At 63.2% G+C, this 115,343-nt stretch carries 91 protein-coding genes and 1 riboswitch (1 of these 92 cut by a window edge); of the genes, 34 read left to right on the top strand and 57 right to left on the bottom strand.

Annotated features, from left to right (window positions below; genetic code table 11):
* The 5 genes from ACYU7Q_RS12125 to ACYU7Q_RS12105 form a co-directional block, all read right to left on the bottom strand.
* Positions 1-284 carry the 5' portion of a DUF4268 domain-containing protein gene (locus ACYU7Q_RS12125; protein WP_460609686.1) on the bottom strand. It extends 178 nt beyond the left edge of the window, so 284 of the gene's 462 nt are visible here — the first part of the coding sequence; it begins with the start codon at positions 282-284; the stop codon falls past the left edge of the window.
* Between the two features lie 91 nt (positions 285-375).
* Positions 376-765 (bottom strand): hypothetical protein, encoded by a 390-nt coding sequence (locus ACYU7Q_RS12120; RefSeq protein WP_460609685.1) that lies wholly within the window; start codon positions 763-765, stop codon positions 376-378.
* A gap of 214 nt (positions 766-979) precedes the next feature.
* Positions 980-1,606 (bottom strand): uridine kinase family protein, encoded by a 627-nt coding sequence (locus tag ACYU7Q_RS12115; RefSeq protein WP_460609684.1) that lies wholly within the window; start codon positions 1,604-1,606, stop codon positions 980-982.
* 47 nt (positions 1,607-1,653) lie between these two features.
* Positions 1,654-2,247: an RdgB/HAM1 family non-canonical purine NTP pyrophosphatase gene (rdgB, locus tag ACYU7Q_RS12110; protein ID WP_460609682.1), complete on the bottom strand. Its 594-nt coding sequence runs from the start codon at positions 2,245-2,247 to the stop codon at positions 1,654-1,656.
* Between the two features lie 137 nt (positions 2,248-2,384).
* Complete coding sequence (locus ACYU7Q_RS12105; protein ID WP_460609681.1) at positions 2,385-2,843, bottom strand: hypothetical protein; 459 nt, start codon at positions 2,841-2,843, stop codon at positions 2,385-2,387.
* 203 nt (positions 2,844-3,046) lie between these two features.
* Between ACYU7Q_RS12105 and ACYU7Q_RS12100 the strand changes: the two genes are divergently transcribed.
* From ACYU7Q_RS12100 to ACYU7Q_RS12075, 6 genes are all read left to right on the top strand, one after another.
* A complete protein-coding gene (locus ACYU7Q_RS12100; RefSeq protein WP_241938146.1) occupies positions 3,047-3,316 on the top strand; it encodes a type B 50S ribosomal protein L31 in 270 nt (89 codons plus the stop codon).
* A gap of 171 nt (positions 3,317-3,487) precedes the next feature.
* Complete coding sequence (locus tag ACYU7Q_RS12095; protein WP_460609679.1) at positions 3,488-4,699, top strand: GlmU family protein; 1,212 nt, start codon at positions 3,488-3,490, stop codon at positions 4,697-4,699.
* Positions 4,696-5,838: a DNA polymerase III subunit gene (locus ACYU7Q_RS12090; RefSeq protein ID WP_460609678.1), complete on the top strand. Its 1,143-nt coding sequence runs from the start codon at positions 4,696-4,698 to the stop codon at positions 5,836-5,838. The genes ACYU7Q_RS12095 and ACYU7Q_RS12090 overlap by 4 nt, the downstream gene beginning before the upstream one ends.
* 48 nt (positions 5,839-5,886) lie before the next feature.
* Positions 5,887-6,813: a hydroxymethylbilane synthase gene (gene hemC / locus ACYU7Q_RS12085; RefSeq protein WP_460609677.1), complete on the top strand. Its 927-nt coding sequence runs from the start codon at positions 5,887-5,889 to the stop codon at positions 6,811-6,813.
* Between the two features lie 81 nt (positions 6,814-6,894).
* Complete coding sequence (locus ACYU7Q_RS12080) at positions 6,895-7,548, top strand: peptidylprolyl isomerase (RefSeq protein WP_460609676.1); 654 nt, start codon at positions 6,895-6,897, stop codon at positions 7,546-7,548.
* 4 nt (positions 7,549-7,552) lie between these two features.
* Positions 7,553-8,461: an SDR family oxidoreductase gene (locus tag ACYU7Q_RS12075; RefSeq protein WP_460609675.1), complete on the top strand. Its 909-nt coding sequence runs from the start codon at positions 7,553-7,555 to the stop codon at positions 8,459-8,461.
* 782 nt (positions 8,462-9,243) lie between these two features.
* On the opposite strand, the gene ACYU7Q_RS12070 is transcribed toward ACYU7Q_RS12075, so the two are convergent.
* The 8 genes from ACYU7Q_RS12070 to ACYU7Q_RS12035 all read right to left on the bottom strand — a co-directional run bounded on the left by ACYU7Q_RS12070 (position 9,244) and on the right by ACYU7Q_RS12035 (position 21,033).
* Positions 9,244-10,221, bottom strand: a complete 978-nt coding sequence (locus tag ACYU7Q_RS12070; RefSeq protein ID WP_460609673.1) for an ABC transporter permease — start codon at positions 10,219-10,221, stop codon at positions 9,244-9,246.
* The gene (locus tag ACYU7Q_RS12065; RefSeq protein WP_460609672.1) at positions 10,209-11,279 is read right to left on the bottom strand and encodes an ABC transporter permease; all 1,071 of its coding nucleotides are present in this window, start codon (positions 11,277-11,279) and stop codon (positions 10,209-10,211) included. The genes ACYU7Q_RS12070 and ACYU7Q_RS12065 overlap by 13 nt, the downstream gene beginning before the upstream one ends.
* A 20-nt stretch (positions 11,280-11,299) precedes the next feature.
* The gene (locus ACYU7Q_RS12060; protein ID WP_460609671.1) at positions 11,300-11,926 is read right to left on the bottom strand and encodes a PKD domain-containing protein; all 627 of its coding nucleotides are present in this window, start codon (positions 11,924-11,926) and stop codon (positions 11,300-11,302) included.
* A 33-nt stretch (positions 11,927-11,959) separates the two neighbouring features.
* Positions 11,960-12,685, bottom strand: coding sequence for a LytR/AlgR family response regulator transcription factor (locus ACYU7Q_RS12055; RefSeq protein ID WP_460609670.1), 726 nt, complete (start codon positions 12,683-12,685; stop codon positions 11,960-11,962).
* A gap of 56 nt (positions 12,686-12,741) precedes the next feature.
* On the bottom strand, positions 12,742-16,452 hold the full coding sequence (locus ACYU7Q_RS12050) for a hybrid sensor histidine kinase/response regulator (protein WP_460609669.1): 3,711 nt from the start codon (positions 16,450-16,452) through the stop codon (positions 12,742-12,744).
* Positions 16,453-16,627: 175 nt separating this feature from the next.
* Complete coding sequence (locus ACYU7Q_RS12045) at positions 16,628-18,682, bottom strand: OmpA family protein (protein ID WP_460609668.1); 2,055 nt, start codon at positions 18,680-18,682, stop codon at positions 16,628-16,630.
* A 145-nt stretch (positions 18,683-18,827) separates the two neighbouring features.
* Positions 18,828-19,901 carry a tetratricopeptide repeat protein gene (locus ACYU7Q_RS12040; RefSeq protein ID WP_460609667.1) on the bottom strand — a complete coding sequence of 358 codons (1,074 nt, stop codon included), beginning with the start codon at positions 19,899-19,901 and terminating at the stop codon, positions 18,828-18,830.
* 82 nt (positions 19,902-19,983) lie between these two features.
* A complete protein-coding gene (locus ACYU7Q_RS12035; protein ID WP_460609666.1) occupies positions 19,984-21,033 on the bottom strand; it encodes an acetamidase/formamidase family protein in 1,050 nt (349 codons plus the stop codon).
* A gap of 424 nt (positions 21,034-21,457) precedes the next feature.
* Here ACYU7Q_RS12035 and moeB point away from each other — a divergent pair, with 424 nt between their 5' ends.
* Positions 21,458-22,561 carry a molybdopterin-synthase adenylyltransferase MoeB gene (moeB, locus tag ACYU7Q_RS12030; protein ID WP_460609665.1) on the top strand — a complete coding sequence of 368 codons (1,104 nt, stop codon included), beginning with the start codon at positions 21,458-21,460 and terminating at the stop codon, positions 22,559-22,561.
* A 1-nt stretch (position 22,562) separates the two neighbouring features.
* Here the strand turns inward: moeB and ACYU7Q_RS12025 are convergent, their stop codons facing one another.
* Positions 22,563-23,177 (bottom strand): HD domain-containing protein, encoded by a 615-nt coding sequence (locus ACYU7Q_RS12025; protein WP_460609664.1) that lies wholly within the window; start codon positions 23,175-23,177, stop codon positions 22,563-22,565.
* Positions 23,178-23,695: 518 nt separating this feature from the next.
* Between ACYU7Q_RS12025 and ACYU7Q_RS12020 the strand changes: the two genes are divergently transcribed.
* The 6 genes from ACYU7Q_RS12020 (at position 23,696) to ACYU7Q_RS11995 (ending at position 33,463) form a co-directional block, all read left to right on the top strand.
* Positions 23,696-25,927 carry an ATP-binding protein gene (locus ACYU7Q_RS12020; RefSeq protein ID WP_460609663.1) on the top strand — a complete coding sequence of 744 codons (2,232 nt, stop codon included), beginning with the start codon at positions 23,696-23,698 and terminating at the stop codon, positions 25,925-25,927.
* Between the two features lie 3 nt (positions 25,928-25,930).
* Positions 25,931-28,126 (top strand): ATP-binding protein, encoded by a 2,196-nt coding sequence (locus ACYU7Q_RS12015; RefSeq protein WP_460609662.1) that lies wholly within the window; start codon positions 25,931-25,933, stop codon positions 28,124-28,126.
* 138 nt (positions 28,127-28,264) lie between these two features.
* A complete protein-coding gene (locus tag ACYU7Q_RS12010) occupies positions 28,265-29,659 on the top strand; it encodes an ATP-binding protein (RefSeq protein WP_460609661.1) in 1,395 nt (464 codons plus the stop codon).
* 155 nt (positions 29,660-29,814) lie between these two features.
* On the top strand, positions 29,815-31,824 hold the full coding sequence (locus tag ACYU7Q_RS12005; RefSeq protein ID WP_460609660.1) for a tetratricopeptide repeat-containing sensor histidine kinase: 2,010 nt from the start codon (positions 29,815-29,817) through the stop codon (positions 31,822-31,824).
* Positions 31,825-31,874: 50 nt separating this feature from the next.
* Complete coding sequence (locus ACYU7Q_RS12000) at positions 31,875-32,252, top strand: response regulator (protein ID WP_198069951.1); 378 nt, start codon at positions 31,875-31,877, stop codon at positions 32,250-32,252.
* A 164-nt stretch (positions 32,253-32,416) separates the two neighbouring features.
* Positions 32,417-33,463 (top strand): adenylate/guanylate cyclase domain-containing protein, encoded by a 1,047-nt coding sequence (locus ACYU7Q_RS11995; RefSeq protein ID WP_460609659.1) that lies wholly within the window; start codon positions 32,417-32,419, stop codon positions 33,461-33,463.
* A gap of 88 nt (positions 33,464-33,551) precedes the next feature.
* On the opposite strand, the gene ACYU7Q_RS11990 is transcribed toward ACYU7Q_RS11995, so the two are convergent.
* From ACYU7Q_RS11990 to ACYU7Q_RS11980, 3 genes are all read right to left on the bottom strand, one after another.
* Positions 33,552-36,920 (bottom strand): cyclic nucleotide-binding domain-containing protein, encoded by a 3,369-nt coding sequence (locus ACYU7Q_RS11990; RefSeq protein ID WP_460609658.1) that lies wholly within the window; start codon positions 36,918-36,920, stop codon positions 33,552-33,554.
* A gap of 103 nt (positions 36,921-37,023) precedes the next feature.
* Positions 37,024-37,560 (bottom strand): DUF4833 domain-containing protein, encoded by a 537-nt coding sequence (locus ACYU7Q_RS11985; RefSeq protein WP_460609657.1) that lies wholly within the window; start codon positions 37,558-37,560, stop codon positions 37,024-37,026.
* Between the two features lie 124 nt (positions 37,561-37,684).
* Positions 37,685-39,229 (bottom strand): hypothetical protein, encoded by a 1,545-nt coding sequence (locus ACYU7Q_RS11980; protein ID WP_460609656.1) that lies wholly within the window; start codon positions 39,227-39,229, stop codon positions 37,685-37,687.
* Positions 39,230-39,395: 166 nt separating this feature from the next.
* Between ACYU7Q_RS11980 and ACYU7Q_RS11975 the strand changes: the two genes are divergently transcribed.
* The 12 genes from ACYU7Q_RS11975 (at position 39,396) to ACYU7Q_RS11920 (ending at position 52,182) form a co-directional block, all read left to right on the top strand.
* Entirely contained in the window at positions 39,396-40,562 is a 1,167-nt protein-coding gene (locus tag ACYU7Q_RS11975) for a 2-isopropylmalate synthase (protein ID WP_460609655.1), read from the top strand.
* A gap of 15 nt (positions 40,563-40,577) precedes the next feature.
* A complete protein-coding gene (locus ACYU7Q_RS11970) occupies positions 40,578-40,751 on the top strand; it encodes a hypothetical protein (RefSeq protein ID WP_460609654.1) in 174 nt (57 codons plus the stop codon).
* A gap of 27 nt (positions 40,752-40,778) precedes the next feature.
* Positions 40,779-42,173, top strand: a complete 1,395-nt coding sequence (leuC, locus tag ACYU7Q_RS11965; RefSeq protein ID WP_460609653.1) for a 3-isopropylmalate dehydratase large subunit — start codon at positions 40,779-40,781, stop codon at positions 42,171-42,173.
* 80 nt (positions 42,174-42,253) lie between these two features.
* Positions 42,254-42,850 carry a 3-isopropylmalate dehydratase small subunit gene (gene leuD / locus ACYU7Q_RS11960; protein WP_460609652.1) on the top strand — a complete coding sequence of 199 codons (597 nt, stop codon included), beginning with the start codon at positions 42,254-42,256 and terminating at the stop codon, positions 42,848-42,850.
* A gap of 12 nt (positions 42,851-42,862) precedes the next feature.
* Positions 42,863-43,981, top strand: a complete 1,119-nt coding sequence (gene leuB, locus ACYU7Q_RS11955; RefSeq protein ID WP_460609651.1) for a 3-isopropylmalate dehydrogenase — start codon at positions 42,863-42,865, stop codon at positions 43,979-43,981.
* A gap of 202 nt (positions 43,982-44,183) precedes the next feature.
* Positions 44,184-45,071: an aminotransferase class IV gene (locus ACYU7Q_RS11950; protein WP_460609650.1), complete on the top strand. Its 888-nt coding sequence runs from the start codon at positions 44,184-44,186 to the stop codon at positions 45,069-45,071.
* A 77-nt stretch (positions 45,072-45,148) separates the two neighbouring features.
* Complete coding sequence (ilvD, locus tag ACYU7Q_RS11945; protein ID WP_460609649.1) at positions 45,149-46,864, top strand: dihydroxy-acid dehydratase; 1,716 nt, start codon at positions 45,149-45,151, stop codon at positions 46,862-46,864.
* Positions 46,833-48,644, top strand: coding sequence for a thiamine pyrophosphate-binding protein (ilvB, locus tag ACYU7Q_RS11940; protein WP_460609648.1), 1,812 nt, complete (start codon positions 46,833-46,835; stop codon positions 48,642-48,644). Before ilvD ends, ilvB begins: the two co-directional genes overlap by 32 nt.
* A 132-nt stretch (positions 48,645-48,776) precedes the next feature.
* Entirely contained in the window at positions 48,777-49,379 is a 603-nt protein-coding gene (gene ilvN, locus ACYU7Q_RS11935; protein ID WP_460609647.1) for an acetolactate synthase small subunit, read from the top strand.
* A gap of 96 nt (positions 49,380-49,475) precedes the next feature.
* On the top strand, positions 49,476-50,537 hold the full coding sequence (gene ilvC / locus ACYU7Q_RS11930) for a ketol-acid reductoisomerase (RefSeq protein WP_460609646.1): 1,062 nt from the start codon (positions 49,476-49,478) through the stop codon (positions 50,535-50,537).
* A gap of 102 nt (positions 50,538-50,639) precedes the next feature.
* Complete coding sequence (ilvA, locus tag ACYU7Q_RS11925; protein WP_460609645.1) at positions 50,640-51,908, top strand: threonine ammonia-lyase; 1,269 nt, start codon at positions 50,640-50,642, stop codon at positions 51,906-51,908.
* A gap of 22 nt (positions 51,909-51,930) precedes the next feature.
* On the top strand, positions 51,931-52,182 hold the full coding sequence (locus ACYU7Q_RS11920) for a DUF3601 domain-containing protein (protein WP_460609644.1): 252 nt from the start codon (positions 51,931-51,933) through the stop codon (positions 52,180-52,182).
* Between the two features lie 40 nt (positions 52,183-52,222).
* Here ACYU7Q_RS11920 and ACYU7Q_RS11915 read toward each other — a convergent pair whose 3' ends face one another.
* The 26 genes from ACYU7Q_RS11915 to ACYU7Q_RS11790 all read right to left on the bottom strand — a co-directional run bounded on the left by ACYU7Q_RS11915 (position 52,223) and on the right by ACYU7Q_RS11790 (position 88,468).
* On the bottom strand, positions 52,223-53,254 hold the full coding sequence (locus ACYU7Q_RS11915; RefSeq protein ID WP_460609643.1) for a YeiH family protein: 1,032 nt from the start codon (positions 53,252-53,254) through the stop codon (positions 52,223-52,225).
* A gap of 82 nt (positions 53,255-53,336) precedes the next feature.
* A complete protein-coding gene (locus ACYU7Q_RS11910) occupies positions 53,337-54,248 on the bottom strand; it encodes a LysR substrate-binding domain-containing protein (protein ID WP_460609642.1) in 912 nt (303 codons plus the stop codon).
* Positions 54,249-54,340: 92 nt separating this feature from the next.
* Complete coding sequence (locus ACYU7Q_RS11905; RefSeq protein ID WP_460609641.1) at positions 54,341-55,783, bottom strand: T9SS type A sorting domain-containing protein; 1,443 nt, start codon at positions 55,781-55,783, stop codon at positions 54,341-54,343.
* A gap of 53 nt (positions 55,784-55,836) precedes the next feature.
* Positions 55,837-56,655 carry a glycoside hydrolase family 16 protein gene (locus ACYU7Q_RS11900; protein ID WP_460609640.1) on the bottom strand — a complete coding sequence of 273 codons (819 nt, stop codon included), beginning with the start codon at positions 56,653-56,655 and terminating at the stop codon, positions 55,837-55,839.
* A gap of 159 nt (positions 56,656-56,814) precedes the next feature.
* Positions 56,815-57,696, bottom strand: a complete 882-nt coding sequence (locus ACYU7Q_RS11895) for a glycoside hydrolase family 16 protein (protein WP_460609639.1) — start codon at positions 57,694-57,696, stop codon at positions 56,815-56,817.
* Positions 57,697-57,728: 32 nt separating this feature from the next.
* Positions 57,729-59,000 carry a PKD domain-containing protein gene (locus tag ACYU7Q_RS11890; protein WP_460609638.1) on the bottom strand — a complete coding sequence of 424 codons (1,272 nt, stop codon included), beginning with the start codon at positions 58,998-59,000 and terminating at the stop codon, positions 57,729-57,731.
* Positions 59,001-59,040: 40 nt separating this feature from the next.
* Entirely contained in the window at positions 59,041-60,555 is a 1,515-nt protein-coding gene (locus ACYU7Q_RS11885; RefSeq protein WP_460609637.1) for a RagB/SusD family nutrient uptake outer membrane protein, read from the bottom strand.
* Positions 60,556-60,603: 48 nt separating this feature from the next.
* Positions 60,604-63,762, bottom strand: a complete 3,159-nt coding sequence (locus ACYU7Q_RS11880) for a SusC/RagA family TonB-linked outer membrane protein (RefSeq protein WP_460609636.1) — start codon at positions 63,760-63,762, stop codon at positions 60,604-60,606.
* Between the two features lie 72 nt (positions 63,763-63,834).
* Complete coding sequence (locus tag ACYU7Q_RS11875) at positions 63,835-66,231, bottom strand: beta-glucosidase family protein (RefSeq protein WP_460609635.1); 2,397 nt, start codon at positions 66,229-66,231, stop codon at positions 63,835-63,837.
* A 442-nt stretch (positions 66,232-66,673) separates the two neighbouring features.
* Positions 66,674-68,674 carry a 7TM diverse intracellular signaling domain-containing protein gene (locus tag ACYU7Q_RS11870; protein ID WP_460609634.1) on the bottom strand — a complete coding sequence of 667 codons (2,001 nt, stop codon included), beginning with the start codon at positions 68,672-68,674 and terminating at the stop codon, positions 66,674-66,676.
* A gap of 215 nt (positions 68,675-68,889) precedes the next feature.
* Positions 68,890-71,430 carry a DUF5686 and carboxypeptidase-like regulatory domain-containing protein gene (locus ACYU7Q_RS11865; RefSeq protein WP_460609633.1) on the bottom strand — a complete coding sequence of 847 codons (2,541 nt, stop codon included), beginning with the start codon at positions 71,428-71,430 and terminating at the stop codon, positions 68,890-68,892.
* A gap of 264 nt (positions 71,431-71,694) precedes the next feature.
* The gene (locus ACYU7Q_RS11860) at positions 71,695-72,240 is read right to left on the bottom strand and encodes a hypothetical protein (protein ID WP_460609632.1); all 546 of its coding nucleotides are present in this window, start codon (positions 72,238-72,240) and stop codon (positions 71,695-71,697) included.
* Between the two features lie 163 nt (positions 72,241-72,403).
* On the bottom strand, positions 72,404-72,712 hold the full coding sequence (locus tag ACYU7Q_RS11855; RefSeq protein ID WP_460609631.1) for a hypothetical protein: 309 nt from the start codon (positions 72,710-72,712) through the stop codon (positions 72,404-72,406).
* Positions 72,713-72,720: 8 nt separating this feature from the next.
* Positions 72,721-73,308 carry a hypothetical protein gene (locus ACYU7Q_RS11850; protein ID WP_460609630.1) on the bottom strand — a complete coding sequence of 196 codons (588 nt, stop codon included), beginning with the start codon at positions 73,306-73,308 and terminating at the stop codon, positions 72,721-72,723.
* Between the two features lie 66 nt (positions 73,309-73,374).
* Positions 73,375-74,709, bottom strand: a complete 1,335-nt coding sequence (locus ACYU7Q_RS11845; RefSeq protein WP_460609629.1) for a glycoside hydrolase family 1 protein — start codon at positions 74,707-74,709, stop codon at positions 73,375-73,377.
* A 97-nt stretch (positions 74,710-74,806) separates the two neighbouring features.
* Positions 74,807-76,489 (bottom strand): GMC family oxidoreductase, encoded by a 1,683-nt coding sequence (locus tag ACYU7Q_RS11840; RefSeq protein ID WP_460609628.1) that lies wholly within the window; start codon positions 76,487-76,489, stop codon positions 74,807-74,809.
* A gap of 103 nt (positions 76,490-76,592) precedes the next feature.
* Positions 76,593-77,198, bottom strand: a complete 606-nt coding sequence (locus tag ACYU7Q_RS11835) for a gluconate 2-dehydrogenase subunit 3 family protein (protein ID WP_460609627.1) — start codon at positions 77,196-77,198, stop codon at positions 76,593-76,595.
* A gap of 170 nt (positions 77,199-77,368) precedes the next feature.
* On the bottom strand, positions 77,369-77,515 hold the full coding sequence (locus ACYU7Q_RS11830) for an MFS transporter small subunit (RefSeq protein ID WP_460609626.1): 147 nt from the start codon (positions 77,513-77,515) through the stop codon (positions 77,369-77,371).
* Between the two features lie 34 nt (positions 77,516-77,549).
* On the bottom strand, positions 77,550-78,965 hold the full coding sequence (locus ACYU7Q_RS11825; protein WP_460609625.1) for an OFA family MFS transporter: 1,416 nt from the start codon (positions 78,963-78,965) through the stop codon (positions 77,550-77,552).
* 163 nt (positions 78,966-79,128) lie between these two features.
* Positions 79,129-79,974 (bottom strand): SDR family oxidoreductase, encoded by an 846-nt coding sequence (locus ACYU7Q_RS11820; RefSeq protein WP_460609889.1) that lies wholly within the window; start codon positions 79,972-79,974, stop codon positions 79,129-79,131.
* Positions 79,975-80,176: 202 nt separating this feature from the next.
* Positions 80,177-81,325 (bottom strand): PA14 domain-containing protein, encoded by a 1,149-nt coding sequence (locus ACYU7Q_RS11815; protein ID WP_460609624.1) that lies wholly within the window; start codon positions 81,323-81,325, stop codon positions 80,177-80,179.
* A 100-nt stretch (positions 81,326-81,425) separates the two neighbouring features.
* Entirely contained in the window at positions 81,426-81,866 is a 441-nt protein-coding gene (locus tag ACYU7Q_RS11810) for a putative signal transducing protein (RefSeq protein WP_460609623.1), read from the bottom strand.
* 112 nt (positions 81,867-81,978) lie between these two features.
* Complete coding sequence (locus tag ACYU7Q_RS11805; RefSeq protein WP_460609622.1) at positions 81,979-82,539, bottom strand: hypothetical protein; 561 nt, start codon at positions 82,537-82,539, stop codon at positions 81,979-81,981.
* A gap of 127 nt (positions 82,540-82,666) precedes the next feature.
* Entirely contained in the window at positions 82,667-83,623 is a 957-nt protein-coding gene (gene metF, locus ACYU7Q_RS11800) for a methylenetetrahydrofolate reductase (protein WP_460609621.1), read from the bottom strand.
* Positions 83,624-83,716: 93 nt separating this feature from the next.
* On the bottom strand, positions 83,717-87,337 hold the full coding sequence (gene metH, locus ACYU7Q_RS11795) for a methionine synthase (RefSeq protein WP_460609888.1): 3,621 nt from the start codon (positions 87,335-87,337) through the stop codon (positions 83,717-83,719).
* 185 nt (positions 87,338-87,522) lie between these two features.
* A riboswitch (SAM riboswitch) is annotated at positions 87,523-87,631 on the bottom strand.
* An 84-nt stretch (positions 87,632-87,715) separates the two neighbouring features.
* Entirely contained in the window at positions 87,716-88,468 is a 753-nt protein-coding gene (locus ACYU7Q_RS11790; RefSeq protein WP_460609620.1) for a DeoR/GlpR family DNA-binding transcription regulator, read from the bottom strand.
* A 72-nt stretch (positions 88,469-88,540) separates the two neighbouring features.
* Between ACYU7Q_RS11790 and ACYU7Q_RS11785 the strand changes: the two genes are divergently transcribed.
* Positions 88,541-89,116, top strand: coding sequence for an NUDIX hydrolase (locus tag ACYU7Q_RS11785; protein ID WP_460609619.1), 576 nt, complete (start codon positions 88,541-88,543; stop codon positions 89,114-89,116).
* A gap of 381 nt (positions 89,117-89,497) precedes the next feature.
* On the opposite strand, the gene ACYU7Q_RS11780 is transcribed toward ACYU7Q_RS11785, so the two are convergent.
* Both ACYU7Q_RS11780 and ACYU7Q_RS11775 read right to left on the bottom strand, forming a co-directional pair.
* Positions 89,498-90,721 carry a molybdopterin molybdotransferase MoeA gene (locus ACYU7Q_RS11780; RefSeq protein WP_460609618.1) on the bottom strand — a complete coding sequence of 408 codons (1,224 nt, stop codon included), beginning with the start codon at positions 90,719-90,721 and terminating at the stop codon, positions 89,498-89,500.
* Positions 90,722-90,867: 146 nt separating this feature from the next.
* The gene (locus tag ACYU7Q_RS11775) at positions 90,868-91,935 is read right to left on the bottom strand and encodes an SDR family oxidoreductase (RefSeq protein ID WP_460609617.1); all 1,068 of its coding nucleotides are present in this window, start codon (positions 91,933-91,935) and stop codon (positions 90,868-90,870) included.
* A 247-nt stretch (positions 91,936-92,182) separates the two neighbouring features.
* On the opposite strand from ACYU7Q_RS11775, the gene moaC reads away from it, so the two are divergent.
* The 3 genes from moaC (at position 92,183) to ACYU7Q_RS11760 (ending at position 94,729) form a co-directional block, all read left to right on the top strand.
* Positions 92,183-92,674, top strand: a complete 492-nt coding sequence (moaC, locus tag ACYU7Q_RS11770) for a cyclic pyranopterin monophosphate synthase (RefSeq protein ID WP_460609616.1) — start codon at positions 92,183-92,185, stop codon at positions 92,672-92,674.
* An 8-nt stretch (positions 92,675-92,682) separates the two neighbouring features.
* Complete coding sequence (locus ACYU7Q_RS11765) at positions 92,683-93,885, top strand: NTP transferase domain-containing protein (protein ID WP_460609615.1); 1,203 nt, start codon at positions 92,683-92,685, stop codon at positions 93,883-93,885.
* Positions 93,886-94,042: 157 nt separating this feature from the next.
* A complete protein-coding gene (locus ACYU7Q_RS11760) occupies positions 94,043-94,729 on the top strand; it encodes a porin family protein (protein ID WP_460609614.1) in 687 nt (228 codons plus the stop codon).
* Between the two features lie 122 nt (positions 94,730-94,851).
* On the opposite strand, the gene ACYU7Q_RS11755 is transcribed toward ACYU7Q_RS11760, so the two are convergent.
* Both ACYU7Q_RS11755 and ACYU7Q_RS11750 read right to left on the bottom strand, forming a co-directional pair.
* Complete coding sequence (locus ACYU7Q_RS11755) at positions 94,852-95,274, bottom strand: molybdenum cofactor biosynthesis protein MoaE (protein WP_198069992.1); 423 nt, start codon at positions 95,272-95,274, stop codon at positions 94,852-94,854.
* Between the two features lie 377 nt (positions 95,275-95,651).
* Complete coding sequence (locus tag ACYU7Q_RS11750) at positions 95,652-97,529, bottom strand: pyruvate kinase (protein ID WP_460609613.1); 1,878 nt, start codon at positions 97,527-97,529, stop codon at positions 95,652-95,654.
* A 236-nt stretch (positions 97,530-97,765) separates the two neighbouring features.
* Between ACYU7Q_RS11750 and ACYU7Q_RS11745 the strand changes: the two genes are divergently transcribed.
* From ACYU7Q_RS11745 to ppsA, 5 genes are read left to right on the top strand one after another with little or no spacing between them, the layout of a single operon-like run.
* Positions 97,766-99,163: an MBL fold metallo-hydrolase RNA specificity domain-containing protein gene (locus ACYU7Q_RS11745; RefSeq protein ID WP_460609612.1), complete on the top strand. Its 1,398-nt coding sequence runs from the start codon at positions 97,766-97,768 to the stop codon at positions 99,161-99,163.
* Positions 99,164-99,216: 53 nt separating this feature from the next.
* Positions 99,217-100,731 carry an amidohydrolase family protein gene (locus ACYU7Q_RS11740; protein WP_460609611.1) on the top strand — a complete coding sequence of 505 codons (1,515 nt, stop codon included), beginning with the start codon at positions 99,217-99,219 and terminating at the stop codon, positions 100,729-100,731.
* A 52-nt stretch (positions 100,732-100,783) separates the two neighbouring features.
* Positions 100,784-101,668: a universal stress protein gene (locus ACYU7Q_RS11735; RefSeq protein ID WP_460609610.1), complete on the top strand. Its 885-nt coding sequence runs from the start codon at positions 100,784-100,786 to the stop codon at positions 101,666-101,668.
* A 14-nt stretch (positions 101,669-101,682) separates the two neighbouring features.
* On the top strand, positions 101,683-102,570 hold the full coding sequence (locus ACYU7Q_RS11730) for a universal stress protein (protein WP_460609609.1): 888 nt from the start codon (positions 101,683-101,685) through the stop codon (positions 102,568-102,570).
* A 56-nt stretch (positions 102,571-102,626) separates the two neighbouring features.
* Positions 102,627-105,179: a phosphoenolpyruvate synthase gene (gene ppsA / locus ACYU7Q_RS11725; RefSeq protein ID WP_460609608.1), complete on the top strand. Its 2,553-nt coding sequence runs from the start codon at positions 102,627-102,629 to the stop codon at positions 105,177-105,179.
* Positions 105,180-105,209: 30 nt separating this feature from the next.
* On the opposite strand, the gene ACYU7Q_RS11720 is transcribed toward ppsA, so the two are convergent.
* The 10 genes from ACYU7Q_RS11720 to ACYU7Q_RS11675 form a co-directional block, all read right to left on the bottom strand.
* A complete protein-coding gene (locus ACYU7Q_RS11720) occupies positions 105,210-106,166 on the bottom strand; it encodes a 1-phosphofructokinase family hexose kinase (protein WP_460609607.1) in 957 nt (318 codons plus the stop codon).
* Between the two features lie 54 nt (positions 106,167-106,220).
* Entirely contained in the window at positions 106,221-107,159 is a 939-nt protein-coding gene (locus tag ACYU7Q_RS11715) for a coproporphyrinogen III oxidase (protein ID WP_460609606.1), read from the bottom strand.
* Between the two features lie 232 nt (positions 107,160-107,391).
* The gene (locus ACYU7Q_RS11710; RefSeq protein ID WP_460609605.1) at positions 107,392-108,444 is read right to left on the bottom strand and encodes a response regulator; all 1,053 of its coding nucleotides are present in this window, start codon (positions 108,442-108,444) and stop codon (positions 107,392-107,394) included.
* Positions 108,422-110,032: a sensor histidine kinase gene (locus ACYU7Q_RS11705; protein ID WP_460609604.1), complete on the bottom strand. Its 1,611-nt coding sequence runs from the start codon at positions 110,030-110,032 to the stop codon at positions 108,422-108,424. Before ACYU7Q_RS11705 ends, ACYU7Q_RS11710 begins: the two co-directional genes overlap by 23 nt.
* Before the next feature lie 211 nt (positions 110,033-110,243).
* Positions 110,244-111,686, bottom strand: a complete 1,443-nt coding sequence (locus ACYU7Q_RS11700; RefSeq protein ID WP_460609603.1) for a BON domain-containing protein — start codon at positions 111,684-111,686, stop codon at positions 110,244-110,246.
* 276 nt (positions 111,687-111,962) lie between these two features.
* On the bottom strand, positions 111,963-112,790 hold the full coding sequence (locus tag ACYU7Q_RS11695; RefSeq protein WP_460609602.1) for a universal stress protein: 828 nt from the start codon (positions 112,788-112,790) through the stop codon (positions 111,963-111,965).
* 19 nt (positions 112,791-112,809) lie between these two features.
* Entirely contained in the window at positions 112,810-113,028 is a 219-nt protein-coding gene (locus ACYU7Q_RS11690; protein WP_460609601.1) for a hypothetical protein, read from the bottom strand.
* A 136-nt stretch (positions 113,029-113,164) separates the two neighbouring features.
* Entirely contained in the window at positions 113,165-113,581 is a 417-nt protein-coding gene (locus ACYU7Q_RS11685) for a globin family protein (protein WP_460609600.1), read from the bottom strand.
* Positions 113,582-113,839: 258 nt separating this feature from the next.
* A complete protein-coding gene (locus tag ACYU7Q_RS11680) occupies positions 113,840-114,475 on the bottom strand; it encodes a phosphoribosyltransferase (protein ID WP_460609599.1) in 636 nt (211 codons plus the stop codon).
* Positions 114,476-114,512: 37 nt separating this feature from the next.
* Entirely contained in the window at positions 114,513-115,154 is a 642-nt protein-coding gene (locus ACYU7Q_RS11675) for a dienelactone hydrolase family protein (RefSeq protein ID WP_460609598.1), read from the bottom strand.
* Positions 115,155-115,343: the final 189 nt, after the last annotated feature.

Genomic DNA, 115,343 nt, shown 5'->3' with positions numbered 1-115,343 from the left:
TCCCAGGTCCAGGTTTCGCCCAGGGTTTCGTGCAGCAGCGTTTTCAATTCCAGAAACTGCTCCCAGAACAGCTCGCGGATGCCTGCGTCGGGGTGCGTGAGTTCGATGGCGATGCTGGCCCGCGCCTTATCGGCCTGCATCCGGAAATACACGTTCTTGAGGCCCGTCTTGTAGTTTATCCAATTGGTGGTATCGCCCTCGGCCGAAGGAATCGGGGCCATGTACTGCCCAAAAGTCGTCCAGAATGCCTGGCGCAATTGGGTAATTTCTGCTTTGCTATACATTTTTCAGGGTAGGAGGGTGAGGGAGCAGGAGGGCGGGAGTTATTACTGCAATAGTAACGCCTCCTGCCCCCTCACCCTCCTACCCTGAAAATTACAGTGGCGTGGCCCACCAGCCGGCCTCGTTGTTCTGGATAGCCACGCCGCCGGCGTTGTGGTAGTACTCCTCCACGCACTCCCGGAAGCCGGGATTGTAGGTGCTGGCAAAGCACACGGCGTGGTCGGCGGTGGGCAGCGGGCCGGTGTGCACGGCAAACACGCTGCCGCGCTCGGCCTTGGTGATAATGAGGTAGGTGGTGTCGCTCAGCTTGCGGGTCGACTCTTCAAACGCTTGGTCGTACTCCTTGTCCGGCGTCACGGCTACGCGCAAAGCCGCGTTTCCCGGCGGGTGTTGTAGCACGCCGGACTGGCCGTTTTTGTCACAGCTGCTCAGTCCTGCCAATCCCACCACCGCCAACATCGCAAGTTGAAAAGAACCTTTCATCATTGTTAAGAATAGAGTGTAAAAGAGGGTTATACGAAGCAACTTACCTCTGGGCCGACCTGGGTTGGTATGGCCACAGGGATGATTTGTGGGTCCAATATAATCTATTTTAACTGCTACTTTGATGAAGTTTGCAAAAAAGAATGGCCCAGCCTAGCGCGCTGCTTTGCGCAGCCACGACCCGCTACCGCTTTTTCGCTGTTCTCCAACGACCTTATCCTTCGGCATTCACCTTGGTGCGCAGAAAGCCCACCAGTACCTCCAGCCCGCGCTCGAAATGGCGGTTGTTGGGAATCACGATGTCGGCGTAGTGCTTGTAGGGCGCAATGAACTGCTCGTAGGTGGGCGCCACGTGGTGGGTGTAGCGGTAGAGCACGTCGGCCAGGTCGTAGCCCCGCTCGTCGCGGTCGCGGATGATGCGGCGGTGCAGCTTCACGTGCTCCTGGGCATCGATGTATACTTTCAGGTTGAGCAGCTTGGCAATCTCCTCGAAGTGGAACACGAAAATGCCTTCTACCACCACAATGGGCGCGGGCCGGAACACCAGCTCCTGCGGCGTCACGGCGGCGTTATTGAAGGTGTATTCTTTGCGGCGCACCTCGTGCCCCTGGCTGATGCTGAGCACGTCAGCGGCGTAGGCTGCGGCGTCGATGCTGGCGGGCAGGTCGAAGTTTTCCACCCCCATATCGTCGCGCAGCTGCTTTTCGCGCGGGTGGTAGTAGTTGTCCTGTGAAATGAGGCAAATCTGTTCCTCCGGGAATGCTTCCAGCAACCGGCGCAGGAAGGTGGTTTTTCCAGAAGCGCTGCCGCCGGTAATGCCAATTAAGTAGGGGGTCTGCATAGCAGGCAAAGGTAGCAGGGTGAAATGAGATAGAAGGGCAGACCTTCTTATTCCTCATTCAAAAAAGCCACGAGCCCAGCTACGGCGCGCGCCCGGTGGCTGATGCGGTTTTTTTCGGTCCCACTCATTTCGGCAAACGTGCGGCCGTCGCCCTCGGTGGGGGCAAACACGGGGTCGTAGCCGAAGCCGCCGGTGCCCCGCCGGTCCTCCGTAATAATGCCCGCCACCTCGCCCGCAAACTCGTGCATGGTGCCATCGGCCCCAGCCAGCGCCACCACCGTGCGGAAGCGCGCCGAGCGGTCGGGCTGGCCGGCCAGCTCCTGTAGTAGTTTGGTCACGTTGTCTTCGGCCAGGCGCTGGGGGCCGGCGTAACGGGCCGAGTACACGCCCGGCGCACCGTTCAGGGCCGTCACTTCCAGGCCAGTGTCATCGGCGAAGCAGGCCACGCCGTAGTGCTGGCGCACGTATTCGGCTTTCTGGCGGGCGTTGCCTTCCAGTGTGTCCTGGGTTTCGGGCAACTCTTCCCGGCAGCCGATGTCGGCTAAGCTCAGCAGCTCGATGCTGGCCGGCAGCAGCGGGCGGATTTCATCGAGCTTGTGGGCATTGTTGGAAGCGAAGCAAAGGCGGGTTGGAATAGGCATCAGGAAGGTATTTATCAACAAAAAGAACGTCATGCCGAGCGGAGCCGAAGCATCGCTACCGCAATACTAAACCTAATTAGTTGCGTGGTAGAGCTGCTTCGGCTCCGCTCAGCATGACGTGCTGCTAAAGTTCTGCCCTACCGGAACATCGACTTGATGGTACCCCAAGAGCGCTGCACGGCGCTGGGCGTGCCGGCCAGCACGGTGAGGTAGCTCTGGTCGGCGCCGGGGCCGCGCACGGTGAGGCGGTAGGTGTAGGGGCCATTGCCGGCCGAAGGGGGCGCGGGCGTGGTGGTGCCGGTGGTGCGGTACACGTTGGCGTCGAGGTACTGGTAGTGCCGCATGCCGGTGGCAGCGGTGGTATTGACTATCGTATAACTGGCTTCGGTGGCGCCCTTGCGGGCCAGCTCGAAGCCGGTGACGTCGGTTTCGCTATTCACTTCCCAGTCGACCCGCACGAGGGTGCCGGAGTAGGCCGCCGTGAAAACCGTGAGCGTAGCCGCCGCATACACCACGACCGCGCTGCACAGCACCAGCAACAGCGCTACGGGGCCGGAACGGCGAAACAGACGGCGAACGAGTACAGGCTTCAGCACGCGCAACGGGCCGGCCCCGAGTGTGGGCCGAATTCAAATGTACAACCTTTTCAGAAAGCCAACAAGCTCAGTCGCACGGGGTGGCGGGGCTGGCTACGGCGAAAATATTGGACGCAGAGTTGGGTATTTCCGAGCTAAGCCGTACTTTTGCAGTCCCTTCCGCAAAATCGGCAGGGTTCAACCGGTAAAACCGACCTCTCGATATGAAAAAGGACACCCACCCCGAGTACCAGGAAGTCGTATTCCAGGACTCTTCTTCGGACTTTAAGTTCATCACGCGCTCGACGATGAAGCCGACCGACACCATCACGATGGAAGACGGCAAAACGTACCCGCTGGTGAAAATCGAAGTAAGCTCTGCTTCGCACCCCTTCTACACCGGCAAAAACATGTTCATCGACACGGCCGGCCGCGTGGAGAAATTCCGCAGCCGCTACGCCAAGAAAGAGCAGAACAGCGCTGGCAAGCAATAGCTTTTATCCGCTGTTAGCGTCCCGCTGATAGCCGTTAGCTTTTTAAGAACTCCTTTCGGTTTCGCCGGAAGGAGTTTTTTATTGGCCCTTTGCCAACCCGCTTGCCGTAAATTTGGGTCTATTTCAAAAGAAGCTATTAGCTAACAGCTATTAGCTAATAGCTTAAGAAAAATGCACGTTCTCCTTTTCGACGACCCGGCCATTCGGCCGCACCTGCTGCCTTTCACTTTCACGCGGCCGGTGGCGGCGCTGCGCTGCGGCATCCTCACGCTGGCCGAGAAGTGGCAGCACCGGCTGGGCGTGGCGGCCGTGGGCTACCTCACGCAGCCGTATTTGCAGGCCAAGTTCCCGGCCGGCGACGTGAGCGGCCCGGCCCTCATCATCAACGGCGCGGTGTGCCCCGATGATTTGCTGACCAAGCAAGTGCAGGCTCTGCAGCCCGGCCAGGCGCTGTATTGCGATGAGCTGCTGGTGGCCGCGCACGTGGCCGATGCCTCGCTGGTGGCCGAGCTCATTCAAAACGGCATTCCCGAAACCCGGCAGGTGGCCGAGCCCGTGACGGTGATTGACCGGCCGTGGCAGCTTTTCCTGCGCAATGGAGTGGAAATCCGCCGCGATTTCGCGCTGCTTACCAAAGGCCGTACTTCGCAGCCGGTGGGTGACGCCCATACCATTGTATATGGCGCCGAGAATATCTTCATTGAGGAAGGCGTGAAAATTCGGGCGGCCATTCTGAATGCTGAGGACGGCCCGATTTACCTGGGTAAAAATTCACAGGTGCACGAGGGTGCCATCATCAAAGGTCCGCTGGCGCTGTGCGAGGGTTCGCACATCAACGCCGGCGCCAAAATGCGCGGCGACAACACGGTAGGCCCGTTCTCGAAAGTTGGCGGCGAAGTAGGCAACAGCATCCTGCTGGGCTACTCCAACAAAGGCCACGACGGCTACCTCGGCAACTCCGTCATTGGCGAGTGGTGCAATCTGGGGGCCGACACCAACACCTCGAACCTCAAAAACAACTACGCGCCCGTCAAAATCTGGAGCCACGCCGCCAAGCGCTTCGTGGATACCGGCCAGACCTTTTGCGGCCTGATGATGGGCGACCACAGCAAGGCCGGCATCAACACCATGTTCAACACCGGAACCGTGGTGGGGGTGGGAGCCAATATCTTCGGGGCCGGCTTCCCGCGCACCTTTATCCCGAGCTTCAGCTGGGGCGGCGCGGCAGGCTTCGAAACCTTCAAGCTGCCCAAAGTGAACGAAGTGGCCGAGCGCGTGATGGCCCGGCGCAGCCTGCCGTATGATGCGGTGGAGCAGAAGATTATGAAGGTGGTATTTGAGTCGACAGAAGAAGACCGGGTTTGGGAGAAAGCCAAAGCATGACCTTCGCCGACATCCCCAACCAGTCTGCCGTTAAGCAGCTCCTGCGCCAGTCGGTGCAGCGGCAGCACGTGGCGCACGCTCAGCTTTTCCGGGGGCAGGAGGGCGGCGCGGCCCTGGCGCTGGCCCTTGCTTATGCCCAGTTTCTGAACTGCGAAGACCGCGCCCCTGATGCCGACGACAGCTGCGGCCACTGCCCGGCCTGCACCAAAATAGCCAAGCTCGCCCACCCCGACCTGAACTTCATCGTGCCCGTGACCACCACCAAAACGGTGACCAAGGACGCGGTGAGCAGCAAGTTCATGGCCGAGTGGCGGGCCTTCGTGCTCGACAACCCCTACCAGGGCCTCAACGACTGGATGCAGCACATCGGGGCCGAAAACAAGCAAGGCAACATCTCCAAGGATGAGGCCGTGCAGATTCTGAAGCTGGTGAGCCTGAAAGCTTTCGAGGCGCGCTTCAAAATCGTGATTCTCTGGCTGCCCGAACTCATGCACCCCGCCGCCGCCAACGCCGTGCTGAAACTGCTGGAGGAACCGCCACCCGCCACCATTTTCCTGCTGGTCAGCCACGCGCCGGAGCAGCTGTTGCCCACCATCATCAGCCGGGTGCAGCCGGTGGTGGTGCGCCCGTTTTCCGAAGATGACATCACCGAATATTTGCACTCCGAATACCAAGTGCCCGAGGCCAAAGCCCGCCAGGTAGCCCAACTGGCCGAAGGCAGCCTCGGCGCAGCCATTGCCAGCCGCGACGCCAACGCCGACCACGACTACTTCGAGTTTTTTCGCGATTGGATGCGTTTGTGCTTCGGTTACAGCAGCAAGGCCGCCGATATCCTGAAGAAGAGCGAGGAGTTTCAGAAGCTGGGCCGCGAAAACCAGAAGGAGCTGCTCAGCTACTCGTTGGGGTTGGTGCGCAAGGTGCTGCTGTTTGGCATCGACCCGAAATTTGTGCCCCACCTGGCCAACGGCGAGCAACAATTTGTGACCGGCTTCGCCAAATTCGTTACCCCGCGCAACGCCGATTTATTAACCAAAGAACTGACCGACGCCCATTACCACATAGAGCGTAACGCCAACGCCAAAATGGTGTTTGTGGATAGCTCCTTACGCCTTGGCAGTCAGCTGCGTCTGGCCCAGTAGCTCACGTAGTCAACTTGTTAACTGCTTCCTGCTAACTGATAATAGCATATGAAAATCCGCCTCGCCACCCGCGCCAGCCGCCTTGCCCTATGGCAGACGGAGCACGTTGCCGACCTGCTGCAAAAAGCCGGTTTCGAAACCGAAATCGTGCCCATGCAAACCACCGGCGACGCCGTGCAGGACCGTAGCCTGGCCAAAATTGGGTCAAAAGGCGTGTTTACTGAAGAGCTGGAAGCCAGCTTGTTGCGGGGCGAAACCCACCTCGCCGTGCACTCGGCCAAGGACGTGCAAAGCAGCATTCCGCCCGAGCTGGAACTGCTGGCCTTCCTGGAACGCGAGCAGGTGAACGACGTGGTGCTGAGTTTTGACGAGCATTTTTCGCTCGATAAGCCGGGCATCGTGCTGGGTACCAGCAGCACGCGCCGCAAGGCCCAACTGCGCCGCTTTTATCCCCACGCCGAAACCGCCGAAGCCCGTGGCAACCTCCAAACCCGCCTGCGCAAGCTCGAAGAAGGCCAGTTCGACGCGCTGGTGCTGGCCTTTGCCGGCGTGCACCGCATGGGCTACGAGCACCTGGTGCGCCATACCCTGCCGGCCCACCAGTTCGTGCCCGCCACCGGCCAGGGCAGCATCGCCATCGAGTGCGCCGCCGGCTTGGACGAAAGCCTGAAAGCCCGCCTCAAAGCCGCCCTCGACCACCCCGCCACCCACACTTGCCTGCTGGCCGAGCGCGCCTTTCTGCACACCATGGAAGGCGGGTGCAGCATCCCGTCCTTCGCGCTGGCCACCCTCGATGGCGGTCGCTTGCGCCTGCACGGCGGCCTCATCAGCCTCAACGGCGAAGAGTACGTGGAGGAAATCCAGACCGTCGCAACCGCCGCCGAAGCCCGGGCGTTGGGCGTATCGGTGGCCGATGCCGTGCTGGGACGCGGCGGGCGCGAAATCCTGGCCAGCATTCGCGAGCACCGCGGCTGAAGCCGCCCGGATGCTTGGCCGGGGCCTGCCAATTCACGTAGTTTTGGGGCGTTATCCCCATTGTTTCTGACGTTTTCCTTTATGAAATCCTTCCTTTTCCCCTGGGTTGGCACCCTATGCCTGGCCCTGCTGTGGCTGACTTCTCCCTCCTTCGCGGCTGATAAGCCGGCCAAGCCCGCCAAACACAAAGGCAAGGATGAAGTGGTGACCATTACCACGGCGCAGGGTATTATTCGCCTGGTTCTGTTCGATGACACCCCCTTGCACAAAGCCAACTTCCTGAAAAAAGCTCAGAGCGGATTTTACAACGGCACCACCTTCCACCGCGTCATCGAAGGCTTCATGATTCAGGGCGGCGATGCCAACTCGAAGGATGCCGACCCCAACAACGACGGCATGGGCCAGCCCAACGAAGGCACCATCCCGGCCGAGCTCGCCCCCGGCCACCAGCACAATTACGGTGCCGTGGCCGCCGCCCGCATGGGTGGCCCGGCCGGCACGCCCAGCAGCATCACCCAGTTTTACTTGGTCGAAAACCACGACGGGGCCCATTTTCTCGATGGCCAGTACACCGTTTTTGGCCAGGTAATTCAGGGCCTCGACGTGATTGATAAAATTGCCAAGCTCCCCAAAGACGGCCGCGACCGTCCCTTGGCCGATGCCAAAATGACCATGAAGGTGGAGAAGCTGAAGCGCAAGAAAATCACGAAGGAATACGGCTACACGTACCCGTAATCGCATGAAAGTCCTTCTCACGGGTTCAAATGGCCTGCTTGGGCAGAAGCTGGTGGCCTTGTTGCGGCAGCAGCCCGACGTGACTCTTGTGGCCACCTCGCGGGGCAATAATAAGCTGGCGGGCCTTTATCCCGATGTTCGGTTTGTAGCGTTGGACGTGAGCGATGCCGCCCAGGTGCAGCAGGTGCTGGCCCACGAGCAGCCCACCCACGTCATCCACACCGCCGCCATGACCAACGTGGACGAGTGCGAGCTCAACCGCGCGGCCTGCTGGCAGCACAACGTGACGGCCGTCGAAAACCTGGTGCAGGCCTGCGCCCGGCAGCATATTCACCTCACGCACCTCAGTACCGACTTCATTTTCAGCGGCGAGACTGGCCCGCTGGCCGAGGATGCTGCTCCGGGCCCCGTCAATTTCTACGGCGAAAGCAAACTGGCTGCCGAGCAGGCGGTGAGGGCCAGTTCCGGCCCGTGGGCCATTGCCCGCACCGTGCTGGTGTACGGCGTGGCCCACGACTACGGCCGCACCAATATCGTGCTCTGGGTGCGCGACTCGCTACGCGCCGGCAAACCCATCAAAGTAGTGGCCGACCAGTGGCGCACGCCCACCCTGGCCGAAGACCTGGCCCAGGGCTGCTGGCTGCTGGCCCGGCACAATGCCCAGGGTATCTATCACATCAGCGGCGAGGAATTGCTCACGCCCCACGCCATGGCCCTGCGCGTAGCCGAACATTTCGGCCTCGATGCGGGCCTGATTGAACGGGTGGACGCCAGCACCTTCACGCAGCCCGCCCGCCGCCCGGCTCGCACCGGCTTCCTCATCGACAAGGCTCGGCACGACCTCGGCTACCAGCCCCACACCTTCGCCGAAGGCATTGCCTTGGTGAGCGCCCAAAACGAAATCGATACTTAGCCAGGCACTATTTGCCTGGATATCGGACAAAAAAACCCGCCGGGGTAGACGACGGGTTGAAGCTCAGCAGGGGTAGCCGGTGAGCGGTAGAAGTAGATACTGGATTATGGGTAGAATATTATACCAGATGCAGCGAAGGGTAAGGTAATCGGAGCTGGAAATCAAAAAGAAGGAAAGAGCGGAATAATAGCAGCAACGCAGGCTTAAGCCTGGGGCCATACTCCAACCAGAAGCCCTCCAACCAAAACGGCGGTACGGCCCAGTAGTGCGGCTTCGCCGAGAGCCCGGGGCACCACCATTCCGTCGGGAGTGACGAAATCGATGCCTACGGAGATAGGACGAGCGGCTTCTTTCAGGGTTTTCGACCGGCGAGGAGTGCTTAATGATGGATAAATGAGCAGGTACATAAGAATATCGATAATATGGTGGTAGAAAAAGGAGCGCTACCTAGGGTGAGCAGCGAGGGTTTGTTATTAAAAGCAATACAATGTTACGGCCACTATTATGTCTACAAAAGGACAGAATGGCCCTGATTGTGACATCGTAAAAACAGGATTATGTGCTGTTTTACAGCAATTTTTAATATAAAAAGTTATGTATGAATAATCTTCCGCAAGATATTTATTTTATAAATAATTAATAATAAAGGATATATAATAAGAATATGACGAGCTAAAATTAAGGCCTGCTTCTAAGAAAATGCCTCGACTTGCGACATCGAATTAGCCACTCAACCTTTCGTCGGGTATTAAATAAATTGCCTCTGTATTTACCAAAGAAGGCTAAGTCCTGGATATTGGCAGGCGGCTTAGGGCGTTGAGGCTTAATATGCTCATGGTGAGGAGTAATGATGGGAAGAATAGTATCCACCAGGCACTGGGCTCAGCACGCACAGTAGCGAGCAACCGGCCCCAACTGGCTACCTCCGGGGGCAAGCCAATGCCCAGAAACGACAAGGTGCTTTCCAGCCCCAGCAGGCCCGCAATACTCAGCGGCAGGGCGGTGCGGAGTGGGTGCAAGGCATGAGGCAAGGCGTGCCGAAACCACACTTGCTTTTCCGAAAGGCCGGCTGCCCGCGCTGCCTCCACAAACGGCAGCTGGCGCACGCTCAGCATCTGTGCCCGCACCAAACGGGCCAGCGGAGGCCATGTCGTCAGTACCAGCACCGCCAGCAGGCCGGGGACCGAAAGCCCGATGCTGGCCACCACGGCCACCACCACAATCAGGCGCGGGATGGTGTCGAGGGCCGTGGCCGCACCCATCACCAACGCATTGACCGGAAGCGGCCAAGCGGGCTGCGGGCGGTTTTGCCACTTCGCTAGCAAAGCCAGAACTCCACCAAGCAGTGCCAATGCGAGCCCGAGGGTAGAAATAGGGAGTTGTAGCACCCACCACATCCCGCCCGCGGCCATCAGCCAGTAGGAGAGGGAGGCCCGGGCCGTATTTCCCCAAAAGCCGGCGGCGGCCCCGGCCAGGCCCCCAACCAGTGCCGCCAGCAGGGCGGCCGGCAAGGTGAGCAACACGGCCGTGCGGGTGCCATATACCAGAATGCTTAGCACATCGCGGCCCTGAGGGTCGGTGCCGAGCCAGTGCTGGCTGGCTCCAAATGGCGGCACGGCCATGTGAGCCAAATCGGGCGTGCCGGGTAGGTAGGGCAGGGGTAGCAGCGGCGCAACGGCTGCTACCAGTACCAGCAGGCTCAGCCAAACCAATGCCAGCCGCTGCGACCACGTGGGGCGAAAAGAGGTCAGGACTGCCAACGGATGCGGGGGTCGGCCCAAAAGTAACAGAGGTCGGCGAGGAGCAGGGCCAGCAGGCGAACCGCGCCGGTGAGCAGCACACCGCCAATCAGCACGGGATAGTCGCGGGCGGCGGAGGCTTCGGCCAGAAGGCGGCCCATGCCGGGCAGGGCAAATACCACCTCCACCACCACGGCCCCGGCCACAAGGGCAGGAAGGAACTCGGCAATCTGGGCCAGGGTGGGAAGCAAGGCATTGCGCAGCGCATGGTGCCGGACCACGGCCGCTTCGGACAGGCCTTTGGCGCGGGCCGTGGTGGCGTAGGCGGTGCCCAGCTCCTGCTGCAAGGCAGCGGTGAGCTGAAGCGTGAGCTCGGGCACGGCCGTGATGACCAAAGCGGTTACCGGCAGAATTAAATGCAGGAAGCCATCTGCCAGATAATGGCCAGTATTTGTGTCCATTTCATTTGATTGGCCGAAGCCGTAAGCGGGCAGCCAGTTCAGTACGTCGGGATTGGCAAATACCAGCAGCAATAGCAGGGCCACCACAAACAGCGGCAATCCGTGCACGGCTACCAGCCCCGCGCGCAACGGGCGCTGCCACCACGGAGCAGGGGCCAGGCGTTGTGCCAGGGCCAGCGCGCCCAGCACGGCCAGTACGGCCGCCGTGCCCGTGAGCGGCAGGGTGAAAGCCAGGGCGTGGCGCAGTCGCCCCACCACGCCCTCGCCCGTCCGAAATGACGTGCCCAAATCGCCGTGCGCCAAGGCCCGCAGCCACTGGTGGTACTGGTTGTGAGAGCCGTGCCAGTGCCACGGCCGAACGCCAGCCGACGAAGCCGGTCCGCGGCTCACGTAAAAAGTGGGTAAATCGAGGCCGAAGCGCTGGCGCAGGGCTTGTAGCGCGGCCCGCTGACTCCCGGGTAGCAGGGCGGTGCCAGAACCCGTCTGGCTGGCGGCATCGGGCAGGGCCAGGCGCAGGGCGGTGTCGAGGTCGTGGCGGCTCAGCAGGAATACGGCCGAGGCCAAGGCCCAGATTGCCAGGAAAGTGCGAGCCAGACGCCAGAAAATAAAACGGGCCATGCGCTATGCCTCACCAGAATTTAAGGCTCTACCACGATTTCGCGCGAGACGCAGTGGCTGGCCACGCAGGCCTGCGAGCCGTAGCCGCGCATGCTGAAGCGTACCGAGTACGTGCCGGGCCGGCGGAAAATGTGTTGCGCCGTGCGGCTCTGCACAATGGAGCCGTCGCGAAAATCCCAGATGTACTGCACGTTGCGGCAGGTGAGGAGCTGGGCTTCGGGCGAATCGAAGGATACGGACTGGCCCACGCGCACGCGGGTGGCCGAGGCGGTGAAATCGACGATGTCCTGCTGCACGAGGTTGACGGGGATGTACTTCTGGCCGCGTCGGATTTCGCCGGTTTTGTCCACGATGACGTCGAGCTCGACCACGTAGTTTTTGCGCTCTTTATAGCAATGGCTCACCGTGGGGCCGGTGAGGGTGGTGCCATCGCCCATGTGCCACTGGTAGGTGAAAGGGCCGGCGGGCTCGTCGATGGACGGCCGGCCGTCGAGGTCGACGCACAGCATGCGCGGCAGGGGCGGGCCGCAACCCACGCTGGTGGTGTCGCCGGCCTGTTGAGCCTGAGCGGCCACGCCCACTAGGACGAGCAAGCCGGTCAGCAGCGTGGTTTTGGTGAAAAAAACAACTGGCGGAAAGTGCATCATGTCAATTGGTTAGGCAATGGGAAGGCGCAAGGTCTATAATTTATTGAGGCGCTGCATCACCTCGCGCAGGTAGGTCTGGCCCACGGGAATGTGCTTGCCTTCCACAATGACCGAGTTGTCTTCGAGGGCCTGAATGCGGTTGAAGTTGACAATGAACGAGCGGTGCACGCGCAAGAAGCGGTTGCTAGGAAACTTCTCTTCCACGGCCTTCATGGTGCTGTAGACGATGAGCTTGCTCTGGCCCGTGACGATGTGCACGTAGTCGCCGAGGGCTTCCACGTAGCGCACTTCGTCGAAGCCGACGCGCACGAGCTTGCTGTCGACTTTCACAAAGGTGAAATCAGCGTCGGCGTCGGGCGATTCGATGGCGTCGGAAGTAGCGGCGGAGCGCCGCTCGGCCACCTCAAGCGCCTTTTGGGCGGCTTGCAGGAAGCGGGCGTAGCTCACAGGCTTCACCAAATAGTCGACCACGGCGTGCTCAAAGGCCTGCACCGCATAGTCTTTGCTGCTGGTGATGAGCACAACCAGTGGCGGGTGCTGGAGCGTGCCCAGCAGCTCGATGCCGGAGAGCAAAGGCATCTCCACGTCGAGAAACAGCAGGTCGACGGGCGCGATGCGCAGAGACTCGGCGGCTTCGATGGGGTTGGTGAAGCTGCCGACGGCTGTCAGAAATGGCGTGTTGTTGATGCAATTGAGCACTATCTGAACCGACAGCGGGTCGTCATCAACCACTAAGCAACGCAGTTTAGAAACAGCCATAAGGAATCGAAGCGGTGGGCGTTTTGGTAACGAATGTAGGGCGCACCGTTCAGTTTTCAAGTTCTGGCCCGCTCCTCCAGCTGCGGGTACAGCTCGGCCAGCTGCTGGCGGATGGTGTCGAGCAACGGCTCGCAGTAGGGCAGGGCCGGGTGGCGCGCGGCGCGCTCCAATTCGTCGAGTTGGGTGTGCAGCACCGGCACCCCAAAATAGGCCACCTGGCCCTTGAGCTTATGGGCCGTGCTGGCCAGCGCGGCGGGGTCATGGGGGCAGGTGGCAGCTAGCAGTGCCTCCAGAGCCGGGGCTTCGGTGAGGAAAGTGGTGATGATTTGGCGCAGGAAGTCCTCGTTGCCGCCGGCCAGTTCTTCGAGCAGGTGCCAGTCCGGTTTAAGGGTAGGAGGGTTTTGTAGGGCAGGAGGGTAGGAGGGTGCGAGGGTAGGAGTTGGCTGGTTTTCGGTAGACTCACCGTACTTGGTGAGTGTCCCTGTTCCTCTTTGCTCTCTTACTCCCATGCCTTCCTGCCCCCAATTGCTTCGGCCGGTAAAGTGAGCAATGCGAGCGTAAAGCACGGCGGGCTCGAAGGGCTTGGCGAGGGTATCGTTCATGCCGGCGGCCAGGGCCAGGGCGCGGTCTTCGGGCAGCACGGAGGCCGTGAGGCCGACGATGGGCAGCTGGCTAGCATCGGGGAAGTGTCGGCGGATTTCGCGGGTGGCCGCGTAGCCGTCGAGCTCGGGCATCTGCACATCCATCAGGATGGCGTCGAAGGGCTGGGTGGCGTCGGTGACGGCCTCCACGGCCAGGCGGCCGTTGTCGGCGATGAGGACCTGCACGTTCCAGGCTTCGAGGGTTTTGCGGGCCACGAGCTGATTGAGGGCGTTGTCTTCGGCCACCAGCACGCGCAGCGCGGGCTCGAAGGGCGTGAGCAGCCCGGCGTGGGCTTCGGGCTGGGCGGCGCGGGCATCGGCCACTTCGTAGGGCAGCTCGAAGAAAAACTCGGAGCCCTGACCTTCCTCGCTGGTCACGCCAAGCTGGCCGCCGTGCAGCTGCACGAGGTTGCGGGCAATGCTCAGGCCCAGGCCGGTGCCGCCAAACTCGCGGGTGGTGGAGGTATTGGCCTGCGAGAAATCCTCGAAAATGGCCCCCAGCTTGTCCTGCGGGATGCCAATGCCGGTGTCGCGCACCGCAAACCGAATGAGCGAATGAGTGAAGGAATGAATGAGCGACTCAGGCCCGGGAACTGCTTCCACCGTGACCGTGACGCCGCCGGTGCGGGTGAATTTGATTGCGTTGCCCACCAGATTTACCAGTATCTGGTTCAGGCGCACGGGGTCGCCGAGCACGGCGGCGGGCACATTGTCGGCCACATTCACCGTCAGAAACAGGCCCTTGCTCTCGGTGGCAAACTTGAACATGGCCCCGAGGCGGCGCACGGCTTCGGGCAGGCGGAAGGGCACCTGCTCCAGCGTGAGCTTGCCGGCCTCCATCTTCGAGCTGTCGAGGATGTCGTTGATAATCACCAGCAGGTTTTGCGACGACGACTCAATGGCCGTGAGGTATTCAGCCTGCTCGGGGTTGGGGCGGGTGGCTTGCAGCAGGTTGGTGAGGCCGATGACGGCGTTCATCGGCGTGCGGATTTCGTGGCTCATGTTGGCCAGAAACTGCGCCTTGGCCCGGCGCGAAGCCTCGGCCGCGTCGCGGGCCACCACCAAATCGGCGTTGATGTCTTCGATGTGGGCTTTTTGCTGGCGCAGCTCGGCGGTGCGCTCGCGCACGGTGCGCTCCAGCATCAGCTGCGTGCGGCGCAGGGCGCGCTCGCGGAAGCGCACTACCCCATAAGCCAATCCGGCCAGCGCCAGTACCGCCAGCGTGCGGAACCACCACGTGCGCCACACCGGCGTGGCCACCCCAAACGCGGCGGCCACCACCGGGCTCCACGGGCCGGAATTGCCGCGCCGTACCCGCGCTTCAAACACGTATTGGCCGGCATCGAGGCCCGGAAACTGGGCTTCGCCGGCCGTGCTGGGGCGGCTCCATTCGTCGGAAAGGCCGCGCAGGCGGTGCTGGTAAGTGAGGGCTTCGCCGGGATTAAGGCTGATGCCCTGGAAGGTGAAATTGACGCGGTGGCGGGTGGCCGAGAAGGTGCCCAGCGCATCCAGCGGGCGCGGCTCACCGTCGACTTCAACCCCGGTAATGGCCAGACCGGGCCGGCGGGCGGCCACGATGCGGCGGGCGGCGGCCACATCCACGCGCAGCAGGCCGGCGCGGGTGCTCAGCCACGCTACCGCGCCGGGGCCGGGACCGGCGGCCAGAGCCGCGGGGCCGAGGCAGTCGCGCGCCAGCGGGTCGTCGGTAGCGGCGAGCGGGGTAAAGGCGCGGGTGCGACAGTCGAGCAGGGTGAGGCCCTGGCGGTGCACCAGCAGCAGCTGCGGGCCGACGTGGCCGGGCGCAGCGGGCAGCGGCAGCAGCCCGTAGGCATAGTCCGAAGGCAGCTGGCTGGCGGCGGTGAGCTGCTGCCACTGGCCGGAGCGCTGGCGGCAGTAGATGCTCTGGCCTTCGGTGCCCACCCAGATGCGGCCGTCGGAATCTTCGGCCAGGCTGCTGGCATCGAGACCCACGGAGCCGAGGCGGTAGTGCACGAATTCGTCCAGTACGGGGTCGTAGGCAGCGATACCGGTGCCGTGCGTCGCTACCCAGACGCGGCCGGTGTGGTCGGCCAGCAGGGCGTAGGTAGTGTTGTGCAGCAGGCCGTTGGCCGTGGTGAAATGGCGGATGCGCTGCGAAGAATCGGCGGGCAGCAGGTAGAGGCCATCGGCGGCGGTGCCCACCCAGAGGCCGGAGCGGGGCGCGTAGGCCAGGGCCGTGACGTTGAAATCGGGGCTATTGGATAACCCCGGCACCGCCTGCAAAATATGGCCCGGCGGTGCGGCCGTGTAGAGGCCCGTGGCCGTGCCCACCCAGAACCCGCCGCCCAGCCGCGCTGGGCGCGGCAGCAGCGCTTTCACCGAACCGCCGCGTAGAGCCGGAGCCACGAAATTACCTTGCTGCGCAGGCACAAGGCCATTGGCGTGAAGCCGGAAGAAGCGGTTGCCACCGAAAGCCGCCCAAGCTTCGGCCAAGCCTTTTTGATGCACCGTGGCCAGCGCCGGCAACTGATTGGCCGATGCGGCGGGGTACGGCTCCAGCCGCAGGTGCCGGTCCGAATGCCTCAGCAGGCCCTGGCCGGCAGTGCCCAGCCAGGCGTTGCCTTCGCGGTCTTCGAGCAGGCAGGTGGGCTCGGTGCCTTCGGGCAGGTGCAGGTGGTAGCGGCGCAGGTAGCGGCCAATGGCGGCAGTGTCGACGGGTGGAGGGCCGTCGGCGGGCAGGCGCAAGCCGGCGGGCACGGCGCTGCGCTTGGCCTGACTAAAGGTGTCGGCGGCCGTTTTCTTCACCGAGATGCCGCCCTGGTAGTGGCCCACCCAGAGCCGGCCGGTGGCGGGCTCCTCACGCAGCGACACCACAAAATCCTCGGCCAGCCCGTCCTTTTTGGTGAAAGAGGTGAACTGGGTGCCGTCGTAGCGGACAAGACCTTCGCCGGTGCCCAGCCAGAGGTAGCCTTGCCGGTCCTGCAGCAGCGCGTACACAAAGGCCGGCCGGAAGCCCTCGGTGGGGCCAAACTGGCGCAAATAGGCCTGTTGGGCGCTGGCCGGACGCACCCATAGCAGCAGCCCGAGCAGTGCCAGCAACAGCAGGCCCAGCCGGCGGATGTAGAGAAAGCGGAGAAGTAGTTTCAAGCAGAAAACGCCACTTGCCGGATGAGGCAGATGTTTGACGCTGCAAGGTAGAGCGGGCTTTTAAGCGTTGGGCCGGGTTTCCGGTTATCGAAGTGCAGAACCCGACGAACACAGCGTTTTGCCCGACTGTAGCGCGGACTTTTAGTCCCAGGCGCGGACTAAAAGTCCGCGCTACCTACTTAGCCGTCACCTTGAATTCGGTGCGGCGGTTGAGCTGGCGGTTGCCTTTGCTGGTGTTGGGCACTTCGGGGCGGGTTTCGCCGTAGCCCATGGCCGTGAGGCGGGCCGCCGCGATGCCGTGCTGCGTGAGGTACGTCACCACGGCCTGGGCGCGGCGCTGGCTGAGGTCCTGGTTCATGGCGGCTTCGCCCACGTCATCGGTGTGGCCGGCCATTTCCAGCTTCAGGGCGGGCGTTTCGGTGAGGAGCTTTTGCAGGCGCTCCAGCTCGGCGGTGCTTTCGGGGCGCAATGTCGCCTTGCCGGTATCAAAGAAAATGTTGCGCAGCACGATAGTAGTGCCCACTTCCAGCTTCTTCAGGGGGATGTCCTTCACCACTTCGGCAAAGGCCGCGCCGGCGGGCAGGTCGAAGTTTTCGGAGTGGAACAGGTAGCCGTCCTGCCGCACCACGATGCCGTAGTTGGTGCCCGAAGGCAGGCTTACGAGGTAGCGGCCCGAGGTGGCGTTGCTGCGGAAGTTGGCAATGGTCTGGCCGCTGGTGTTGTCAATCAGGTCAATGGCCGCGTCGAGCGGCTGCTTGGTGGCGTCGTCGGTCACGGTGCCTTTCAGGATGGTGACCTGGGCCGTGGCCACTGCCACCGCCGGAGCCAGCACCGTTTGCTTGATTGGGGCGAGGCGCGAGGCCAATAACTGGTCCTCCTCGCTCAGCAACGGCTGTTTTTCGGGGCCGAGGAAGGTGATGCGGTAAATATCCTTCGCGCCCAGCCCGCCGGGCCGGTCGCTGCTGTAGTAGCCGTGCCGGCCGGACGCGGAAGTCACGAAAAATACGTCGTCGTCGGGCGTATTGATGGGCCAGCCCAGGTTCTCCGGCGTGCTCCACTTGCCTTTCTCAAACACCGATTTAAAGATGTCGTAGCCGCCCATCGAGTTGTGCCCTTCCGACGAAAAGTACAGCGTTTTGCCATCGGGGGCCATAAAGGCGCCCTCCTCGCCATACGCCGTGTTGATGGTTGGCCCCAGGCTCACGGGCGTGTTTTTGCCGTCGAGGTCCACTTTATAAATGTCGGAGCTGCCCGCGCCGCCCTCCCGGTCGCTCACGAAGTATAGGTAGCGGCCATCGGGCGAGTAGCTGGCCGAGGTTTCGTGGGCGTTGGTGTTGATGCGGCTGTTGAGGCGGCGCGGCTTGTCCCAGGTGCTGCCGCTGAGGGTGGTTTCGAGCAGGTCGCCGCCGTTGGTACCCACGTACACCAGCATGCGCTGGCCATCGGGGGCCAGGCCCACGGTGGCGTTGTGGTCGTCGGTGTTCACGGGTGCGCCTAGGTTGGCGGCGCGGCTCCAGGCCTTGCCCTTCCAGGTCGACTGGTAGATGTCTTCAAAATAGCCGTTGCCCTCCGGGTCTTTCTTGCCCCCCGTCGAGCCCTCGCGGCGCGACGTAATCAGAATAGTCGACTCATCGGCCGACACCACCGGCCCGTAGTCCGAGGCCTGCGAATTCAGCTCCGGCCCTGCGTTATCAATAAACACGCGCGTGGGGTGGGCCATCAGCTGCTGGCCATTGCGGCACTCCTGAATGCGGCGTTGCAGGTCGTTGGGCGTGATGGTGCCGGCGCTGCCGTTGCGGGTGTTGCTTCCCACGGGCGTGGCCAGCTGGTATTCGGCCATGGCCTCGCGCCACTTCGCGCTCAGGTGCAGGGCGCGGGCCAGCAGGTAGTGGGTGCGCGCATCGGCGGTAGCATCAAGCTTCGCGGCTTTTTGCAGGTAGGGCAGGGCGGCGGTTTTGGTGGCCGAGTTCAGGTAGCAGTCGCCGATTTTAACATTCAGGGCCGCATTGTTGGGATTAAATTCGTGGGCCGCCAGGAAGTGCGGCAGGGCCTGGGCGTAGCGCGGCGGGTCGGCGCGGTAGTCGTCGTCGCCGGCTTTCAGCTCGCGGTTCGCTTCGCGCAAGCCTTCTTTGTTATCGCCAAAGTTGTCTTTGGTGAAGGCCACGCTCTGGGCCGCGGCGGGCAGCGCGGCGCTGGCGAGGAGAACGGACAGAAGTAGGCGGAAGTACATGGTGGCTAGGAATAAAAGGTCGTCATGCAGAGCGCAGCGAAGCATCTTTACCGCTTCGTTGGTTCGATGGAATTATTTGCTGCGGGCAAGATGCTTCGCTGCGCTCTGCATGACGGGCTTAATTATAATCTGATACTGACAGCACTCACTCCGCCGCCTCGCCCGCGCAGCCGGCGGCCGCCGCGTAGTTATTCCCCACGGCAATGCCCAGCTCGGCGGCTTTGCGCCAGTCCTGGCAGGCCTCATCGGCCTGGCGGAGCATTTCGCGGGCGTGGCCGCGGTTGAGGTAGGCCTCGGCGTAGTCGGGTTTCAGCTTGAGGGCGGCGCTGGCATCGGCGGCGGCATCGGCGTATTTCTCCAGCTTGAGGTGGGCGGCGGCGCGGTTGTTCCAGGCGTAGGCGTACTTCGGGTCGAGCTGCAGGGCCTGGCTGAAATCGGCAATGGCCCCGGCGTAGTCCTTGTTCTCGAAGCGGGCACTGCCGCGGTTGTTGTAGGCCAGGGCGTTGTCGGTTTTCTTGGCCAGGTAGGCGTCGTAGTCTTTCAGGGCCTGGGGCAACTGGCCGGTGTGGCGCTCGGCGGTGGCGCGGTTCAGCAGGGCCGAAAGCAGCTCGGGTTGCAAGCTCAGCGCTTCGGTATAGTCCAGGGCGGCGGCGGCGTAGTTGCCGAGTTTCTGCTGGGTGCTGGCGCGGTCGTGGTAAGCGTAAGCCAGCTTGGGGTCGGCCTTGATGGCCCCGTCAAAGTCGTCGCGGGCGGCTTGGTAGTCGCCTTTCTCGAAGCGCAGCACGGCGCGGTTGTACCAAGCGGGCGCGTAGTCGGTCTTGGCCTTTAGGGCTTCGGAATAGTCGGTTTCGGCTTCGCTGAGCTGGTTTTGGGCCTCGTGGGTGCGGCCCCGGCCGAAGTAGCCGGCGTAGTTGCCGGGCTCCAGCTTCAGGGCCTGGTCGTAGTCGGCCAGGGCCTGCGGGTATTCTTTCAGCTCGTAGCGGGTGGCGGCGCGGTTGGTGTAGGCGGCCGCAAAATCGGGCTTGGCGGCAATGGCCTGGTCGAAGCTGGCCAGCGCCGCCGGGTAGCTCTGCTTGCTGAAGCTGACGAGGCCGCTGTTGTAGGCCTTCTCGGCCAGCTGCGGGCCGGGCAGCGTGCTGGCCCGCACGGTATCGACCTGCGCCCGCACCGCCAGCGGCGCGCCCAGCAACACGAAGAAAAGCAGACTCTTTTGTATCATATCCAGATGATAAGCCGAAAGGAAAGCGTGGATAGCGAAGATATTGGATTTTTGGTTTGAGCTAACAATGGAGAGCATCCTGCTAGTCCTTCTTCGCCGCTTTAAGCTTCCCGAAAATGCTCTTGGGCAAAATCATGTGCGCCCCGCGCGTGCCGTCCACCACCTGCGTCACGTCGAGGTCGCCGGCCACGCTGCACAACATGTAGGCGTCGTCGCGGCTGAGGTGCTTTTCGGCCACCAGGAAGGCAATCATTTCGCGCACCGCGTCCTTGGCGGCAAGGATGAGGTCTTCATTCAGGCCCATGCTGATGTAGGCGGTGGGCGTTTCGGCGCGGGGCAGGGTTTGGTGTAAATCCTTGCGCACGATGAACTGTAGCGTGCCCGTGAGCGAAGTTTCCAGCGCCGTGATGTCGACCTCGCCGTTGCCTTGGCCGGCGTGGCCGTCGCCCACAAAAAACAGCGCGCCCGCCGCGTGCACCGGCAAATACAGCGTGGTGCCGGCCACCAGCTCCTTGTTATCGAGGTTGCCGCCGTGGATGCCGGGCGGCGCGCTGTTGATGCGGCCCGAAGCGGCCGGCGGAGCCACGCCCATGCTCCCGAAAAACGGTCGCAGCGGCACGTCGATGCCCGGCAGGAAGTGCGCCACCATCTTCTTCGCATCGAGCGGGATAATGCGCATTTTGGCGTAGCCGAAATCCTCCGGAATAAAGCCGCTTTTGGCCCCAAAGGCATTGTATGCGTAGGGAATGGCCAGGTCGATGCGTTGAATGCGGACCTCCAGCACGTCGCCGGGCTCGGCCCCTTCCACGAAAATGGGGCCGGTGAGGATGTGCCCGCCCGGCCCTTTATTCGTGACGTGCTCGGTGATGTCGCGCAGGTTCGGCTCTACCTGTGCGGCGGGCAGGCCCGCGCCTTCGAGCCGGGCCGGCGTGGAGGTGATGAGGGTGTGCACCCGCACCGTTTCGCCGGATTTGATGCGCAGCACGGGCGGCGCGGCGGCGTCATAATAGCCCCAGGCGGCGGTGGCCGGCGTGATGGGCAACTCGTGCAAGGCGATTTTTTGAGCTTGGGCGCAGGGGAGCAGGCCGAGCAACAGCACAGCCAGAGCAAAAATTGGAAGGCAAACTTTCATGGCGGTAAGTTCGCTCCGGGGTAGCGGTTGTCAGTCGGATTCCTTTGGTGAGCACCTGGGTGTGACTTGGTAAGCGGCGGCGAAGAGGCGCGGTCTTGCCTTGCTGCAAATAGCAAAATGGGCCTGGATTATCTGTAAGCCAGGTTTGTTAAGTCATTTTATTATTATGTTAAATTAAATAAAGTTGTGAAAGACCTTATTTCACTTTGCCCGTGCTTTTGCCTAATCCGGCAAATGTAGGGCAGCAGCCCGCCAGCACGCAATGGCCCGGCAGCAGCGCGGGCCAGCGGAAATTCGTAAGGGCAATGACTACTGATGCGCGGCATTCACCCGAAATTCGCAACCGGCTTATCGCCAATTGCTCCGGCTCGCTGTTTAACTAAGCCGATGCTAAGCGCCAAGGCGCCAAAATTCCGCCACCAAAATGACCTCAGCCACCGCCCCGCTTTCCGCCGCCGAAACCACCCGCTACAGCCGCCACCTGCTGCTACCCGAAATCGGCGCGGCCGGCCAGCAAAAGCTCAAAGCCGCCCGCGTGCTGGTGGTGGGCTGCGGCGGCCTGGGCTGCCCCGTGCTCCAATACCTGGCCGCCGCCGGCGTGGGCCTGCTCGGCCTGCTCGACTTTGATACCGTGGACGACAGCAACCTGCATCGTCAGGTGCTCTACACCACCGCCGACGTGGGCCGGCCCAAAGCCATAGTGGCTGCCGAAAAGCTGCGCGCCCAGAATCCCTTTATCGCGCTGCAAGCGCACCAAGTCGTGCTCTCGGCGGGCAATGCGCTGGCGCTGTTTGTGGGGTACGATGTGGTGGTGGACTGCTCCGATAATTTCGCCACCCGTTACCTCGTCAACGATGCGTGCGTAGTGCTGGGCAAGCCCCTGGTGTTCGGGGCCATCTTCAAGTTTGAAGGGCAGGTTTCGGTGTTTAATTACCAAAGCGGCCCCACCTACCGCTGCCTGCACCCGGTGCCGCCCGCGCCCGGCGACGCGCCCAATTGTGCCGAAATCGGCGTGCTGGGCGTGCTGCCCGGCCTCATCGGCACCATGCAGGCCAACGAGGCCCTGAAAATTATTCTCGAAATAGGGGAGGTGCTGAGCGGCCGTCTCTTGCTGGTCGATGCCCTCAGCATGCGCTTCCAAGCCATCGGCTTTCGGGCTGTGGCGGCCAACCAGCAGCTTACCGCACTGGCGTCCGATTACGCGGCCTTTTGCGGCGAAGCGCCCCTCGAAACCGTCCCGGCCCGCGCCCCCGAAATCTCGGCCGACGAGCTGAAAGCCTGGCAGGCCAGCGGCCGGCCACTCCAGCTGCTCGACGTGCGCGAGCCGCACGAGCACGCCCGCCGCAGCATTGGCGGGCAGCTGATTCCGCTGGGCCAACTGGCGGGGCAGCTAGCCGATTTGCAGCCCGATGTGCTGGTGGTGGTGCACTGCGCCAGCGGCGTGCGCAGCCAAAAAGCGGCGCAGCTGCTGCTCACCAATGGCTTTGCCGAAGTGTATTCGCTCCGCAACGGGCTGGCCGACTACTAAGCTACTTGGCCGTAGGCATGCCGCAGCCGGGCCAGGCGGCCAGGCGGGCGCGGATGTGGTCGAGCCGGGCTTGTTTGGGCGCGCCGCGCCGGGCCAGGGCCGTGGCCGTCCAGTACTGGTGGCTTGTGAGGAAACGCTCCTGTAGCTGAAACCAGGCGTGCTCGCTGGCGATGAGCTGGCGGGCCGTCAGCTCGCGGAAAAGGCTGGTGGAGATGGGCACGAAATCGGGGCGTCCCAGATAGTCGAGGTCGGCATCGCACAGGATTTGAGCCAGGTGGCAGCGGGGTTCCTGCGGGTATTGCGTAGCGATGATTAGGGCGCAAATCTGCTCAATCTGGCCCCGCGAATAGTCGAATTTCGGGAGCGTAGCGCGTACTATCTCGCAGCCCCGGGCCTCGTGGCCCTCATACGTATGCAGGAAGCCCGCATCGTGGTACAGGGCCGCCGTGCGAAGCAACGCCAGGCTTTCGGAATCGGTCATGCCTTCGGCGGCAGCCAGTGCCTGGGCTGCCTGCGTCACGTCGAGGGTGTGGTCCAGGCTATGGTAGTAGAGGGTGGGGGCCAGGCCCCGGCGCAACTCGCGCACGATAAACGCTTCGGCAGATGAGGCTCGCATACGGAAGGAACGGACGCGGTGAAACGATGAACCCCGGCGGGGCTGCCGGCAACAGAAAAAGCAAAATGCGGAAAGCCGCCAGCAACTACTACGCCACTCCTGAAAAAAGTAGGCAATGCAATAAACTGAGAATTGATTTATTGCGCGGCAGGATTATTTACTACCTTGATTAAATATAGCACTAGGCTACTATTTTATGAAGCGGTGACCTGCTTTGGTGTAGGCAGATTTTTAGATAACCAATTGCTGCAAATTAGGACGGTGCTTTCAATTCCTGATATCAATTATAATGGAATTGAAGTAATTAATTCATCTTTGCGCGACCAACGGCGGCCGGTGCCTGGCGATGCCGGCCGGCCCGGCAATCGGGCCGTAATTTTACCCAATTTCCACTCGCTTCTACCTGCAATGATGTCCCACCGCCCCAACCGCTTTTCGTTCCGGCAGCTGCTGCGCCAAGGAGTGCGGTTCGGGTGGGCAGCCCATCTTCCTGTCGCCGCCAAAACCCAGCTTTGTTCATGAGATGGATTTTTACGGTGTTGATTTTCTGGATGATGTGCAGGCCGGCGGTTGCCCGGCAGTCCTATTGGGAGGTCGATTATGATTCGCTAACCCGCGCCCTGCCGCAACAAACATCCGACGCCGCCCGCCTGCGGGTGGTGCAGCAGCTGCTCGACCTGCACCCCACCAACGTGCAGGCGCTGCCCTTGCTCGACCAGCTGCTGCGGCTGAACCAGCAGCTGCAAGTGCTGGACGCGGCCCCCTACCGCCACCTGCGCAACGGGCTGGTGCTGTGGCAGCAAGGCAATGCCGATGCGGCCGCCCTGGATACCATGAAAGTAGCCGTGACGGAATTTGACCGCCAAGGCCGGCCCATTCCGTGGCTGCTGATAGACCTGGTGACGCTCTATAACCGGCTGAACCGCATGGATGCGCGCAAACGCTACTACGAGGAAAAACTGGCCTACTACCGCCTGCACGGGGCGACCGAGAACGTGGCCGCGTGCTACGTGTCGCAGGGTGGCTACTACCGGCGCATGGGCGACTACAACCGCACCCTGAACAGCGTGCTGCGCGCCGCCGACCTGGTGCGCACCTACGACCGGCCGCTCTACGTGCGCGAGCTGCTGGTGGCCGGGGCCATATACGCCGACTGGGGCAACCGCGCCAAGGCCGTGCAATACCTAGGCCAGGCCCTGCGCCTGCCCGAGTTCCGGCGCATCCAGGGCATGGAGCGGGTGTTCACGTTCCTGGCCTTGTCGCGCCTGTATGCCGAAGGCCAGCACCCCACCACCGCTCTGCGCATGGTAGATTCGGTGCTGGCTGCCCGGGGCGGCGATGCCAATGAGCGCAAGCTCAGCCAGGCCTACGCGCTGGTGCAAAAGGGCCGGGTGCTGCTGCAAATGCAGCGCGTAGCAACCGCCGGCGAGCTCCTAAAGCAGGCCCAGCAGCTCGACGATTCGCTGCACATCCCCATGACCGGCAAGCCCGGCGAGTTTGAGCTCGATGCCGCCTGGGCCCGGTACTACACGGCCCGGCACGACGATGCCCGCGCCGAAACCCACTGGCTGCAGGCCTACCGAAAGGCCACCGCCGCCCGCATCGAGCGCCTGCGGCCGGAGTACCTGAAGCAGCTCATCGCCTTTTATGATGACCGCAACCGGCCAGCCGAGGCCCAGCGCTACTCCCGCGCCTACATCGCCCTCACCGATACGCTCAACGCTGCCCAGAATACTTTCCACGTAGCGCAGTACGAAAGTGAGCGGATGGAACAGGCCCAGAACGCCCAGATTGCCAGCTTGCAACAAGCCCAGGCCGTACAGGCCGTGCGCCTGCGCCTGGGCCAGTGGCTACTGCTGGGGGCGCTGCTGACCGTGCTGCTGGTGTCGGGGCTGGGGGCATTCATCTACCGCCAGCTGCAGGTGAACCGGCGCACCCTGGCCCAACTGCGCCAAACGCAGAACCAGCTGGTGCAGGCCGAGAAAATGGCTTTCCTGGGCGAGCTCACGGCCGGCATTGCCCACGAGCTGCAAAACCCGCTCACCTTCATGAAAAACTTTGCCGAAGTCAGCACCGACCTCGTGGAGGGCATGAACGGCGAAGGCCCCGCCCCGGCACTGGAAACTGAAATTCTGGCCGGCCTGAAACAGAACCTCCAGCAAATCAGCCAGCACGGGCAGCGGGCTTCGTCCATTATCAAGGACATGCTGGAGCACTCGCGCGCCGGCACCGGCCAGTCGGTGCCCAGCGACCTCAACGCCCTGGCCGCCGATTCGCTGTCGTTGGCCTACCAGGGTCTACGCACCACCGACCCAAACTTTTACGCCACCCTGAGCAAGGAGCTCGACCCCCAGCTGGGCCTGGTGGGCCTGGTGACGCAGGACATGGGCCGCGTGCTCCTGAACCTGTGCACCAATGCCCTGCACGCCGTGCGCCAGCGCCAGCGCGACCTGGCGCAGCAAAGCACCGGCGGGCCGGCCAACTACCAGCCCACCGTGACGGTGCGCACCCGCCGCCCCACCCACAGCCCGGTGATAGAAATTCTGATTTCCGACAATGGCACGGGAATGCCGCCGCAAGTGCGGGAAAAAATATTTCAGCCGTTTTTCACCACCAAGCCGCCCGGCGAGGGCACCGGCCTGGGCCTGTCGCTGAGCTATGACATTGTGACCAAGGGCCACGGCGGTACCCTCACCGTGGAAACTCGCGAGGGCGAGGGCACCGAATTTCTTATTACCCTGCCCGCCTGAGCCGTGGAGAAATTAGCTAACCGGATGCGCCCCCACGCCGCCACCAGTTGGCTCACGGGCCTGCGCCGCACGGTGCTGGGCTGGGGGCTGCGCGGGGCGGTGGCCGGCGGGGTGCTGCTCAGTTGTCCGGTGCCGGCGACCGCCCAAACCCATACCGTCGACAGCCTCCGGGCCGAAGTGCGGGCCCACCCCCAGCCCGATGCCGCCCGCGTCAAAAGCCTCAATGCGCTGGCCCTGGAGCTGCGCAACAACGCCCCCGATGAGTCGGCCGCCCTGTTTGAGGAGGCGCGCCAGTTGGCGCAGTTGCTGGGCGACACCGGCGGCGCGGCCGAGGCCGAACTGGGCCTGGGGTTTTACCACCGCCACCGCAGCGAGTATGCCCTGGCCGAAAGTTTTTCGGAGCAGGCCCGGCACGATTTTGAGCGGGTGGGCGACCGCCTGGGCCAAACCCGCAGCCTCTACAATCAGTCGAGCGTGTACTCGGAACAGGGACTGTATGCGAAGTCGTTGCAGGCCAACCTGCGCGGCCTGGCCCTGGCCGAGGCTGCGCACAGCGAGAAGTGGCTGGCCTTTCTCAACACCCAACTGGGCATCACCAGCACTTACCTGCACGAGTATGATAATGCCCGGCGCTACCTCACGCAGGGCCTGCGCTGGGCCAAGCGCTCGGGCGACAAGAACAGCATCGGGCACGCCTACACCGGGTTGGGCAACCTCTTCCGTGCACAGGGCCAGTGGGCCAACGCCCAGCGCAACTACGAGCAGGATGCCAATATCTTTCGGCTAAAGCAAGACGAAGCCGGCCTGGTGTTTGAAGGAATTAATATTGGCGATATGGAAGAGCGCCAAGGGCATTATCCGGAAGCTTTTGCCAATGCCCGCCGCAGTCTGCGCCTAGCGCAGCACCTGCGGTCTGTGGGCGAAATACCCCGCGCACAGCTCGTGCTGGCCCGTACGTTTCTGCACACCGGCCGCCCCGATAGCGCCATCTTCTACGCCCTGCGGTGCTTGCAGACCACGCGCCGCAGCGGGGCCCGGCAGTACAGCCGCGATGCCAGCCAGATACTGGCCCAGGCCTCGGCCCGGCGCGGTGATTTCGCGGCCGCCTACCGCTACGAGGAGTTGTTTGGCGCGTACCGCGACAGCCTCAACAGCAGCGACTTGCAGCGGAAGGCCGCCGTGCTGGAATACCGCGCCGAGCTGGCCAAAAAACAGGCCCAAATTGGCATGCTCACCAGCAACAGCCGCCTCATCCAAACCAAGAATCGCCAGCAAGGCTGGCTGCTGCTGGGGGCCCTGCTGGGCCTGGGGGTCGTGGGCACCCTAAGCGCCGTGCTCTGGCGCAACAACCGCGAAAAACAGCGCGCCTACGCGCTGCTCAAGCAGCAGCAGGACGAGTTACGCGCTGCCCAGAGCCAGCTGGTGGCGGCCGAGAAATGGGCTTTCGTAGGCGAGTTGTCGGCCGGCATTGCCCACGAGCTTCAGAACCCACTCGCGTTCATGAAAAACTTCGCCGACTTGAGCGTGGGCCTGCTCGACCACGGCCCCACCGCGCAGCCCTCCGGCCTGGAACAGGAAATAATGGCTGGCCTAAAGCAAAACCTGCTGAAAATCAGCCAGCAGGGCCAGCGGGCTTCTGCCATCATCACCGACATGCTGGCCCATGCCCGCACCGGCACGGCCCCGCGCGTGCCCACCGAACTCAACGCGCTGGTGGCCGATGCGCTGGCGCTGGCCTACCAGGGCCTGCGCACCCAGGCCCCCGCCTTCCACGCCACGCTGGTGCAGGACTTTGCCCCCAATTTGCCCCTGGTAGCCGTGGTGCCCTCCGACCTGACCCGCGTGCTGGTGAACTTGTGCACCAACGCCTTGCACGCCGTGCGCCAGCGCCAGCGCGAACTGGAAGGTGCCACCGCGGCCACCTACCAACCCACCGTGACGGTGTGCACGCGCCAGACCGCCGACGGGGCCGTGGAAATTCGGGTGCACGACAACGGCACGGGCATGCCGGAGCAGGTGCGGGAAAAAATCTTCCAGCCCTTCTTCACCACCAAGCCTGTGGGCGAGGGCACCGGCCTGGGCCTGTCCTTGAGCCACGACATTGTGACCAAGGGCCACGGCGGCACCCTGGCCGTGGAAAGCGTGGAGGGCGAGGGCACCGAATTCATCCTCAGCCTGCCGCCCGGCGGCAAAGCATAACGGCCGGGGTAGTACATTTCTATCCGTTTGGGCGGGGCCGAAACCCGGTACGGGAAAATTCGGCCGAACTGCCCAACTTTGTGGCGGCCCGTGCGCCATTTTCTGCTCTACTTTATTTCCTCTGCGCTCCTTCCCCCTATGGCTCACTCGGCTGGTTACGGCGACCTCTTCTTCCTGGCCCCGATGGCGTACGGCATGATGCGCGGCCTGAACCGGTTCCTGGACCTGCCGCAGCGGCTGCCGCGCTGGCACCGGGCGCTGAACTATATCTGGGTGCCGGCGGCGGGGCTGTTTGTCGTTTCCCTGGCGCTGAATTTCAAGTCGCCGATTCTGGGCGATGTGTATTGGCTGCTGGTGCTGTTTGCATTGCTGGGCGTGCTGCTGGCCCTGCGCCACTACCGCCCGGCGCGTACGCTGCTGTTTGCCACGGCCCCGTTTGTGGTGTATAAGGTGCTCGAAATCATCATCGAGGACTCCAATGGCAAGATTCCCAAGAGCTTCGATGCCTTCCTCGATACCACGCAGGGCTTCGTCATCATTTGGCTGATTACCTTCATTTTCATTGCCCGTAGTCAGAAAAAGCAGCTCGAAAAAGAACGGGTGCTGCGCGAAGAGGAGGAAAAAGCCAAGCGCCGCATCGAAGCCCAGAACGCGGAACTGGAGCGCCTGGTGGCCGAGCGCACCGCCGCCCTCACGCACCAGGCCCAGGAGCTGAGCGGCGCCCTCGTGGAGCTGCGTACCACCCAGGCCCAGCTGGTGCAGTCCGAAAAAATGGCCAGCCTGGGCGAGCTCACGGCCGGCATTGCCCACGAAATTCAGAACCCGCTCAACTTCGTCAATAACTTCGCCGATGTGAGCGCCGAGCTCATCACCGAGCTGGAAGAAGAGCAGCAAAAACCCGACCGCGACCTGGAGCTGGAAGCCGAGCTGCTGGCCGACCTCAAGCAGAACCTGCTCAAAATCAGCCAGCACGGCGGGCGGGCGGCCAGCATCGTGCGCGGCATGCTGGAGCACTCGCGCACCAGCTCCGGCGAGCGCACCCCCACCGACATCAACCAGCTGGCCGACGAGTACTTGCGCCTGGCCTACCACGGCCTGCGCGCCAAGGACAAAACCTTCAACGCCACGCTCAAGCCCGATTTCGACCCCGCCCTGCCGCCCGTCGAGGCCATTGCCCAGGACCTGGGGCGCGTACTGCTCAACCTGCTCAGCAACGCCTTTTATGCCGTGCGCCAGCGCCAGCTGCGCGGCGAGCCCGGGTACGCGCCCACCGTGGGCATCAGCACGCGCAAGGTGGGCGAGAAAGTAGAAATCCGGGTGCGCGACAACGGCCAGGGCATTCCTGAATCCGTGCGGGCCAAAATCTTCCAGCCCTTCTTCACTACCAAGCCCACCGGCGAGGGCACCGGCCTGGGCCTGTCGCTGAGCTATGACATTGTGACTCAGGGCCACGGCGGTACCCTCGCTGTCACGTCGCAGGAGGGTAGCTTTACCGAGTTTCTGATTAGCTTGCCAATTAATCAAGCGGGCTAACTGCCCGCCCCGGTCTCTTTCTGGTTCTACCGTCAGCATCCGCCGTTAAGTCGCCGAACCATAGCGCGTACTTAGCGGTTAGGGCTGGGCTTTGGCCTGTTGCTTAATTAAATAAGCACTGGCTTTCATCATTCCTTTCCCTTAGAACCAGCTCGTTGATTCCTATTATTACCCGGGTTTCGGCTCTCCGTAGGCTTGGCTGGCGGGGCCTGTTGCTGGCCGTGCTGCTGGCCGGCCCAGGGCCGGTAATGGCCGGGCCGCGTGCGGCCGGAGCGTCGTCGCCCGGGGCGGCCGTGGACAGCCTGCGCCACCTCCTGACGCTGCCCCAAACCAACTTCGACCGCGTGAAGCTGCTCTGCCAAATCAGCGACCAGCTCTGGACCCAGCGCACCGACTCGGCCGCCGTGTACGCCAACAAAGCCCTGGCCCTGGCCCGCCGCATCCACTACCAGCAGGGCGAGGGCGCGGCCCTCAACCGCCTCGGGGCGGCCCTGCGCGAGAGCAACCTGGCGCGCGCGCTGGAAGTGTTCCAGCAGTCGCTGCACATCGCCGAAACCACTCACGACCAGGGCTTGATAGCCCAGAACCTGCGCAGTATCGGCATCATCTACGTGTATTTGCGTGACGAGCGCCAGGGCCTGGCCTATTATTTCCGGGCCCTGAAAATTGGCGAGCAGCTGCACGACGAGAACCGCACGGTGATTGAGCTGAGCAACATCGGGCTGGCGTATGACTTGTTCGGTCAGATTGACTCGTCCCGGATTTTTCAGGAACGCGCGTACGCCCTGGCCCGCCGCCTCCACACGCCCACCAACTACATCCTGTACGGCTTGGGCAACGTGGCCCGCAAAAGCGGTCAGATAGCCCAGGCGCGCACTTTCTACTACCAGAGCATTGCCGAATCGAAGAAGGTGCACCACCTGCGCAGCCTCAACTTCGCCTACGTGGGCCTGGCCCAGCTCTACCAGCAAATCGGCCAGGCCGATTCCAGCATTTACTACGCCCGGCTGGGCTGCCAGGCCGCCCAGACCAACGGCTTCCTGCGCGGCGTGCTCAACGCCAGCACGCTGCTCACCCAGGATTTTAAGCGGCGCGACCGCCCCGACAGCGCCCTCAAGTACCAGAGCCTCATGCTGGTGATGAAGGACACGCTCTTTGGGCAGGAAAAGGTGATGCGCCTGCAAAGCCTCAACTACCGCGAGCAGCAGCGGATGCAGGAGGTGGCCGCCAGCCAAGCCGCGCTGCGGGCCCGCTACCGCACCGCCGGGCTGGTGGGCTTGCTGGTAGGCCTGCTGGTACTGGCCATCATTCTGGCCCGGCACGGAAGCCAGCAGCGGCGCGCCCGCGAAGCGTTGGAGCAGTCACTGGTCGAACTGAAAACGGCCCAGGACCAGCTGGTGCAGCGCGAAAAAATGGCCTTCCTGGGCGAGCTCACGGCCGGCATTGCCCACGAGCTGCAAAACCCGCTCAACTTCGTGAAAAACTTCGCCGAAGTGAGCGCCGAGCTGGTGGACGAGATAAACGGCGACCCCCACAACCCCGCCCGCGACACCACGCTGGAGCGTGAAATCCTCGACGGCCTGAAGCAGAACCTCCGGCAAATCAGCCAGCACGGGCAGCGCGCCACGTCCATCATCAAGGGCATGCTGGAGCACTCGCGCACCGGCACCAGCCAGCGCCTGCCCACCGACCTCAACGCCCTCATCGAGGAAAGCCTGCGCCTGGCCTACCAGGGCCTGCGCACCAAGAACAAAGATTTCACCGCCGAGCTCAACACCCGGCTCGACCCCGCGCTGCCGTCCGTATCGGTAGTGCCGCAGGACCTAAGCCGGGTGTTGATTAATCTGTTTACCAACGCATTTCATGCCCTGCAGCAGCGCCAGCACCAGCAATCCGGCCCCGATTATCAGCCAGCCCTCACGGTGAGCAGCCGGGTGGTGGCGGGGCAGGTCGAAATCAGCATTCGGGACAATGGCACGGGCATGTCGGAGCAGGTGAAGGCCAAGGTGTTCCAGCCCTTCTTCACCACCAAGCCCGTGGGCGAGGGCACGGGCCTGGGCCTGTCCATGAGCCACGACATTGTGACCACCGGCCACGGCGGCACGCTCACCGTGGAAAGCCACGAGGATAAGGGCACCGAATTCGTCATCGGCCTGCCCGCCTAAGCCGCCCCGCGCCCTACCTTTGGCCTGACTAATTTCCCCGCCTCCGCCCCATGCAAATCCTGGTTGTTGACGACGAAACCGATGTGCGCGACCTGTTTCTGCAGCGCTTTCGCCGCGAAATCCGCAGCGGCGAGATGAGCTTCAGCTTCGCCTTTTCGGGCGAGGAAGCCCTGACCTATCTGCGCGCCCACCACTCCGAAGTCCTTATTATTCTCTCCGACATCAACATGCCCGGCATGAGCGGCCTCGACCTGCTCGGCCACGTCAAGGAGGAGTTCGAAATGCCGCCCACCACCATGATGATGATTACGGCCTACGGCGACAACGCCAGCTACCAGCAAGCCATGAGCCTGGGGGCCAATGATTTTCTGACCAAGCCCGTGGATTTTGCCGTGCTCAAGGAGAAACTCCAGCACCTGCTGCCCTAAGCAGCTACCCGAGTGGGGAGTTGTCATTCCGACGAAGGAGGAATCTGAGAAAACCAATGAAGAACAGTCCTCAGATTCCTTCTTCGTCGGAATGACAACGACCCGCTGAGTGCCATCCTTTTCTGACGTATTTTCGTCCAATTACTCGACTTCTGCCAACTCCTATGAAAACCAAGATTCTGGTGGTCGACGACGAAGCCGACCTCGAACTGCTTATCAAGCAGAAGTTTCGGCGCAAAATCCGGGAGAGCACCTACGAGTTTCTTTTCGCCACCAACGGCCAGGAAGCCCTGGAGCGCATCACCGAACACCCGGATACCGACGTCATCCTCTCCGACATCAACATGCCGGTGATGGACGGCCTCACGCTGCTCACGCGCACCCACACCGAGCACCCGGCCATGAAAACGGTCATCGTGTCGGCCTACGGCGACATGGGCAACCTGCGCACGGCCATGAATCGGGGCGCCTTCGATTTCGTGGTGAAGCCCGTCGATTTTGCCGACCTGGAACTCACCATCGAAAAAACCGCCGACCAGGTGCGCCAGCTGCGCGACACGCTCCGCGCCATCCAGGAAAACAACATCCTGAAGATGTACGTCGACGAAACCGTGCTCAATTTCATGACGCGGCCCGACTTCGAAAACCGCCTCCTGGCCTCCGAAACCGTGGAAGCCACCGTAGTCTTCCTTGACATCTGCGGCTTCACCGCCCTGGCCGAAAAGCTGCCGCCCACCGACGTAGTGGGCCTGCTTAATACCTATTTCGACTTGGTGGTGAAGGAGTTCATTGCCCAGGGCGGCCACGTTGATAAGTTCATGGGCGATGCGGTGATGGCCGTGTTTCGGGGCGAGCACCACTTGGACCGCGCCATCGACGCGGCCCTTTCGGCCCGCACCGCCCTGCAACAGAGCCAGGCCCCCTTGCCGCCCGGCTTCGACTACCGCCCCCAGGTGAGCATCGGCGTGAATACCGGCGAAGTCGTGTCCGGCAACATCGGCTCGGCCTCCCTCAAACGCCTGGACTACACCGTGATTGGCGACGTTGTGAACATGTCGCAACGCTTGCAGTCCGCCGCCAAAGCCGGCCAGATTATCATCAGCGAAGCCGTGTACGAGCGAGTAAAGGAGTCGTTTCACTGCCAGTTTGTGAGCGAAGTAACGCTGAAGAACAAGGCCCTGCCCGTAAAAATTTACGAAGTGGTGGAATAGGATGTAGCGTGGACTCTGCGAGTCCGCGCCTGAACGCCCCTTCCGCAACTGGCAAGGCGCGGACCCGCAGAGTCCGCGCTACAACTGCTTACTCTGCCAGCTCGCGCATTTTCTCATTCTGCGTCCTGATTCGCTGGCACAGCATCCGCAGAATATTGCGCAGCACCTCGGCGCGCTCCTCCATCACGTCGTAAAAATCTTCCTGGTCGATTCGGAACGCCAGTACCTCGCTCAGGGCTGCTGCCGTGGCCGAGCGCGGCTCGGCATCGAGCAAGGCCAGCTCGCCAAAGAAGTCGCCCGGCCCGAACGTGGCCAGCTGCTGTGGGCCGTTGAAAACGCCCACCTGACCATCGTGCACAATAAAAAGCGAGGTGCCGATATCGCCCTTGGCAAAAATCTCCTCGCCTTCCCGGAACGTCACTTCCTTCATAATGGGCACGATGCTGCTGAGTACGTTTTCGGGCGTGGTGGCAAACAGGGCGGTGCTTTTGAGCACCACTACCCGCTCCAGGGCGGAGATTTTGGACTCGGCGGCGTGTAAATGGCTCATGGCGGGAAGATTGAGGGCGGATAAGGGCTGGCCCCGGTGGGCGGCCAGCGCGGCTGCGGCCAGTTGGGCGCTTTCGCGCAGTAGCAGGTAAGGCGAAGAAAAATAGGAGCGCAGCAGTTCCAGCGCATCGGGCTCGGTTGGCTGCCAGTGGCGCAGGGCCACGCTCAGCGTCCAGGAGGTGAAGGCGACGTGGCCGCGCCGCAGCAGCAATGTGGGCAAGGCTTCGGTAGTGGGCGGCAGCTCGGCTACCAGATGCGGGGGCGGGGCCACCGCGCTGCCGGCCGCCGAGGCCGCGCCCATGGCCGCCATCGGGTGTGGGTGGGCCGGCGCACTGCGCGCCGTGAGGCTGGCGAAAAGCCGGGCCTTTTCGGCTACGGGTGAGTCATCAAGCAGCGCCTGCAAGCCCTGGTAAATGGGCCTTGGGATGAGATTATCGAGGATTTCGAGGGCGTTGGCCTGGCGCTCGCGGGCGGCATGGGCCACGTTGCGCTGGGCCGTGGCCACCAGCTCGGCATCATAAAGTTGGGCCAGCAGGCCGAACACACGCTGGTGCAGCAAGGTCAGCTCGTAGTCGATAGTGGCCGTGAAGTCCGGGCCGCCCGTCGTCACCAGACCGTGCAACAATTGCGCGGCCAGAGTAAATTCTTCGCGCAGCAAATGCTCAAATGTAGGCCGGTCGGCCGTGCGGGCCGGGAAGCGGCGCAGCGCCCGCAGCGCCACTCCTCGTGAAAACAGGTGCGGGTGCCGGGCCAGTTCCACCAGCGCGGCGCGGCTGGCAGAGGTACCCAGCCGTTCGAGTACCGTGGACATGCGGTGCGGATGGGCCGGCTCGGCGTCGCGCAATAGGGCTGCGCGCACCAGCGGCACCACGGCCGGGCCCAGCGCCACGAGGCTATCGGCGGCCGTTTGCCAGCGGTGCTTGTCGTTGATGGCGGACAGCAGGTGGTGGGCCAGTTCCAAGTGCCCCACGGTGCCGATGGCGCGCAGGGCTGCTTGTGCAACTTCCGGCTGGGAGCTGGTTAACTGGTTTTCAATCAGCTCATTTTGGATGTCAAGTGGAAAAAGCGACAGCAGGTCCAGGGCTGCCAGCTCGGCAGCCGGGCCGGGGTTGCTTTCAGCATTCGGCAGCAGGCGGTAGAGGCTGTGCCGGGCGGCTGCGTGCCGGGGTTCGGCTTCCAGACTGCCCCGAATGGCCCCCTGGCGGGCGGCCAGGTCGGCGCCGGTGAGCAGCGCGGCCACGGCCGGCGCGTCGGGGATGGCGGCGGCCAGCTGGCGGGCGGCGGCTTCGCGTACGGCAGCGGCGGGGTCGCGCAGGGCCAAGGCCTGGAGGGCTTCCACGGGCAGCGGGCGGGCTTCGGGCGTGGCCAGCAGCGCCAGGCGGATGCGCTCATCGGGGTGCTCCAGCAGGCGCGGGGCGTGCTCGGGCAGCGACTTGGGCTCGTGCTTGCGCAGCCAGGCCACGGCGTTCAGCACCTCGGTGGGGTGGGGGCTGAGCAGGTGGGCCAGCACCACGTGGCGGGCCGCATCGGGTAGAGCCAGGTCGGCGGTTTCGGCGAAGCGACGGCCCAGGCCCTCTTTCAATTCGGCCAGATAATTCAGGTAAGTGCGGCGCAAAAACAACAGGGACAATACCAGCAGCGCGCCCATCCAGAAGAAGGGCAGGCTGCCATCAAGCAGGCCCGACGAGCGTAGCGCGAAAAACAGCACCCCCGTCAGGGCCATGCCCACCGGCTCATAAAAGCCCTTGGCCAGCGTGTGGGCGGCCAGCCGCTGCGGCGGCGCCAGCGGCTGAAACAGCACCAGAAATACGGGGTCGAACACGGTGCGGCGCAGCACTTCCAGCAGCAGGTACAGCCCACAATAGAAGGCCAGCTGCCCGGCCTGCGAGTAGCCGCTAGCCACTTTGTAGCCGCCAAACACGGCCAGCGCCACCAGCGCCACCACCGGCAGCAGCCGCAACGACCACTGCACGCCGTAGCGCTCCAGCGCCTGCCGGCTCACCAGCAGCTTGAAGAACGTGGCGGCCAGGTACGTGGCCGCCAGTATCCAGCCCACGGACTGCATCACGTCTTCCGAGGCGTGAAACTTGTGCTTCACGTTCAGGAAAAACATGTATTCTACGGCCGTAATCACGCCCGCGATGGTCACCAAACTCAGGCACATGGCCAGCACCAGCTGGCTGCCGCCAAACAGGTGCTGCACCAGCTTCTTCTGGGGCCGGGCCACGGCCCGCACCGGCCGCGCCGTGGCCTCGACCACGTGCGAGCTAAGCGTGGCGCGCAGCGTGAGCAACGCCCCCAGATAGGCCACAAACGACACGCCCAGCAGCACCGGCAGCTGCGCGTCGCCGTGAATGAGGGCCGCCAACACCGCGCCCAGGGCCTTGGCCGGCATGTCGCCCGAGCTGATGATGCTGAACAGGCGCTTGCTCTGCCGCACATCAAACACCACCGCCGAAACGCCCCAGAACTCTAGGTTAGTGAGCAGATAAATCACTCGGTAGCCCGCCATAATGGCCACGGCCGCCGCCACCGAATGCCCCAGCACCACCAGCACGCCCAGCACGCCCACCAGCGCCACCACGGCCAGCAGCACGCGCACGGCCAGCTTTTTCAGCAGGTAATGGTGCTCGAAATGGGTGTAGACCTTGCCCACGGCCATCATGGCCAGCGCGCCCACGATGTAGCCCAGCGGCAGGCTGTGCTCGGGGTTGTGCTCGAGCAGCAGCACGTTGGCCGCCACGTACACCAGCACCGAGCCGATGCCGAGCAGGAAATTATGCAGCAAAAACAGCCCCACGGTGCGGGTTTCGCTGGCTTTGATGCCGAACAGGTTTTGCAGAGAAGCGGCCGAAATCATGCGGAAAAGGGGCCGGGCCAGGCGGCACGGCCGTAGCCAAAGATACACGGAGCAGCAGGTAGCGCGGCCTTTTAGTCCGCGGTGGCGGTATCCTAACGACTTGGCTTTTTATTCCTCGACTCGCGGGCTAAAAGGCCGCGCTACAAGTCAGCTACAGCGTTATCCGCTCCGCTATCGGCTGGAGGGTAGCCGTATTCAGGCCTTTGAACTCGATGTACTTCACATTCGGCACCCAGAATGTGCCGCCCTCAATGCGCAGAAACACGCGCTCCAGTTGAATCTGCTTGCCGGCTATGGTGGTGTAAACGTGGAGCGCCTTGTCCGTCGGCGAGCGCAGCAGGTAGAACCGGACCTTGTTGTAAGCCGCGAATTTTAGCTCGTACTTATCCGTCGCCAGCTTTTCGGCCGTGAGGCCGTAGGCGAATTTGCGCTGGATGAAATTCAACTCCTTGCGCTCGCCGTGCTCGTCGTAGCGAATCCAGAACACGTTCACGGGCTCGTCTTCGTTGAGGTGGCCGGCGCGGTCCACGTTCAGCTGGTAGATGACGGTGTTGGTATTGGGGTCGCGCTGCAGGTAGAAGAGCTGGTTGCTCACGCCGCTCGGTACCGGGAATACGGTGGCCGGTTTCGGGGCCGGTGGCAGGGCAAAGAGGAGGTTGAAAAGCAGCAGGAAGGTCGTTGCCGACATTGTTTTTGAGAGAGTGAATGCTTCCGCAAAGGTACGCCTGCCTGTAGCGTGGACTCTGCGAGTCCGCGCTTCGCACGAGCCATTCCTAACCCACCATGCGCGGACTCGCAGAGTCCACGCTCCATCACTTCATCTGCCGGAATTTCCGCTGCATCACCTCCTGCACCGGCACGTTCGAAATCTTGCTTTCCAGCCACGACACAATGTCCAGGTACAGAAACGGGCGGCTCTCGTAGGGCGTGGCGGCGATGACGATGAGCTTGCCGCGCAGCCGGATGAAGGCCTCGCGCACCTGGTGCGGCGCGATGCTGCCCACCGTGCGCAGAAACCGGAAAATCTCCACCTGCATGGGCTGTTGGTCGTCCATCTTGCCCAGGAAATGATACACCGAGCGAATCTGGTAGTCGAGGCTGGCATCGTCGCCGGCCTCGTAGTGGGCAATCAGGTTCAGAATGCGGGCGAAGCATTGCAGGTCCTCGCGCAGGCTCAGCTCCTTGTGCTGAATAATCAGGTTCAGGTATTCGATGGCCTTCCCAAACTCGCCGCTGCCGAAGTACAGGCTGGCGATTTTGTAATACAGCACCAGCGTGCGGTGCAGGTCGAGCTGCGGCTTGTAGCGCTCCAGTTGCTCCAGCAGGTCCGGAATGATTTCCAGGCCCTCGGTGAAGCGGCCTTCGAGGAAATAGGCGTTGATGCGGTTGGTGTAGAGGTACTGGAAGAGCAGGATTTCGGTGTTCGGGCTGCTGCGGCGCGTCTGGTTGGCGGCAAACTCTTCGAGGGTATTCAATACCTGCTTGAATTTGCTGTAGTACAGCAGGTTGTAGAGCGAGGCCAGCAGATTATGCAGGCCCTTGATGTAGAGCATCGTTTGCAGCTCCTTCATGTGCGGCGCTTCTTCAAACAAGTCCACCCACTTCTGCGCGTAGCGGTAGCCGGCCCGAAAATCCTGGTCGAGCGTGTGGTACCACACGTGCGCCTGGTAGAAATACAGCTTCTCAAAAAAACCGCCATCGTTGGCCGGAACCGCTGGCATATTCTCCCGAAAAAACGCCGTCACCCGCTCGTGGTCGGCCCGGTTGCGGGCGTGGCCAGCCTTCAAATACAGCCCGTAAAGGCGCAGCGAGGCGTTGCTGAGCGCGTGCTGGTTAGCCAGGTGCGCCACGGTATCGGTGGCTTCGGCGGTGAGGGTGTCGGCGCGGTCCTTCAGGCTGCGGGTGATGTACTGGCTTTCGATGAGCTTCTCAAAATCGAGGGCCAGCAGCACGATGTGCGGCATTTCGGCCTGGCGTGCGCCCTGTTTCACCTTCTCCAGCATGCGCAGGGCCTGCTGGTAAAAGCCTTTGTTGTAGAGCACCCGGGCGTAGTCGAGCTGCTCGTGCAGCTGAATATCGGGGTTCTGGCCGGCGTGGTACACGCGCAGGCTGGCCAGAATTTGCCGGTAAAGGTTGGCCTTGAGGTTGGCCAGCTGCACGCGTTTCAGGCTGGGCGCCTGGGCCATCACGGCGGCATCGTCATAGGTTTCCAGCGCATCGAGGGCATCGAAGAGGAGCAGGAATTTGAGGTCCTCGCTCGCGCCCGGCCGGTTGGTAAACAGCCGGAAATGGCGCTTTTCGGTCCGCGTCAGGGACTTTACCAGCTGAAAAACAGGCTCCTGATTTTTGGTAGGCATTGTATGAAGTGATAAAGCAAGTGGCTGATAAATAATTGATTGATGAATAAGGTTCGGCGTTTGGAAATAGTATAATTTCCAAAAACGTGGTTTTGCAGCGCTGGCGCAGGGCCCTTCTTGCCGACCTATTCATCACCGCAGCCCACTGATTCCGGGCGATTATCGCATGGCAACCCAGCAAATCCAAATCTTCGATACCACGCTCCGCGACGGCGAACAGGTGCCGGGCTGCAAGCTAAACCGCGACGAGAAGCTTCTCATTGCCCGGCAGCTCGAATTACTCGGCGTCGACGTCATCGAGGCCGGCTTTCCGGTTTCCAGCCCCGGCGATTTTGCCGCCGTGCAGGCCATCGCCGCCCAAACCCGCGAAGCCACCGTGTGCGGCCTATCACGGGCGGTCGAAAACGACATCCGCGTGGCCGCCGAGGCGCTGCGGCCCGCCCGCTACCCGCGCATCCACACCGGCATCGGCACGTCCGATGTGCACATTCAGCACAAGCTCTGCACCACGCGGGAAGATGTGCTGGCCCGCGCCATTGCCGCCGTGAAGCTCGCCAAAAGCTTCGTGGAAGACGTGGAGTTCTACGCCGAAGACGCCGGCCGCACCGATAATGTTTTCCTGGCCCGCGTGTGCGAGGCGGCCATCCGGGCCGGCGCTACGGTCCTCAACATCCCCGACACCACCGGCTACTGCCTGCCCCAGGAATACGGCGCCAAAATCAAGTTCCTGCACGAAAACGTGCGCGGCATTCACAACGTGCGGCTGTCCACGCATTGCCACAACGACCTCGGCCTGGCCACCGCCAACTCCATCGCCGGTGTGATGAATGGCGCGCGCCAGATTGAATGCACGATAAACGGCGTGGGCGAGCGCGCCGGCAACACCGCCCTCGAAGAAGTGGTGATGATTCTGCGCCAGCACCCCTACCTCGACCTGCACACCAACATCAACACCCGCCTGCTGGCCGAAACCTCGGCCATGGTGTCGCACCTGATGACCATGCCCGTGCAGCCCAATAAGGCCATTGTGGGCGCCAACGCCTTTTCGCACAGCAGCGGCATCCACCAGGACGGCATCATCAAGCACCGCGAAACCTACGAAATCATCGACCCCAAGGAAGTCGGCGTGGCCGATTCTTCGATTGTGCTCACGGCCCGCTCCGGCCGCGCCGCCCTGGCCTACCGCCTCCAGAAGCTGGGCTATGATTTCGAAAAACCCGAGTTGAACAAGGCTTACGCCAGCTTCCTGCAGCTCGCCGACCGTCAGCGCGAAGTAGTTGATAAAGACCTGCACGTGTTGGTCGAGCAGGAAAAACTTGTAACTGCTAATTGATTGAAAATTAACATTATGACTGCCAACGAAGTAGTTTATACCAGCCTCACCGCTTCCACCGAAAACCACCAACCCGAACCACCGGCGTCGCGCCCCCAGCGCCACGCCGATTGGATTAGCTACGCCGTCGCCGTGATTCAGCAAGCAGCACCCACTGCCACCAATTTCACCGAATCCACTACCCGCTAAGCCCCCGTTTTCCTTCTCTCCCTCCCAATGGCTAAGTCCTTATTCGATAAAATCTGGGATGCCCACGTGGTTCAACCCGCGCCCGGCGGCCTGGATATCGTGTATATCGACCGGCACCTCATCCACGAGGTGACCAGCCCGCAGGCGTTCGACGAACTCGAAGCCCGCAGCCTGCCGCTGTATCGCCCGGCGCGCATCCTCGCCACGGCCGACCACAACGTGCCCACCCGCAACCAGCACCTGCCCATCGCGGAGCCGCTGAGCCGTTCGCAGGTGGATACGCTGACGGCCAACTGCGCCAAATACGGCGTGGAGCTGTACGGCCTGGGCCACGCCCGCCAGGGCATCGTGCATGTCATTGGGCCGGAGCTGGGCCTCACGCTGCCCGGCACCACCATTGTGTGCGGCGACAGCCACACTTCCACGCACGGCGCGTTTGGCGCGGTGGCGTTTGGCATCGGCACCAGCCAGGTGGCGCAGGTGATGGCCACGCAGTGTCTGTTGTTGAGTCGTCCCAAGCGCATGCGCATTACCGTGGATGGCGACTTGCACCCCGGTGTGACAGCCAAAGACCTGATTCTTTATGTGATTGCCCAGCTCGGCACGGGCGGCGCCACCGGCTACTTTGTGGAATACGCCGGCAGCGCGGTGCGCGCCCTGAGCATGGAAGGCCGCATGACGGTCTGCAACATGAGCATCGAAATGGGCGCCCGCGGCGGCCTCATCGCGCCGGATGAAACGACGTTTGCTTACGTTGCAGGCCGTCCTTACGCCCCCAAAGAAGCCGCCTGGGACCAGGCCGTAGCCTACTGGAAAACGCTGTATTCGGACGAAGACACGGTTTTCGATGCCGAGCACCGCTTCGACGCGGCGGCCATTACGCCGATGATAACCTACGGCACCAACCCCGGCATGGGCATCGCGCTCAATGGCCACATTCCCAGCGAAGTGCCGGCCAACGAAGCGGAGAGCTTTGATAAGTCATTGCAGTACATGGGCTTTCAGCGGGGCGAATCCTTGCTGGGCAAGGAAATCAACTACGTGTTCATCGGCAGCTGCACCAACTCGCGCATCGAGGATTTGCGGGCGGTGGCGGCCTACGTGCAGGGCAAGCAGAAAGCCGGGCACGTCGAGGCCATCATCGTGCCCGGCTCGAAGCAGGTAGAGCAGCAGGCCATTGCCGAAGGCCTGGACAAGATTCTGGCCGAGGCCGGCTTTGAGCTGCGCGAGCCCGGTTGCAGCGCCTGCCTGGCCATGAACGAGGACAAGATTCCGGCTGGTGCTTATTGCGTGGCTACTTCAAATCGAAATTTTGAAGGGCGGCAGGGGCCGGGCTCGCGCACACTGCTGGCCTCGCCGCTGGTGGCGGCCATCACGGCGGTGCAGGGGCGGATTGTGGATATCACGCAGTATTTGAATTGAATGTAGCCTGGACTCTGCGAGTCCGGGCATCGCACGCACGACAAAACCCGGACTCGCAGAGTCCAGGCTACACACCCCAAATGGAAAAGTTTCAAACCCTGCATTCCAGCGCCGTGCCGCTGCCGCTCGAAAACATTGATACGGACCAGATTATTCCGGCCCGTTTCCTGAAGGCGACCACGCGCGAAGGCTTCGGCGAAAACCTGTTCTGTGACTGGCGGCGCAATGCCGACGGCTCGCCCAAGCCGGATTTTGTGCTGAACGACCCGAAATACCACGGCCGGATTCTGCTGGCGGGCAAAAATTTCGGTTGCGGCTCCAGCCGCGAACACGCCGCCTGGGCGCTGTACGACGCCGGTTTCCGGGTGGTGATTTCGAGCTACTTCGCTGATATTTTCCGGGGCAACGCGCTGAATACCGGCCTGCTCCCGCTGCAAGTGACGGATACCGAACTGGCCCGCCTCTTCGCGCTGGTGGAGCAGGACGCCGACACCCAATTCGTGGTGAACCTGCCCGAGCAGGCGCTGCACGTGCCCGCCACCGGCGACAGCTTTCATTTCGACATCGACGCCTACAAAAAGGAATGCCTGATTAACGGCTACGACGACATCGACTATCTGGTGAGCCAGAAGCCCGCCATCGAAGCCTACGAACAAAACCGAACCTGGACCTGGTAAGCAATTAAGACAATGGTAAGCAAGAAAATAGCCGTATTGCCCGGCGATGGCATCGGGCCGGAAGTCTGTCGGCAAGCCGTGAAGGTGCTCGAAGCCGTAGCCGAACGGTTTGGCCACCACTTTGGCCTCAGCTCGCACCTGATGGGCGCCTGCGCCATCGACGCCACCGGCAACCCGCTGCCCGCCGAAACCCTCGACGCCTGCCGCGCCGCCGATGCCGTGCTGCTCGGCGCCATCGGCGACCCGAAATACGACAATGACCCCACCGCCAAAGTGCGCCCCGAGCAAGGCCTGCTGCGCCTGCGCAAGGAGCTGGGCCTGTTTGCCAACATCCGCCCGGTTACGGCCTACGACGTGCTCCTGGACCATTCGCCCCTGAAGCGGGAGCGCATCGAGGGCACCGATATGCTCATTTTTCGTGAACTGACCGGCGGCATTTACTTCGGCGACAAGGGCCGCACCGCCGACGGCGAGGTCGCCTACGACCACTGCACCTACAGCCGCCCCGAGATTGAGCGCATCGCGCACCTGGCCTTTCGCGCCGCCGCCGGCCGCCGCCAAAAGCTTACGCTCGTCGACAAAGCTAACGTGCTGGAAACCTCCCGCCTCTGGCGCGAAGTAGTGCGCGAAATGGCCGCCCAGTACCCCGAAGTAGTTGTGGACTACTTGTTTGTGGATAACGCCGCGATGCAGGTCATCCTCAGCCCCACGCAGTTCGATGTGATTCTGACCGAAAATATGTTCGGCGACATCATCTCGGACGAAGCCTCGGTCATTGCCGGCTCGCTGGGCCTGCTGCCTTCCGCTTCGGTGGGCGAGGCGGTGGCGCTGTTCGAGCCCATTCACGGCTCTTACCCGCAGGCCAAAGGCAAGGGCATTGCCAACCCGATTGCCACGATTCTTTCGGCCGCGATGCTGCTGGAGCATCTGGAGCTGGATGCCGAGGCGGCCCTGGTGCGTGAGGCCGTGGACGAGGCACTGACTAACGGAGTTCTGACCCAGGAGCTGAGCCCCACTGCCCCCTATACCACCGAGGAAGTTGGCAATTACATCGCCTTCTGGATTGCCGATTCCAGTGAGAAGCAGTGGAATAAAAACAATGTGGAAATAGGCACCAGTACGATTATCTGAACTGATGAAGCGGGGCCCAGCCCCACCCCATCAACCAATATGCACCCATGAAAAAACGCTGCTTCCTGGTCTTAGCCGTCATTATTCCTGGCCCGCGGGGCGCGTAGGAACAGCTTGTTGCAACCCAGCAAAAGCCTTTCTAAGCTCCGCGCTCAGAAAGGCTTTTTTATTGATTTTCTCTTCTTTCAAGATTCAACACGCAATGTATTTCAACCCCGACACCCTGGCCTTTGTCGACGGCGAGTTTGTGAAAGCTGAAGCCGCCCAGGTGGGCGCTTACGCCCAGTCGCTGCACTATGGCTATGCCGTTTTCGAAGGCATCCGGTCCTACGCCACGCCCGCCGGCACGCGCGTTTTCAAGGCCGAGGAGCACTACGAGCGGCTGCACTACTCGTGCCGCAGCATTGGCCTGCCGTTCAATTATTCGATAGCCGAGCTGACGGATATTACCTATGAGCTGCTGGAAAAAAACGGCCTCGCCGATGCCTACATCCGCCCGCTGGTGTATGCTGCCACGCCCAACATGACCCTGAAGCACGCCACCAGCAGCAACCTGCTCATCGCCGTGTGGGACTGGGGCAAGTACCTCGGCGACCAGAGCCTGCGCCTCAGCATCTCGCCCTACCAGCGCCCCAACCCCCAGGCCGTGCCCATCGAAGCCAAAGTATCGGGCCACTACGTCAACTCCATCATTGCCAGCTCCGAAGCCAAAGGCCGCGGCTTCGATGAAGCCCTGCTACTCGATATGAACGGCTACGTGGCTGAAGGCCCCGGCGCCAACTTCTTCTTTGAGAAAAACGGCGAGCTTTTCACCGCGCCGCAGGGCAGCATCCTGCGCGGCATCACCCGCAATACAATTATTGATTTGGCGCGGGAGGCCGGTATCAGCGTGACGGAGAAGTTCTTCACGCCTGCCGAATTGGAAGGTGCCACCGGCGCTTTCTACACCGGCACCGCCGCCGAAGTGGTGGGCATTGCCGCCATCGATGAGCTGGAATTCAGCGTGCCGTTTTCCGAGACGCTGGGTGCCCAGCTCGCCGAGCGCTACCGGGCGCTGGTGACGGGCGCTACGGTAGCGCAAAATGCTTAGCGAATAACGAAAAAGACCGTCATGCTTTGGCAACGCTCGGCATGACAGATGATTCCCAATCCACTCCCAACTCCACGATGATTCTCAATAAATACAGCCGCATCTACACCCAGGACGACAGCTTGCCGGCCTCGCAGGCCATGCTCATCGGCTCGGGCTTGTCGGATGCGGATTTGCGCAAGCCGTTCGTGGGCATCTGCTCCACGGGTTTCGAGGGCAACACCTGCAACATGCACCTCGACGCGCTGGCCGACAGCGTGAAAATCGGGGCGCAGGCGCAGGGGCTGGTGGGGCTGCGCTTCAACACCATCGGCGTGAGCGACGGCATCACGAACGGCACGCCGGGGATGCGGTTTTCGCTGGTGTCGCGCGAGATTATTGCCGACTCGATTGAGGCCATGGCCGGCGCGCACAACTACGACGCCCTGGCCACCGTGGTGGGCTGCGACAAGAACATGCCCGGCGCGCTCATCGCCATGGCCCGCCTCAACCGGCCGAGCCTGATGGTGTACGGCGGCACCATCAAAGGCGGTACGTTCAAGGGGCAGCAGCTCAACATCGTGTCGTGTTTTGAAGCCTATGGGAAGAAGCTGCAGGGCCAGATTTCGGACGAGGATTACCGCGGCATCATTCACAACGCCTGCCCCGGCCCGGGCGCTTGCGGCGGCATGTACACCGCCAATACCATGGCTGCGGCCATCGAGGCGCTGGGCATGAGCGTGCCGTTTTCGTCGTCCTTGCCCGCCGTGAGCACCGAGAAAACCCAGGAATGCCTCGACGCCGGGGCCTACCTGCGCTTGCTGCTGGAGCGCGACATCAAGCCCCGCGACATTCTGGTGCGCGAGGCCTTTGAGAATGCGCTGGTAGTGGTGACGGTGCTGGGCGGCTCCACCAACGCGGTGCTGCACCTCATCGCCATTGCCCACGCGGCCGGCGTGCCGCTGACAATGGAGGATTTCCAAGCTGTGAGCAACCGCGTGCCGGTGCTGGCCGACCTCAAGCCCAGCGGCAAGTACCTCATGGAGGACCTCTCGGCCCTGGGTGGCGTGCCCGCCGTGATGCGCACCCTGCTCGATGCTGGCCTGCTGCGCGGCGACCTGCTGACCGTGACCGGCAAAACCCTGGCTGAAAACCTCGCCGACGTGCAGCCGCTGGGCGCCGAGCAGGATTTGCTGCGGCCTTTCGACAACCCCATCAAAGTCGACGGCCACATCCAGATTCTCTATGGCAACCTCGCCTCGAAAGGCGCAGTGGCCAAAATCACGGGCAAGGAAGGGCTGCGCTTCGAAGGCCCGGCCAACGTTTTCAACTCGGAAGAAGCGTTGAACGAAGGCATCACGGCCGGTAAAATCAAGGCCGGGCAGGTGGTCGTGATTCGCTACGTGGGGCCGAAGGGCGGACCGGGCATGCCCGAAATGCTTAAGCCCACGTCGGCCATCATCGGAGCGGGGCTGGGCGATAAGGTGGCCCTGATTACGGACGGGCGCTTTTCGGGTGGCACCCACGGCTTCGTGGTGGGCCACGTCTGCCCCGAGGCGTACGATGGCGGCGGCATCGCGCTGGTCGAAAACGGCGACTGGATTGTGCTCGACGCCACCACCAACACCATCGATATCCGGCTAGACCCCGCGCTGCTGGAGCTGCGCCGCAGCCAGTGGCGACGCCCGCGCCCCAACGCGACCCAAGGCGTGCTCCTCAAATATATCCGCACCGTGAGCGACGCCAGCCACGGCTGCATCACCGATTTATTGGAAGAAAGCCATGTTAACGAACCAGCCACCAACCCTGCCTGAAGCTGCCGAAGTGGACGTAGCAACTGCGGAAACCGCTACTGCTTCGGCCGCTGACGAAGCTTTTGAAACTGCTGATTCAGAAGCGCCCGCGCCCAATTCCACGGGTGCCGAGGCCGTGCTGAACATCCTGCTGGCCGAGGGCGTGGACACCATTTTTGGCTATCCCGGCGGGGCCATTATTCCGATTTACGATGCCCTCTACGACTTCAACGACCGGCTGAACCACGTGCTGGTGCGGCATGAGCAGGGCGGCATCCACGCGGCGCAGGGCTATGCGCGCAGCTCGGGGCGGGTGGGGGTGGTGTTTGCCACCAGCGGGCCGGGGGCGACCAATCTCGTCACCGGTCTGGCCGATGCGCAGATTGACAGCACGCCGCTGGTGTGCATCACGGGGCAGGTTTTTGCGCACTTGCTGGGCACCGACGCGTTTCAGGAAACCGACATTATCAACATCACCACGCCCGTCACGAAGTGGAATTACCAAGTGACCAAGGCCGAGGAAATCCCCGAGGCGCTGGCCAAGGCGTTCTACATCGCGCGCAGCGGCCGGCCCGGTCCGGTGCTGATTGATATCACCAAAAATGCGCAGCTGCAGCCGTTTCATTTCGCGCCCTACGCGCCGTGCACGCACATTCGCAGCTACCGGCCGAAGCCCATCGTACGGGCCGAATACATCCGCGAAGCGGCTGCACTCATCAACCAGGCCGAGCGCCCGTTCGTGCTCTGGGGGCAGGGCGTGGTGCTGGGCAAAGCCGAGCAGGAGTTCAAAGCCTTCATCGAAAAAAGCGGCATTCCGGCCGCCTGGACCATCCTAGGGGCGGGCGCGCTGCCCACCGACCACCCGCTGAACGTGGGCATGCTGGGCATGCACGGCAACTACGGCCCCAACGTGCTCACCAACGAGTGCGACGTGCTCATTGCCATTGGCATGCGCTTCGACGACCGGGTGACGGGCCGCCTCGACAAGTACGCCCGCCAGGCCAAGGTCATTCACCTCGACATCGACCCCACCGAAATCGACAAGAACGTGGCCACCACCGTGCCCGTGTGGGGCGACTGCAAGGAAACCCTGCCGCTGCTCACCGCCCTCATTCAGCCCAAAAGCCACGCCGAATGGCACCAGCGCTTCCAGGACTACATGACTGAGGAAGTGGATGCCGTCATCAAAGACGAGCTATTTCCGACCGGCGAGGAGTTGACCATGGGCGAAGTCCTGCACCAGCTCAATGAGCTGACCCAGGGCGAGGCCATCGTCGTGACCGACGTGGGCCAGCACCAGATGGTGGCCTGCCGCTACGCCAAATTCAACCATACCCGCAGCAACATCACCAGCGGCGGGCTGGGCACCATGGGCTTTGCGCTGCCGGCCGCCATCGGGGCCAAGTTTGGCGCGCCGGACCGGCCGGTGGTCGCCATTATCGGCGACGGCGGCGTGCAGATGACGATTCAGGAGCTGGGCACCATTATGCAAACCGGGGTCGATGTGAAAATCATCATCCTGAACAACCGCTTCCTGGGCATGGTGCGGCAGTGGCAGGAACTGTTCAACGCTCGCCGCTACTCCTTCGTGGACATCCAGAGCCCCGACTACGTGGCCGTGGCGGCGGGCTACCGAATAGCAGGCCGCCGCGTGGAGGCGCGGGAAGAATTGCAGCCCGCGCTGCGGCAGATGCTGGAGCAACCCGGCCCTTTCCTGCTGGAGGTGCTGGTAGCGAAGGAAAACAACATATTCCCAATGGTGCCGCAAGGGTGCAGCGTGGCAGAAATCCGGCTGCGGTAGGCAGAGGGAGTAAGTTGCCTGTCATGCAGAGCGCAGCGAAGCATCTTGCCCGTTCCCACTAATTTTTTGATTGCATTGAGCGGTAAAGATGCTTCGCTGCGCTCTGCATGACGGTTACCAACCTCAGAAACCATGCTTTCAACCCCCGACCGCCAGGAATACAACATCACGGCCTACACCGAAAACCAGGTGGGACTGCTCAACCGCATTGCCATCATTTTCTCGCGCCGCAAAATCAACATTGAAAGCCTCAACGTGTCGCCCTCCGAAATCGAAGGCATCCATCGCTTCAACATCGTCATCACCGGAACCGAGGAAGTGGTGAGCAAGCTGGCCCGCCAGATTGAGAAGCAGGTGGAAGTGCTGAAAGTGTACTACAACACCAACGCCGACGTGATTTGGCAGGAAATGGCGCTCTACAAAGTGCCCACCGACGTGATTGCCGAGCGCGCCTCGGTGGAGCGTTTGCTGCGTGAAAACGGGGCCCGCGCCGTGGTCATTCGCAAGGATTACACGGTGTTTGAAACCACCGGCCACCGCGAGGAAACCGACGCCCTAATCAAGGTTTTGCAGCCTTACGGGCTGATTGAGTTCGTGCGCAGCGCCCGCATTGCCATCATCAAAGCCAGCGACGGCTTCAACCGCAAGCTGCGCGAGTTTGAGCGCCGCGAACCCGGCGAGGACGTGGCCGAAAACGAGTTTTTGAACAACCGCGACGCGGTATTCACGATGTGATGTAGCGTGGACTCTGCGAGTCCGCGCATCGAACGAAAATCTTTTAACCCATGCGCGGACTCGCAGAGTCCACGCTACAACCCAACCCTCAAACTCATGGCACAAATCAATTTCGGCGGCGTAAACGAAACCGTCATCACCCGCGATGAATTCCCCCTCGAAAAGGCGCTGGAATACCTCCAGAACGAGACCATTGCCGTCATCGGCTACGGCGTGCAGGGGCCAGGCCAGGCCCTGAACATGCGCGACAACGGCTTCAACGTGATTGTGGGCCAGCGCCAGGGCACGCCGTCGTGGGACCGTGCCATCAAGGACGGCTGGGTGGAGGGCGAAACGCTGTTTTCGCTGGAAGAAGCGGCCGAGCGCGGCACCATTGTGTGCAACCTGCTGAGCGACGCCGGCCAGATTGCGCTGTGGCCCATGCTGAAAAGCAAGCTCACGCCCGGCAAAACGCTGTACTTCTCGCACGGCTTCGGCATCACGTTCAACGACCAGACCAACATCATCCCGCCCGCCGACGTGGACGTGATTCTGGTGGCGCCCAAGGGCAGCGGCACCAGCCTGCGCCGGCTGTTTCTGGCCGGTGGTGGTTTGAATTCGTCGTTCGCCGTGTACCAGGACGCCACGGGCAAGGCCTGGGCGAAGGCCATTGCGATGGGCATCGGCGTGGGCTCGGGCTATCTGTTCGAAACCGACTTTAAGAAGGAAGTGTACTCCGACCTCACCGGCGAGCGCGGCGTGCTGATGGGCGCCCTGGCCGGCATCATCGAGGCCCAGTACCAGGTGCTGCGCCAGCGCGGCCACTCGCCCTCCGAGGCCTTCAACGAAACCGTGGAAGAGCTCACCCAGAGCCTCGTGCCTTTGGTGGGCGAGAACGGCATGGACTGGATGTTTGCCAACTGCTCGGTAACGGCCCAGCGCGGGGCGCTGGACTGGAAAGGCAAGTTCCGCGAAGCCACTTTGCCGGTGCTCAATGAGCTGTATGACAGCGTAGCCAGCGGCGAAGAAGCCCGCCGCACCATCGAGCGCGGCACCACGCCCAACTACCGCAAAGAGCTGGAGGCTGAGCTGAAAGAAGTAGGGGATTCGGAGCTGTGGCAAACGGGCGCGACGGTGCGCCAGCTACGCTCGAAAGCGGCCGAAAAAGTGGAAGCCTGAACGAGGTAGGGACGCATATTCGCGTCTCGTCGTCCGGGCCGCCGCAACGGTTATCGTTCAACGACGAGACGCGAATACGCGTCTCTACATCATCCTTATTCAATGCCCAACGCCACCACTGCCCCGCCCGCCGTGCTGCTCAAAAACGTAGAGCGGGCGGCGCGCAACCTCAAGCACGTCATCTACAAAACGCCACTGCTGCAAAACCACGGCCTCTCGCGCCTGTATGATGCCACGGTACTGCTCAAGCGAGAAGATTTGCAGGTGGTGCGCTCCTACAAGATTCGCGGGGCGTACCACAAGATGAGCACGCTGCCGCCCATCATCGGCGAGCGCGAAATAGTGTGCGCCAGCGCCGGCAACCATGCCCAGGGCGTGGCCTACGCCTGCCAATTGCTGGGGCTGAAAGGCTACATTTTCATGCCCGCCCAAACGCCGGCCCAGAAGGTGGACAAGGTGCGGCTTTTCGGGAAGGAATTCGTGGAGGTGGTGCTCACCGGGGCTAGTTTCGACGACTCGTTCCGCTCGGCCAAGGAGTTCAGCGACGAGCGGGGCAGCACGTTCATTCATCCCTTCGATGACCTGGCCATCGTGGAAGGGCAGGCGACGGTGGGGCTGGAGATTCTCAAAGCAACCACTGTGACTATCGACTACTGCTTCATGCCCATCGGCGGGGGTGGGCTGGCCTCGGGCGTGGCCAGCGTGTTTCGGCTATTGAGTCCGACTACCAAGCTCATTGGGGTGCAGCCGCTGGGCGCGCCTTCGATGCACAACGCCATCCGGAACCAGCAGCACGCGGCACTGGCCAGCATCGACAGCTTCGTGGATGGCGCGGCGGTGAAGTGCCCCGGCCAACTCACGTACGAACTGTGCCGCGAATTGCTCGATGAAGTGGTGCTGGTACCGGAAGGCCAGGTCTGCCTCGACTTGCTGAAGATGTACAACGAGGAAGGCATGGTACTGGAGCCGGCCGGCACGCTTACCATCTCGGCCCTGCACCAGTTTGCCGACCGCATTCGGGGCAAAACCGTGGTGTGCGTGGTGAGCGGCTCCAACAACGACATCACCCGAATGGAGGACATCAAGGAGCGCGCCGCCAAGTATCAGGGGCTGAAACACTACTTTATGGTGACGTTCAACCAGGCCCCCGGCGCGCTACGCCGTTTCGTGAACAACGTGCTGCACGAGGGCGACGACATCATTCACTTCCAGTACATCAAGAAAAATAACAAGGAAAAAGGCCCCGTTTTCGTCGGCATCGAGGTAAAGCAGCCGCACGACGTAGAAGCCATCAAAATACGGATGGGGGAGGAGGGCTTCGCCTTCGAATACCTCAACGGCCAGCCCGATTTCCTGGCGCTGCTGGTGTAACCGCCGTTACTTTGCTGCTGAAATGGCAGCCATCAACACCTTGCGTCCCGGAACAGCCTATGAGGTAATTCGGGAATTTATTGACTACGACAAACAGCGGCATGCTATAGGTGAAACGTGGACGTTTATTGCTCAGTCCTTTGCGCCTTATGATGACGGAATGCTTCTACAAGTGCAACAGCATGGACAGCCAACTTACTTCCGCATGCAATGGCGAACCGAGAGCCAAGCGGAAGAGATGGATAATTTCACGGATTACGTGCGGCCTTTATAATAGTCGCTGATAAGCAAGTTGGTTGCGTTGGCGGCCGTAATCAAACCATGTGCAGGATGACGTAGAGCGAAATGCTCGAAATCACTCCCCACAGCAGCACGCCCAGCAAGTACGGCTTGGCCCCCACCGAGCGCAGGGTTTTGGCCGACAGACCCGCCCCGATGAAAAACAGCGTGACCGTGAGGCCAATTTTGGCCACGCTCACCAGCACCGGGCCCAGCGGGTGCAGGGCGGGCACGTAGGTGTTCAGCAGCATGGCCGCGATGAAGCCAAAGATGAAATAGGGAATCTTGATTTTGACCCCCTTCTGCTTGAATATGAGGGCAGTGCCGATGCTGACCGGGATAATCCAGAGGGCGCGGGCCAGCTTCACGGTGGTGGCGACTTGCAGGGCCTGGTCGCCGTAGACTTTGGCCGCGCCCACTACCGATGAGGTATCGTGGATGGCAATGGCGCACCACAGGCCGAACTGCTGCTGCGTCATGGCCAGGGCGTGGCCGATGGGCGGAAACGCAAACAGGGCAATGGCATTGAGCACGAACACCGTGCCCAGCGCCACCGACATTTCCTCGTCCTTGGCCCGAATAACCGGGCCTACCGCCGCAATGGCACTACCCCCGCAAATGGCAGTGCCACAAGAAATAAGGTGCGTGACGTGGCGACCCAATCCCAGCCAGCGCCCGGCGAAATACCCCAGCACGAGCGTGCCAAAAATGGACGCCACCGTGAACAAAATGCCTTCGCGGCCGGCCTGCACCGCCGCGTGGGCATTCATGCCGAAGCCCAGGCCCACCACCGAGTATTGCAGCAGCTTGGCCGTGGCCATCTTAGTCTGAGAGGCAAAGGGATTGCCCAGCGTTTGGGCCAGCACCAGGCCCAGCGCCAGCGCCACCGGGGGCGAGGCCCACGGCGTGAGGCAAAACACCAATAGCAGCCCAAACACTACCTGCCTGCCCGTAACCGGGTAGCCCAGGATTTGATGGGACGTGTGGAAGTGCCGGAAAACACCGGTGGTATCGGCCGGGCCGGCGGGGGCCGGCGCGGTGGGTGGCAACAGGGTGGGATGAGCCATGAGGCAGGAGAGTGAGGCCTCAAATTTACGGCGATGCCTGCAGGCTGGGTAATTGAAAAAGGTTATTCCGAATTACCAATGGTTATACCGTTGGGTTCAACCGCTGCTGAGCGAAGCTGAGAAACCGCTGGGCCGCGCGTGGCAGCGGCTTGCCTTGCACCCACACGGCCTCAAACTGCCGGGGCAGATGCAGCCCCTCCACGGGCACGATTTCGAGCCGGCCGGCAGCGAGCTCGCGCGCTAGCGCCCGGCGCGAGACGAAGCCCAAGGCCTCGGGCGCAGCTTCAAGGTAGCCCTTGATGGACTCGGTGTTGTCGAAATAAAAAGCTACTTGCAGCGTGCTGAGCTTGATTTTAAGCTCACGCAGGGCAAATTCCAGTACTTCGAGGGTACCCGAGCCGCGCTCGCGCAGCACCAGCGGGTGGGCCAGGGCTTCGGCCAGGGGCAGGGGCGTGGTGGGCGGGCCGGTGGGCGTGGCGCGGCGCACGGCCACCAGCTCATCGGGCAGCAGCAACTCGTAGTGGAGGTCGCGGCTGCGGGAGCGGCCTTCCACGAAGCCCAGGTCGAGCTCGCCGCGCAGCAGGGCTTCGGCAATGTGCTCCGAGTTGGCGTTGGCCAGGGTAAGCTGCACGTTGGGGTAGCGGGCCTGAAAGGCGGGCAGCACACCCGGCAGTACGTACTGGCACAGGGTGGTGCTGGCGCCCAGGCGCAGGCGGCCGGCGGCTTCGTCGGGGTCGCGCAGGGTCAGGAGTTGGTCGTCGAGCTGCTGGGCGGAGGCGGCCACGGCCTCGGCGTGACTTTGGAGCAGGCGGCCGGCTTCGGTGAGGGCCACGCGGTTGCCGCGCCGTTCCAGCAGGCGCTGGCCGTAGTGCTTTTCCAGCTCGTGGATATGCTTGGTGACGGCCGGCTGCGTGACGAACAGCTCCTGCGCCGCTTTGGTGAAGCTCAGGTGCCGGGCCACGGCCTGGAACACGCGAAGGCGAAAATCAGACATGGCCGAAAGTACGCGCTGGTCGTTGTCAAACGCACAAAAAAGCCCCGGCCAGAATTGACCGGGGCTTTTTAGTGTGGAAAAGAAAGGGCAAATTATTCCACGCTCAGCGGGCGGCTCAGGGCCGCACCGTCCACGGTGAGGCGGCAGGTGTAGAGACCGGGGGCTAGTTTGGCGGCATTCAGCTCGGCGGTGAATTGGCCAGCGGCGCGGGTTTCGCCATCAATCAACTGGGCCACGCGGCGGCCGAGGTTGTCAAACACAGCCAGGCTCACCACCGACTGCTTTTGCAGGCTAAAGGGCAGCTGCGTGAGGCCTGAGGTGGGGTTGGGGTAAGCCGGGGCGAAGGCGGCCGACGTAGTTTGCACCGTGCGGGTGGCGGTGGGCACATAGCCCACCAGGCTCGGGCCAGTGAAATCATCGATGTAGATTTTGCGGCGGGCGGTGGTGTTGGGGGCCACCAGCAGCACAATCTCGTTCAGGCCGGTGTTGGGCGTGCCGCTGGGCGCGTTCACGAAATTGAAAGTGAGGGTTTCCCAGGCGTTGGTGGCCGTGGTGGTGGCGGTGTATTCCGAGTTGCGGCCGGCTGGGTAGTTGGTGGCACCGGCCACGGTCGAGTCTTGCAGCGTAATCTGGTAGGCGGTACCGGGCGTGGTGCTGAACACCTTCAGCGTCATGTGCAGGGTGTTGTTTTTGAAGTTCGTCACGTCGGCCAGGGCCGCGCCCCGGGGCTGCATCACGAAGGAATCGTACTGCTGAGTCGAGCGCGTGTAGCGGGCCACGTGGGCGCTGGGATTGGCGGTGCTCACCGCGTTGTTCAGCGTATCAATCTTGAGGCCGCCGGCCGTTTTGTAGGCGATGTACTTGATGGCGCGGGTGCCCTCGTAGTTGTCGTAGAGCTGGCGCACGGCCATGCCGCTGCCAGTGGGCGGCGTTACGGCCACCAGCTCCGGCCCCATGATGTCGTCGAGGTAATACGTGGCGGCGTTGTTGGTGCCGGGCGCTACCTGAAACACCATCTGGTCGATATCGCCCGACATCACCGTGGCGTCGAAGTTGCCGCCGGCTGCTACGCTGGGCGTGAAGGTGAGGGTTTCCCAGGCGTTGGCCACCGTGGTCACGGCCGTGAACTCGGTGCCAAACTTGCCGGCCGGGTAAGGTAGCGTGTTCGATTTGGTGCTGTTTTGCAGCACCGCGCCTACCGTCACGCCCGCCGCCGGGCTGCGGAACTTGATGCTGATGCGCTTGGCACCGCCCGTGGCGTAGGCGGCCACGTCAGCCATACGGGCGTTGTTGGGCTTCACCACCAGCACAGCGTATTGCGCGCTGGCGAGGCGGGTGTAAGAGGCGCAGGTGCTGCTGCTGTTCACGGCGGTGCTGCCGGGGTTGGCCACATTCTGCACTAGGGTGCCCTCCACCACCGGGTACGACACAATGCGCGTCGACTCGAAGTTGTCGTACAGGGTCTGGGCCGAAGCCGCCTGGGTTGCGCCCGCAGCTAACGCAGCGGCGCACAGTAGTTTGGTAAAGTTGTTCATGTGGGAATTGGTGAGAAGGTGAAAAAATGGGATTGGGATTTGCGTCGGGTTGATTACTCCTTTTTCATCTGATAAAAGCGCACGTAGTCCACCACCATCTGCTGCGGGAAGGCGGCTTCGTCGATGCCCTTCTGGCCGCCCCACTCGCCGCCCACCGCAATGTTGAGCAGCAGGTGGAAGGGCTGGTCCCAGGGCCAGGTTTCCCAGCCGGTGCCCTCGTTGCGGTGGGCGAAGTAGATTTGGCCGTCTACCTGCGCCGTGATGGTTTCGGGCGTCCATTCCACCGAGTAGGTGTGGAAGGCCGTGATGGCATCGGGCAGCTTCGTGATGCCGGTTTTCTGGGTGTTGATGCGGAAATAGTAGGCCTTGCAGTGGGTGGTGGCGTGCACCACGTTGGGGTCGTAGCCCACGTGCTCCATGATGTCGATTTCTCCGTTGTCGGGCCAGCCGTGGTTGCCATAGGGGTTCTTGTCGGGCAGCATCCAGATGGCGGGCCAGGTGCCGCGCCCGCCGGGTATTTTGGCCCGAATCTCGAACCGCCCATACAGCTGGCTGCCGCGCGATACCAGCCGGGCCGAGGTGTAGCCATTGCCGGCCACCAGCGCCTCCTTGCGGGCCTCAATGATGAGGTTGCCGCCTTCCACGCGGGCGTTTTCGCGGCGCTTTTTGGTGTAGTACTGCTCTTCCTTATTACCCCAGCCGCTGCCGCCCACGTCGTAAGCCCATTTCGAGGAATCGGGCAGGCCGGCGTAGTTGAATTCGTCGCTCCAGGCCAGCTTGCTGAAAGTGTAGCGCGGCGGGGCTGCGGCCGTTTTCGGGGCCGGCGAAGCATCGGTGAACAGCAGCAAACCGGATAGTAAGGTGGAAATCATGCGGGGAAGTGGAAAAAATGGGGATAACTCCCGAGCGGCCTCAAGGCCGAAAAGAACAGCGCCTATTGGCCGCCGGCCCACTGGGCCGGCGGCCAACGCCCAATCCGGCGGGGCATCTCACCAAGCCCCGGCCGGAGTGAACGACGGTATCAGGCCGGGCTACTCCTTGTACTTGTAGTAGCGCACGTAGTCCACCAGCATCTGCTGGGGGAATGAGGTCGAGCCGTCGGGGTTACCGTCGAAGTCGCCGCCCACGGCCACGTTCAAAATCAGGTAGAACGGGTTGTTGAACGGGTAGGGCGATACCTGCGCCACGGTGCGCTCATAGTACTGCACGCTATCAACGTAGAACTGGGTTTTGTCCTGGCCACGGATGACGGTATAGGTGTGGTAAGCGGCCGATAAATCGGGGGTACCGGCCAGGGAATAAGCCAGGCTGGAAAACTGGTGCGTACTGGTGTTGGCGCCGTAGTGCAAGGTGCTGATGTTGACCTGCGGAGTGCTGCCGCGCAGCTCCATGATGTCAATCTCGCCGCAGGCCGGCCAGCTTACCTGGCTGTCATTCGAGCCCAGCATCCAGATGGCGGGCCAAATGCCCTTGCCCTTGGGCAGCTTGGCGCGGATATCGATGCGCCCGAAGTTGAAATCGCGCAGGCCCTTGGTGTTGATGCGGGCCGAGGTGTAGGACCGGCCGTGGTAGGCTTCGCGCTGGGCCGTGATGACGAGGTTGCCGTTGGTGACGCCCAGGTTGTTGCGCGAGTCGGTGGTGGCTTGCAGTTCGTTGTTGTACCACACGTCCTTTATCTCGGGCGCCCATTTCTGGGAGTTGAGCGCGGCGCCATCGAATTCGTCGCGCCACACCAGCGTGCGGTAGCTGCTATAAGGCATAATGGTGGCATTCACGGGCTCCGCAGCCACTGCTGCCGCTTCCGTGATGGTGGGGCCGGGCGGGTTCTGGGTGCAGCTGCTGGCGGCCAGGGCCACGGCTACGGCGGCCAGGGCCGGGGCAATGCGCGTGGAAGAAAACGATAATAGCGTCATGAGATTGGCGGGCTAAGGGATAAATGGAAGGGCTATTTCACCCGCAGCTTGATGGTGAACACCGTGGCGGGAGTGCCAGCCGGCACGGGCGCGCCCAAGGTGCGCAGCACCATGTTGCGGTTGTTGATGGACAGGATGCGGTAGGTGCGGTCAGAGCCGGCATCGGTGGCCGCGATGAAGGGCGCGGGGGCCGTGGGAGATGTGGGCAGGGCCAGCACAAACTGCCCCACGCCCGAGCCCGCCGCCTGCCCAAACGTGAACGTCGTGGTGAGCGAGCGCGGAGCCTGGCAGGAGTAGGCTCCCGCCACAAAGGTTTCCGCCTTAGCATCATAAATGAAGTTGTGGCTGCTCGTAAACGTATACTCGTCGTCGGCCTGGCAGCCGGGCAGGCTGCCCAGTGCGCCGCCCGCGAAATAGCTAGTCGGGGCCGCCTCGGTGCCCACCGTGATGGTGTTGGCCACCGTGTTGTCGAGCACCCAGGTGCGCGAGCTGCCGCCCGTGAGCCGGCGCTCGGTGAGCAGCAGCGGGGGCGGGGTGGGCATCAGCGTCACCTCCGTGATGGTGCCGTTGGGTTTGGTGCCGCGCAGGCGCAGCACGGTGGCCGAGGCTTCCACGATGTCGTAGGTTTTGTTCACCACCGAATCCGTGAGGCCGATGAAGGACTTGGGGCGTTGCAGCACAATCTGACCCAGACCGTTAGCCGTGGGCCGGAAGATGAAGCCGCTGGTGCCATTCAGGTCCGGGCCGCAGTTGTCACCGCCGTCGTAGGTGTACGCGAAGTTCTGGTTGAACTGAAACTGGTCGTCGCCCTGGCAGTCGGGCAGCGGTGCGGCCGAGGCGCTGAGCTGGGTAGTGCCATCGGCCGCAAAGGTCTTGATGGCCCCCGGCTGGTCCGAATACGTCCAGCTGGTGGTGTTATTCTTGCCGCAGTCGATGAGCGCCGAATAAGCCGCGTTGCTGCAAATCGAGGGAATCGTGACATCAACGGGCGTATAGCCCGTGCCGCCCCGGCCCGCCACCACCAGTTTCACCTGGTAGGTGCGGGGCAGGGTGTAGGTGTGGGTCACGTTAACGCCAGTGACTAAAGGCGAGCCATCGCCGAAGTCCCACTGGTACAGGAAGCCGTCGGTGCTGGTGTTGGTGAAGGTGGCCACCACCGGGTACTGGGTCGTGTTTAGGGCTACGGTGAAGGCGGCAGTGGGCACGGGACCTTCCAGCGAGTCGACTTCTTTTTTGCGGCACGCGCCCAACGCCGCGGCCCCCAGGGCCAGCAGCACTACAGATTGACGGAAAGAACTACGCATAAAAACGGAGGAAAGCATGGGTGGGAATGGGCCGACGCGCTTAGTAGCCATCGTTTTGCGTCAGGTTGGGGTTGGCGTCGCGCTCCGATTGCGGAATGGGCAGCACGACGTTGAAGGGCTTGATGCCCTTGCTGAGCAGGTGGGCGTTGGTGAGCAGCTTGTTGGTGCGCTTCAGGTCGAACCACCGGTCATCCTCGAAAGCCAGTTCGTAGCGGCGCTCGCGCAGCACGGCGGCGGCGAAATCGGCGGTGTTGCTGCTGTTCAGGTCGTGGGGCTGGGGCGAGGCGCTGGTCAGGTCTTCGCCAAAAGCCCGGCGGCGCACGGTGTTGAGGTACTTGAAGCCGTCAGTGGTCGGCCCAAGGCCTTCGGCGGCAATCAGGTAAATTTCGGCCAGGCGCAGCACCGGGAAGTTCAGCGGCGAGTCCCACACGTTAGAAGCGCTTTTGGGTATCAGCCACTTGCGCACGTTGTAGCCGTTGGGCGAGCCCGGCAGCGTAGCGGGCTGCGAGGGATAGGTGCTGCCCGCCGGGTAGGGGTCGCCGGGCTTGAAGATGGTGACGGCCTGGCGGCGGTCGCCGGCCTCGTAGCCATCCACGAAGTTGGGCTCGGGAATGTTGAAGCCGTAACCGTTTTGCGGGGACAGCCCTTGCAGGCGCGGGGCAAAAAACTCGTTGCCTACAAAGCCCAGGTGGTTGAAATCGTACGATTGCGAGGGGTCCGTCACAAACTGCACCTCAAACAGCGACTCCTTGCCGTTCTCGTTTTCCAGCTTGAAGTTGTCGCCGTAGTTGGCCCACAGGCTGTGCGGCCCGGTGGTGATGATGAGCTGAGCCAGACGCGCAGCCTCAGCTTTGTTGCCCAGGGTGAGCTGCACTTTGGCCAGCAGGCCCATGGCGGCCCACTTGGTAGCCCGGCCCAGGTCGGCGCCGCTGTAACTGCCCGGCAGGCTGGTGCTGGCGTCTGTCAGGTCTTTGATAATCTGTTCGTAAACCTTAGCGGCCGGCGTGCGCGGAATAGCGGCCTCGGCCGGGCTGGCCGGTGGTGCAGTCAGCAGCGGCACATCCCCAAAGCAGCGCACCAGGTCGAAGTAGTACTTGGCGCGCAGAAACTGGGCCTCGCCCACGCACCGCGTCCGAATGGTCGAGCTCATGTTGGCAATGCCGGGCACTTTCTGGATGACCAGGTTGGCCGTCCCAATGCCCACGTAGCAGCCCGCCCACAGGGCCCCGGTCATGGGGTTGCTGCTGGGAATGTTGAACTGGTCGAGCTGGATTTCCTCGGCTCCGTCGCCGCCGCCGCCGCCGCCGGTGTTCGAGTTGTCCGACATGATGTCGCCGATGCCCCACAGCGAGTAGTTGTACTGGCCCTTGCGGCTCAGCTGCGAGTACACCGCGTTAGTGGCCAGGATGGCATCCGACTCATTCTTGTAGAAGTTCTGGGTGGTGAGTTGGTCGCGGGGCGACTCCTCAAGGAATTTTTCGCCGCAGCCCGCAGTGGTCAGCAGGCCCAGGCTCAGCAGAAAGCCAACGGCGGCGGTTTTAGGGAAGAAGTTCATCTGGTGGGAGAGATAAAGGCAACTGAAGGGAAAAAGGCGGCCCGGCTCTTAAAAGCCGATGTTGACGCCCGCCAGGTACACCCGCGACTGCGGGTACACGCCGAAGTCGATGCCGCGGCCGCCAAGCTCTGGGTCGAAGCCCGTGTATTTGGTGAGGGTCACCAGGTTCTGGCCGGTCACGTACACGCGCAGGCTTTGGGCGGCCACGCGTTGGGTGAGGGATTTGGGCAGGTTGTAGCCCAGGGTCAGGGTTTTGATGCGCAGGTAGGAGCCGTCCTCGACGAAGTAGCTGCTCACGCGCAGGTTCTGGTTGGGGTCGCCGGCCACGGCGCGGGGCACGTCGGTGCTGGTGCCGGGGCCGGTCCAGCGGCCCAGCACGCGGGTGCTGCTGTTGCCGTTGCTGTACAGGCCGCCTTCGGTGTACACGCGGTTCAGGTTGTACACGTCGTTTCCCTGCGAGCCCTGCACGAACACGTTGAGGTCCAGCCCGTGCCAGCTCACGGTGTTATTCAGGCCGTACGTGAACTTGGGGTTCGGATTGCCAATGAAGGTGCGGTCAGCGTCGGTGATTTTGCCGTCGCCGTTCAGGTCTTTAAAGCGGATATCGCCGGGGGCGGTGCTCACGCCGGAGTTGGCCCCCACCGTTTGGGTGGCGTGGTTTTTCACGTCTTCCGGGGTCTGAAACAGGCCGTCGGCCACGAAGCCGTAGAACGCGCCGAAGGGCTGGCCCTTGTCGTAGCGCACGAGGGCCGTGCCGTTGCGGTTGGTAGCGCCGTTGAAGGCCGTGCCGCCGGTGCCCAGGTCCTCAATCTGGTTTTTGTAGGCCGAGAACACGGCCGACGTCGTCCAGGTCAGGCCCCGGTCGCCGCCCACCAGGTTGCGGGTCGACACGGAAACGTCGATGCCGCGGTTGTACGACACCAGCGAGTTGGTGGGCACGGCCTCGTAGGTACCCGTCACGAGGTAGGCCGGCACGTTGTTTATCAGGTTGGGCGAGCGGCGGTTGTACACATCCACCGTCGCTTCAATGCGGTTGCCGAACAAGCCCACGTCCACGCCAATGTTGGTTTGCACGTTGTCTTCCCAGCGCAGCTGCGTGTTCTGGGCGCGGGTGGGTGCGGCCCCCGAATTGATGGTTTGGGCCCCCGTGGTCACGTCATTAGGACCAAACGGGTAGGTAATGCCCGTGTTGATGGTGGCCAGGTAAGCAAACTGCCCGGCATTCAGAGGGTTGCCCACGCGGCCGTAGCCGGCGCGCAACTTCAGGTTGCTGATGGCGGTGATGTTCTTGATGAAGCCTTCCTCCGACAAGCGCCAGCCTACCGAGGCCCCCGGAAAGAAGCCGAACTTGTAACCTGTAGCGAAGGCCGAACTGCCGTCGTAGCGCAGCGTGGCCGAGAAGATGTACTTGCCGGCAAAGTCGTAGTTCACCCGGCCGAAGTAGCTGGCCAGGCGGGTCTGGCTGCTGGTGCCGCTGTTGGTCTGGCCGGTTTGGGGGCCGTTGTTCAGTTGGCGCAGGTCCTGGTTGAGGTAAAGCGAGCGGCCCGCGCTCAGCGAGTTAAAGTTGAATTCCTGCGCAGACTGCCCCAGCAGCACCGTCACCTGGTGCTTTTCGGCAAACAGTCGGTCGTAGGTCAGCGTGTTTTCGATGAGGTAGCCGGGGTTGTAGTTGGAAAACGAGCTGGCGCTGGACTTGCTGTAGCGCGGCGAGTTTGGCCCCAGCGAGGGCAGAAAGCTTGAGCCGTTATCAAAAATCATGTCGACGCCCACGTTGGTGCGGAACCGCAGATTTTTCACCGGCTCCACTTCCGCAAACACCGTGGACAGCACCCGATTACGGCTGAATTTCTTGTCTTCAATCAATGATTGCAGCACCGGGTTGGGCTCGGCGAAATTGTCCGCCTTCGAGGGCTCGTGCCACGACCCGTCGGGGTTATACACCGGAATGGTGGGCGGGGCCTGCAACACGTTGTTCAGCACGCCAAATTCGCTGTTGCCGGTATCGAGCTGCCGGTCGGCTAGGTGCGTCAGCGAAAGGCTGTTGCCAATCTTCACGCGCTTGCTGAGTTGAATGTCGCCGTTGGCTCGTAGCGTAAAGCGCTCAAAATTAGAGCCATTCAGTGTTCCGTCCTGCTGGAAGTAGCCGGCCGAAACGGCGTAGCGGGCCTTCTCGCTGCCACCCGATGCGCCCAGGTTGTAGCTCTGAATTACGGCCGTGGGCCGGAAAACTGCCTTTTGCCAATCGGTGCCCGCGCCCAACGATTTGGGGTCGCGCAGCTTTTCCTGCACCGGTGCCGTGCCTTGCGCCAGAATACTTTCGTTGTTGATAACCGCGTACTGCTCCGCGTTCAGCAAATCGAGCTTGCGCCACACCTGCTGCACGCCCCGATAGCCGTCCAGGGTGATGCTGGCCGTGCCCGCCTTGCCGCGCTTCGTAGTGATGATGACCACGCCGTTGGCCGCCCGCAGGCCGTAAATGGCTGTGGCCGATGCATCCTTCAGTACGTCAATCGTCTCAATATCATTGGGATTGATGGCGTTCAGCTGGTTTTCCACGCTGTTGCCGCCCGCGTCGGACGAAGGCAGCGGAAACCAGTCCACCACGTACAGCGGCGAGTTGTTGCCGGCCGACGTGATGCCTCGCACTCGCACCTGCGTGCCGCCTGCCCCACCCGGTGCCCCCGAGTTCTGCGTCACGGTCACACCGGCCGCGCGGCCTTGCAGGGCCTGCGTTGGGTCGGCCACCGGCTGGGTAGCAATGTCATGCCCCGAAACCGAAGAGATGGCGCTGGAAACGCTGCCGCGGTCCTGAGTGCCGTAGCCCACCACCACTACTTCGGTTAGCTGCTTGGCATCTTCGCGCAACGTAATGCTCACGGGTGTGCCACTGGCCACCACAGCGGTCTGAGTCGCAAAGCCCACAAAGCTGAACACCAGCGTGCTGCCTTCAGGAGCAGTCAGCGAGAAGTTGCCGTCGGCTGAGGTAGAGGTGCCAATTGAAGTGCCGCGCACCAGCACGGTCACGCCGGGCAGGCCGGTGCCGTCGGCGCCGGTCACGCGGCCGGTCACGGGCACATCGGCGGCCGGCCGCATGACCGGGCGGGGCGCTGCCACAACCGGCGCACCGGCGGCCAGCGCCGGAAGCCCGCAGGCTAGCAATACGGTGGTGCGCCGCAGCAGCGCAATCAAGTAAAGAGTTCGCTTCATGGTGGGAGTTTTAAAAAGCGGTAAGCGAATAAGTTGTCTGTCGAACAGGCAGCCGACGAGTTTGCGAAGTGGTTAGTGCGACACGCCCGCCGTAGCGGTGCGCGGTTGGTCAGAAATTGAGCGCACGGCCCCGGTGGTTTTGCCGCCAGCCGGGGTGGTGCTGGCCACCGGCCCGGCCACGTAGCGGAACCGCGCCATCTGGGAACCCACGCGCAGGGTGTACCAGCCGGTTTCCAGCTGCGGGCGGCCCTGGCCGTCGGGGTAGCTCAGGTCACGCAGCGGTTCGATGTCGAAAGCCAATTGCTGACTTTGGCCGGCAGCAAAAGCCTGTTTTTCAAAGTGCTTCAGCAGTCGCACCGGGCGGGCAATGCGGCCAATCTCATCGGTCAGAAACCAGAGCACGGTTTCCTGGCCGGCGCGAAAGCCAGTGTTGGCCACGCGCACCGTGGCGCGCAACCGGGCGGCCGGCCCGGTCAGTACCGAGTCGCTCAGCGCCAGCCCGGAGTAAGCGTAGGTGGTGTAGCTCAACCCTTCGCCAAACTCCGTCAGCATCGAGCTTTTGTACTTGGCTCCATGCGGCTCGTACCCCGCGCCGAAGTCGCTCAAATCGAGACTGTTCTCGTTGTTGTCGTGGTGGTAGTTCGTGATGTGGCCGGCAAACTGCGGGTAAGTAAACGGCAGCTTGCCGCTCGGATTGGTCTTGCCGCTAATGATTTCGGCTAGCGCCGTGGCTCCGCCGTAGCCTGGCAGACCTGCCCAAATAATCGCCGACGAGCCTTCCGCCACGCCACGAACAATGGTGGGTCGCCCGCCGATTACGATGAGCACCGTGGGCTTGCCGCTGGCCTGTGCCGCCTGGGCTAGCTGCTGCTGGTCGGCGGGCAGCGTCAGGTCCGAGGTGTTGCCCAGGCCCTCAGTGTAAGGCCGCTCGCCTAGTGCCAGTACCACGGCATCGGCCTGCTTAGCGGCGGCAGAAATGTTGGCCAACAGCATTTTGCCCGTAGCATCGCGGTAGGGCACCATCTCGATTTTCGCCTGCGGATATTCTTGGCGCAGCGCCTCCAGCAGCGTGGGCACGTCTTTGGGGTAAGCGTCTTCGGCGCGGCCCTGCCAGGCCAGAGTCCATCCGCCGCAGAGGTTGGCGCGCGAGTCGGCCGAGGGGCCTACCACCAGCAGCCGCTTCACGTGGGCCGGAGCCAGTGGCAATGTATTGCGCTCATTTTTAAGCAATACCACTGATTCGCGGGCGGCGGCCACGGCCTGCGCCCGCAGGGCCGGGTCGCCGATGCGGCTGAGCCGGTCGGCGCGGGGCATGGGGTTTTCGAAGAGGCCGATTTCGTCCTTCATCTGCAAAATCCGACCCGCCGAAAGGTCGATGCGGGCCTGGGTCAGGCGTCCCTCCTGCACCAGTTCCTTCACGTAGCGGCAGAAGCTGGTGGTATAGGGCGTCATGGCCATATCTACGCCCGCGTCGATGGCCATCCAGGTAGCTTCCTTCTCGTTGGGGGCCACTTTCTGCACGCGCACCAGCCGGTTGATGTCTTCCCAGTCGGTTACGGCCACACCTTTGAAGCCCATCTGGCGGCGCAGCAAATCGGTGAGAATAGCCTTGGAAGCATGCACCGGCTCGCCGTTGATTTCACCCGAGTTAATCATGATGGACTTCAGCCCGGAATCGATTGCGGCCTGAAACGAAGGCCGGAAGAACTCCTGCAGGCGCTGGTCGGGGATGAGGGCATTGGTGCGGTCCCAGCCGTTGCGCGGGTCGGAGTAGCCCAGGAAGTGCTTGCCACAGGCCGCTACTTTGTAGGGCGCAATCTCGGTATTGGTCTGGATTTCAGCGGTAAAAGCTGTGCCGAGCGTAGCCGCCACCAGCGGGTCTTCGCCAAACGTTTCGTAGAAGCGGGGCCAGTACGTATTCAAGCCCAAATCGAGCACCGGGGCAAATACCCAGTGGTGGCCCAGGTCGGCCGATTCGAGGATGGTAGCGCGGGCTGCCTGTCGGGCCAGGGCGGGGTTGAAGCTGGCCCCAAGGTTGATATTATGCGGGAAAATGGCTGTGCCGCCCACGTAACTAGCCCCGTGCATGTGGTCGATGCCATAAATCATGGGGATGTGCAGGCGCGACTCGCGCAGGGCAATGCGTTGCAGCGCGGCCGAGTAGCGCAGCCATTGTACGGCCGGCACGGCCTCTCCATTGATGAACGAACCAATGTGAAAATCCCGGACCAGGCCCGCCGCTTTGGCTGAGTCGAGCGAGACGTCGCCATTAGAGCCAGTATGATTTATCGCCGAAATGTTCAGCTGAGTCATCTGCCCGATTTTTTCTTCCAGGGTCATTTGCGCCAGCAGATGCTGCACGCGGGGACTAAACGTGGGCGACTGTATTTCTGCTGCGGCAGTTTCAATCGGGGTAGCAGTGGTGGCCAGTGGCACGGCCCCGCGCTGGCAGGCCGCTACGAGTGACATCAGCAATAGCAAATTCCGCCATGCAGTAGAGTGGAGTTGAGCTTCCCGTACCCTGGGGAGCTGGCGGACGCGAAACAGGGAAGAGAACAAGGCCATCTGGGGTGTGCAGTTGACCAAATGTATGGGCATGTGTTTGGCAAATGCAACCCAATAAATGCCCTGAAATAGCTGATTTAGCCGTTTTTGCCATCTGTGCCAATCGGGCTTATACGCTTGCTGCACACGCGCCCATTTAGTATTCCCGCTTGGTATAAGTAGCCAAAGCGTTTTCCGTTTTTAGGGAGTATTCTAAAAAACAACGAAAAAAAATGTCACTGGCCGAAAAAAGCTGACATTATTTACCATTTTTCTAATAGTGGGCGAAAACGCCGCCCATTATGGAGCAAGGTGGACAAATTGATTCCAGAGTCCAACACAAACGTTGCCGGGAAATAAGGTGAGCTTAATTACCGGTTTCGGCAGGCTCATTCTCCTCCACTTCGGCTTCGGCAGCCGCATCCAGCAGCACGTGTGTCCACGCTTCGCCCTCTTCATAGCCAGGGGCCAGCCGTCGACGTTGCAAGGCTTGCAACACTTTTTGGGCAAAGGCCCAACTGGTGGCTTGGCGCAGGTCCAGTATGCGGGCTAACTCGGAGGGTGAATAGTTGCCCTTATGGGCATGGAGCAGGAACACTGCGTATAGCGCCTTGACGATGGAGAATTTGCACTTTTGCAATAAGGTGCCCGCCGTGGCCGACTCTACGTAGCGGCACCGGGTGCAGCGCCGGGCGTAGGGCTCGCGGGCTTCGCAGTTCTTTTCGTAGCCGCACTTGCGGCAGTGGTAGCGGCCGTGGCTCCACTTCAGGTCGGCGAGGTAGCGCAGGCAGGCGCCTTTGTCGGGGTATATCTGACTGAATTCACCAAAGTCCACTTCTTTCGATTCGATGCGGGCCGCCTTCTCAGCGTGAAGGTCGCGGCTGAGGTCGCCGTTGAGCTTTTCGATGGCGGCCGATTGCAGGGCCAGCAGGCCGTTGGCTTGTAGCAGCTCGCGGTTTTGGGCGGCCACGGTTTCGTTTTGCTGGCGGAGTTCAGCGGTGCGAAGGGCAACCAGGCCTTCTAGCTCGGTATTAAGCTGGTCTTTAAGCGCTTGGTTTTCGCGCATTTGTTCCACAAGGCGGTCCTGGGCTTGGTGCTTTTTGCGGAGCTGTTTCAGCAGACGGTTTTGGGTGAGCAGGGTCATGTCCATCAGGCCCTTCAGCTTTTCACCCAACGCGTAGCTCAGAATCACGACTTCCACTACAAAGGCTGCATTGAGGCTGTATACCGTGTATACGTTGCTGTAGAAGTTAATTCCCAGCTTGCGCATAATGAGAAAGGTGAGGCTGATGGCCACCAGCGCTTGAGCCAGCAGTAAATAACGGGCTGGCCGCAGCCCACGACGATATGCTTGAAAAGCAGCATAATACAACAGGCCATACGGTAGCAGATACAGCCAGAAGCTGAACCCCGAATGAACTACGGCCGCATCGAACACCAGCAGGGCCGTGCTGCCGCCTACCACCCAATTCCCGAGGCGGTGCAAGGCCGGCAGGCGCGAAGCCGTGTCCAGAAAGCCGCTGGCATAGGTGGCAAACGTGAGCAGCAGCAGCACCGGCGCCAGTGCCACAATGAAGTGGTTAAGTTCGGGCGAAGCCGACCATAAATACTGGAATCCCAGCCCGTCTTCGCTCAAAAACAGCAGGGTACCGCTCAGCACGTAGAACACGTAGTAGAGGTAGGCGCGCTCCTTCAGGAAGAAGAACAGAATCAGGTTGTAGAGCACCATGATAAACAGGATGCCGTAAAAAATGCCCAGTAGCCAGTATTGCAGCGACAGTTCCGGGATGAGGCCCGCACCGCTGTGCAGCATGGCCCGGAAGCTCGTACGCGTGTCGGAATGCAGGCGCAGGTAGTAGGTGGCGGTTTCGCCGGGCCGGGGTGGAAGGTCGAACAGGAAGTTTTTGTAGGGGTGCGGGCGCGTGGCGAAGGAGTGGCTGGCTCCGGTAGCCACGCTGTCGTACGCCGTGGCCGAGCCGGGCCGCGGCCCGTAAAACACCGCCTGTCCGATGTGCGAATCATACAGTTCCAGGTACCAGGCGGCGTTTTCGGTGGGGGCGTGTCGCACCGTGATGCGGAGCCAGTACGTACTGCGTGGGTGCTGAATATTAGGAGGGTGACCGGAGCCGCGCAACACAACAAAGCGGCGGCTCCAGGCCGGCGACTGCACATCGGCCAGCCGGAGCCGGCTGGTGGGGTCTTCCAGTATGCTGTAATAGTTCTCCTCTAAATAAATGGCCGGGTTGGACGGGCTCATGGCCAGCGTATCCTCGGGCGCTGCGTGGGCATGAGCCGGCAGGAGCAGAAGTAGCCAGAATAACGTCCCCGCCAGCCAGCGTAGGGGGTAGTGGCTGCCGGTAGTTCGCAAGCGCGAAATCAAAGGAGATTTGATAAACATAAGCAAGTCCAACTTACAGCCACGCAATCCGAAACCGAGCAAAGGTAACTATTGGGATAAGTGAGGGTTTACTAACCGTGCACCTATATGATGTTTGGTGGTAGCCTGAAATGCTAACGCCCGGCCGTGTCGAAACACAGCCGGGCGTTGGCATTTCAGGCTGAGGCAATAATCGCGCTGCGCGGCTACAGACGGAATTGCGCGCCTACCTTGACACCGAAGTTGCTAGTGCCCGGGGCATCGCGGTAAGTCAGACGATGAATAAAGTCGACTCGGACAAACTTAAAAATGTTCTCCACGCCGTAGCCTACTTCTACATAAGGGGTGGAAATGGGGCCGGGCAGTTCGGGTGCGTCGCCGTTGACGCGGCGGGCGCGGTCCGAAAGCTTGCCGTAGAGCACATTGCCGGTGGCGACTAAACGCCAGTTGAGGGCGCGAATGCCGGGAATGGAATTGACAAGCAGGCCTTCAAAATGGTGGTCGAGGCGTAGGGTGGCCGAGCGGTCGGTGATGAACTCGAAGTAGTTCATCAGGTTGAAGGCGTTGGCGTTATAGAATGGCGTCTGGTTGCCCAGCGGGGTTTTGAGGATGATGTAGGGCAGCGCCGTGGGAATGTAATTACCCTCGGCGCGGTAAGTGAGCCGGCCCAGCTGGCCCACCGACACGCTGTGCGAAATAGCCAGGTTGAACTTGTGATACATGAAGTCGCCCTGCGTCCAGTCGATGGCTCCCAGGGTGTAGCGGAAGCTGAACACCGGCCAGCGTTTCAGGCCCACGGCCCGGCGGCGGGTTTCGCTCTGCACCAGGTTTTCGTCGGGGGCGTAGCGTGATTCGGACACAATCTCGCTCAGGTGCAGTATCTCCGAGCTGGGTTCTTCCGTGGGCGGCTGGCCCCCCGGGCCACCGGGGCGGCGGCGAAATTCAAACAGCGGGTTGATATTTTGGTAGCGCACCGTCACCGTCTGGGTGAAGCCGTGGAAGAGGTCGCGCTGCACGCTCAGGGCGGTCAGGTCGCGGAGTACGGGCTTGCCCTGGCGGAAGCGTCCCCAGCGCGAGGCGGCGATAAAAAGGTTGTTGTTGTCGAGAAAGTCGTTATCGAGCAGGGCGGCCTGCTCCACGTCGTGCTTGAACTCGCCGGTAAACACCGTCCAGTGGCGGCGCTCGGCCACGAAGCTCGTGCGGATGCCGTACTTGAAGCGACTGTCCTTGGTACCGTAGGCCACATAGCCCTGCGTGAGCCAGTTGCGGCTGATTTCGGGCGTGGTGCGGAAGCCAAAGCGGAAGCGGTTGCCTTCAAAATCGTTGTTGGCGTAGAGCGTCGAAATCGGCCCCAAATCAAACTTGCCCACGCGTTTGTAGCCGTTCACCAGCAGCTCCACCCAGTCGAGCACGTTGCGGACTGAGGGCAGCTGCTTGGCCGAGTCGAGCACGGCAAAGGTCTGGCGCTCGCTCAGGCTCAGGGTGTCGGGGCGGTGCTGGTCGAAGTAGCCGCCCGCGCCGCCCTGCGGCAGGCCGCTGAGCAGGCCGGTGGCCCCGGCATCCTCCTTATCGGAAGGCTCCATGAGCGACGACACAATGGGCTGGTCATAAAAGCCGGGCTCGTTGTGCACTTGGTTGCGCACAAAATTGCTGCTCACCGTGGTGAAGCGGACCAGCATGGCCGCCTGCTTTTCGTAGGGTCGCACACTGAGCACCAGCTTGGTACGGGTGGGCAGGCCCGCGCCGTCGGTGGGCGAAGTCAGGTCCTGGTAGATGCGCAGGTCGCTCACGAAGTTGATGTTGGCTTCGGGGCTGGCCACGAGGTCGGCGCGGCGCAGGGCGTAGCCTTCCTGGGTAATCCAGATGGTGCCTTTGAAGGCCAAATCGTGGCTGCGCTTGGGCGTAACGGCAATCTTATAGCACCAGTCCTTGCCCACAAACATGGAATCCTGCAGCTCGTAGTCGTAGGTGATGCGGCCACCTTCGGCAATGGGCGAGATGAAGTCCTTGCCCAGCACGTTTTGCCAGTTGGGGTAAAAGTCGAAGTTCTGAAAGTTCGAGCCCAGCATTTGCGAGAGTACCGAGCCTTCGCGCGGGCCCACGCCTCGCATCTGCTTGTGCAGCAGGTCTTCGCGGCGGCGTACCGGGTTGTTGCGCTGGTACACCCGTGAGCCCACCTCCGAAGCGAAAATGGGGAGGGGTGCATCCACATCGGCCGCCGCGGCGGCACCCTGGCGCACGGCCAGCGCCCGAATATCCTTGATAACCTTGCGATTGGACAGGCTCTTGGGCAGGTCAATCAGGCTGGTCTCGATGCGGTTGTAGGAGTCGTACTCGGCCGCTTGCAGGGCGCTGCGGGCGTTTTCGGACTTGTGCTTCTGCACCTCGCGCAGGATGCGGAAGGCGGGGTTTTCGCCGGGGCGGACCACTACTTCGCCCAGGGCCACGCCGCCGGTTTTCATGCGGAACAGCACCGTTTGCACGGCCGCGTTGCTGAGCTTGCGCCGCTGGGTGGCAAAGCCCAGGGCCGAGGCCGCAATGGAATCGGGCGAGCCCGTGGTAGCGAGCTTGAATTTGCCGTCGGCATCGGCTGTGACGCCGGCGCTACTTTTAGGAATAAAGATGGAAGCAAAAGGCACCGGCTCGCCGTTGGTAGCTTCCACCACTTGGCCACTGATTACAATACGCTGGGCTGCGGCTGGCAGTGCCAGGAGGCACACCAGGAGCAACGGAGCAAGAAATTTCATACGAAGTATAAAAGAGCCAAATGCCAAAAACCTAAGTGGTCCGGCAATTTACGCAAAGCGCACGCGGCTCCCAACTAGTTCCGTGCCGAAAACAGGAAAATTTCTGGTGAAAGATTAAACCTGCCAAGCGAATAGCTGTCGGGTCTCGACCAACCGTGTAAGAGCTATTTGGGACAGCCAGCCGAGTGGCCCGGAATTAAAAATATCCCCGCCCCAGCCGAAGCCGAAGCGGGGGCAAATAGTGCACATTGGATATTGGTAACCTTAGCGGATGACCAGAGTGCCGCCTCCGCTGGTGGGCAGGCGGCGCTCGCCGGCGGCCAGCACGCCCCGGGCCTGGCCAAATGAGAAGCCCGGTGTATTGGCGGTCAGCCCGGTGATGTTGCCGCCGCCCGAAGCTACCAAGTTGCCACCACCGGCTGCCACTACGTTGCCGCCGCCGGCCGCTACCACGTTGCCACCCCCGGCCGCCACTACGTTGCCACCCGAATTCATCACCGAAATGGCGGCTACCTGATTGCCTTGCAGCACGGCTACGGCAAAGTTGCCGTTGGACAGCGGGGCGTAGCCCAGGCGCACGCCGCTTTGCAGGTATTGCTTCACGTAGCCGGCCAGCTCGTTGTAGTTGCCCCAGCTGCCGTTGTTGTAGAGGTGAATGTTGCACTCGCAGGCGTCGCCCTGGCCCACGGGGGCACGGTTGGCCATCTGCTTGTAGGCCTGTGCAATCCAGGGGTCGCGGCACTGGGCCGAGGCTGTGGGGCCGGATAACAGTAAGGGAAGCACCAGAAGCGAGAGGAGCGTTTTGAACATAAGATAAATTGGAAAAGGGATGCGAAAACGGCCATACGGCCGGCCCGTCCTTCGGGTGCATCGAAACTAGTGGGGGCGCAACCCGGCCACCAAGGCGCGTCTACCAAGATGCCCGGAAAGTCGACGGGGGCAATCAGGGGTCGATAAATGGATGAGTGGGCGCTCACTGAAGTTCGGTGGCGCTGGTTCCGGTCAGCCATATTTCGGTGCCCGGCGGCAGCGGGCTGGTGGTGCTCATATCGAGCAAGAGCCCGCGCACCGGGCCGGCAGCGTCGTCGGGGCGGCTCACTTCTTCCACTGTGGCGGTGCCCGACTGATGGGTGCCATCGGGCAGGAGGGCGGTTATCGCCAGTGCCGTGTGCAGGGCGTAAGGCAGCAGCAATGGGGTGAGGCCGTCGGGCAGCGCCAGCAGGCCCAGGCCCGGCAGCGGCCAAGTGGTGGCTACGCGCAGGAGCAGGCCGGAGGAAGTCATGGTCCGGCTTACGAATTTGAAGGAGACGGGGGCGTGGTTGCGGCTTCCAGTACCGGGGTGGGCTCTGGCGAACTGGCCTTGGGCAGCGGCCCGAGGTAATTGGCCGCGTTCGAGATAACGAAGACCGTGGACACGAAGCCGGCGATTTTTTCCAGCAGCAACAGCACCTGGGTGGTGCCAGCCGCCGGCGTCACGGTGCCGCCCGAGTTGCTGATGAGCGTGCCCACGCTGTGGTAAAATAGTTGCCCAAATATTTCCAATTCCGACCCCGGCCGCAGCCCGGCAAAGGCATGCCCGTTCACGCGGTAGAGGCAGTAAAAATCGAGGGCGAAGGACAGCGCAATCATGCCCAGATTGAGCGATACGAGCAGCAGAAATTGCTGGAAGGTGTCGCGCAGGGCGGCTAAGGCCCGGAAATTATGCAGCAGAAAGTAGCCGGTTTTGCCGGCCGCCGCCGCCAGCAGCAGGCCCGTAATCACATCGGAGGGCAGGCCCTCGTGCTTATCGAGCAGGTAGAGGGCCAGGCCCAGCAGCAGCAACAGCCCGTGCTGCCAGAGCAGGCGATAAAGTTGGTTTTGCAGCAGCACTTGTTTCATGGGAGCGCAAGGAATGCGCGGCGGGTGTAGCGTGAGTGAATGTAGCGCGGACTTGCAAAGCCTGCGCTACACCTCCACTTTCAGCGTGGCCGGCCCTTTGGTTACTTCAAACAGCTCGCCGTGGGGCACGATGGTAATCTGGCCGTACTCCTGGAGCAGCATTTTGTAGGCTTCCGATACTGGTCGGGGCTGGCGGTCGAGGTCGAAGAGGCCACAGGGATTCACGGTGCCTACTTGGCGCTCTAGGCCCTTGTCCCAGTCAAGCTGGTCGATGAGCGAGTACCAAGTGAAGCCGAGAACGGGCACGCCTTCTTTCCTCATTCTGAGGATGTTTACCCACTGCTTCCAAAGCCAGGTGGGAGCTTCCTTGGCTTCGAGGACGTTGGTTTCGGTGTGCATCACCGGCTTTTTGTAGCGCTGGTAGTAGTCGTGGGTGATGTTGTACCAGCCCAGTACGTCCATGCTGGTGCAGATTTCGCCATTCGGCAGCATGATTTTCTCGTTGCGGCCGTAGTAGTCGTTGCCCATCACCTGGTAGCCGGGCGGCTCGCCGGCCATAAACCAGTCGTATTCGCGCCGCGTCAGCCCATTGTCGTAGAGGTAATTGAGAACGTCGCCCTCGGGATGGTGGCCGTAAAGTAAATCGAGCGCCGCGAAGCGTAGCTTGTTCTGCATCTGTACTTCATAGGTGTGCTCAGCGCGCAGCTCGTGCGTAAATTCGGCCGACTCACTCTGCACGATGATGCAATCGGGCCGGTGCTTGGCAATGCGTTGCGTGCCCATGATGCTGGCAGCTACAATGTGCTTCAGGGCCGTCACAAAGGCCTTGTCTGACTTCAACTGCTCGTTCCAGATGCCGTCTTTGGCGCTCATCCTGGCCGTCACGTAAATCTCGTTCACTGGCGTGTAGAAGCGCACCCACGGGTAGCGCTTCACCACTTCCTCGCAATAGGCCGCGAAGTGTACCGGCAGTTCAGGATTCTGGAAATCACCAATGAAATCGGGCACGCCGAAGTGCATCAAATCCAGAATTGGCGTGATTTCCAGGCGCTGCATTTCGGCCATCGCCAGGTCGGCAAATTCCCAGTCGTACTTGGTGGGGCTGAGCTGGATTTTATAGTACGGCAGGCCGTAGCGCAACACTTTCAAGCCCATGCTTTTCACCAGCGCCAAGTCCTCTTGGTAGCGCTTGTAATGGTCGCACTCGGCCAGCAAATCGCGGCGGGTTTTGCCGCCGTCGATGGTCGGGTAGCTGCACTCGATGCCGGTGGCAAACATAAAGTTGTTGGGCAGGCCCGTGGGCAAGCCATTGCCGTTGTGCCCGCGTGCGCCGCCAAATTCGTCGCCCTCGTAGTTGCCGTCGCCGAAATGCTCGTTGATTTCCGTGAGAAAGGACTTCATTTATAATGGTTAATGATTAACGATTAGTAGTTAATTGGGTAGTGAATAAGGCAGGTTAATCGGGATTCATTAACCACTAACCGTTAATCATTAACCATTACTTAAGGCTTTCCAGAAACTTATCGGCCGTGCGCAGGCTCAGGGCCATAATCGTCAGGGCCGGGTTCACGCTCAGTGCGCTCGGGAAGGTGGAGTTATCCGAGATGTAGAGGTTGGGCACGTCGAAGGCACGGCCGTTGGCATCCACCACCGCATCGTCGCCGCTCTTGCCCATGCGGGCCGTGCCGATGACGTGCGCGTAGCGCTGAAACGCCCAGATGTCGGTAGCGCCGGCGGCTTCCCAGATGCCGCGCATTACTTTTTCGGCGTGGGCATTCATGCGCTGCTCGTTTTCCTGGGCCGTGAAGTGCAGGCGCGGCTTGGGCAGGCCCCGCGCGTCTTTCTCCTCGGCCAGCTCCAGGAAGTTGTCGGCGTGGGGCAGGCAGTCGCCCAGAATGTTGATGCCGGCAATGTGGTTGTAGTTGCGCATGTAGTCGCGCAGGGGCTGGCCCCAGAGCTTGCGGCCCCGCGCCACCTGGCCCGCGAACGTCACCGGCATCACGCCAATGCTTTGCAGCAGATAGCCGCCAATAAAATCGGCCCCGGCCGGCCGGTGGGTATCCTGCGAAATCAGCCCGCCGGGAATGCCTTTGTTAGGCCGCACTTCATCAGCAAATGTGCCCCACACTTGCAGACCGGGGTGGGCCATGAGGTTGCGGCCCACCTGCCCGCTGGTCAGCGCCAGCTCATTCAGCAGCAGCAGGCGCGGCGTTTCCACCGAGCCGCCGCAGAGGAAGAGGTGGCGGCAGCGCTGGCGCTTCTGCTCGCCGTTTTGGGTGTACACCACGCCGGTTACGTAGCCCCGCGCATCGCGCTCAATCTCCGTCACGAAGCTGTTGGGCCGGATATCCGCCCCGTGCTTCACCGCCAAGGGAATGAAGGTTACATCCATGCTCGACTTCGCGCCATTGGAGCAGCCGGCCTGACAGAAGCCCCGGTTGGTGCAGGCCTCGCGCCAGCCCACGCCCTCCTGGTAGTAGCGGGCCGAGAGCGCCGCATTGGCTGCCGGCGAGGTGCGAATGCCCATTTTCTCCGCGCCGCGCGCCATCAACTGGGCGGCGCTATTGAGCGGCAGCGGGGCCAGCGGGTAGCCCTTGCGGCGGGCAGGGCCCCAGGGGTAGGGCGTGGGCCCCGAAACGCCGATAAACTGCTCCACTTCCTCGTAGTACGGGGCCAGTTCCTCGTAGCTCACCGGCCAGTCTTCGCCCTGCCCAAAGTCGCGCCTGATGTGCAAATCATCGGGCAGCGGGCGCGGGGTGTAGGCTGTGTAGTGCAGCGTGGAGCCGCCCACGCCGGTACCAGAGTTATTCTTGCCCATGGCCAATGGGTCCTGGCCGGCGGCCAGCCGCTCGTCGTTCCAGAACAGGAAATCTTGGGCCTTTTCGTCGGTGGCAAAATCGGTTTCGGGGTTGTGCCAAGGGCCGGCTTCCAGAGCCACCACCTTCAGGCCAGCAACGGCGAGGCGGGCCAGCAGCGGCGCGCCGCCCGCACCCAGCCCAATCACTACGCAGTCGACTTCGTCGGCTTCGAGCTCGATGGCCTGGGGCTGCTCTTTGGGTGTATCGGCCGCCACGGGGGCAGCAGCGGGCTCATCGGCCAGCAGCGAGCGCAGCAGCGGGTCCTGAATTTCGGGCTTGACGGGGTTAAGGACGCCTTCTTCGAGAACTTCTTCGTCGGGCATTTTTGCAATGAGTGAATGAGTGAATGGATGACTGAGTAAATGGAGACTGACGGGCTAGGGAGTGGTGCATACGCTGGTGCCATTCACTCCTTTACCCATTCACTCATTCACCCATTGTCACCTCCCGGTCTTCTTTTTCGTTGAGGCCGATTTTCGTCCAGGCCGGCAGGTCGGCCATGCCCACGTAGCCGATTTCCTCCTGCGCCAGCGGGTGAGCGTAATAGGTTTCGGTTAGTTCGGCCAGCATTTCCTCGAAAAAGCGGCCGGCATTCAGGGTTTTCCAGGTAGCGCCGGGGGGCGTGCCACTGGCCAGCGCTTGCAGCACCGCGTCTTGTTGCTCGGCAGTCAGCGTCGTGAAATCAGCCTGAAACTGCGCCTGCGCTATTTCCTGGATGCCCCCCAGGCCCATGCGGTAAGCTTCGCGGTCAGGCGGCAGGGCGTCGTAGCGCCAGCCATCGGCGCGGCCTTCGGTCAGGCGCTGGTCCACGGCTGGGGCCAGGGCGATGGGTGCGTCGGCCCGGTCGGGCTGCGGAAGCAGGCGGGCCGCTACCGCTTCGAGCAGGGCATAGGTTTCGGGGGCCAGAAACTGTGGCGTGTAGGTGGCGGGCGCATCGAGGCGGGCCTGCACGGCGGCGCGGGTGGCTTCCGACACGTGCGGCGTGTCGAGCAACGCGCGCACGGTGCCGCTGGGATAAGTAGGGAGGGGCATAAGTCGGGCTTGGGCTGGCGTAGCATCACGGACAACGGCTCAGCTAAATTGTTTACGAGCGGAACAGCCCGGAAGGGTGGAGGTTTTCAACGGTATTTCTTCAACAGAACCCAGTAAAAAAGCCGCCGGCTTTGGGCCGGCGGCTTTTTTGAGCACGAGAAACCCGGGCCTTATTTGAACAGCGCCAGGGCTTTGATGAAGGTTTGCGACACGCCCCAGGCCAGGGGCAGGCCCACCACCAGCCAGGCCAGCACCAATGAGCCGCCCACGCCGGGCTCGGCGGTGGGAGGAGGAGAAGAATTGGGTTGCGGATTCATATCGAAGTCAAGTTAAGGTTTGAAAGACTGTGACTTAGTGGGCACCGGCTTCTGCCGTCACGGGGCCTTTTTCGTAGTAGTGTTCGTTCACGGCGTGTACGAGGATGTTGGAAATAAAGCCCACCACCAGCAGGCCCGCCATGGTGTAGAACACCGTTTGGTACATGGCCGCGCCGGTGAAGCCTTGGGCCTTGCGGCTATCGGACAGGTAATGCACGATGAGCGGGCCGAGCACGCCAGCTGTGCTCCAGGCCGTGAGCAAACGGCCGTGAATGGCCCCCACCTGGTACTTGCCAAACAGGTCGGATAGATAGGCCGGAGCCGTAGCAAAACCGCCGCCGTACATGCTGATAATCACGCAGGCCACTACTACAAACAGCGTTAGCTGCGCGTGGGCCCCCAGCGTGGGAGCCAGCGCATAAAGCACCGCACCCAGGCCAAAGTAAATGGCATAAGCCACCTTGCGCCCCAATTTATCCGAAGCCGACGACCAGAAGAAGCGGCCCAGCAGGTTAGACAAGCTGAGCAGGCCCACAAAGCCCGCGCCGGCCGCCGCCAGCGCCGTGCTGTCCATGCCCTTGCCTTTCGCCGTGCCGGAAATAACGGCCTGAATGAGCGGCGAGGCGGTTTCGAGTACCCCGATGCCGGCCGTTACGTTGCAGAGCAGCACCACCCACAGCATCCAGAACTGCGGCGTTTTGATGGCGTTGTCGGCCGAGACGTTGGCCGTGGTAATCATCTCGTTGTGCTCGGTGCTGGGCACGTAGCCGGCGGGTTTCCAGTCATCGGCGGGCACACGGATGGTCCATACGCCAAACTGCATGAAAATCAGGTAAATGATGCCCATTACGATGAGCGTGGGAGCCACGCCCATGGGGGCCGAGCCTTTGAAGTGCGTCATCAGGTTGTTGGCCAGCGGCGAGCCAATCATGGCACCGCCGCCAAAGCCCATGATGGCCATGCCCGTGGCCACGCCCTTGCGGTCCGGGAACCATTTAATCAGCGTGCTCACCGGCGAAATGTAGCCGATGCCAAGCCCGATGCCGCCTACAACGCCGTAGCCGAAATACAGCAGCCAGATATTGTGCAGGTGCACGCCCAGCGAGGCAATCAGGAAGCCCCCGCCGAAGCAGAGCGACGACGCCAGCATGGCCTTGCGCGGCCCCACGCGCTCCAGCCACTTCCCAAAAATGGCCGCCGACAGGCCCAGCAGCACGATGGCGATGGAAAACGTGATGCCGATTTGCAGCGGCGTCCAGTCGTCGGGCGCGGGCTTAGCCGGGTCGCCACTGATGAGCGCGCCCAGCGGCTTGTTGAACACGCTGAAGGCGTAGGCTTGCCCGATGGCCAGGTGAATGGCCAGGGCCGCCGGCGGCACCAGCCAACGGTTGTAGCCCGGACCGGCCACCGTGCGGCTGCGGTCGAGCAGGGAGGAGGAGTTTTCGGCCATGTAAAATGTGGGAATTGAAGTGAAGGAAGAGAACAGGAAATGCCGCTGCCGCTGCGCCTAACGTGCTGAAAGCGGGCGACAAGTGCCAAGGTAACCGGCGGCTTCGTTGGTTGATTATTCGCGGCGCGAAAAGTTTGCTAAACAGGTATAGGTGCTGAAAACGCTACTCGTCGCTGCTGAGCTTGCCGCCGGTCACGTGCACGAGGCTGCCGGTCATGAACGAGCCGTCCTGCGAGGCCAGCAGCACGTAGGCCGGGGCCAGTTCCTCGGGCTGGCCGGGGCGCTTGAGGGCGACCTCGTGGCCGAATTTGGCGATTTCCTCGCGCGGCATGGTGCCGGGGATGTTGGGCGTCCAGACCGGGCCGGGCACCACGCAGTTCACCCGAATGCCCTGCTCGCCCAAGTACAGCGCCAGCGACTTCGTGAGGGCATGAATGCCGGCTTTCGAGCAGGCATAATCCACCAAAATGGGGATGCCGGTGATGCCCACGATGCTGCCCGTATTGATGATGCAGTCATCCTTTTTGAGGTGCGGAATCACGGCCTGCGCCATCCAGATATACCCCATGATGTTGGTGTCGAAGGTGCGGCGAATCTGCTCCTCCGGGATGTCCTCGAACTTGGCCTGGCTCATCTGGAAGGCGGCGTTGTTCACCAGGATATTCAGCCCGCCCAGTTCGGCCAGGGTGCGGCGCACGGCCTGCTTGCACTGTTCTGGGTCGCGCACGTCGAGCTGGAGCAGCAGGCACTTGCGCTTCTCCTTCTCGACCATTTGCTTGGTTTTTTCAGCATCCTCCACGTTTTCGTTGAAGACGACGGCCACGTGCGCGCCTTCTTTGGCGAAGGCAATGGCCACGGCGCGGCCAATACCCGAGTCGGCCCCGGTAATGATGGCAACCTTATCCTTGAGCTTGCCAGCGGCTTTGTAGTTAGCCAGGTCCGAGTCGGGTTGCAGCTTCATGTCGGCCTGTTTGGCCGGGTAAGGCAGCTTCTGAGCGGCGGCCTTCATATCCTTGGCCGTGGGGCGGCGCTCGGTCTTGACAGGAGCGGCTTTTTTAGCGGGAGCGGCGGACTTTTTGGCGGCGGCGGGCGCGGTCGGGGTTTTCTTTGGAGGCATAGCGGGCTGGAAAATGTATGCTCCGGTTTACGCGAAAAACCCACCAATGGCTGCTGCTGGCCCGGTTATTTGCCCATGTGGGTGCCTCGGTGGCTCAGAGGCGGCGCAGCACCACGCGGCGGTTGCGGGGGCGCTGGGCAGGGTCGGCGTTGTCGGCCACGGGCTGGGTGCCGCCGTAGCCCACCGGCCGAAGCTGGGCCGTGCCCACGCCGTGGGCCGTGAGGTAGAGGCAAACCGCCTCGGCCCGCTGCTGCGAGAGCTGGCGGTTCAGCTCGGCGTTGCCCACGTTGTCGGTGTGGCCCTGCACTTCGAGGCGCAGCGTCGGCTGGGCGCTCAGGATGGCGGCCAATTGGTCGAGGGCGGCGCGGGAAGGGGGCAGCAGGCGGGCCTGGCCCTGGTTGAAATACAACTCCGGAAGCGTCACCGTTTCGCCCACGGCCAGGCGGCTCAGGCGAGCACTGCCGGTGCTGTCGGCCAGCCGCAGACTCGGCACGGGAGCGGAGGGCAAAGCCAGTGCGGCCGATTTAGCCACCGCCAGCGGCGGCGCGGTTGGACGGCGCAGCGAAGCGGGCCGCCGGGGACTAACGGCAACTCGCGGCGTGGGCGCTGGCGGGGCTTTTGCTGCTGGGAGGGGTGCAGGAATTGGGCGGCCCACCTGTGGGCGCGGATTGGCCCGGAACAGAAATGCCGTCGGAATGGGCTCAGGCTTGGGTGTTTCGGCCGTCATACCCCAGAGGTTGCGCCACGAGGAGGGCGGCGGCGTCAGCGGAATGTCGGGCCGCTCCCAGGTAATCTGCATTTTGGTGTCGAGGATATCCTGGTAGTAATCGACTCGCAGCTTGTAGGGCTGGCCGGCCTTCAGCTCGACGCCGGTGGTGAAGGTGCGTACCGGCTGGGGGCGCCATTCATTTATCACCAACTGGTCGTTCAGCCAGATGCGGATGCCGTCGTCGACGGTCGCATGCAGCACGTAGCGCCCGCTCACGGGCGGCACCAGCCAGCCCGTCCAGCGCACCGAGAAATACTCGGCGGCCACACCCGGCGCGGGCGGCGCGTGGCCCCAGTCGAAAGCCAGCGTAGGGTCGTAGCGTCGCGTCACGAGGCGCTCAAAATCAGTACCTTCGTAATATTCGCCCAGGATGCCAGTGCCGGCCGGGGCCTGCGCCCGCACCGGAGCTGCCAGCAGCCCCATCAGCAACCCAAGCAGCGGCCCGAGGGGCCGCCGGTCATTCGCCAAAGCCATGCTGCAAGAACGCAAATTATGCGCGGCTGGTATTTTGAGCCGGAATATTTGCAAGCACTTGGTTTAAGTGCCGTAAGGCACCTCCCAAGCAGGTTTGCGGCTACTTGAACTCGTTGCCGCAGTGGAAGCAGTGGAACCGGTTGCCCCGCACCGGAAACCGCAGCAGCACCGACAGCAACCCCGACCAGAACCCGTAGGTATTGCGTGTGGCCGGCCCATACGCCACGTCCGACGAGCCGCAGCGCGGACAACGCGGCGTCACCGGGTCGGGCGCATCGGCGGCGAAGGAGGCAATGTCCGGCCCGGTAGCGCGGGGCGCGGGTTCGGCGTGTAGGATTTCGAGTGCGGCCTGCGCGTCAGCCTGCCGCACGTGCAGCCGCACACCGCCCGTAATGGGGCTATACAGCGGCAGCAGCCCCACCAGATTCTCGTTGCTCAGAAAACACGGAATACCCGCCGCCTCGAGCCGGGTGCGGGCCAGGTTGGCCGCCATCGGCTCGTAAAACGATTCAAGAAAAACGACGGAATCGGGGCTGGACACTTTTAGCAGTGTTGAGTTTTGAATGTTGAGAGTTGAATTGATTAGGTCATTTGCAATAGCATGCAATGCTCAATTGCCAACTCAACATTCAACCCTCAACATTACACACTTCTTATTTCGGCTGCTGCCGGGTCGCGGCGTCGATGCCGTTTACGGCGTGGCCGGCTTGCAGGCTCACGAACTCGGCCTGACGGGCGCGGACGCGCACTTCGTCGCGGGCGGGCATGTCCATGCGTACCTGTTTTAGCTGGTCGTTCAGGCGCTGGTACACGGCGCGGGCGTAGTCCCAGTCGCGGTCGGTCCAGGTGGCGCGCTGGGTGCGGGTTTCGCGCACCAGCTGGCCGTAGGCGGCCGGCAGGTCCTGGGGCGTGAGGGAGTTAATCTGGCCGTTGTAGGGGCCCATCAGCTTGGCTTCCATGGCCAGCTGCTGGCGCGGGTCGAGGGGCCGGGCGCGGCGGGCGCGGTTACTGGCATCGTAGGTGGCCGTGGCCTTGCCGATGCGGGACAGCTTGTGAGCGGCGGTGCGGGCCACGGTGTCCAGCTCGCGGCCGGCCTTACGAGCTACTTCCCGGCGCTCGTTTGGCGTCGAGTCGCAGCCCGTGAGCAGTAGGGCGGCCAGCAATGCCCCGCCAAGATTCAGGCCCACCAGCCGATTACGCAATTCACCATCCATGGCACAAACACAGTAAGTAGGTTGCAAATAACGGCCACTGCGGCCGCATGTGCCCTGTACTACCGCGCTGGCCGAAAGGTTAGCGCAAGCACCTGCCCAAGCTGGAGAGGCCGCAATAAGCATTTGCCTAAAACAGCTCGGCCGCCACGCGCCGGATGCTTTCCGACTTGCCCATCGAGTAATAATGCAGACAGGGCACGCCGTGCGCCATCAGCTCGCGGCTTTGGTTGAGGCACCACTCGATGCCGATGGCGCGGGCGGCCTCGTTGTCGCGGCACTGGCTGATGGCTTCCGACAGGGCCTCGGGCAGGTTGAGGTAGAAGGCCCGGGGCAGCATGGTGAGCTGGCTCTTAGTGGTCAGCGGTTTCAGGCCGGGGATGATGGGCACGGTGATGCCCGCCTCGCGGCACTTGCGCTCAAACTTGAAAAACTCCTCGTTGTCGAAAAACATCTGGGTCACGATGTAGTCGGCTCCGCGGTCCACCTTGTGCTTCAAAAACTTAATGTCGGAAGCGTAGTTCGGCGCTTCGAAGTGTTTTTCGGGGTAGCCGGCCGTGCCGATGCAGAAGTTGGTGGCCCAGGTATCGTCCTGTTCCTCATCCAGATACTCGCCCTTGTTCAGGTTGGCCACCTGGCCGATGAGGTCGCAGGCGTAGGCGTGGCCATCAGGCTCGGGCTTGAAGTGACCTTCCGATTTGATGGGGTCGCCGCGCAGGGCCAGAATGGAGTCGATGCCCAGAAAGTGCAGGTCAATCAGCGCGTTCTCCGTCTCTTCCTTCGTGAAGCCGCCGCAGATGAGGTGCGGCACGGTGTCCACGTCGAAGCGGTTTTTGATGGCCGCGCAAATGCCCACCGTGCCGGGCCGGCGGCGCACGGTTTTCTTCTCCAGCAGCCCGTTGGGATGGTGGCGGTACACGTACTCCTCGCGGTGGTAAGTCACGTCGATAAACGGCGGCTTAAACTCCATCAGCGGCTCGATATTCGAGAAGAGCGTGTGAATGTTTTCGCCCTTTTTGGGCGGCAGTACCTCAAAGGAGAAGAGGGTTTTGCCGTTGGCCTGGGCGAGGTGGTCGGTAACTTTCATATAAGTAGCGTGGACTCTGCGAGTCCGCGCATGGAAGCGTTAGGGCAATGATTGATATTGGTGCGGGCGCGGACTCGCAGAGTCCACGCTACACTACTTCTTCGGCTCGTAGTTCAGGTTCGGCATCAGCCAGCGCTCCAGCTCGGCCGTTTCCATGCCCTTGCGGCGGGCGATGTCGCTCACTTGGTCTACGCCAATGCGGCCGAGGCCGAAATACCGCGAATCCGGGTGGGCGTAGTACAGGCCGCTCACCGACGAGGCCGGGTACATGGCCAGGTTTTCCGTTAAGGAAATACCGGTTTTGCCCTCGGCTTCGAGCAATTGGAACAGGGTAATTTTCTCGGTGTGGTCGGGGCAGCCGGGGTAGCCGGGGGCGGGGCGCACGCCGCGGTATTTCTCCTGCACGAGGTCTTCGTTGGTGAGGTGCTCGTCGGGCGCGTAGCCCCAGAACTCGCGGCGCACCCTTTCGTGCAGGCGCTCGGCGAAGGCTTCGGCCAGGCGGTCGGCCAAGGCCTTCACCATGATGCTGGAGTAGTCGTCGTGGTCGGCTTCGTACTGCTCAATGAGCTTTTCGATGCCGATGCCGGCCGTGACGGCAAAGCCGCCCAAATAGTCGGCGCGGCCGGTTTCTTTCGGTGCCAGGAAGTCGGAGAAGGCCAGGTTGGGGATTTTCGGGCCTTTCTCGCCCTGCTGCCGCAGCGTGAAAAACTCGGTGGCTACCGTGGTGCGGGTGTCGTCGGCGTAGACTTCGATGGTGTCGTAATCCTTGGTGTTGGCCGGCCAGAAACCCAGCACGGCGCGGGCCGTGAGCAGATTGCCATCGATGATTTGGGCGAGCATCGTCTGCGCGTCCTCAAACAGCTTGGTGGCGGCTTCGCCCAGGTTTTCGTCTTCCAGAATGCGCGGGTAGCGGCCCTTTAGCTCCCAGGTATGGAAGAAGGGCGTCCAGTCGATGTACTGAGCCAGCTCGGCGAGGTCATAATCCTCCAGCACTTTGGTGCCGAGGAAGCTGGGCTTGGTGATGGGCACCGTGTTCCAGTCCGACTTAAAGCCATTTTCACGCGCTGCCTCAATGGTCAGGTAATTCTTTTCGCGCTGGCGGCTGGCGTAATCGGCGCGCAGGGCGGCGTAGTCGTCGGCCACGGTTTGGGCGTAGGCTTTTTCGCCCGAGCCGAGCAGGCCGGCCGCCACGCCCACCGAGCGCGAGGCATCGTTCACATGCACCACCGGGCCGCTGTAGGACGGCGCGATTTTCACGGCCGTGTGCAGGCGCGAGGTAGTGGCCCCGCCAATGAGCAGGGGCACTTTCATCCCGCGCTTTTCCATGGCCTGGGCCACGTACACCATCTCATCGAGCGAGGGCGTGATGAGGCCGGAAAGGCCGATAACATCCACGTTTTGCGCCTGTGCTTCGTCGAGAATCTTTTCCAGCGGCACCATCACGCCGAGGTCCACGATGTCGAAGTTGTTGCAGGCCAGCACCACGCCCACGATGTTCTTGCCGATGTCGTGCACATCGCCCTTCACCGTCGCCATCAGAATTTTGCCGGCCGTCTGGCGGTCCGAGCCCTGCTTGTCGGCCAGCAAATACGGCTCCAGATACGCTACGGCCTTCTTCATCACACGGGCCGATTTCACGACCTGTGGCAAGAACATTTTGCCGGCCCCGAACAGGTCGCCTACCACGTTCATGCCGGCCATCAGCGGGCCTTCAATCACGTCGAGCGGGCGGGCCAGCTCCTGGCGGGCGGCCTCGGTGTCTTCGTCAATAAACTCCGTGATGCCCTTCACCAGCGCGTGCGACAGGCGCTCCTGTACTGGTAGGCTGCGCCACTCGTCGGCCACCACTTCGGCCTTGTCCTTTTGCTTGACGGTGTCGGCAAATTCCACAAGGCGCTCGGTGGCATCGGCGCGGCGGTTCAGCAGCACGTCTTCGACCAGCTCCAACAGGTGGGGCTCAATTTCATCGTACACGCCGAGCTGGCCAGGGTTCACAATGCCCATGTCGAGGCCAGCCCGAATGGCGTGGTAGAGGAAGGCCGTGTGCATGGCCTCGCGCACCACGTCGTTGCCGCGGAACGAGAAGCTGATGTTGCTGATGCCGCCGCTGGTGAGCGCGCCGGGCAGGTTCTGCTTAATCCAGCGCACGGCCTCGATGAAGTCGAGCGCGTAGTTGCGGTGCTCGTCCATGCCCGTGCCCACGGTCAGGATGTTGGGGTCGAAAATGATGTCGGACGGGTCGAAGCCCACTTCCTGCGTCAGGATGTTGTAGCTGCGCTGGCAGATTTCGATGCGCCGTTCGAGCGAGTCGGCCTGGCCGTTCTCGTCAAAGGCCATCACCACCACAGCGGCGCCGTATTGGCGCACCGTGTGGGCCCGCTCGCGGAAGGCCGCTTCGCCTTCTTTCAGCGAAATCGAGTTGACAATGCTCTTGCCCTGCACGCATTTCAGGCCGGCTTCGAGCACGCTCCATTTCGAGGAGTCAATCATTACTGGCACCCGGGCAATGTCGGGCTCTGAGGCGATGAGGTGCAGGAACGTCGTCATCACCTGCTCGGAGTCGAGCATGCCTTCATCCATGTTGATGTCGAGTACCTGCGCGCCTTCCTCCACTTGCAGGCGGGCCACGGCCAGGGCTTCCTCGTAGGCACCAGTCCGAATGAGGCGTGCGAAGGCGCGCGAGCCGGTCACGTTGCAGCGCTCGCCCACGTTCACGAAGAGACTTTCCTCTTTGATGGTAAACGGTTCCAGACCGCTCAGGCGCGTAGTCGGCGAAATGGCCGTGGGCAACTGGCGGGGTTGGTATTTCTCAGCCAGCTTGCTCAGTTCGGCGATGTGCTGGGGCGTGGTGCCGCAACAGCCGCCCACCACCGTCACAATGCCTTCTTTCAAATACTCTTCGACCAGCGCGGCGAATTCCTGGGCCGATTCATCATAGCCGCCGAAGGCGTTGGGCAGCCCGGCGTTGGGGTAGGCCGAGATGTGCACGTCGGAAATGCGGCTCAGCTCCTGCACGTACTGGCGGAGCTGGTCGGCGCCGAGGGCGCAGTTCAGGCCCACGCTCAGCAGCGGCAAGTGGCGAATCGAGTTCCAGAAGGCCTCCACCGTCTGGCCCGAAAGCGTGCGGCCCGAGGCGTCGGTGATGGTGCCCGAAATCATGACGGGCACCACGCGGCCGCCTTCGTCGAAGAACTTCTGCACGGCGTAGAGGGCGGCTTTGGCATTCAGCGTGTCGAAGATGGTTTCGATAAGCAGCGTGTCGACGCCGCCGTCCACGAGGCCGCGCACCTGCTCCAGGTAGGCGGTGGCCAGCTCATCGAAGGTCACGGCACGGAAGCCGGGGCGGTTAACATCGGGCGAGAGCGAGGCGGTGCGGTTGGTGGGGCCCACGGCACCGGCCACGAAGCGCGGGCGCTCGGGCGTGGCGTACTCATCGGCGGCCTCGCGGGCCAGGCGGGCAGATTCGTAGTTCAGCTCGTACACAATATGCTCCAAACCATAGTCGGCCTGCGCGATGGTGGTGCCGCTGAAGGTGTTGGTTTCCACCATGTCGGCCCCGGCGGCGAAGTATTCGGCGTGGATGCCTTTGATGATGTCCGGCCGGGTAATGCTCAGTAAGTCATTATTTCCCCGCAGCGGCTTGGGGTGGTCGGCGAAGCGGGTGCCGCGAAAGTCTTCCTCGGTCAGCGGGTGGCGCTGAATCATGGTGCCCATGGCGCCATCAAGAATCAGCAGGCGCTGGCGAAGCAGCTCGGGGAGGCGGTAGCGCGAAGCGAAGGCTTCGCGGGCCGGGGAAATCGTAGGCAGGGTAGGGGCGGAAACGGACATTTCTTTCGGGGGCGAATAGCTACGTAAGCGCGTATCCAGAAAGAAACCCGTGCGGGGAGGCACAGTTCCGGCTGTCATCTTTTTTCACCAATAACGGCGGTGAAACGGGAGTTGGCACCTACTCGTGGTAGGTTGCCAAGACGTCATCGGGCCCGGTCCCTCGGTCTTTCTGGATAGCAGCGTAGGGCGAAGATACAACGGAACGGGGCTTGTAGCACCTGCTTTAGCTTGGGTTGCTATGCGCGGGTGCAGGCGCAAGCGGTGCTACCCGAGCACCGTCAGGCCGGCTTCGCGGTACCGGGCCAGGAGTTCGGCGGGGGCTTGCTGGTCCGTGATGAGCGTGCCCACCGCAGCCAGGGGCGCAAACTGAAAGTACTGGTCGCGCTCCAGCTTGCTCGAATCGCAGAGCAAATACACGTGGCCGGCTGACGCGGCCACCGCCTGGTAAATGGAAGCTTCCTTCTCACTGTTGGCACTCAGGCCGCGCTTCAGGGAAATGCCGTCGACGCCCATAAAAGCCTTGTCTACCTGATAGCGCTGCAAGTGCTCCACCGTGACGGCGCCGTGCGTGGCCTGCCGCCGGGCGTCCACTTCGCCGCCCGCCATCACCACCTGCACCGCCGAACCGGCCAGTTCAAACAGCACGGGCAGCGAGTTGGTGACGACGCGGATTTTGCGGTGGCGCACGTGGGCGCACAGTGGAAACGTGGTGCTGCCGCAGTCGATGAAAATGGTGTCGCCCTCGGCCACGTGGCGGGCGGCCAGCCGGCAAATAGCTTCCTTCTGCGTGGCGTGGGAAGTGGTTTTGGCGGTAAAGGCCACCGGGTGCTTATCGATGCCGGGGCGCACGGCCCCGCCGTGCGTGCGTACCACCAGGCCTTGCTCGGCCAGCAGGGCCAAATCGCGCCGGATGGTGATGGGCGTGGTGCCCAGTTGCTGGGCGGCCTCGGCCACGAGCACGGTGCCGTGCTGCTCCAGGGTGGCCAATAAATGCTGCTTGCGGAGCTGGAAATTCATCGCCGGGGCGTTACTTGTTCAAAACAATCGCAAAGAAACAAAAACGAACAGAAACGAACTTTCGACCCTGCCATGAACGAACGAATCCGCCTCCGCGAACAGGTCACGCTATCCGATGACTGGTTTACCCTGCAAAAAATTACCTTCGATTACCAACGCAAAAACGGCACCTGGGAAACGCAGTCGCGCGAGGCCTACGACCGGGGCAACGGCGCCGCCATCCTGCTGCACGACCCCGCCACCGACCACGTCATCCTGACCCGGCAGTTCCGCCTGCCCACCTTCGTCAACGGCAATCCCACGGGCATGCTCATCGAAGCCTGCGCCGGCCTGCTCGATGATGAGCACCCGGACACGGCCATCATCCGCGAAACGGAGGAGGAAACCGGCTACCGCCTCACGCACGTCGAGAAAGTGATGGAGGCCTATATGAGCCCCGGCTCGGTCACGGAGCGGCTGTTTTTCTACCTGGCCGAATACTCGGCGGTCACCGAGCAGCACGCCGGCGGCGGTGTCGAGGAGGAAGAAATTGAGGTGCTCGAAATGCCCCTGCAAGCGGCCCTGGCGATGGTGAAAACGGGCGAAATTCAGGACGGCAAAACCATTATGCTGCTGCAACACCTGCGACTGCGGCAGCTGCTGGCGTAGCGCAGCCCACCGAGGCGGGGCCGGTTTTTTAAATTGCGAAAGAGCATCCCGCCTCGGTGAGGATGGGTTTTGAAGTACCGAAAATGCATCCCGCCTCGATGGGGTCGGGTCTTGGAAGTCTGGAAGTACATCCCGTCTCCGTGGGGGCGGCTTTTGGAGCTTTGAAAGGGCATCCCACCTCGGCGGGGGCTGCTTCCGGCATTTGTAAAAGTGGCTCCCGCCTTGTCGGGGAAGGCTTTCAGAATTTCTGAAAATGGACCGGAGCGAGGTCTGATAGGAATATCGGGTAGGGTGCGGGGTTTGCCCCCGCCCGGACGCTTGCCCCGGCTCACCGATTCCCTTCAACGACGGGCGGGGGCAAGCCCGGCACCCTACCTGGTATTACAGCGGCCATGTCGGCCACACGCTGCCTGCCGCAAACACGACCGGCTCGGGCGGCAGCTCCAGAAACGCGGTGGCTCCCACCAGTCCCATCATGTCGCCGGAGCCGCCCACGCGGAGTGGCGTGGCCCGGCGGCGGCCTTCGGCGTCCACGGTCAGGCGCACGGGCACAAAATGTGTTAGCTGGGGCTTGAAGGTGATATCAACAGTGAGCACGGTCGGGGCGGGCGCTTCCATCGCGGCTGTTGTTTCGGCCGCGCCGTTGGGTTGTTGCACGGCCCGCAGCCAGGGGCGCACGTACCGGCAGGCCGTGATGAAGGTGGACACCGGGTTGCCGGGTAGCCCGAACACCACCGGCCCGCCGGCCCGCGCCCCAAACCAGAGCGGCTTGCCGGGCCTCTGCTGCACTTCGTGGAAGATTTCCTCCACGTGCAGCGCGCGCAGCAGGCCGGGCAGGTGGTCGGCGCGGCCCTTGCTCACGGCCCCGCTCAGCACCACGGCATCGAAGCCAGCGGCGAGAATGTTGGTGAGGCCCACGCGCAGCTCCTCCACATTATCGGAGAGGTGAAACAGCGAAACATCGGCCCCGGCCTGGGTAAGTAGCGCTTGCAGGGCGTACACGTTGGAGCGCCGAATCTGGTGCGCCAGGGGCGTAGCCGAGATGCCCACCAGCTCATCGCCGGTGCTCACCACGGCCACGCGGGCGTTGCGCGTCACGGCCACTTCGGCCGCGCCTACGGTGGCGGCCACGGCTAGCTCGGCGGGGCCGAGGCGGGTGCCGGGCAGTAGCAGGGCATCGCCGGCGCGGCGGTCGGCGGCCTGGTGGTGGATGTTGACGCCGGGGGCGGCGGGCGGCGGAATCTGAATGCGGGCGCGGTTGTCATGCAGCAACAGGTCCTCGTAGCGCACTACCACGTCGGTCCCGGCGGGCAGCACCGCGCCGGTCATCACCTCCACGGCCTGCTGCGCATTGAGCAGCGGCCGGGCGGGCTCGCCGGCATACTGGGTGTGTTGAATTTCAAACTCCGTCTGGCCCCCGGCCCAGGTGGTGAAGCTCACGGCAATGCCGTCCATCGCCACCCGGTTGAAGGGCGGAAAGTCGCGGTCGGCCGTCAGCGTTTCGGCCAGAATGCGGCCGGCGGCGTGGGGCAGAGCCACGGTTTCAGCGGGCAGCGGATGGGCGGTGGCCAGGACGCGGGCGGTGGCTTCGGCGGGGGTGAGCATGGGTGGGTGAGTTAAGAGTTAAAAACGAACGTCATGCAGAGCGTAGCGAAGCATCTTTACCTCAATACTAATCCAATCGCAAGGATTTACTACTGCGGTAAAGATGCTTCGCTGCGCTCTGCATGACGTTCTGCCTGCGCAGCGCCCTACGGAATAAGGCGGTCTTCGCGCAGCTTCGCAAATAAGTCAAAGAATGAATCCTCCGTGCTTTGGAACACGGTGAAGCCGCGCTTGCGGCTGTTGGCCATGTCTGTCATCACCTCAATGGGCCGGCCCAGGTCCAAATCGGTGTGCCAGGGCGAGGCCAGACGGCTCAAGTCAGCCTCAGCCAAACCGTTTTTCGTGGCAATTTCGCGCCACAGCTCCGCGTCACCGGCCATCTCGGCTTCCAGGGGGTGAATGGTGCCATCGAAGCCCACGGCCTCCACGCCGAACCATTCGGCCAGGCGGCCCCAGAGCTGGCTCCAGCGGAAAACGTCGCCGTTCACCACGTTGTAGGCCTCGTTGCGGGCGGCCTCGGTGGTGGCGGCCCACACCAGCTGCTTGGCAATGACGCGGGCATCGGTCACGTCCGACAAGCCTTCCCACTGCGCCTGCGAGCCGGGCCAGCGGAACGGCCGGCCCGTGGCCTTGCAAATGCTGGCGTACACGGCCAGCGTGGTGCCCAGGTTCATCAGGTTGCCCACCGCCTTGCCGATGATGGTGTGCGGCCGGTGGATGCTCCAGGTGAAGCCGTAGCGCTCGGCCGCGGCATATACTTCGTCTTCCTGAGCGTAGTAAAAGTTGTCGAGGGCCAGCCGGGGCTGCGCCTCGCGTAGCGGCGTGGGCGGGGCCACGCCACCGCTCACGTAGGCCTCAAACGGCCCCAGGTAGTGCTTCAAGCCAGTTACCAAGGCCACGTGCTGCACCGAGTGCTTGGGGCCGAGGACGGCCAGCAGGTTGCGCACCATGGCGCTGTTCACGCGGATGTTTTCGGCTTCGGTATCGTTGCGCATCCAGCTGGTGATGAACACGTGCGTGGGTTGAATGTCGGCCAGGGCGGTTTCGAGGCTGGCCACGTCCAGGAGGTCGGCGGCCACGGGGTGCAGGCCGGCGATGTCGGTGCCGGGGCGGCGGGCCAGGCCGTAGGTGGGCCAGCCGTGGGCCAGCAGCTCCTGGGCCAGGTTGCTGCCGATGATGCCGCTGGCGCCCACTACTAATGCGGTATTGGTCATGATAAAAATCGGGGTGGATGGGGGCGGATTTCGCCGGGGCTGCCGGGGCCGTTGTGGCCCGGCACTGGGTTGAAAACGGCTGCCTAGCCCAATAGTTTGCGCCGAAACAATTCACCGCCGAATTGGCTAAGTGAATTGTAGCGCGGACTTTTAGTCCGCGCCGCTACCCGACACCCGGTGCCGCGGACTAAAAGTCCGCGCTACACCCCATCCAACGATTAGACGCTGTTATCCGTCTCTACGCCCTATGCTGACCAAAAACTTCACCCACGTCAACGCCGCCAACCAGCCCACGATGGTGGACGTGGGCGCCAAAACACCCACTCGCCGCGTGGCCCGCGCCCACTGCCGCGTGGTGCTAGGCGAAGAATTGCTGAGCCGCGTGCAGGCCGGCGAAATGCCCTCGCACAAAGGCCCGGTTATTCACACGGCCATCCTGGCGGGCATCATGGGAGCCAAAAAAACCGCCGACCTCATCCCGCTCTGCCACCCCCTGGGGCTCGATGATTGCAGTATTACCATCGAGCCTGACGGCCCCGCCGCCCTGCGCGTAGTGTGCACCGCCGTGGTCACCGGCCGCACCGGCGTGGAGATGGAAGCCCTGACCGGGGCCACCGTGGCTGCCCTCACCATTTACGACATGTGCAAGGCGTTTTCGCACGACATTTCCATCGAAGGCGTGCAGCTCATCGAGAAAACCGGGGGCAAAAAAGATTTCCATCGCGCCGAAAATTCGTAAATTCCGATATGGATAGTCTACCAAACTCAACCGTAAAGCGGGCCAAACACACCGCCCTGGCCCGGCCCGACGTGGGCGAATTCGGCCGGCACGAGCTGGCGATTCTGGGGGCGCCCTGCGGCGATATTCAAACCCTGGTGGCCCGGCTGCTGCCCCATCTGGCTCCGCAATTGCGCGTGGCTTATGTGGATGCCGACCACGCCGCCAGCGACTCAGCCGCCGCCGAAGAATCATCAGCTACAGCCGCCAAGCCGGTGCCCTACGTGGCCGAAAACGGCCTTTCAGCTGAGCTGGTGGATAAAATTGCCTACCGCCAGCTCAACCTCACGCGGGCGCTGGACCGGTTTTCGCAGCCCGAATTACTGGCCCACGAAAGCGTGGTGTTGGTGAACGGCAACCACTTCCGCGCCCGCCAGCAGGTCGTCATCGTCGACCCGCGCAAGCCGTTGGACAAGAAGCTGGACCGCCTCACCGACGTGCGCCTGATTCTGCTGGCCGAGGGCCAGACCGAGCTGCCGGCCGGGCTGTTGGCCCATCTCAGCGCCGCCCCGCTGCCGCCCGTGCTGTCGCTGAATGACACGGCCAAAATTGCGGCTTTCATCCGGCAATGGTACCAGCTGGCGGTGCCCGTGCTGCGCGGCCTGGTGCTGGCCGGCGGCCGCAGCGAGCGCATGCAAACCGACAAGGGCGCGCTCCACTACCACGGCCTCGACCAGCGCCAGTACACCGCCGCGCTGCTGGCCGAATTCTGCCCCGACGTGCGCGTATCCGTGCGCCCCGACCAGGCCGCCGACCTGCCGGCCGGCCTCACCGCCCTGCCCGATACGTTTCTGAATCTTGGCCCGCTGGGCGGCATCCTCTCCGCCTTCCAGGCCGACCCGAACGCGGCCTGGCTGGTGCTGGCCTGCGACCTGCCCTTCCTCACCCGCGACACGCTGGAATACCTCGTGACAAACCGGCAGCCGGCGCGCCTGGCCACCTCCTTCCGCAGCCCGTGGGACGAGTTTCCGGAGCCGCTGGTCAGCATCTGGGAGCCGCGCAGCTACGGGCAGCTGCTGCGGTTTCTGAGCCTGGGCTATTCCTGCCCGCGCAAGGCGCTGATTAACTCCGACATCGAATTGCTGGCCCCGCCAGCGCCCGAGGAGCTGCGCAACGTGAACACGCCCGCCGAGCGCGCCGCTGCCACGCAGGAGCTGAGTAGCGGCCGGTAGCAACACGTCATCTGAAAAAAATGACCGCCTGCCCGGCGGTTATTTTTTTGCCTTATTGTTCAGACTATTATTCGCCGGATAAGCGTTAGGAGCGCACGTTGGCACGTTTTTGAAGGATGAGCCCACGACACGTCTTATCAACTAACCTTATTTTTTCATGAAAAAGACTGCAATTGTAGCTGCCGCGCTTCTGGCCACGGCCGCTGTTTCTTCGGCTCAGGCCCAAAGTGTACGCCTCGGCCTGCGCGCCGGTGCCAACTATTCCAACCTGGCCGGCAACATTAAGAATCAAGACACTTACAACAACAAATTCGGCTTTCTGGGGGGCGTGATGCTCAACGTGCCGCTGATTGAGGACGGCTTCCTGTCGCTCCAGCCCGAGGTCCTGTATTCGCAGAAAGGCTTCGAGAACAAGCCCACCCAATACACCGGTCTGCTTGGCGGCAAGCAAACCCGCGAGGGCAAGGTGAACTATAACTACCTCGATGTGCCGGTGCTGCTGAAAGTGCGCGCCTCGGGCCTCATCTTCGAGGCCGGCCCGCAGTATTCCTACCTGCTGAGCGCTAACAATCAGACCAAAACCACGACCACGCCCGCCCTGGGCGGCGCGCCTACCACGGCCGAAGCCGAAAACAAAACCGATGTCAGCAAACTCAACCGCAACGAGCTGGGCTACCTGGCCGGCGTGGGCTACGAAACCGAAAACGGCCTGAGCCTGAGCCTGCGCTACACCGGCGCCTTCAGCGACTTTGTGAAATCCGACGACTACTTCGAGGGCGACCTGAAAAATGCCCGTCACTCGGCGTTCCAGCTTTCGTTGGGGTATCTGATTCCGAGCAAGTAGAAACGCCTGTTTTCATTTCGTCATTGAACGATGCAGGCGACGAGGCGCAAGTATGCGTCTCTACCAACAAAAAGCCTGGCTTCCGCGAAAGAAGCCAGGCTTTTTCATGCCTGCAAACAACCTTACGGATGCGCCGCTACCCACTCCGTGCCGTCCTCGTACTCCTCGCGCTTCCAGATGGTTACCACCTGCTTCAGCGTGTCGATGATGAACTGGCAGGCGGCGAAGCTCTCGGCTCGGTGCGGCGTGGCTACCGCTACTACCACGGCCACATCGCCGAGTTCCAGCGTGCCTTTGCGGTGCACCACGGCCACTTCCTGTAGCATGGGCCACTTCTCGTAGGCTTGCGCCACCACATGGCCCAGTTGCGTGAGGGCCATGCTGTCATAGGATTCGTAGTGCAGCCGGCGCACCGGGCGCCCACCCGACTGGTTGCGCACCGTGCCGATAAAGGAATTGACCGCCCCGGCAGTGTCGGTTTGCACGGCCGCGAGGGCAGCGGCAATGTCAATGGGCTGGTCGGTAATGGCGAGGTGTGGGGTCATGCAGTAGCGCGGACTCTGAGAGCGTGTTTAGTGGGTAGGGCGAAAAGAAACGAGCCAGTGAGCTGCACGGGAAATTCCTGGGCTCTGGGATGCCCCATAGCTGACAGCTATCAACCCCCTTACTGTCTCGCAATGGCAAGTTATTGCGCTGCTGCTGCCCCAGCAACGTAAGCGCCGCCTGTGCTTGTGCCAGGACGTTGGTGCACTGCGGATTGTGTGCCGCCCTGGCTGCCGTCTGCGCAGCCGGCAGGCTGGCTTTCTGCTTTGGGCGGCTGTACCACTATTTTGCCCGCTGGCAAACAACGGGCCCTTGCAACTGCTCAATGAGGCGGCGAACCGTGCCAACCGCCTGGCGTGTCATCGTCGGCTATCCCGGCTCAGGCCCCCGGCCACGTCTGGGCCACGCGCAGGCCGCGCAGCATGGCGCTTTTCTTGCGCTGATGGGCCTGCATGCGCTGCAAAATCCCGCTGAGGATGCGCACCGCTTCTACCACGCGCGGGCCTTTGTTGAGCATCACGCACTCGGCGCGGTCGCCCATGGCGGCGTCGGTGACTTCGGCGCGGGAGGGCATGCCGCCGCGGGCCAGGCTCTCGAGCACCTGCGTAGCCCAGATAACGGGCACGTGGGCGGCCTCGCACAGCCACAGAATTTCTTCCTGCACTTCGGCCAGGCGCTCGAAGCCGCATTCCACGGCCAGGTCGCCGCGGGCAATCATCACCGCGCAGCTGCCGGCCTGCATGGCGCTGAGCAACAGGGCCGGGAGTTGCTCGAAGCCCCGCCGCGTTTCGATTTTGAGAATAATGGGCAACTCCCGGTCGGTGAGGCGGCTGATTTCCTGCCGCAATTGCTCCACATCAGCCGCCGAGCTGACGAAGGAAAGTGCCACCAGGTCGGCGTGCTGGGCCACGAAGGCCAGGTCGCGCCGGTCTTTCTCCGTGAGGGCCGAGAGTGGTAATTGGCTTTCTGGCAAGTTGATGCTTTTGTCGTTGCGCAGCTTTTCGCCCTGCGGGCGGGCCTGCGTAATGCGCACGCGCAAGGCCTCGGGCTCGACCTGCTCGATGACCCCGCCAATTTTGCCATCATCGAACCAGATGGGCTCGCCGGCCCGAACGTAATCGAACGCCTCGGACCACGCGCAGCCAATGGCGGCCGCGGCTTCGCCATCCACCGCCGCTGGGGCGGGCAGCGCCCCGCCGCCGGCCGGCCGCCGGAGCACCAGCAGACTATCGCCGGGCCGCAACATAATGAACGGCTCCAGGGACTCCAGGTGCTGAAGCGTGGCCGTGCCGCCCGCCCCCTGAAACTGGGTGAGCGGCGTGAGGTAGGCCGTTTTCCGAATCTCGGCCCAGCAGCCTTGCGGGCTGCAGCTGCTTACGTGCAGCTTGCGCCGCGTGCCCCGCGCATCCACAAACGAAATGGCCTCGCCGGCATGCAGGCCCCGCACCCAGACCGCGGGAAAGGCTAGGCGGACGGCTGCCGAAGCAGGAGGTGCCGTGGGCTGCTCGGCGGCGGTCAGCCAAACCCGCGCCGGGGCCAGCATTCGCCCAAAAGCATCGCGGGTCGGCCCGATTTGCAGCACGGCCGGCCCGGGCGGCAGGCCCTGGGTGCGTAGCTTGGGGCCGGCCAGGTCCATGCTCACCTTGCAGGACTTGCCCAGGGACTGCTCGGCGCGGCGCAGGTGCGCAATCATTTGCTGCCAGGCCGCCACATCGTCGTGGGCGCAGTTAATGCGCAGGCAGTCCATGCCCTGCCGCAGCAGCTCTTCCACCAATTGGTAGTCGGTGGCGGCCTCGCTGGGCATGGTCACCATAATGCGGACGTCGCGCTCGGCCGGAACCGGCCCCAGGCAGGCGGTGCTGTGCTCGGCCAGCAGGCGCGGGCCGCTGCGGAATGTGGGGCAGGTTTCATCCGGCTCAACCAATTTTGCTGAGGCGGGCTGCGCCAATGCGTGCAGCACGGCCCACACGGCCTCCACGCTGGCCAGGGCATGGGCCTCGGCCCGGCCCAGGGAAGACAGGCCGAGTTCGGCGAGGCGGAACTGCAGGGGGCGCAGGTCGCGCTGGCGCAGGGCCAGGTAGTGCAGCAGGTTGCGGGCGCCCAGTCGAAAATTGGGGTGAATATGTTGCAGATGTTCAGCGCATTGCGTGGCAAATGCCGTCATTTCGTTGCGCACGGTGGTGAGCTCGGCCAGCAGCCCATCGAGGTCGGGGCTGAACGGGTTGGCGACCGAAACGGGCTGGCTGAGCTCAGTCATGGCAATCGGCGGAGAAGAACACGCGACTGCGGATGGGCCTGCCGCCAGCGGGATTGCGCGCGTACCGGGTAATAATCCATCATCCGGCCGGAAAAAGGCGGAATTCGAATTCAAAGAACCGGCCCGCCGTGTCCCTACGCCCTGCGCATTATTAGCCGAAGCCTTGATTTTTGTCATGGCTTCGAGCACGTGGGTTGACGAACCTTGTAGATAGAAATCACCTCTATTTCAAGGCGATGGATGTCAATCTGCAATTCTTGGGGGCTGCCCACTGCGTGACGGGCTCCCGGTACCTGCTCACGCTGGCCGAGGCGGGCACGCGGCACCAGCTATTGGTCGATTGTGGCCTGTTTGAGGGGGCGGAGGAACTGCGCCTGCGCAACCGCGAAGAATTGCCGCTCGCGTCTGCCGAGGTGGAAATCGTCGTCCTCACCCATGCCCACCCCGACCACAGCGGCTACCTGCCCCAGCTGGTGAAGGACGGCTTCCGGGGCCGCATTCTGTGCACCGAGCCCGCCGCCGATTTGCTCAGCATCATGCTGCTCGATTCGGCCCGGCTCCAGGCCGAAGAAGCGGCTTACGCCAACCACAAGGGCTACGCCCGGCACCACCCGGCCCTGCCGCTCTATGCGCCGGCCGATGTGGCGCAGGTGCTGCCGCTGGTCGAAAGCGTGGCCTATGACGCGCCCATCAGCCTGCTGGGCGGCGCGCTCACGCTCACCTTCCGCGAGGCCGGCCACCAGCCAGGCGCGGCCATTGCCGAGCTGGACGTGCGGGGCGCACACCAGCGCAAGCGCCTGGTGTTTTCCGGCGATTTGGGCCATTACGATGACCCGCTGCTGCACGCCCCCGCGGCCAGCACCCAGGCCGACGTGCTGCTGGTCGAATCCACCTACGGCGACCGCACCACGCGCCTGGCCGACCCCGAAACGGTGCTCGCCCGTACCGTGAACGAGGCCCTGGACCGGAGCGGCGTGCTGCTTATCGCCGCCGCCGCCGGGGGACGGGCGCCCGCGCTGCTGTATTACTTGAAAAAGCTGCTGGCGGCCGGCCGCATTCCGCCCGTGCCCGTGTACGTGGACAGCCCGCTGGCCCGGCGCGTGGCCGATTTTTACCCCCGCCACCCCGCGGCGCACCGGCTGGGCCACGGCAACGTGTTCGATTTTGCGGGCCTGCATTTGATAACGGAGGAAGCCGAATCGAAGGCGCTGAACCGGAAAACCGGCTGGGGCATCATTCTGGCGCCCAATGGCATGTGCACGGGGGGGCGCATTGTGCACCACCTGCACTACCGCCTGCCCCGCCCGCAGGACACGCTGCTGCTCATCGGCCACCAGGCCGAGGGCACGCGGGGCCGCCAGCTGCTAAACGGCGCGAAGGAACTGAAAATATTTGGCGAAACGGTGCCCGTGCATTGCCACATCGAGCACCTCGACGGCTTCTCGGCCCACGCCGACCGCCCGGAATTGCTGCGCTGGCTCGACCAGTTCCAGGCCCCGCCCCAGCGCACGTTTGTGGTGCACGGCGAGGCGCCGGCCGCCGAAGACCTGGCCGCCGCCCTGCGCATGCGCCACTGGCCCAACGTGGGGGTGCCCGAATACCTGGAATCCGTCAGCCTGTTTGAAGGAATCTGATTCGCCGGGCTTCTTTTTTGTCTGCAACCGCACTTTTCAACCTGTATCCGGCCATGAAACCGCGTCTTTTTCTGGGGTTGCTGCTGGGGCTGAGCTTCTGGGGGCACCTGGCCGCCGGGCAGCGTCCGGTGGTCGTCATCATTCCGCCGGTCATCACGCCTCCGCCGGTTGATGAGCTGGTGATTACCAACGTGAACGTGGTGGACGTTGATTTGGGCGAAATCGAGCCCAGCCGCAACGTGGTGCTGCGCGATGGCTTCATTGTGTCGGTGGGCCAGTGGCTACCCGCCGGCCGGGGCGTGCCCACCCTCGACGGCACCGGCAAATACCTGATACCCGGCCTCTGGGACTTTCACACCCACGCCCTGGCCTCGGCCGCCGACGAGCGGTTGGCCCTGCCGCTGTACGTGGCCCACGGCATCACCACCATCCGCGACGTGAGCGCGGCCCGGCCCCTCGCCGACCTGCTGCACACCCACCAGGCCCTGGAAACCGGCGAGCTGGTGGGGCCGCGCATTGAGCTGGCCGGCCCCGTACTCGACGGCTCGGCCGATGCCAGCACCGGCCTGAGCCTCACGGCCACCCGCGCCGAGGGCCGGGCCCAGGCCGAATCCCTTATCCGGGCGGGTTGGTGCAACCTGCAAGCCGGCCCGTACCTGTCCGCTGAGGCCTTTGGGGGAATAGCCACCGCCGCCCGCCTGGGGCGGGTGCACCTGGCCGGCGCCGTGCCCGAGGCCGTGCCGGTGCTCGATGCCATCGCGGCCGGCCAGCGCAGCATTGAGCACACCGACAAGCTGCTGCTGGGCTGCTCCGGCCATGAGGCTGAATTGGCGGCGGCGCGGGCCACGGCCCTGGCCGGCCCCCGGCCCCTGCCCACGCTGCAAGCCTGCATCAAAGCCCAGCAGCAGGACATCGTGGGCAGCTTCAGCCCCAGCCGCTGCACGGCGCTGGCCCAGGCCCTGGGGCAGGCCCGCACCGCCGTGATGCCCGGGCTGGTGGCGCACGACTTCGACCTGCGGCACGACCCTGACCCGGAAGACCCCCGCTTTCGTTCGGTGCCGGCCAGCGTGCGCCAGCAGTGGGCGCAGGCCACCCACGACCGGCCGCGCCTGTCGGCCAGCAAGCTGGCCAAAATTCGGGTGGCCGACTCGTTGCAGCGCAGCATGGTGGCCACGTTTGGGCGGCTGGGCGTGCGCCTGGTGGCGGGGTCCGATGCCGGGTCCAGCACGCCCAACCTCTTTTATGGCGGCAGCTTGCACGATGAGCTGGAGCGCTTAGTGGCCAGTGGCCTCACGCCAGCCGAAGCTCTGCGCGCCGGCACCGTGAACCCCGCCATGGCCACCGGCCACGGCTTTGATACGGGCCGCATCCACCCCGCCTACGTGGCCGATGTGGTGCTGCTCAACGCCAATCCGCTCGACGATATCCACAACCTGCGCCTGATTCAGGCGGTGGTGCTGCGCGGCCACCTGTTCACCCTACCCGCCCTGGCCGGCCTGGCTGCCGAAGCCGAGAAGGAAGCCGCCCGGCAGGCCGTGGCCGCTCACGCCGCTACGGCCATTCGCTAAGCCGCGCCGCGCTGCCACTTGTTATTGTCTCACTTTTAGCTGATTGTCTGCCATGGTCCCCAACATTGTTGTGCTGACTGACTTCTCGCTCGCCGCCGAGCGGGCCCGCGCCTACGCCGCGGTGCTGGCCGCCCCGTTGGATGCCGAGCTCCACCTGGTGCACGTATTTCTGCCGGTGCCCGTCGTCACGGAATTCGGTCTGGTGCTGCCTGCCAAGGATAAGGAGTACGTGCCCGAAACCTGCCGCTGCCTCCGGCACGTGGCCGAAACCATGCCCGTGCCCACCACCGCCGAGGTGCTGGAATCTGACTGGCCCGGTGCCATTGCGCAGGCCCTCGAAAAATATCAGCCCATGCTCATCGTGGCCGGGCTCACGGCCACCAATGGCTTTCTCGACGAGTGGTTCAGCAACCGCGCCGCGCCGCTACCGCACCAAACGGGCTGCCCGCTGTTGCTCGTGCCGGAGCACCTGCCCGATACCGCCCTGCACCGGCCCCGCCGCCTGGCCTTGGCCGTGGAAGACCGGCCCTTCCGGCTGGTCCCGGCCGCCCGGGCCGTTGCGCCCCTGCTCGACGGGCTGGACCTGGACGTGGTGGCCGTCACCGTGCTGCCGGAAGCCGACAGCCCCGGCGGCTGGGATGGCCTCCGCTCCGCGCAGCATAGCGGCCTGGCCGCCGGCATGGCCGGCTGCGGCCTGCACAAAGTAGTGGGCGAGGAGCCCGGCTCGGGCATTCTGGAAGCCGTGCACGACCTGGAGGCCGACCTGGTGGCCCTGCTCGACCAGGGCCACGGCTGGGCGCACAAGGCCTTTCTCGGTAGCGTTATCGACTACGTGCTGCGGCATACGCAGGTGCCGGTGCTGCTGCTCTCGGCCCACATTCCGGCCCCGGTTGCTGACTTGGTCGAGACGCGGGCCTTCATCCCGGTCACTCACTAAAATCCGCTTTCATTATGCCCCTCACGCTCATTGTCCTGTCCGGTTTCTACGAGCCCGCCCGGCACGCCATCCACTACGCCGATAAGCTGGCGCAGGCCGTGCATGCCCAGCTGGTGCTGCTGCACGTCAACCGGGCGTCGCTGCTCGACCCCTACGAGCTGGTGGGCGCGGTGGGGGAGAAGTACCACCGCCAGGAGCTGGCCGGCCAGTCCGATACCGTGGTTGCCCTGCATCACCTTGCGCGGAGCCTGCACGTGCCCGCCACCGTGGAAATAGCCACCGACCTGCTCCCCGACATTGCCCGCGAGCTGGCCACTCGCTATACCCCGGCCCTGTTCGTGCTGGGCCAGCCCGATGCCGACCACCCCGACTACGCGGGCATGACGGCCCTGTGCGCCGAGCTGCTGCGCGCCGGCCACTACCCGGTACTGGCCGTGCCCACCACCGCGCCCACCAATCAGCCGCCGCACCGCTTCCTGATTGCGGCCGACCGCGAACCTTTCGTTCTTGGGCCGGCCGCGCAGGCCCTGCGCCCCTTGCTGGCCCAGCTCGGGACGGGGGGCGTGGTGGTGGCCCACGTATCGGACGGGGTGGTGGACGATGATGGCTGCGCGATTGCCCTGCGGGCCGTGCGGGCCAGTGGCCTGGTCGACTTTACCAGCCCCGAGCTGCGCGGCTATCTCGACAGCGACTACGCCGAGGGCGTGCTCACCGCCACGCAGGAAGTAGGTGCTGACCTGGTCATTACGCTGGCCCGCGAGCGCAGCTTCATGAGCGACTTGTTTCATCGCAGCATCATAGCCCGGCTGGTGGAGCAATGCCCCGTGCCGGTGCTGGTGCTGCCCACCGCCGCCGCAGTGCCGCAGAATAAGTCGGTTGCCTCAGATGCCGCCGAGGCGTAGCGGGCCCGGCGGGCACCAGCGCCGCTTCGGGCAGCGCCTGGCGTACGCTCACGGCCGTGGGCGAGCACACCGAGCTGGGCCGCATCGGCTGCATCCGCGACACCATTGGCAACGAGAAACTCCGCTGCAATGCAGGTGGGCCGCTTTGCGCCGTGCATGGCGCGCCCGGGCATTTTTCTAACATCCTGTTTTCCCTCCTTATCATGGCACCAGCACCATTCGCACTGTTTTTTCAGGAGTTGACCAACGACAAAGTGGCGCTGGTGGGCGGCAAGAATGCTTCTCTGGGCGAGCTGTTCAACCACCTCACGGCCAAGGGCATCAGCGTGCCGAATGGGTTTGCCACCACGGCGGCGGCGTACTGGTTGCTTCTGGATGAGAACCACTTGCGCGCGCCCCTCACGGCCCTGCTGGCGCAGCTCGATACCCAGGAATTCACCAATCTGCCCGAAATCGGCAGCCAGGCGCGGGCGCTGCTGAGCGCGGCCCCGCTGCCCGCGCCCGTAGCCACGGCCATTGAAGACGCCTACCAGCAACTCGTGGACGGCTACGAGCACGAAATTCAGGTGGCGGTGCGCAGCAGCGCCACCGCCGAGGACCTGCCGACGGCCAGCTTTGCCGGGCAGCACGACTCGTTTCTGGACGTGCGCAGCCCCGAGGCCGTGCTCGACGCCTGCCGGAAATGCTACGTGTCGCTGTTCAACGACCGCGCCATTAAGTACCGCGTGCAGAACGGGTTCGACCACATGAAGGTGGCGCTTTCGGTGGGCGTGCAAACCATGGTGCGGTCCGATTTGGCTTCGGCCGGCGTGGCCTTTACCATCGAGCCCGAAACCGGGCACGAAAACCTGGTGTACCTCACCGGCAGCTGGGGCCTGGGCGAAAACGTGGTGCAGGGCGCCGTGAACCCCGACGAGTTTTACCTCTTCAAGCCCGCCCTGCGCGCCGGCAAGCGCGCCCTGGTGCGCAAAAAGCTGGGCGACAAGGCCAAAACCATGCGCTACGCCACCAGCCTCGCCGCGGGCGCGGTCGGCATCAAAAACACGGACACCCCGGCCGAACGCCGCGTCCAGTTCGTGCTCACCGATGCCGAAGCCGAGCAGCTGGGCCGCTGGTGCCTGCTGATTGAGGAGCACTACGGCATGCCCATGGATATTGAATGGGCCAAGGACGGCCTTACCAACGGCCTGTTCATCGTGCAGGCCCGGCCCGAAACCATTCACCACGGCCGCCGGGCACTGCGCCTGCACGAGTACCACCTCACTGAAAAAGGCCCGCTGCTGGCCACCGGCAAGGCCGTGGGCAGCCAGATTGTGTCGGGCGTGGCGCGCCTCATCGCCTCGCCGGCCGATGGGCACCAGCTACAGGCGGGCGAAATTCTGGTCACGAACAGCACCAGCCCGGACTGGAACGCGGTGCTGCGCAAGGCGTCCGTCATCGTCACCAACCAGGGCGGGCGCACCAGCCACGCGGCCATTGTGGCGCGCGAGCTGGGCCTGTCGGCCGTGGTGGGCACCCTCGATGCGACGCAGAAAATCCGGGACGGGCAGCGCATCACCGTGTCGTGCGCCGAGGGCGACGAAGGCCACATCTACGAAGGCGCGCTGGCTTGGGAAGAAAGCGAAATCGACCTGGAACACCTCGCCCAGCCCCACACCAAGCCCCTGCTCATCCTCGCCGACCCCGACCGGGCCCTTTCGCTGGCGCGCTACCCCAGCCAGGGCGTGGGCCTGCTGCGCATGGAATTCATCATCAGCAGCGCCATTCGGGTGCATCCCATGGCGCTGGTCGCGTTCGACCAGCTGACCGATGCGAAAGCCCGCGAGGAAATCACAGCCCTGACGGCCAATTATCCCAGCAAACCCGAGTATTTCATCGAGCAGCTGGCGCAGGCGCTGGGCTTCGTGGCGGCGGCCTTTTATCCGCGCGAAGTCATTGTGCGGATGAGCGACTTCAAAACAAATGAGTATGCCAACCTGCTGGGCGGAAAGCAGTTCGAGCCCGCCGAGGAAAACCCCATGCTGGGCTTCCGGGGCGCGTCGCGCTACTACAGCCCGCAGTACCGCGAGGGGTTTCGGCTGGAGTGCGAGGCCCTGAAGCGCGTGCGTCACGACATGGGCCTGACCAACATCAAGGCCATGATTCCTTTCTGCCGCACCGTGGAAGAAGGGCAGCGCGTGGTGGCCCTGATGGCCGATTTCGGCCTGCGCCAGGGCGTCGACAACCTCGAAATCTACGTGATGGCCGAAATTCCGAGCAACGTCATTCTGGCCGACGAATTCGCCGCGGTGTTCGACGGCTTCTCCATCGGTTCCAATGACTTAACGCAGCTAACCCTGGGGCTCGACCGGGATTCGGCCATCGTGAGTGGGCTCTTAGATGAGCGCAACGAGGCCGTGACGCGCTTGCTGGCGCAGGTTATCCACGCGGCCAAAGCGCACGGGCGGCCCATCGGCCTCTGCGGCCAGGCCCCGAGCGACTACCCAGCGTTTGCCCGGTTCCTGGTCGAGCAGGGCATCGACAGCATTTCCTTTACGCCGGACGCCCTGCTCGAAGGCTTGGCGAACATGGTGAAAGCCGAGGAAGTGGTGGCCGACGAGTACCCGTAGACCAGGGGCGCGGCGGCCGAAGCCAGCCGCTCAGGCAGCGGCGTGCGGCGCGGGCATGGCTTGCAACAGGCAGCGATAGAGCTTTTCCACATCGGCGGGGTGAAACAGCTCGGTGCCGGGGTTCATGGTGGCGGCCGTGCCGCAGGCCACGCCCAGGCGCACCGCCTCGCGCAGGGGCTGCCCGTGCACCAGCGCGTGCACAATGCCGGCCACCATGCTGTCGCCGGCGCCCACGGTGCTGCGCCGCTTCACGATTGGGGCTGCAATGTGGTCTTCCTGGTCGCGGCTGACGAGGCAGGCCCCCTGTGGGCCCATCGACACCACCACGATTTCGCAGCGGCCCGCCCCGATGAGCTGCCGGGCAGTGGCCACCACGCCGGCGTTGTCCAACTCGGGCACGCCGGCCATCTGGCTTAGCTCGCCCAGGTTGGGCTTGATGAGGTAGGCCCCGGCCTCGATAACGGCCAGCATGGCCGGCCCGGTCGTATCGGCCACTACCTTGCTGCCGGCCGCGCGGGACTGCCGGGCCACTTGGGCCAGAAACGCGGGTGGCACACCGGGCGGCAGGCTGCCGCTCAGCACCACAAAGTCGGGCAGGGGTGTCAGCCGGTGCAGCGCGTCCAGTACCTGGCCCTGCTCATCGGGCGTGAGGGGCGCGCCGGGCATTCCAAAGCGGTACTGCTGGTGGGTGATGGTATCTACCACCACAAAATTTTCGCGCACCGCGCTTAGGGTCGGAATCACGCAGGACGCAATGCCTTCGGCCGTGAGCAGCGCTTCCAGCAGCGCCCCGGTGTGCCCGCCGGCCGGATACACCGCCACCGACGGCGTGCCCAGCCGGTGCAGCCCCCGCGACACGTTGATGCCGCCACCGCCCGCTTCGGTTTTGGGGACGGCGCAGTGCAGTTTCTGGTCGGGCACGATGCCCGCCACGGAGGTGCTCGTGTCCAGGGCCGGGTTCAGCGTGAGGGTAGCTACTAAGGTCATGCGGCGGGTGGGGATTGATACGAAGCAAGGCAGGTACTGCGCGAAGGGGGGCGCTCAGGCCGAAGTGGTGGGCGTTAGCCAGTCCACGCCGGGGCGCAGCCACTGCTGGGTCCGGGCTTCGGGCGAACCGGGGGCGGGGGCGGGGGCATGGTGCCACTCGGCGCGCGGGGGCAGGCCCAGGGCGAACTGCTGCGGGCCGTGGGCGGCCAGCTCGAAGCGGCTGGGCTGGTCCACGGTCAGGTTGAATTCGGCGCAGCGGGCGCGGCGCTGCTGCTGCCAGCGCTTCTCGGGCTCGGAGTAGGGCAGGTGAGCGTTCTGGCGCATGAGCGTGCCGTAGGTGCGGCCGAACACCTCGCCCACGTCCTGCACAAACGCCAGCAGCTCCTCAAACAGGCCATCGCGCCCCACCATCAGCTGCTCGAAGAAAAGGCCGCCCACGCCCCGGGTTTCGCCGCGGTGCGGCAGGAAGAAATGCGCATCGGCCCCGGCCTTGAAGCGCGGGTAGTAGGCCGCATCGTGGCGGTGGCACACGGCCTGAATCTGCTCGTGAAACCAGCGGGCCTGCGCCACGTCCACGTAAACCGGCGTCAAGTCCAGGCTGCCGGCAAACCAGGCCTCGCCCGCACCAGACTCAAAGTACCGCACGTTGAAATGCGAGATGGGCACCATGGGGCTGTGCGGGTGCAGGCCCACGTTCACGTCGGCGGTGTAGTAGCGCCGGTCTTTTACCTGGAGCTGGCGGGCCATCGGCTCGCTCATCTGGTCCCACACGGCCGAAAAAGATACGCCCGCTTTTTCCAGCACGGCCCCGTGCTGGAGGGCGCACATGATGCCCCCGCCCCCGCCGGGGTGCGTCCATTCGTTGTGCACAAACTTGCTGCCGCCATCCGCCATCCCCAGCCGGTGGCACAGCCAATCCTGAAACTGCCGCATCCACTGCTCAACTCCCGGGCGCGGCATAAAAGCCGTCGACGAAAGGACCTCATGTTTCATGGCTACGCAATGCACTTAAACGATAACAGAAACGGCTGATAAGCCCCGCCACGCCCGGCAAACCGGGGGCGTGGCGGGCGAACCAGCCCTGGCAGCCGTCGCCCCTGGCAAACCGGGCTGACAACTGGGCAAAACTCCTGCTTATTCAGGAATACCACTCTGATGCGTATCACCTTACTGGCTGATTCGCGTCAGGTTCGCTTCGGCTCAAGCCGCTATCAATTGCAAACCGCTACCAGTTGGGCGCGTGCAGTTTTTCGGGCTGGAGCAAGTGAATGCTTTTGGGCGTGAGCTCAATCAGCCCGTCCTGCTTAAACTCGCTCAGCGTGCGAATGAGCGACTCCGGAGTGGTGCCCACCAGGGCGGCCAGGTCATCGCGCGAGAACCGGATGGTGGGCGGGTCGTCGCCGGCCTGTTCCTGCAGGCGCAGCAGCGTGCGGGCCACGCGGCGGCGCAACGAGTCGTAGGCCATGCCCAGCAGCTGCTGTTCCCGCTCCTCGACCTGCCCGGCCAGCAGCCGAATAACCTGCTGCCCCACTTCGGGATGCGAATGCAGCAGCAGCTCGAAATCCTTCTGCGGAATGTAGAGCACCTGGGCATCATCGAGCACCACGGCCGAGTCGTTGTGCGGCCGCTGCTGAAGCAGGGGCAGGTAGCCGAAGAACTCGCCGGGGCCATACACGCCCGTTATCAGTTCCTTGCCGCCGGGGGTGCGGCGCACGGTTTTCACGCGGCCGCTCTCCACGAAATACAGCCGCGTGGCTTCCTCGTCCTCGGCATAGAGCACCTGCTTTTTGCGCAGCGCGTGCGGGCGGCGGTCCAGGGTGAGGCTGTGCAGGTTGCCCAGGGCCGTGGCACCGTCCAGGAGGTTGCCCGGGCCGTCGGGGGCGCGTGGGTCGTGGGCGGTCTGGAGCTTGCCGAAGCGGTTGAGGCGGCTGCTGATGGCGCTCAGCAGCTCGGTTTCCTCAAAGGGCTTGGTCAGGTAGTCGTCGGCGCCGAGCTCCATGCCGCGGCGCAGGTCGGCGCGCTCGGTTTTGGCGGTGAGGAAGATGAAGGGCACGCCGGCCAGCTGCGGGTGCTGGGCGAAGATGTGCAGCACGCCGTAGCCGTCGAGCACGGGCATCATGATGTCGCAGACCACCAAATCGGGCGGGGTGGCCAGGGCTTTTTCCACGCCCACTTTGCCGTTTTCGGCCGTGTGCACGGCGTAGCCGGCCAGCTGCAGAATCTCGGCCGTGTTTTCGCGGATGACGTCGTTGTCCTCAATCAGCAGGATGGTTTTCATAGGGCAGGGTGATGGTGACGGTGGTGCCCACGTTCAGCTCGCTCTGTAGGGAGATGCTGCCGCCCATCAGCTCCACGTAGCGGGCCACGATGTAGAGGCCCAAGCCCGTGCCGGGCGTATTGGCCGCGTTGCGGGCCCGGTAAAACCGCTGGAACAACCGCGCCTGGTCGTCGGCTGAAATGCCCATGCCCTCGTCCTGCACCACGAGGCGGAGCGCGTGGTCCTGGCTGGTGGCCCGCACGGTGACGGTGGTGTTTTCGTGGGAGTACTTCAGGGCATTGGACAGCAGGTTGACCAGCACTTTGCGCAGCAGCGACGCATCCTGCCACAGCGGCGGCAGGGGCGGCAGCTGCAAGACGATGTGCTGGCCGGGCTTGCGCAGGCCCTCTACTTCGGCCACGGTTTCGTGGACCAGCGGGGCCAGCTCCAGCCGACCGGGGTGCGCTTCCAGGCGGCCTTCCTCAATCTTGCCCACCGACAGAAACTCTTCCAGAATATCGGTCAGGTGCATCACCGACGTTCGGATGCGGTCGTAATGGCGCTGGCGCTTGTCCTGCTGCTCGGGGCCGGCGTACTTTTCGAGCAGCGCCACCGAGGTTAGCACGGCCGTGAGCGGCGTGCGGAACTCGTGCGAGGCCATGGCCACGAAGCGCGTCTTGAGCTCGCCCAGCTCCTGCTCCAGGGCCAGGGCCTGGGCCAGCTCGCGGGTGCGCTGTTCCAGCTGGCGCAGCGTATCGGCCAGGGTGTGCGTGCGCTCGGCCACCTTCTGCTCCAGCTCGGCGTTGAGGCGGGCAATGCGCTGGTGCTGGGCGCGCAGCTCCCGCTCGGCCTCTCGCTTGAAGGTGATGTCGATGACGTAGGCCACGATGAAGAGCTCCCCATCGAGCCGAAAAAAGCTCAGGCTAACTTCCACGGGGAATTCGGAGCCGTCCCGGCGGCGGGCCAGCAGGGTGCGGTTCTGGCCCAAGCCTCGCATTTCGGGGCGGGCGTCGAACGATTCGCGCAGCTGCTCGTGGTAGTAGGCCGCGGCTTTGGGTACCAGCGCTTCAATGCGCTGATGCACCATGTCATCGTTCTGATAGCCAAATAGTTCTTTTGCTTTGTTGTTGGCCAGCACAACGTCGCCGGCCCGGTTGCACATCACAATCCCGATGGTGGCGTGGCTTACCACGGCCTCGAAGCGGTTCGTGCTTTCGGCCAGCCGGTGCTCGGCCACGTGCAGGGGCGTGGTGTCGGTGAGGCGCACGAGAAAATACGTCTGCTGCTCTACCGTGAGGCAGGTAAGCTCGACCCTGGCCCAAAACAGCTCGCCCGATTGCCGGCGCAGTTCGGCCTCAAACTCGTGGGAGCCCTCATGCAGCACCCGGTCGCGGAGCGCGGTCCACTCGGCCGGGGTCAGGTGTTGGGCGTGCAGGGTGCGCGCCGGCTCGTCGTAGAAGGCCTGGGCCGAAGGGTAGCCCAACAAGCGGTAGCCCGCCGTGTTGACGTGCGTGAACCACCCCTGTTCGACATGGTACAGCCCCACAAACTCCTTGCTTTGCTCAAAGAGGATGTCCGTCAGCGGATTACGGTATAATTTGGCCGGCATATGCAGATGCAGGCGGGAGCCTTACGTTTCTGCAATAATCATAAATATATTAGTAATGCAATAAAGCTCAGCTTAGTTCTTGGCTGGGGCCGCCGGGTAGTACCGCCGCCCTCGCCGCGCTAAAAAAAATATCGGCTGAACCGGTTGAAATCCCTGTCGGCCGGCGAAGGGTAAGGAGGAGTTTTATAGCTCATCGAAATGAGCGGGTGGGTTAATAGCCATTGAAGCCGGCTTCGCTGGTCGTGCGCAGGCGGTTGTTGATGCTGCTGGCGCCGCCGGCCAGGGCCGCGTGAATAGCCAGCTGGGCTTGGTGCCAGTTCTCGACGGTGCCGCGCAGCGTGGCCTGGCCGTTTTTCACGCTCACCTGCACGTTCTGGTCGTGCAGGAAGGCGTTCCAATACAATTCCTGCCGGATAGCCTGCTCAATGGCCTGGTCGAGGTTGACGGCGTGGGCCAGCAGGCCGTTCTGGCTGCGCCCCAGCCAGGCCGGGGTATTGGCGTTCACGTGCAGGTAGTTATCCACCTGCACCACCCCGCTGATGCCTGCCGCCACCTGCTCGGCGTGCGCGGCCTCGAAGTGCGTGGGCACGTTGCCGTTCAGGCTGATGGTGCTGTTGTGGGCCTGCGCCGTGAGGGGGTAGCGGCCCACGTAGGGGTCGTGGGTGAGGGCCGCCTGCACGTTGCGTTGCAGGGCATCATCCCCGAGGGGGCCGGCGGGCCGCACCTTCAAGCGGTTGTTCACCCAGCTCACGCCCACCACGTTGCGGGCGTCCTGCTCGGCGGCGCGCTTGGCGGCCAAGCTGCTCACGGTGCCGGTCAGGGTCACGGTGCTGCCCTGCACGCTCACCATGGGCTCGAAGGAAAATACCCGGGCGTCGTACACGAAGGCGTCGCGCACGGCCTGCGCAATCTCGGTTTCCGAATGGTAGGCGTACTTGTCCTGCCGCAGGTCGTCGGCGGGCACCCAGGGCTCCACGCGCAGGTCCTTGCTATCCACGGCTTTCGCGGCCCCGGCGCTCCAGGCAATGGCAATGACTTCGCTACGCTCCAGGGCGCTGCCCACCACGCCGCTCAGCTTCACCACGCCTTGCTCCACGTGCACGTTCACCAGGCCGGCGTGTACGCGCACGTTCCAGCGCAGCAGCTCGCGGATGGAGGCGGCCATTTCCTCATCGGGCCGGGGCGTGATGGCCGGCGCGTAGGCAAGGCGGTCGGTGAGGCGGCGGATGCCCCGCACGCCCTTCACCACGCGCAGCACCTGCTGGCGCTCGGCCCAGCTGCGCACCGTGCCGCGCACCTCCACTTCGCCGGCCGTGGCCTGGCAGTCGATGGGGCAGTCGTGGGTGGCGGCATTGGTGGCCAGCGCCTGCTTGATGTCGGCGAGCAGCTGGGCGTCGGGCACTTCCGCCGTGCGGATTTCCAACTCGTTGACCACGCCGCGCACCCCGCGCACCAGCTTGGCAATTTCCTCGGCCCGGTCAAGGGACAGCAGGTTGTCGGTGAAGCCCTTGAGGGTGACAATGCCCTCGGCAGTGCTCACGTCAATCCAGGTGGCGGACACGCCCTGCCGCCGGCTGTAGAGGCGCTCGATGGCGGCCGTGATGTCGTGGTCGGCCAGCAGTTGTTTGGGGGTAGGAGTTGCCAGGATGCTCATGGTGGAAGAGAAAAAAGGTGAGGAAAAGAGTAAAAACCTGCTGCCCGGGAAGCGGCCACCGCCGGCACTGGTCCCGATAAAGCAACGGCCCGTGGCTGCGCACAGCGCCCCAAAACCATTCCCGAAACACGGTTGAAATTACCTGCAAATCAGCCGCTAACGCATGACGCCGGTCAGCCCGATGCCTGATTCAGGTCATTGAAAATGAGGGCTAAAGCCGGCCGGTTTCTTTGGCGGGCGGCCCAAGGCGCGGCCTTCACCGGCGCTGCTGCATCTTCAGCCCAAGGCCGGCACCAGCAGCAGCGGCATGGCCCGGGCATCAATCAGCTGGCCCGTGACGCTGCGGTGAAACAGGCTGCCCAACAGGCTATGGTGCCGGGCCACTACCACCAGCAGGTCGGCCTCCCGCTCGGCGGCTCCCTGCAAAATGCCCTGCGTAGTGTCCGGGTTGTAAATAATGCGGGTCCAGGTGCCTTCCGGCACGGTGGCCAGGCCGCTGTGGCGCACCGTGCGCAGTGCCCGGTGCCCGGTTTCCGCGCCTGGGTCTTTCTGGTCCGTCACGTACACGATGTCGAGGGCGGCGCCGGGCCGGGTCAGCAGCAGCGGCACGAGGCGCGGGTAGTCGGGCAGGGTAAAATCGTGGCCATCGACGGCCAGCGCCAGGCGATGCGGCACAAACGCCGCCGCGCCGCCGGGCGGCAGCACCAGCAGCGGGCAGTGGATGTGCCGCAGCAAATCCAGCGCCGTGCCGGTCACGATTTCGGCCGGCACCGTCCCCGCGTTGGGGCAGTTCAGCACCAGGGCCAGGGGCTGATGCTGCTGCACAACGTCGCCCACCGTCTCGGGCAAAAACTCCTCGATGCTGACTATTTCGGTGGGCACGGGCTGCTTGCCGGCCAGGGTTTGCAGGGCGGCCAGGGACTGCCGCTCGCGCCGCCGCGTGTGCAGGCCGGGGTGTTCTTCGGGCGTCAGCAGTTCATCCTGCCGCACGTGCAGCAGCAGCAAGCGGGCCTGTAGCGCCTCGGCCAGGGCGGCGGCATACGGCAGGGCCTGGCCACTGCCAGGAAATACATCGGGGAGCACAAGCAGGGTAGGGGGCAGCATGGCGGACACGGAAAACAGGTTAGAAAGAGCCGGCGTAGGGGCCCAGCGCGTCGTCGTTGCGGGCCATGCCGGCGGCCTCGGTCAGGGTGTCGTCGGGCGGAACGTCATCGGGCAAAGGCGGTGGCGCATCTGCTGGCAAAGGCAGCGGCACATCGGAAGGCCACGGCGCTGCTGTCGCATCGAACTGCTCCGGTGGGGCGGCCTCTGGATAGGGTTTTATGATAATGGAAACTGGCATGGCTGAACGGTCAACAACGGCCAGGCAACCGCACGGGACCGAAGCAGCGGCACCAGCCAATTGGCTCGCTCCGCCAGTGCCCACGCTTTTTTGCTGGTCAGCCTTCGCCCCTTAATAATCAACAATAGTGGGCCTGCTACCAAGCCGTCGTTAGCGCTTCCGATGGCCGGCCCTCCTCCTCGGAGGCGGCGCACTGCTGGCTGAGCTGCCAGTGGGCCAGCATGGTGGCCAGGTTGAGCACGTGGCCCTTTATCTCGGTGGCCGCTGCCGCCCCGAATGCTTCGTGCAGGCTTTCTTCCAACAGGGTACACCAGCGCCCGATTTGCCGGGCCGTGAAGGGCGGGGTGGCCTCCCGGTGCAGCGGCCGGCCGGTGTAGAGACTACCGGTCAGGGCCTGCTCCCACCACGCGTATTCGCAGTCGACCGGCGTGTGGAGCTGGCCGGGAAAGGCGGGGCTCAGGAGCGGGTCGCTCGCCACCCGATGGGCAAACTGACGCACAAAGCGCCGGCACTGCGCCGGGGTATTGCATTCGATTGGCCAGGAAGTTAACACGATATGGAAAAGGTTGGGGCCGTCCGTCGGGGCGGTGGCAACGGCCAGGATATCTACCCATCAACAACTGCTAATCCCTCAGAAATCAGCAGCCAACATCATCGTATCCAGCTCTCCCAGAACTGCGAGCAGGAAGCCCGGTGCTTCCCGCCCGCAGAGAGGAGTGAGTGCTCAGCGCAAAGGTAGGCCCTGGCCCAAGCCAGGGAATTGACGCTAATCAAGCGCGGGGGCTGATTCTAATCATGGGAACTCGACAGCTCAGGCGGCCGGGCGCTGGGCCCGGTGCAATGCCGCCAGGGCCTCCGCATCGGTCACCTCCCTAAAGTCCTGATAGTATTGCCCAACGGCCCTGAACTCTGGCGGCGCCAGCAAGCACACCACCTCGTCGGCGGCCTGCTGCAAGCGCCGGAGCGCTTCGGGTGCCGACACCGGCACGGCCACGATAATCCGGGCCGGCTGCTGCTCCCGCACCAGCGCAATGGTGGCCAACAGGGTCTGGCCCGTGGCCACGCCGTCGTCCACTACCACCACGGGGCGGCCCGCCAGGAGCAGCGGCGGGTGGTGGCCTTGGTAGGCCTGCCGGCGGGCCTTCAGATTGGCCTGAATGGCGGCCACCTGCTTGGTGAGGTAGGCGCTGGGCAGCTGCACGTCGGGCCTGAGCACGTAGCCGTGCTCGCTCACGGCCCCGATGGCAAACTCGGCGTTGTTGGGATGACCCAGCTTCTTGGTCAGCACCACATCGAGGGGCCAGCCCAGCGCCTGGGCAATGATGGTTCCCATTGGCAGGGCGCCCCGGGGCACGGCCAGCACCACGCCGTGCTGCCCGCGCAGGTGCAGCAGCTGCCGGGCGAGCTGCCGGGCGGCATCCTGGCGGTTGGCAAACGGAAATTCCATGGCAAAAGGCAGCTAGCGGGTGCAGTCAGCAAAAACATTACAGGTAGCGCTGGTACCAGGCCGTGGCGGCGGCGGCCACGGCTTCGAGCGCGCCGGGCTCTTCAAACAAATGGCCCGCCCCGGGAATGAGGCACAGCTCGCTGGGCGGCCCCAGGGCCAGATGGGCCTTTTTGTTGAGGGCGATGACTTCGGCATCGTTGCCGCCGACGAGCAGCAGCGTGGGGGCCGATACGCTGGGCAGCAGCGGCAGCACCAGGTCGGGCCGGCCGCCGCGCGCCACCACGGCGCGCACCCGCGGGCCCAGCTCGGCGGCCGCGCCCAGCGCCGAGGCGGCCCCGGTGCTGGCCCCAAACAAGCCCAGCGGCAGCTTGGCCAGGGCCGGCTGCTGGCGGGCCCAGTGCGTGGCATTCAGCAGGCGTTGCGTGAGTAGGGGGATGTCGAAGCGGGTGGCGTAGGTTTCGTCCTCGGCCGGGGTGAGCAGGTCGAAGAGCAGGGTGGCCAGGCCGGCCTCGCGCAGGTGGCGGGCCACGTAGCGGTTGCGCGGGCTCAGCCGGCTGCTGCCGCTGCCGTGCGAGAATATTATCAGCCCCGTGGCCTGGCTGGGAACTTCGAGCTGGCCCGGCAGAATGATGTCGGGCAGCGTGAGCTGAACGGTGTAGCTGGTGGCGGGCATAAGCATGGCGGCTGCGGAATATTATATGGTGTAAATGACCGGTCAGGCGGGCAGATTTGGGCAGCCAGGCGGCTACCGTCAAACTTGGGTTGCCGGGCCTATTATAGCCGGTGTCTGAGCCAAAGACGATGACGAGCGTCAGCCGAAAAGCAAGGCTTTATCATGCTCCGTAATTAATGGCCATCTGGCTTTGTT

The organism is Hymenobacter terrigena (genome assembly GCF_054776515.1).
This window is presented reverse-complemented; position numbering and strand designations above follow the sequence as displayed.

Excerpts from the sequence above, each read along its gene's own strand:
- ACYU7Q_RS12120 (WP_460609685.1), bottom strand. The coding sequence starts at position 765 with ATGAAAGGTTCTTTTCAACTTGCGATGTTGGCGGTGGTGGGATTGGCA.
- ACYU7Q_RS12115 (WP_460609684.1), bottom strand. The coding sequence starts at position 1,606 with ATGCAGACCCCCTACTTAATTGGCATTACCGGCGGCAGCGCTTCTGGA.
- rdgB (WP_460609682.1), bottom strand. The coding sequence starts at position 2,247 with ATGCCTATTCCAACCCGCCTTTGCTTCGCTTCCAACAATGCCCACAAG.
- ACYU7Q_RS12100 (WP_241938146.1), top strand. The coding sequence starts at position 3,047 with ATGAAAAAGGACACCCACCCCGAGTACCAGGAAGTCGTATTCCAGGAC.
- ACYU7Q_RS12095 (WP_460609679.1), top strand. The coding sequence starts at position 3,488 with ATGCACGTTCTCCTTTTCGACGACCCGGCCATTCGGCCGCACCTGCTG.
- ACYU7Q_RS12090 (WP_460609678.1), top strand. The coding sequence starts at position 4,696 with ATGACCTTCGCCGACATCCCCAACCAGTCTGCCGTTAAGCAGCTCCTG.
- hemC (WP_460609677.1), top strand. The coding sequence starts at position 5,887 with ATGAAAATCCGCCTCGCCACCCGCGCCAGCCGCCTTGCCCTATGGCAG.
- ACYU7Q_RS12080 (WP_460609676.1), top strand. The coding sequence starts at position 6,895 with ATGAAATCCTTCCTTTTCCCCTGGGTTGGCACCCTATGCCTGGCCCTG.
- ACYU7Q_RS12075 (WP_460609675.1), top strand. The coding sequence starts at position 7,553 with ATGAAAGTCCTTCTCACGGGTTCAAATGGCCTGCTTGGGCAGAAGCTG.
- ACYU7Q_RS12065 (WP_460609672.1), bottom strand. The coding sequence starts at position 11,279 with ATGGCCCGTTTTATTTTCTGGCGTCTGGCTCGCACTTTCCTGGCAATC.
- ACYU7Q_RS12060 (WP_460609671.1), bottom strand. The coding sequence starts at position 11,926 with ATGATGCACTTTCCGCCAGTTGTTTTTTTCACCAAAACCACGCTGCTG.
- ACYU7Q_RS12055 (WP_460609670.1), bottom strand. The coding sequence starts at position 12,685 with ATGGCTGTTTCTAAACTGCGTTGCTTAGTGGTTGATGACGACCCGCTG.
- ACYU7Q_RS12045 (WP_460609668.1), bottom strand. The coding sequence starts at position 18,682 with ATGTACTTCCGCCTACTTCTGTCCGTTCTCCTCGCCAGCGCCGCGCTG.
- ACYU7Q_RS12040 (WP_460609667.1), bottom strand. The coding sequence starts at position 19,901 with ATGATACAAAAGAGTCTGCTTTTCTTCGTGTTGCTGGGCGCGCCGCTG.
- ACYU7Q_RS12035 (WP_460609666.1), bottom strand. The coding sequence starts at position 21,033 with ATGAAAGTTTGCCTTCCAATTTTTGCTCTGGCTGTGCTGTTGCTCGGC.
- moeB (WP_460609665.1), top strand. The coding sequence starts at position 21,458 with ATGACCTCAGCCACCGCCCCGCTTTCCGCCGCCGAAACCACCCGCTAC.
- ACYU7Q_RS12025 (WP_460609664.1), bottom strand. The coding sequence starts at position 23,177 with ATGCGAGCCTCATCTGCCGAAGCGTTTATCGTGCGCGAGTTGCGCCGG.
- ACYU7Q_RS12020 (WP_460609663.1), top strand. The coding sequence starts at position 23,696 with ATGAGATGGATTTTTACGGTGTTGATTTTCTGGATGATGTGCAGGCCG.
- ACYU7Q_RS12010 (WP_460609661.1), top strand. The coding sequence starts at position 28,265 with ATGGCTCACTCGGCTGGTTACGGCGACCTCTTCTTCCTGGCCCCGATG.
- ACYU7Q_RS12000 (WP_198069951.1), top strand. The coding sequence starts at position 31,875 with ATGCAAATCCTGGTTGTTGACGACGAAACCGATGTGCGCGACCTGTTT.
- ACYU7Q_RS11995 (WP_460609659.1), top strand. The coding sequence starts at position 32,417 with ATGAAAACCAAGATTCTGGTGGTCGACGACGAAGCCGACCTCGAACTG.
- ACYU7Q_RS11985 (WP_460609657.1), bottom strand. The coding sequence starts at position 37,560 with ATGTCGGCAACGACCTTCCTGCTGCTTTTCAACCTCCTCTTTGCCCTG.
- ACYU7Q_RS11980 (WP_460609656.1), bottom strand. The coding sequence starts at position 39,229 with ATGCCTACCAAAAATCAGGAGCCTGTTTTTCAGCTGGTAAAGTCCCTG.
- ACYU7Q_RS11975 (WP_460609655.1), top strand. The coding sequence starts at position 39,396 with ATGGCAACCCAGCAAATCCAAATCTTCGATACCACGCTCCGCGACGGC.
- ACYU7Q_RS11970 (WP_460609654.1), top strand. The coding sequence starts at position 40,578 with ATGACTGCCAACGAAGTAGTTTATACCAGCCTCACCGCTTCCACCGAA.
- leuC (WP_460609653.1), top strand. The coding sequence starts at position 40,779 with ATGGCTAAGTCCTTATTCGATAAAATCTGGGATGCCCACGTGGTTCAA.
- leuD (WP_460609652.1), top strand. The coding sequence starts at position 42,254 with ATGGAAAAGTTTCAAACCCTGCATTCCAGCGCCGTGCCGCTGCCGCTC.
- leuB (WP_460609651.1), top strand. The coding sequence starts at position 42,863 with ATGGTAAGCAAGAAAATAGCCGTATTGCCCGGCGATGGCATCGGGCCG.
- ACYU7Q_RS11950 (WP_460609650.1), top strand. The coding sequence starts at position 44,184 with ATGTATTTCAACCCCGACACCCTGGCCTTTGTCGACGGCGAGTTTGTG.
- ilvD (WP_460609649.1), top strand. The coding sequence starts at position 45,149 with ATGATTCTCAATAAATACAGCCGCATCTACACCCAGGACGACAGCTTG.
- ilvB (WP_460609648.1), top strand. The coding sequence starts at position 46,833 with ATGTTAACGAACCAGCCACCAACCCTGCCTGAAGCTGCCGAAGTGGAC.
- ilvN (WP_460609647.1), top strand. The coding sequence starts at position 48,777 with ATGCTTTCAACCCCCGACCGCCAGGAATACAACATCACGGCCTACACC.
- ilvC (WP_460609646.1), top strand. The coding sequence starts at position 49,476 with ATGGCACAAATCAATTTCGGCGGCGTAAACGAAACCGTCATCACCCGC.
- ilvA (WP_460609645.1), top strand. The coding sequence starts at position 50,640 with ATGCCCAACGCCACCACTGCCCCGCCCGCCGTGCTGCTCAAAAACGTA.
- ACYU7Q_RS11920 (WP_460609644.1), top strand. The coding sequence starts at position 51,931 with ATGGCAGCCATCAACACCTTGCGTCCCGGAACAGCCTATGAGGTAATT.
- ACYU7Q_RS11915 (WP_460609643.1), bottom strand. The coding sequence starts at position 53,254 with ATGGCTCATCCCACCCTGTTGCCACCCACCGCGCCGGCCCCCGCCGGC.
- ACYU7Q_RS11910 (WP_460609642.1), bottom strand. The coding sequence starts at position 54,248 with ATGTCTGATTTTCGCCTTCGCGTGTTCCAGGCCGTGGCCCGGCACCTG.
- ACYU7Q_RS11905 (WP_460609641.1), bottom strand. The coding sequence starts at position 55,783 with ATGAACAACTTTACCAAACTACTGTGCGCCGCTGCGTTAGCTGCGGGC.
- ACYU7Q_RS11900 (WP_460609640.1), bottom strand. The coding sequence starts at position 56,655 with ATGATTTCCACCTTACTATCCGGTTTGCTGCTGTTCACCGATGCTTCG.
- ACYU7Q_RS11895 (WP_460609639.1), bottom strand. The coding sequence starts at position 57,696 with ATGACGCTATTATCGTTTTCTTCCACGCGCATTGCCCCGGCCCTGGCC.
- ACYU7Q_RS11890 (WP_460609638.1), bottom strand. The coding sequence starts at position 59,000 with ATGCGTAGTTCTTTCCGTCAATCTGTAGTGCTGCTGGCCCTGGGGGCC.
- ACYU7Q_RS11885 (WP_460609637.1), bottom strand. The coding sequence starts at position 60,555 with ATGAACTTCTTCCCTAAAACCGCCGCCGTTGGCTTTCTGCTGAGCCTG.
- ACYU7Q_RS11880 (WP_460609636.1), bottom strand. The coding sequence starts at position 63,762 with ATGAAGCGAACTCTTTACTTGATTGCGCTGCTGCGGCGCACCACCGTA.
- ACYU7Q_RS11875 (WP_460609635.1), bottom strand. The coding sequence starts at position 66,231 with ATGTCACTCGTAGCGGCCTGCCAGCGCGGGGCCGTGCCACTGGCCACC.
- ACYU7Q_RS11865 (WP_460609633.1), bottom strand. The coding sequence starts at position 71,430 with ATGAAATTTCTTGCTCCGTTGCTCCTGGTGTGCCTCCTGGCACTGCCA.
- ACYU7Q_RS11860 (WP_460609632.1), bottom strand. The coding sequence starts at position 72,240 with ATGTTCAAAACGCTCCTCTCGCTTCTGGTGCTTCCCTTACTGTTATCC.
- ACYU7Q_RS11855 (WP_460609631.1), bottom strand. The coding sequence starts at position 72,712 with ATGACTTCCTCCGGCCTGCTCCTGCGCGTAGCCACCACTTGGCCGCTG.
- ACYU7Q_RS11850 (WP_460609630.1), bottom strand. The coding sequence starts at position 73,308 with ATGAAACAAGTGCTGCTGCAAAACCAACTTTATCGCCTGCTCTGGCAG.
- ACYU7Q_RS11845 (WP_460609629.1), bottom strand. The coding sequence starts at position 74,709 with ATGAAGTCCTTTCTCACGGAAATCAACGAGCATTTCGGCGACGGCAAC.
- ACYU7Q_RS11840 (WP_460609628.1), bottom strand. The coding sequence starts at position 76,489 with ATGCCCGACGAAGAAGTTCTCGAAGAAGGCGTCCTTAACCCCGTCAAG.
- ACYU7Q_RS11835 (WP_460609627.1), bottom strand. The coding sequence starts at position 77,198 with ATGCCCCTCCCTACTTATCCCAGCGGCACCGTGCGCGCGTTGCTCGAC.
- ACYU7Q_RS11830 (WP_460609626.1), bottom strand. The coding sequence starts at position 77,515 with ATGAATCCGCAACCCAATTCTTCTCCTCCTCCCACCGCCGAGCCCGGC.
- ACYU7Q_RS11825 (WP_460609625.1), bottom strand. The coding sequence starts at position 78,965 with ATGGCCGAAAACTCCTCCTCCCTGCTCGACCGCAGCCGCACGGTGGCC.
- ACYU7Q_RS11820 (WP_460609889.1), bottom strand. The coding sequence starts at position 79,974 with ATGAAGGCCGCCGCTCAGAAGCTGCCTTACCCGGCCAAACAGGCCGAC.
- ACYU7Q_RS11815 (WP_460609624.1), bottom strand. The coding sequence starts at position 81,325 with ATGGCTTTGGCGAATGACCGGCGGCCCCTCGGGCCGCTGCTTGGGTTG.
- ACYU7Q_RS11805 (WP_460609622.1), bottom strand. The coding sequence starts at position 82,539 with ATGGATGGTGAATTGCGTAATCGGCTGGTGGGCCTGAATCTTGGCGGG.
- metF (WP_460609621.1), bottom strand. The coding sequence starts at position 83,623 with ATGAAAGTTACCGACCACCTCGCCCAGGCCAACGGCAAAACCCTCTTC.
- metH (WP_460609888.1), bottom strand. The coding sequence starts at position 87,337 with ATGGGCACCATGATTCAGCGCCACCCGCTGACCGAGGAAGACTTTCGC.
- ACYU7Q_RS11790 (WP_460609620.1), bottom strand. The coding sequence starts at position 88,468 with ATGAATTTCCAGCTCCGCAAGCAGCATTTATTGGCCACCCTGGAGCAG.
- ACYU7Q_RS11785 (WP_460609619.1), top strand. The coding sequence starts at position 88,541 with ATGAACGAACGAATCCGCCTCCGCGAACAGGTCACGCTATCCGATGAC.
- ACYU7Q_RS11780 (WP_460609618.1), bottom strand. The coding sequence starts at position 90,721 with ATGCTCACCCCCGCCGAAGCCACCGCCCGCGTCCTGGCCACCGCCCAT.
- ACYU7Q_RS11775 (WP_460609617.1), bottom strand. The coding sequence starts at position 91,935 with ATGACCAATACCGCATTAGTAGTGGGCGCCAGCGGCATCATCGGCAGC.
- moaC (WP_460609616.1), top strand. The coding sequence starts at position 92,183 with ATGCTGACCAAAAACTTCACCCACGTCAACGCCGCCAACCAGCCCACG.
- ACYU7Q_RS11765 (WP_460609615.1), top strand. The coding sequence starts at position 92,683 with ATGGATAGTCTACCAAACTCAACCGTAAAGCGGGCCAAACACACCGCC.
- ACYU7Q_RS11760 (WP_460609614.1), top strand. The coding sequence starts at position 94,043 with ATGAAAAAGACTGCAATTGTAGCTGCCGCGCTTCTGGCCACGGCCGCT.
- ACYU7Q_RS11755 (WP_198069992.1), bottom strand. The coding sequence starts at position 95,274 with ATGACCCCACACCTCGCCATTACCGACCAGCCCATTGACATTGCCGCT.
- ACYU7Q_RS11750 (WP_460609613.1), bottom strand. The coding sequence starts at position 97,529 with ATGACTGAGCTCAGCCAGCCCGTTTCGGTCGCCAACCCGTTCAGCCCC.
- ACYU7Q_RS11745 (WP_460609612.1), top strand. The coding sequence starts at position 97,766 with ATGGATGTCAATCTGCAATTCTTGGGGGCTGCCCACTGCGTGACGGGC.
- ACYU7Q_RS11740 (WP_460609611.1), top strand. The coding sequence starts at position 99,217 with ATGAAACCGCGTCTTTTTCTGGGGTTGCTGCTGGGGCTGAGCTTCTGG.
- ACYU7Q_RS11735 (WP_460609610.1), top strand. The coding sequence starts at position 100,784 with ATGGTCCCCAACATTGTTGTGCTGACTGACTTCTCGCTCGCCGCCGAG.
- ACYU7Q_RS11730 (WP_460609609.1), top strand. The coding sequence starts at position 101,683 with ATGCCCCTCACGCTCATTGTCCTGTCCGGTTTCTACGAGCCCGCCCGG.
- ACYU7Q_RS11720 (WP_460609607.1), bottom strand. The coding sequence starts at position 106,166 with ATGACCTTAGTAGCTACCCTCACGCTGAACCCGGCCCTGGACACGAGC.
- ACYU7Q_RS11715 (WP_460609606.1), bottom strand. The coding sequence starts at position 107,159 with ATGAAACATGAGGTCCTTTCGTCGACGGCTTTTATGCCGCGCCCGGGA.
- ACYU7Q_RS11710 (WP_460609605.1), bottom strand. The coding sequence starts at position 108,444 with ATGAAAACCATCCTGCTGATTGAGGACAACGACGTCATCCGCGAAAAC.
- ACYU7Q_RS11705 (WP_460609604.1), bottom strand. The coding sequence starts at position 110,032 with ATGCCGGCCAAATTATACCGTAATCCGCTGACGGACATCCTCTTTGAG.
- ACYU7Q_RS11700 (WP_460609603.1), bottom strand. The coding sequence starts at position 111,686 with ATGAGCATCCTGGCAACTCCTACCCCCAAACAACTGCTGGCCGACCAC.
- ACYU7Q_RS11695 (WP_460609602.1), bottom strand. The coding sequence starts at position 112,790 with ATGCTGCCCCCTACCCTGCTTGTGCTCCCCGATGTATTTCCTGGCAGT.
- ACYU7Q_RS11690 (WP_460609601.1), bottom strand. The coding sequence starts at position 113,028 with ATGCCAGTTTCCATTATCATAAAACCCTATCCAGAGGCCGCCCCACCG.
- ACYU7Q_RS11680 (WP_460609599.1), bottom strand. The coding sequence starts at position 114,475 with ATGGAATTTCCGTTTGCCAACCGCCAGGATGCCGCCCGGCAGCTCGCC.
- ACYU7Q_RS11675 (WP_460609598.1), bottom strand. The coding sequence starts at position 115,154 with ATGCTTATGCCCGCCACCAGCTACACCGTTCAGCTCACGCTGCCCGAC.